The following is a 113,670-nucleotide window of genomic DNA, read 5'->3' on the forward strand; positions in this document are numbered from 1 at the left end:
CCCTCGGGAGACCACTGCGAAGCTTCGGGCACCGTGGCCTGTCGCCGCGGCGGTGAACCATCACGCCCCTACCTCGTGACAACCCGTCACCACACCACAATAAGAAGCGCGGCTCGAAGGGCGGCAGGCCGGTCAGTCACGACACGGAGCTCTACAAGGAACGCAACACCGTGGAGCGGTGCATCAACCGGCTGCGGAACTGGCGCGGCATCGCGACCCGCTTCGACAAGACCCCGGAGAGCTATGAGGCCGGGCTGCGCCTGTGTGGTGCGATGCTCTGGCTCCGCAGCATCGCACCACAGTCGTGATCTGAACTCCAGACAGGACCTAGAGGACCCGACCCTGGTGGTCCTGGACACCCAGAGTGTCCACGTGGCCGCCGGGGTCCCCACCACCACGACCGGCCACGATCCGGCCAAGCGGGTGCCCGGCCGCAAACGCGGACTGGCGGTGGACGTCCTCGGCCTGGTCATCGCAGTCGTCGTCCTCGCTGCGAACACCCACGACAACGCCGCGGGCATCATCCTGCTGGACCAGGTCACCGAGCACACCCGCGGAACCGTCCGCAAAGCCCTGGTCGACCAGGGCTTAAACGTTGTCTCATTTGGAGTACTGGGTAGTCTGCACCGTGTGGTGATGGTTGAGCGCATGGTGCCGGACGAGTTATGGGAGCTGTTCCAGCGGGTGGTTCCACCCGCTCCATCGCGGCCGCAGGGCGGCGGCCGGCGCCGGTACGGGGATCGCGAGGTGCTGGCCGCGATCGTCTTCGTGGCCACGACGGGCTGCACCTGGCGGCAGTTGCCGCCGGTCTTCGGCCCGTCGGGGCCGACTGCGCACCGCCGCTTCACCGAGTGGACCGCCGCCCGAGTCTGGGCGAAGCTCCACCGCGTCATCCTCGACGAGCTGGGTGCTCGCGGAGACCTGGACTGGTCGCGCTGCGCGATCGACTCGGTGAACATGCGGGCCCTGAAAGGGGGGACCTGACAGGTCCGAATCCTGTGGACCGGGGCAAGAAGGGCTCGAAGATCCACTTGATCACCGAGCGGACCGGTTTACCCCTCTCGATCGGAATCTCCGGCGCGAACCTGCACGACAGCCAGGCACTCGAGCCGCTCGTGCGCGGCATCCCGCCGATCCGCTCCCGCCGCGGCCCGCACAGACGACGGCCCGCCAAGCTGCACGCGGACAAGGGCTACGACTACGACCACCTGCGCCGATGGCTACGTAGGCGAGGCATCCGGCACCGCATCGCCCGCAAGGGCATCGAGTCCTCCACCCGGCTGGGCCGGCATCGCTGGACCATCGAGCGCACGATGTCCTGGCTGGGCGGCTGCCGCCGTTTGCACCGCCGCTACGAACGCAAGGCCGAGCACTTCCTGGCCTTCACCGCCATCGCCTGCAGCCTCATCTGCTACCACAGACTCACCAAATGAGATGACGTCTTATCAGTGCTGGCGAGGTAGAGAGCGAAGCCCCAGATACTGGCGGAACCGCCGCAGCGCAGGCGCATGAGCTTGATCATCTCACCGTCTGGCAGCTCGCCGTAGGCGAAGGCGTCGCGGTGGCGCACATGCACGGCGGCCAGCTGGGGGGCTGGCTGAACCAAGTGGAGATCTACTTCTCCGTGGTGCAGCGCACGGTCGTCTCACCCAACGACTTCACCGACCTTGCCCACGCCGGGGATCGGCTCCGAGCCTTCGAAGACCGCTACAACGCCCACGGCACAGCCGCTCCAGTGGAACTTCACCGCCTCCGACCTGGACGATCTACTGGCCAGGCTCGACCGGCATGGTCGCGGTCGTAAGTTCTTCGGGGGTTGCGCTGCTCCATCCAGTGGGACTGGCCGTTGATCGCAGTCAGGGTGCTGATGGAGGTTGGGCGCATGGCGTCGTAGCGGGGAGGTGGCCCGCGCGGAAGGCGGCTGGCGATACTCCCATGAGCGTGTGGAAGTCGGCCGTCATGTGGGACTGGTCGTAGTAGCCGGCTTCCGAGGCGACTTCCGCCCATTTTGCGGAGCCGGCCCCGGCCAGCACGGTGCGAACGCGCTGGATGCGGGCGAAGTGCTTGGGCGGTAGGCCGACCCGGTCGGTGAACACGTCCCGCAGGTGGCGTTCGCTGACCGACAGCCGCCGGGCGAGCGTGGCGACCCGTTCGCTGGTGGTGGACAGCGACTCGACGGCCTGGCGGAGCAGCAGGTCGCGTGAGTCCGCGCCGTTGTACAGGCTTTCGAGCAGCACGTCCTCGATGCCGTGCAGGATCCAGTCGGGTCCGGTCAGCTCGTTGAGCTGGTGTTCGAGGTGGGCGGCGCGATCGCCCCACAGGTCGGTGAGTGGTACGGCTTGGTCTCGCAGTTCGCTGACCGGGATCCCGAACACCGGCCTAGCCGCACCGGGACGCAGCCGGACCCTGATGCACATCGGCAGTTCCTTGCCCGGATGGTAAGAGGCGCGGCTACGCGGGCCAACCACGCGTAGGTCGCCGTTCCGCATGCCCGTCCTGCGATAGACCAGTGCGGTGGCGGCGTCGGGCAGGTGCACCAGTGGCAGAGCGCTGTCGGGCCGCATCAGCGTCACATCTGCGACCCAGGGCCGGAGAGCGGGCATCGGGATCATCGCGTCCACCCCGCCACTCTACGAGCTTGCCGGTTTTTCCTATATCCGCAGGGCAGCGGGGCAGCAGAGTGCTCGACATGATCCTTGTTACGGGTGCGACGGGCACCATCGGCACTGAAGTGGTCCGACTCCTGGCCGAGCGCGGCGAGCGGGTCAGGGCGATGACACGGAACCCGCAAGGCGCGAGTCTGCCAGCGGAGGTCGTACGGGGAGACTTCGATGACCGTGACTCTCTCGACAGCGCGGTGGCCGGGGTCGACGCCGTCTTCCTGCTAGATGCGCCGGGCCCCTGGATCGAACGGCACGACCTGGCGATGCTCGACGCCGTGCAGTCCCACGGCGTCGAGAAGGTGGTGAAGTTGTCCGCCATCGGCACCGGGGAGAACACCGAGCTGAGGGTCGGCGGCTGGCACCTCCCCGGCGAGCGAGCGCTGCACGCGAGCAAGGCGGCCTGGACGATCCTGCGGCCCAGCAGCTTTGCCACCAACACCCTGCACTGGGCCTCCATGATCCAGGCGGGGCAGCCAGTCTCCAACCTGACCGGGAGCGGCGCCCAAGGCGTGATCGATCCACGCGACGTCGCCGAGGTCGCAGTCGTGGCGCTGACCACGCCAGACCACGCGGGCAGGACCTACACGCTGACCGGTCCCGAGTTGCTGAGCACGCCCGACCAGGTGGAGATCCTGCGGAAGGTGCTCGGCTGGTCCATCGAGACCGTCGACGTGCCGCTGGAGGTGGCGAGGGAACAGATGATCGCCGCCGGCCGGGACCCGGACTTCGCCGACGGAGCGATGCGCGGCCAGCGGTTCATCGCCGAGGGGGGAAACGCCCGGCTGACCGACGACGTGGCAAGCGTGCTCGGCCGTACAGCGCGCACCTACGAGACCTGGGCCGATGACCACCGGGCCGCATTCGACTAGGTGGTCGAATGCGTAAGTCCTTCGGGGTAGAAGATCATGCTGCCAGCGCGACGGTGGATTCTTCCTCGTGATCGGTGGTGTGCCGGTCGAGAGTGGCCAGCAGATTGTCCAGGTCGGAGGTGATGAACTTCCACCGGAACGGCTGTGCCGTGGCGTTGTACCGGTCTTCGAAGGCTCCGAGCCGGTCCCGGATCTCAGCGAGATTCGTGAAGTCGTTGGGTGCAACGACCTTGCGCTGGACGATCGAGAAGAAGATCTCGATCTGGTTGGTCCAGGAGGCGTGCACGGAGGTGTGGACCATGACAGCGTTCGGAAACGCCTTGGTCAGGCGGTCGATGGCGGCCTGCCCTCGGTGGGAGGAGCCGTTGCCGACGATCCAGAAGACGCGTCTGGCAGTGGCGTACGGCTCTTGGCTCATGACCTGGGTGACCAGGTTCATGAACGGGCCGATGCCAGTGGTGGGTTCGGTATGGCCGTATACCTTCGAGCGGTGGACGTCATAGGCGGCCAGGTAGGCCAGGGAGCCGCCGCGCACGTATTCGTGGTTGACGCGCATACTCCGGGACTGCCCGGGAGCCAGAGTGGGGTGGCAGCGGCAGCGGGCCTGGATGGAGGTCTTCTCATCCGCACTGATCACGTACTCGTCCGCGCCCAGCGGGACGCTGTCAAAGGTGCGGGCGTACAGGTCCATGATGCGCCCCGCCTTGGCGCGGAAGTCCGGGTCGCGGATGAAGATCCAGGACTGGTACTGCCAGGGCTTCAGCACATCGTCCTTGAGTCAGCGCCGCACGGTGGTGGCAGAGACGGGTCCGGTGATGGCCCGCGCGGCCACCTCGCGGGCCAGTTCCGGACATGACCGGCGCGACAAGGGCGTGCCGGTTTCGGCGGGCAGTTGGCAGGCCAGGGCTTTGATCTCGGCGACTTGCAGCGCGGTGAACACCGGCGGGCGGCCGCTGCGTTTACGATCGGCCAGCCCGGCCACGCCGCGTTCGGCAAACCGGCCACGCCAGCGGCGTACGGTGTCCAAGTGCAGGCCCGTCTCGCGGGCGATACGCGCGTTGGAGCGCCCCGTTGCCGCATGCAGCACGATCTGCGCGCGTATCCGCAGCCGGTACTCGCTCTTGTGGCCGTAGGCCGGAAGGGCGATGGCTTCGAAGACGGCCGCGAGTAGCGAGCGCAACTCGTGCGAGGCCGCGGGGCGTGGATGGGGATAGCGTCGTCCACGGGTCTGGCTCGCTTGATCGTGAAGGGTTCTGGATCAAGGAGCCGCTCGGTGGGTGACAGCCGCTGGGCGGCGCCGCCGTCTCACGGATCTCTCACAGACACTGCGTGGGACGGTACGTTTGGAGCCTCTGACCTGGACTTTTTCGTTCCTCCTGGACTCACGTGGAACGCCTGGACGCCCCGTAAACTAGGGATATGGCCTACGAGATTCCGGTGACGCAAGCCAGGGCTGAGCTCGCCGACCTGATCAACCGGGTGGTGTACGGCGGCGAGCGCGTCGTCGTGACCCGGCACGGCAAGCCGCTGGCCGCACTGGTCTCGGCCGCCGACCTGGCGCGCCTCGACGCCCTCGACGCCGCCGACGAGCCCGGCGAGGAACAGATCGCCAGCTCCGTGTCCCATGTCCGCGACGTGCCGTCCGCTCCGCGCGAACGCCAGCGCTTCGGCATCGCGGCGGAGTACCGGGGGCCGGGCGTGTCCTGAACCGCCCTTGGGCGCACGGCGGTTATCGCCGGTTCCATACGGCGGTCATGGGCTGCCCAAAGGCTGGTTAACGTCGTTGAAACTCCGGCGAACTAGCCTGCGGATCCATGCCACCGGAGGGTTTTTGTGCCCCCCTTGAACACGGTCGGTCCTCTTTCGTCCGTGTGTTACACCTGACTCCCGTCGCGGTGGCTGCGGCACCCGGACCCCGCACGGTCCGGAGCGAGGACTGTGAGGTGGGACGTGCAACTGACCCCGCACGAGCAAGAGCGGCTGCTGATCCACGTGGCGGCCGACGTGGCCGAGAAGCGCAGGGCCCGCGGCCTCCGGCTCAACCACCCCGAGGCGGTCGCCCTCATCACCTCGCACATCCTGGAGGGCGCGCGCGACGGCCGCACCGTCGCCGAACTGATGTCCACCGGCCGCGAGATCCTCACCCGGGACGACGTCATGGACGGCGTCGCCGAGATGATCCACGACGTGCAGGTCGAGGCGACCTTCCCGGACGGCACCAAGCTGGTCACCGTGCACGAGCCGATCGTCTGAGGGGGCCCGCGATGATTCCCGGAGAGATCCTGTTCGCGGACGGCCCGGTGCGTGTCAACGAAGGACGCGACATCATCCGGCTCACCGTCCTCAACGCCGCCGACCGGCCCGTCCAGGTCGGCTCCCACTACCACTTCGCCGAGGCCAACCCCGGCCTGGAGTTCGACCGCGGCGCCGCGCACGGCAGGCGGCTGAACGTCGCCGCCGGCACCGCCGTGCGCTTCGAGCCCGGCATCCCCGTCGACGTCGAACTCGTGCCCCTCACCGGCGCCCGGATCGTGCCGGGGCTGCGCGGGCGGACCGGGGGTGCCCTCGATGCCTGAGATCTCCCGCGCCGCCTACGCCGACCTGTTCGGACCGACCACCGGCGACCGTATCCGGCTCGCCGACACCGATCTGCTGATCGAGATCGAGGAGGACCGCTCCGGCGGGCCCGGCCGCGCCGGGGACGAGGCGGTCTTCGGCGGCGGCAAGGTCATCCGCGAGTCCATGGGCCAGTCCCGGGCCACCCGGGCCGACGGCACGCCCGACACCGTGATCACCGGGGCCGTCGTGGTGGACCACTGGGGCATCGTCAAGGCCGACGTCGGCATCCGCGACGGCCGGATCACCGCCCTCGGCAAGGCCGGCAACCCCGACACCATGGACGGCGTCCACCCCGGCCTGGTGATCGGCCCCGAGACCGAGATCATCGCGGGCAACGGGCGGATCCTCACGGCCGGTGCCATCGACGCGCACGTCCACTTCATCTGCCCCCAGATCGCCGACGAGGCCCTGGCCTCCGGCATCACCACCCTGGTCGGCGGCGGCACCGGACCCGCCGAGGGCTCCAAGGCGACCACCGTCACCCCCGGCCCCTGGCACCTCGCCCGGATGCTGGAGGCGATGGAGGCGTATCCCCTCAACATCGGCTTCCTCGGCAAGGGCAACACCGTCAGCCACGAGGCGATGCTCTCCCAGATCCGCGGCGGCGCCGTCGGCCTGAAGCTGCACGAGGACTGGGGCTCCACCCCCGCCGTCATCGACGCCGCGCTCACCGTCGCCGACCGCACCGGCATCCAAGTGGCCATCCACACCGACACGTTGAACGAGGCGGGGTTCGTCGGCGACACCCTCGCCGCGATCGCGGGCCGGGGCATCCACTCGTACCACACCGAGGGCGCGGGCGGCGGGCACGCGCCCGACATCATGACCGTGGTCTCCCAGCCCCATGTGCTGCCCAGCTCCACCAACCCGACCCGGCCGTTCACCGTCAACACCGCCGAGGAACACCTCGACATGCTGATGGTCTGCCACCACCTCAACGCGGCCGTCCCCGAGGACCTGGCCTTCGCCGAGTCCAGGATCCGGCCCTCCACCATCGGCGCGGAGGACATCCTCCACGACCTCGGCGCGATCTCGATCATCTCCTCCGACTCCCAGGCCATGGGCCGCGTCGGCGAGGTGATCCTGCGGACCTGGCAGACCGCCCACGTCATGAAGCGGCGGCGCGGCGCCCTGCCCGGTGACGGCCGCGCGGACAACCACCGGGTACGGCGCTATGTCGCCAAGTACACGATCAACCCGGCGCTCGCCCAGGGCCTCGCCGCCGAGACCGGCTCCGTGGAGCCGGGGAAGCTCGCCGACCTGGTGCTGTGGGAGCCCGCGTTCTTCGGGGTGAAGCCGCTCCTCGTGCTCAAGGGCGGCCAGATCGCCTACGCGCAGATGGGCGACGCCAACGCCTCCATCCCCACCCCGCAGCCGATCCTGCCCCGCCCGATGTACGGCGCGATCGGCCGCGCGCCGGCCGCCAACTCCGTCAACTTCGTCTCCGGTCTCGCCCTGGAGGACGGACTGCCGGAGCGGCTCGGGCTCGGCAAGCGGTTCGTGGCGATCGAGTCCACGCGCTCGGTCACGAAGGCCGACATGCGCGAGAACGACGCGCGGCCCGACGTCCGGATCGACCCCGACAGCTTCGCCGTGCACATCGACGGCGAACTGGTCGAGGCGACCCCGGCCGCCGAACTGCCCATGGCCCAGCGCTACTTCCTCTTCTGACGGCACCGGTGATGACACGCGCGGCACTGCTCGTCCTGGCCGACGGCCGCTTCCCCGCCGGAGGGCACGCCCACTCCGGCGGGGCGGAGGCCGCGGTCAAGGCGGGGCGCGTCACCGGCGCCGGGGACCTGGAGGACTTCTGCCGGGGCCGGCTGCACACGGCCGGGCTGGTCGCGGGGGCGCTCGCGGCGGCGGCCGTGCTCGGCGTGGACCCCCGGGAGCTGGACGCGGCGGCGGACGCCCGGACGCCGTCCCCGGCGCTGCGGCGCGCCGCCCGCAGGCTCGGCCGGCAGCTGCTGCGGGCCGCGCGGGCGAGCTGGCCGTGCGCCGAACTCGACCAGGTCGCGGGATGGTTCCCCAAGGGGGCCCACCAACCCGTGGTGCTCGGGCTCGCCGCGCGGGCGGCCGGGCTCGGGCCCTCGGACGCCGCGTACTGCGCGCTGTACGAGTGCGTCAGCGGACCGGCGACGGCGACCGTACGACTGCTCAGCCTCGATCCCTTCGACGCGACGGGGGTGCTGGCGCGGCTGGCGCCGGAGCTGGACGCGGTCGCGGAGTCGGCGGTGGGCGCGGCGCGGAGGGCGGCCACCGAGGGGGTCGGCGCGCTGCCGGCGGCGTCCGGTCCACTGCTGGAGATCATGGCCGAGGCCCACGCGGCGTGGCCGGCCCGGCTGTTCGCGTCCTGACCTTCCCGCCCCGAACCCCTCGGCCGACGAGCGACCGTCCCGCACCACCCCGTCCGAACAAGCCCCCGGCCTCCAGGAGCCGTACATGCACCTCGACCACTCCCCCCACGGGCCCGCCGCCGTCAGCGCCGACGCGCACCGCCCGGACGGAACGCGCCGTGCCCTGCGCATCGGGCTCGGCGGGCCCGTCGGGTCCGGGAAGACCGCCACGGTCGCCGCGCTCTGCCGTGAGCTGCGGGACGAGTTGTCGCTCGCCGTCGTCACGAACGACATCTACACCCGTGAGGACGCCGAGTTCCTGCTGCGGGAGGCCGTGCTGCCGCCGGAGCGGATCACCGCCGTGGAGACGGGCGCCTGTCCGCACACCGCGATCCGGGACGACATCTCCGCCAACCTGGAGGCCGTCGAGGACCTGGAGGAGACCGTCGGCCCACTGGATCTGATCCTGGTGGAGTCCGGCGGCGACAACCTCACCGCGACCTTCTCCAAGGGGCTGGTGGACGCGCAGATCTTCGTGATCGACGTGGCCGGCGGCGACGACATCCCGCGCAAGGGCGGCCCCGGCGTCACCACCGCCGACCTGCTGGTCGTCAACAAGACCGACCTCGCCCCCTACGTCGGCTCCGACCTCGCCCGGATGGCCGCCGACGCCAAGGCCCAGCGGGCCGGACTCCCCGTCGTCCTCCAGTCCCTGCGCGGCGGCAGCGGTGTCGCCGGCGTCGCCGCCTGGGTCCGGGAACGGCTCGCCGCGTGGACGGCATGACCCTGGCCGGCGTCCGCGCCGACGCCCCGGGCACGGCCCTGACCGGCGTCCGCGCCGACGCCCGGATCGTGGCCCGCGCCGACGGCCGCGGCGGGACCGCGCTGCCCGTGCTGGACGGCTCGGGGCCACTGGCGCCGCGCCGCACCCGGGGGAGCGGCGGCGAGGCCAGGGTGATGGTCGTCGGCGCGATGAGCGGCCCCCTCGGCGGCGACCGGTTCACCCTGCACGCCCGGGTGGAGGAGGGCGCACGGCTGCACCTCGGCTCCTCCGCCGCCACCCTCGCCCTGCCCGGCCAGGCCCCGGGCGAGGCCCGCTACGACGTCCGGCTCGACGTGGCCGACGGCGCCGAACTGCACTGGCTGCCCGAACAGTTGATCTCCGTCACCGGCAGCGACCTACGGGTCACCACTCTGGCCGAACTCGCCGCAGGCGCCCGGCTGGTGCTCCGCGAGGAGCAGGTGCTCGGCCGCGCGGGGGAGACACCCGGCCTGCTCACCAGCCGCCTCACCCTGCGTGTCGCGGGCCGCACCGTCCTGGACCAGGAACTGTCCTGCGGTCCCGGCGCACCGGGCGGCTGGGACGGTCCCGCCGTCCTCGCGGACCTCCGGGCCGTGGGACAACTCCTCGTCGTCCGCCCGGAGTTCACCGAGAGCCCTCCGGGGGCGCGCATGCTGGGGGAGTGCGCCGCCCTGATGCCGCTGCCCGGCCCGGCCGCCCTGGTCACCGCACTGGCCCCGGACGCGCTGCGGCTGCGCCGCGTGCTGGACGAGGCGCGGGGGCTGCTCGGCTGAGAGAGGCCGGCCCACGGGGGCGAGCGTCAGGCAAGGGGTGCCCGGGGGAACCGGCGCTCCTTCCGGTCCGTGGCCCGGGCCTGCTCCGCCTTGGCGACGGCCGCGTACTGGTCCACGTACTCCTGCTCGGACAGGGCCAGGATGGCGTACATGATCTCGTCGGTGACGGCCCGCAGGACCGCCTTCTGCCGCTCCATGCCCGCGTAGCGGGCGAAGTCGAGGGGCTTGCCGAAGCGGATGGTGACCGGGCGGATCCTCGGGATCACCTTGCCGGGCGGTTGCGCCTCGAAGGTGCCGATCATGGCGCAGGGAACCACCTCGACGCCCGCGGTCAGCGCCATCACGGCCACTCCGACCTTCCCCTTGTACAGCCGGCCGTCGTGCGAGCGCGTCCCCTCCGGGTAGATGCCGAGCAGCTCCCCCCGGCGCAGCACGCCGAGGCCCTCGCGGATCGCGGCCCGGCCGGCCTCCTGGCCCGAGCGGTCCACCGGGATCTGGCCGGCGCTGCGGAAGAAGAACGCGGTGAGCCGGCCCCTGAGGCCGGGCCCGGTGAAGTACTCCGCCTTGGCGAGGAAGGTGATGCGGCGCTTGAGGATCGCCGGCATCAGGAAGTGGTCGGAGAAGGAGAGATGGTTCCCGGCGACGATCGCCGGGCCCGTCGCCGGCACGTTCTCCAGCCCCTCGATACGGGGCCGGAAGACCAGCCTGAGCAGGGGACCCAGCAGGACGTACTTGAGCAGGTAGTAGAACAAGGGGTCGCTCCTCACTCCGGCAGCGCGGCTCGGCCGCGAGGACAGCGTGCTGCCACTCGCCCCCGAGGACAACCGGGCCGGCGCCTTCGGGGGGCGACCGGATCGGGCCGCCCGGCGCGATCGCCTCGGCTACGGCCGCCCGTCGGTGCCGCCGGTGCCGTGCGGATGCGCGGGGCGCATCCGGGGCATGAGGGCCGGGACCCGGTCCCGGTGTGCGTCGTATCGCGCCGGTGAGCAGGCCCCGGACGCCGGTGCGGATGGGGTGGCGGACCGGCCCGTACGGGCCGCCCGTGCGCAGCTTGTGATGCTGCCGGACCCGGCGCGAGACGGAGGGCCGCGACGCACGGAGCGGGCCGCGGGCGCCGCCGCGGCTCCTGATGCCGAAGTAGGCCGCGCCGGGCAGCCAGGCGGCGGCGAAGACCAGAAGACAGGCACTGGCGAGGACGGCGAGTGCCGGACGCGGCGAGTTCATGCCTCAAGGCTGCGCCCGGCACCCCACCGTTCACCAGCACCCACGGGTCGATGGAGGGATCTCCACCCCCGGATGGAGATCCCCTGCCGGAGCCTCAGCCCAGCACCCGCTCCAACGTCCCGAGCGCGGACCGCAGTTCCTCCGCCGTGATCGTCAGCGGCGGGGCCAGGCGGATCGTGGAGCCATGGGTGTCCTTGGCCAGGATCCCCTGCCGCATCAGGCGCTCGCTGATCTCGCGCCCCGTGCCGATCGCCGGGTCGATGTCGACGCCCGCCCACAGACCACGGGCGCGGAAGCCGAGCACGCCCCTGCCCACCAGCTCGGTCAGCCCGTCCCGCAGGATCACGCCCAGCTCGGCGGCCCGCTGCTGGAACTCACCGGTCTCCAGCAGCTCGATCACCGCGATGCCGACCGCCGCCGCGAGCGGGTTGCCGCCGAACGTCGAGCCGTGCTCGCCCGGGTGCAGCACACTCATCACCTCGCGCCGGGCCACCACCGCCGACACCGGCACGATGCCGCCGCCGAGCGCCTTGCCGAGCAGCAGCACGTCCGGCACCACGGCCTCGTGCTCGACGGCGAGTGTACGGCCCGTACGGCCGAGGCCCGACTGGATCTCGTCCGCGATGAACAGACAGCCCTTGCGCCGGGTCAGCTCGCGCACGCCCGTCAGATAGCCGTCGTCCGGGATGACCACCCCGGCCTCGCCCTGGATGGGCTCGATCAGCACCGCCGCCGTGTTCTCGTCGACGGCCTCCTCCAGCGCGGCCAGGTCGTTGTACGGCACGATCTTGAAGCCCGGCGTGAACGGCCCGAAGCCCGCCCGTGCCGTCTCGTCGGTGGAGAAGCTCACGATCGTCGTCGTACGGCCGTGGAAGTTGTCCGCCGCGACCACGATCGTGGCCTGGTCGGCGGGGACGCCCTTGACGTCGTACGCCCACTTGCGGGCCACCTTGATGCCGCTCTCCACCGCCTCCGCGCCGGTGTTCATCGGCAGCACCATGTCGAGGCCGGTCAGGGCCGCGAGCCGCTCGGCGAACTCCGCCAGCCGGTCGTTGTGGAACGCCCGGGAGGTGAGGGTGAGCTGGTCCAGCTGGCGGTGGGCGGCCTCGATCAGGGCCGGGTGCCGGTGGCCGAAGTTGAGCGCCGAGTACCCGGAGAGCATGTCCAGGTAGCGGCGGCCCTCGACGTCCTCCACCCAGCTGCCCTCGGCCCGTGCCACGACCACCGGCAGCGGGTGGTAGTTGTGCGCCAGGACCGGCTCCTCCGCACGGATCAGGTCGTCGGACGTACGGGCGCGCGCGGGTGCGGTCATCAGCGGATCTCCTGGGTGCAGCACTTGATGCCACCGCCGGCCTTGTGGAACTCCGACAGGTCGACGGGGACGGGGACGTAACCATGGCCGGCGAGGCGCTCGGACAGCGCCTCCGCCTGGGGCGCGATGAACACGTGCCGGCCGTCGGACACCGAGTTCAGGCCCCAGGCCATCGCGTCCTCGCGGGTGGCCTCCACCGCGTCCGGGAACAGACGCCGCAGCACCTCGCGGCTGCCCGGCGAGAACGCCTCCGGGTAGTAACAGACATTGGCGTCGTCCAGCACGAACAGCGCCGTGTCCAGATGGTAGAAGTACGGATCCACCAGTGTCAGGCCGATCACCGGGTGCCCCAGGAACTCCTGCGCCTCGCGATGGGCCTCCCGGGTGGTGCGGAACCCGGTGCCGGCCAGTACGTACCGGCCCGTCCACACCAGGTCGCCCTCGCCCTCGGACACCGCCTCGGGGCGGTACACGGTGTATCCCGCCGCCTTGAACCAGGTGTCGTAGTGCAGCGACTCGGGGCGTCGCTCCGGGGCGTGGAACAGGGAGCCGAAGACCCGGCCGTCGACCACGCACGCGGCGTTGGCCGCGAACACCATGTCCGGCAGGCCCGGCACAGGCTCGACGGCGTCGACGGTGTGGCCGTGGGCGCGGTAGGTGCGGATCAGCTCCTGCCACTGCTCCCGCGCGAGATCCACGTCAACCGGCCGGTCGGGGTTCATCCAGGGGTTGATCGCGTACTGCACCGCGAAGTGTCTGGGTTCACAGACCAGGAAGCGCCGAGGGCGCGATTCACGGCTTTCGGACACAGAGGGTTCCCTCCGGTTTCCGTCTGTCACTGTTGGGTGACACCACGGTAGGAAGGAACGGGGACGCCCGACAAGCGCAAAAAGCTGCGTGGACCTGCAACATCGCTGCGTTGTCGGGCGCGCTCACGCAGCCCTGCTGCGCATACTTCCGATCATTCGCCGAAGATCGTCCCGGTCATTCGGGGGCCGCCTGGGTGGCACCCGCCTCGGGGCTGTCGGGGAGGAGGTGCGAGAGCACCATCACGCTGATCGTCTTGCGGATGAAGGGCACGGTGCGGATCCGCTCCAGCACCTCCTCGAAGTGGTCCACGTCCCGCGCCCGCACGTGCAGCAGCGCGTCCGCGCCGCCCGTCACCGTCATGGCCGCCGTGATCTCCGGATGGTTGCGGACGACCTCCGCGAGGCGCCGGGGCGGGGCCGCGCCCTCGCAGTAGACCTCGACGTACGCCTCCGTGCGCCAGCCGAGCGCCGAGGGTTCCACCGTTGCGGTGAACCCGGTGATCACCCCGGTCTCGCGCAGCCGGTCCACGCGCCGCTTGACCGCCGTCGCGGACAGCCCGATCGCCGCGCCGATCTCGGCGAAGCTGGTTCTGGCGTTCGCCATCAGCGCGGTGATGATCTTGCGGTCGAGTTCGTCGAAGGACGCGGTCCTGCTGTTCATGCGGGCACTGTAATCAGCGAGGGCCGGCCAGGACGCCGGGGGCGGCTACGACCGGGTGACGGCCGTGGCGAGGGTCAGCAGGCCCAGCACCACCCAGCCGAACCAGAGCCGGCCGTCGCCGCCGAGCGCGACCGTGTAGGCGGTCACGGCGACGAGGGCGCTCGCCGTGAGCGCGCCCATCGCCCTGACGGAGCAGTCGGCGGAGCCGTGCGGGGGACCCTTCGGGGGACCGGGCATCGCGACACCCTCCTCATGGAGCGTCCCCCCATGGTGCCTCGGGCGCCGTCCCCAGGGGATACCCCGGGCTCAGCCCTGGCGCGCGTTCAGCGACGCCAGGTAGGCGTTGTAGGCCGCCAGCTCCTGGTCGCCGTCCCGGTCCGCCTGCCGGTCCTTGCGCTTGGCCTGCCGCTGCTCGGAGCCGTACCACTGGAACAGCAGCGCGATCAGCACCAGCACGGACGGGACCTCGCTGAACGCCCAGGCGATGCCGCCGGCGTTGTTCTGGTCGGAGAGGGCGTCGATGCCGAGCGAGGCGGGCGGGTTCAGGAAGGTGGTGACCATCGGCGTCGACGCCATCATCAGCGCGATGCCGAAGAACGCGTGGAACGGCATGCCCGCGAACAGCTCCAGCATCCGCATCAGGTGACCGGGCCGGTGCGGGCCCGGGTCCACGCCGATGATCGGCCAGAAGAAGACGACACCGACCGCGAGGAAGTGCACCATCATCGCGATGTGCCCGGTCTTCGAGCCCATCAGGAAGTCGAACAGCGGGGTGAAGTAGAGCACGTACAGGCTCGCGATGAACATCGGGATCGTGAACAGCGGGTGGGTGATGACCCGCATGTACCGGCTGTGCAGCAGCATCAGCAGCAGCTCGCGCAGGCCCTTGCGGCCCCGGCCCGCGGTCGGCAGCGCGCGCAGTGCCAGGGTGACCGGGGCACCGAGCAGGATCAGGATCGGCGACAGCATGCTGATCACCATGTGCTGCACCATGTGCACGCTGAACATGACCATCCCGTAGTCGTTCAGCCTGGTGCACATCACCAGCATGATGGTCAGCACGCCGATGGCGTACGACACGGTGCGGGCGATCGGCCACGCGTCGCCGCGCCGTCGCAGTCGTACGACCCCCCACGCGTACAGCCCCAGCCCGAGCAGGCAGGTGACGAGGAAGAAGGGTTCGGCCGAGAACTGGAGTCCGCGCCCCAGCGTGAACGGCGGCAGATCCATCACCATGCCGTGTCCGCTGTGATCCATGTGTCCCATGTGATCCATGCGGCGGCTCCTGATTCGTGGGGGTTGTGCGATTCTGTCCGCCCACCAGAGTAGAGCCGCCCCCGATCATGCCGATGACCGGGGGCGGGTAGTTCAGGGGCGGACTACAGCACGCACTCCGCCTCGTCGTACCGCTCCGCCGGAACCGTCTTCAGCGTCTCCACGGCCTCCGCCAGCGACACCATCACGATGTCGGTGCCGCGCAGCGCCGTCATCATCCCGAACTCGCCCCGGTGCACCGCCTCCACGGCGTGCCAGCCGAAGCGGGTGGCCAGCACCCTGTCGTACGCGGTCGGCGTGCCGCCGCGCTGCACATGCCCGAGGATGACCGGCCGGGCCTCCTTGCCGAGCCGCTGCTCCAGCTCGATCGACAGCTGGCGGGCGATGCCGGCGAAGCGCTCGTGGCCGTAGACGTCCTTGCCGCCCTCGTCGAACTCCATGGAGCCGGCGCGGGGCTTGGCGCCCTCGGCGGCGACCACGATGGCGAAGCGCTTGCCCGCCGCGAACCGCGCGCCGACCTTGCGGGCCAACTCCTCGATGTCGAAGGGCCGTTCCGGTACGACGACGGCGTGGGCGCCGGCCGCCATGCCGGAGTGCAGGGCGATCCAGCCGGTGTGCCGGCCCATGACCTCCACGATCAGCACCCGCTGGTGGGACTCGGCCGTGGTCTTCAGCCGGTCCAGCGCCTCCGTCGCCACGGTCACGGCGGTGTCGAAGCCGAAGGTGACATCGGTGACAGCGATGTCGTTGTCGATCGTCTTGGGCACGCCCACGATGGGCAGCCCGTTGTCCGACAGCAGCCGGGCCGCCTTGAGGGTGCCCTCGCCGCCGATCGGGATGATCGCGTCCAGGCCCAGCTCCGCGACATGCCCCCTGGCCCGCTCGATGCCGTCGCGCAGGTGTTCGGGACGGACCCGGGAGGAGCCGAGGATGGTGCCGCCGCGGGCCAGGATGCCGCCGACCGCGTCGAGGTCGAGCTTCACGGAGTCGCACTCCAGGAGGCCCTTCCAGCCGTCCCGGAAACCGATGACCTCGTCGCCGTGGTCGGCGACCGCGCGGTGCACGACGGACCGGATGACGGCGTTCAGACCAGGACAGTCGCCGCCGGACGTGAGGACACCAATGCGCATAGCCCGAATTACCTTCTCGACGTGGGCCGGGAGACCGGACCACGTTGTCCGGCGGATTCCCGGCCACCCTACCGGCGTGAGGGGGTGGCCCCGTAGCGGGCGTCCGCCTGCTGGACGCGCCCGCCCAGATGAGCGGACGAGCCGTCAGGCGGGCCCGCCACGAGCCTGCCGGAACCCGCTGAGAAGCCCCTGACGCGACGCTTACGCGGGCTGCTGCGCGGCGGCGATCCGCTCCTCGCGCAGCGCGTCGTACCACCGGTCGTCGATCGGCGGCAGCGCGTTGACGTCGAGCGCCAGCTTCAGCAGCAGGTCGGCGATCAGCGGGTTGCGGGCGAGGACCGGCCCGTGCATGTACGTGCCGAAGACGGTCCCGTTGTACGCGCCCTCCGTGCCGTCCCCGGTGCCGTTGCCCTTGCCGATCCGGGTCCGGGCGAAGGGGCGGGCGGTCGGGCCGAGGTGGGTGACGCCCTGGTGGTTCTCGAAGCCGGTCAGCGGGGGCAGGCCGAGCTGCGGGTCGATGTCGCCGAGCACGTCGCCGACGCACCGCTCGCCCTCGCCGCGCACCGAGACCACGTCGAGCAGGCCGAGGCCCGGCTCGCGCTGGCCGAGGTCGTTGATGAACTCGTGGCCGAGGATCTGGTAGCCGGCGCAGACGGAGAAGACGATGGCGCCGTTCTGCACCGCCCGCTGCAGATGCCCGTCACGGCGCAGCCGCTCGGCCGCGAGCCGCTGCGGACGGTCCTCGCCGCCGCCGATCAGGTAGATGTCGCCGGAGGTCGGCACCGGCTGGTCGCTGCGCACGTCGAGCCGGGCCACGTCGAGGCCGCGCTGCCGGGCCCGGCGCTCCACGACGAGCGCGTTGCCCTGGTCGCCGTAGGTGCTCAGCAGGTCCGGGTAGATCCACACCAGCCGCAGTTGGTTGTCGCTCATGAGGTGATCGCCCTTCGAAGATCAGTTGCCGACGCGGCGGCGCAGGTCCTGGAACGCGGTGTAGTTCGCGATGACCTCGATCCGTCCGGGCGGGCACAGCTGCACGGCCTGGTCGAGGTTCTCGCAGACCTGGAAGTGCTGGTTCGCGACCTCCAGGCGCACCGCGAGGTCCAGCTTCCGGTCGCCGAGCACGAAGATCGGGTGACCGGTGAGCCGGGTGTAGTCGACGTCCCACAGCCAGGAGGTGTCGGTACCGTCGGCTCCGCGGGCGTTCACGGAGAGGATCACCGGGGCCGGCGGCGGGTCGATCAGGGAGAAGGTCTCCAGCCAGCCGGCCGGGTTCTTCGCCAGCAGCAGGCGCAGGTCGCGGTTCTGGAACTGCACGACGTCGTACCGGCCGGCGACCGCCTGCACCTGGTACATCCGCTCCAGGGCGACCTGCGGCGGCACCCCGAAGACGGCGGCGACGGCCGCGGAGCTGGCGGCGTTGGCCTTGTTGGCGCGGCCCGGCAGCTGGAGGTGGATCGGCCAGGCGGAGCCGTGCGGGTCGAGGACGTGGTCCCCGGACAGCGCCCAGGTGGGCGTGGGCCGGCGGAAGCCGCACTCGCCGCAGTACCAGTCGTCGCCGGGGCGCTGCATCACGCCACCGCAGGACGGGCAGGACCAGGCGTCGTCCTTCCACATCTGCCCGGCCGCGACCCAGACCACGTTCGGCGAGGAGGAGGCGGCCCACACCACCAGCGGGTCGTCGCAGTTGGCGATGACGACCGCCTTGGAGCCGGCCAGGCCCTCGCGCCAGTTCTCGGCGAGCATCCGGGTCTCGGCGGCGCGGTCGAGCTGGTCGCGGGAGAGGTTGAGCAGCGCGATGCACTTCGGGTCGGTGTCCCGGGCCACTCCGGCCAGGTACTTCTCGTCGACCTCTATGACGCCGAACTTGGCCTCGGAGCCGCCCGCGAGGGCGGAGGTGATGCCGGCCGGCATGTTGGCGCCGAGCGCGTTCGACACGACCGGGCCCGCGGCGCGCAGCGCCTCCGCGATGAGCCGGGTGGTGGTGGTCTTGCCGTTGGTGGCGGACACCAGGACGACGTCCAGGTTCTGGGCGAGCCGCGCCAGGAGGTCGGGGTCGAGTCTCAGCGCGACCCGGCCCCCGATCACCGACCCGCTGCCCCGTCCGGCGGCCCGCGATGCCGCCGCGACCGCCTTGCCCGCGGTCACGGCCAGCTTGGCCCGCGGCGTGAGCGGGTCCGAGTTGCCTGCCATCAGTTCTCGATCCTCCTTGCGTACGCGCCGCGCCTGGGGCCATCCGGCAACGTGGTGTGAACCCTCAGCCTATCGAGATCCATTCCCACACCCGAATCCCGGTCCGAACCGGGGCGGCGGGCATGAGCTGAACGAACCGTACCCTTGCCGCCATGCGACACGGTTCCATTCCGGGCGTCCATGGGCGCGTCCGGCCCCTCACCCTGCTCGGCGACCCCGGACTGCGCGAACGATGCGGGGACGTCACCGACTTCGGCCCCGGGCTGGCGGCGCTCGTGGAGGACTTGTTCGCCACGATGTACGCGGCCCAGGGGGTGGGTCTGGCCGCGAATCAGATCGGGGTGCCGTTGCGGGTCTTCGTCTACGACTGCCCGGACGACGACGATGTCCGGCATCTCGGTCATATGGTGAACCCGCGTCTGGTGGAGACGGACGGGATCGTGCTGCGCGGCCCGGAGGGCTGCCTGTCCCTGCCGGGCCTGGAGGCGGGCACGGAGCGGTACGACCACGCGGTGGTCGAGGGCCGCACGGTCACCGGCGAGCCCGTCACCGTCCATGGCACGGGCTTCTTCGCCCGCTGTCTCCAGCACGAGTGCGACCACCTGGAGGGCCGGGTGTACGCGGACCGCGTGACGGGGTGGCGCAGACGCAGGCTGGAGCGGCGGATCGCGCGTGCCTCCTGGAACCGGTGACTCAGAACCCCGGGCCGCCCACCTTGTCCCCGGCGGCCGCGAGGCGGCCCCACAGCAGGTCGGCCAGGGAGCGCACCAACTCGGCTCGGGAACAGGGGCGTTCGCCGAGCCACCAGTCGCCGGCCGCGTGCATCATCCCGACGATCCCGTGCCCCCACACCCGGGCGAGCTGCTGGCTGCCGGGGCCGAGGTCGACCCGCTCCTCGATGACCTGGGCGAGGTCCTCGCCCATCCGCCGCAGCAGCGGGGCGCTGTGCTTGCCGACGTCGAATCCCTGGTCGGTCCCGGTGCTCTCGGCCGGGTGCATCAGGAACCGGTACACCTGCGGCCGTGCCTCGATGGCGGCGAGATAGGTGTCCAGCGTGGACTCCACCCGCTCGCGGCGGGCCGCCGGGGCGTCCAGCGCGGCCCGCAGGGAGGAGAGGAGGGCGTCGGTGTGCCGCTTGGCGAGCGCGGCGTAGAGGCCGCCCTTGTCGCCGAAGTGCCGGTAGAGGATCGGCTTGGTGATCCCCGCCTCGGCGGCGATCGCGTTCATCGACGCCTGCGGGCCGTCGCGGAGCACCACCCGGTCGGCGGCCTCCAGCAGCTCGCGCCGTCGGTGTTCGGCGGACCGCTGCTGATCGGTCCGCTGTGTGGTGTCCATGTGTGCTCTCCCCACCCGCGCTGATTCGGTGACGCCTGCGCAAACTAACACTGACCAGGCCCCTGACATCGAACGGGATACCGAGGCGTCGTCGCCGGTTGACTGTTCTTACCCGTCGGTAACAGACTCGTGTTACCGTAAGTAACACATCGTACCGCCGCTGGAGGGGACATGGCCGAGTTCACCATGGAGCTGAACGACGAACAGAAGGAAGTCCGGGACTGGCTCCATGGCTTCGCCGCCGACGTGATCCGGCCCGCGGCCGCCGAGTGGGACGAGCGCGAGGAGACCCCCTGGCCGGTCATCCAGGAGGCCGCGAAGGTCGGGATCTACTCCCTCGACTTCTACGCGCAGCAGTACTTCGACCCCACCGGCCTCGGTATCCCCATGGCCATGGAGGAACTGTTCTGGGGCGACGCGGGCATCGCCCTGTCCATCGTGGGCACCGGCCTGGCCGCCGTGGGCGTCCTCGCCAACGGCACCGAGGAGCAGATCGGCACCTGGATCCCGCAGATGTACGGCGACGCCAACGACGTCAAGGTCGCCGCGTTCTGCTCCTCCGAGCCCGACGCCGGCTCCGACGTGGCCTCCATGCGCACCCGCGCGGTGTACGACGAGGCCAAGGACGAGTGGGTGATCAACGGCACGAAGACCTGGGCGACCAACGGCGGCATCGCCAACGTCCACGTCGTCGTCGCCAGCGTCGACGCGGAGCTGGGCTCCAAGGGCCACGCCTCCTTCATCATCCCGCCGGGCACGCAGGGGCTCGCACAGGGGCAGAAGTTCAAGAAGCACGGCATCCGCGCCTCGCACACCGCCGAGGTCGTCCTCGACAACGTGCGCGTCCCCGGCTCCTGCCTGCTCGGCGGCAAGGAGAAGCTGGACGAGCGGCTGGCGCGGGCACGCGAGAGGGCCAAGGCGTCCGGCGGGGAGCGGGTGAAGAACGCGGCGATGGCCACGTTCGAGGCCTCGCGGCCGGCGGTCGGGGCGATGGCCGTCGGCACCGCTCGGGCGGCTTACGAGGTCGCCCTCGACTACGCCAGGACGCGGGAGCAGTTCGGGCGGCCCATCATCGACAACCAGGGCGTCGCCTTCCAGCTCGCGGACATGCGGACGCAGATCGACGCGGCGCGGCTGCTGGTGTGGCGGGCGTCCTGGATGGCGATCAACGGGAAGCCGTTCACCGCGGCCGAGGGGTCGATGTCGAAGCTGTTCGCCAGCGAGACCGCGAAGAAGGTCACCGCGCAGGCGATCCAGATCCTCGGCGGGAACGGGTACACCCGGGAGTATCCGGTGGAGCGGATGCACCGGGACGCCGCGATCTACACCATTTTCGAGGGGACGAGCGAGATCCAGCGGCTCGTCATCGCGCGGACGTTGTCGGGGATGCCGATCCGGTAGCGCGGAGGGGAACCGCGCGGTCCCGGCGGTCAGTCGACCGCGGCCTGCCGCGCGGTTCCCCGCGTCCCCCTCGGGGCGGCACGGTCACCGGTGTCGCAGCGGGGTGAGCTGCTCGATGTCGTACTTGAGCCGCAGCGCCTCTATCGCGTCCTGGTCGGGTGGGCCGCCGTCGCGGAGGATCTCCAGGAGTTCCTCGAAGTAGCGTTCGTGGTCCGGGGGTGGGCTCGCCTGGAAGAACATCTTGGCGGGCGTGTCCGTGGGGTTCGCGAACGCGTGGGGGCAGCCGGGTGGTACGACGATGACCGTGCCCGGGGTCGCCCGGACCACCCGGTTGCCCGAACTCGACTCCCACCTCTTCCAGTTGCCGGGGGTGCGGACCCGGGGCTCGAAGGCGAGCACGTCCAGCTCGCCCTCCAGGACGTAGAACAGCTCCTCGCTGCGGGTGTGCACATGGGCACCGACGTCGAAGCCCGGCGGGACCTCCACCTCGAAGGTGGAGGCCATCCGCGAGTGCGTGCCGGTGACCTTGAACGTGACCCGCTGGGCGGGCGTCTCCATCACCCGGCCCTGGCCCGGCGGTACGAGCAGCCCGTCGACCGATGCCGATGTCAGCCCTTCGATGGTCGTCATCGCCGGCTCACCACATCACGGGCAGGGCCGCGGGACCGCGGATCAGCGCGCCCTTCTTGAAGGGCACCTCCTCGGGCGGCACGGCCAGTTTCAGGCCCGGGATCCGGTCCAGCAGCGCGTCGACCAGCAACTCCGACTCCAGCCGGGCGAGCTGACCACCCGGGCAGTAGTGCGGCCCGAAGCCGAACGACACATGCGGGTTGGGGCTGCGGGAGAAGTCGATCTCCTCCGGATCCGGGAAGACCTCCGGGTCGCGGTTCGCGGCCAGGTACGACACGTACACCGCGTCGCCCGCGCGGATCCGCACGCCCCGGATCTCGACGTCCTCCAGGGCGATCCGCGAGAGGCCGACCGCGTTGCGGTGCGGGATGAACCGCAGGAGTTCGTCGATGGCCCGTGGGCGGATCTCCGGCGCGGAGCAGAGCCGTTCGGCCAGGTCGGGGCGGGTCAGCAGCAGATAGAACATCTGCCCGCTGTTGTTGGTGACCGCCTCGCCGCCGATCTGGAGGAGGACGGCGAGACCGACGGCCTCCTCCAGGGTGACCTCGCCCCGGCCCACCGCGGCGCCCAGCAGCGAGGTGACGTCCTCGGCCGTGCTGCGTCCGCGCGCCCCGATCAGATCGGAGAAGTACGCGCCCATCTCGCGCTTGGCCCGCTCGCTGACCTCCTTGCCGTGCGCGGAGGACAGGATCAGCTGGGTCCACTCGTGCATGTCGTGCCGGTCGGCGGCCGGAACGCCCATCAGCTCGCAGATCACCGCGATGGGGAACGGGCTGAGGACCGTCGCCGTCAGGTCGGCCGGCGGGCCGTCCGCCAGGAGCCGGTCGATCAGCTCGTCCAGCATCCCGCGCGCCTTCTCCCGTACCCGTTCCACGCCCTTGGCGGTGAAGGCCGCGGTGACCGAGCGGCGCAGCCGGGTGTGGTCGGGCGGGTCCAGGAAGCCGACCGCGCCGCGGTCCGGTATGAAGTGCGGGGCGAGCCGGGTGACCGGCTTGTCCATGACCGCCTCGCGGCCGAAGCGGGGGTCGTTGGTCACCATGCGCACGTCGTCGTACCGGGTGACCAGCCACGCCCAGCCCTCGCCGTTGGGCAGCTGGATGCGGGTGACCGGGCCCTCGCGCATCAGCTCGGTGAGCACCGGGTCGAAGTCCGTCCCGGTGAGGTCGAGCGCCGGCCAGTGACGGACCGGCGGCACGGCCTCGGCGAGGGGCGTCTCCTCGGTCTGCGTCATCGCCCGCCCCCGTTCCCGTCGACCCAGCGGCCGACCGTCATCTCGGCGGTGATGCCGGGCCCGAAGCCGGCGAGCAGTCCGCGCGCCCGCTCCTCGGCGCCGCCCTCGTCGAACAGCCGGCGCAGCGCGTCCAGGACGACGGCGCTCGCGATGTTGCCGTACTCGGTGAGCGTGGACCGGCTGAACCGGAACGCGTTCGGCTCGACCTCCAGGAACTTGCTGAGGTCGTCGAGGATACGGGGGCCGCCGGCGTGGATGATGTAGAAGTCCAGGTCGGAGGCGTCCCAGCCGTGGTTGCCCGCCAGGTCCTTGAGCGCCGGGGCGAGCGGCTCCATGGTGGTGGGCACCCGCTTGTCCAGCAGGAAGTGGAACCCGGTGGCCCGGACGTCGTAGGCGATCCAGTCCTCGGTCTTCGGGATCAGGTAGGAGCCGTTGCGCTCCAGCTGGACGCCCCTGCCGCCGCGTCCGCGCACCACGGCGGCGGCCACGCCGTCACCGAACAGGCCGTTGGACAGCAGCGAGCCGACGCCGAGGTCGGTGGGCTGGTAGCACAGCGAGCAGAACTCGCAGGCCACGATCAGCGCGTTGGCGTTCGGGTACGCCGTGCAGAAGTCGTGGGCCCGGTTGATCGCCGCGCCGCCGGCCGCGCAGCCGAGCTGGGCGATGGGGAGCTGACGGGTGGTGCTGTCGAAGTCCATCTCGTTGATCAGCCACGCCGTGAGCGAGGGCATCATGAAGCCCGTGCACGAGACGTAGATGATCACGTCGATGTCGGTGGTCAGGAGTTCGGCGTCGTCCAGCGCCCGCTGGATCACCTCGGGGACCCGGGCCTTGGCCTCGGACTCGTAGAGCTTGTTGCGGTCCTCGAAGCCGGGGTGCTTGAGGGTCTCCTCGATGGGCTGCACGATGTGCCGGGTCTTCACGCCGGTGTTCTCGATCAGCCTCAGCGCCAGCGCCAGTTGAGGGTGGTCCGCGTGGCGGGAGCGCGCCAGCTCCAGCGTCTCCTCCATCGTGATCACGTGCTCCGGGACCGACACCGAGGGTCTGCACAAAGTCGCCATGAACCGTCCCTGCTTTCCGCGTGTCCGGCGGGCCTTCACCCACCGGTCAGAAGGTGGTTCACCTCAGGAGGTGCTCCACCCACCGTCACCCGGGAGGACCACGATCTCGCGCTGGGTTACTCCGAATCGGGGATGCCGCGTCAGGCTCGACGGGGGACTTCCGACGCCGGACGAGGGAAAAAGCCGGGCCGGCCGTTAACGCGAAAGCCCTGCTGGGGACGGCCGCCGACACCCTCGCCCGACCGCTGGAACAGTGAGGGGTGAAACGCCGGCCCCGCAGGAGCGCGGGGCGGTGTCGCGGCGCGGCCCCGCCGCGCGGGTGCGGGACACCGCTGCGCACCCGCACCCGGAAAGAGGCCGGAAACCTACGGCGCCCCGCTGCTGTGCGCGATGCACGCCACGTCGATGCGGTCCGCCAGTTTCGCCAGTTCGATCGTCAGCGCGGCGACCGTGTCCTCGTCCAGCCCCTGATCCCCGGTCTCGACCAGCCGCAGCCAGCGTCCGCCCACGGTCCGCAGCAGCTTGCTCACATCGGCGGCAGCCACCTGCAAGGTCCCGCGGGCGTCGACGATCAGAGGCAGAGTCACTTCGCGGTTCACAAAAGAAGATGGTAGCCGCGCATACCTCACGCACTCTGCCAAACCGTGGTGATGTTGCAGAACTCCCGCATTCCGTGCCCGGACAGCTCACGCCCGTACCCCGAGCGCTTCACCCCGCCGAAGGGGAACGCCGGATGGGACGCGGTCATCCCGTTGACGTACACCGCCCCGGCCTCCAGGTCCCGCGCGAACCGCTCGACTTCGCTCTCCTCCCGCGTCCAGACATTCGAACTCAGCCCGAACGGCGTGTCGTTGGCGATGAGCAGCGCCTCGTCCAGATCGTCCGCCCGGTACAGCGTGGCGACCGGTCCGAACGCCTCCTCGCGGTGGACGCGCATCTCCCGGGTGATCCCGGCGAGCACGGTCGGCGGGTAGTACCAGCCGGGGCCGTCCGGGCGGGCGCCGCCGCACAGCACCTCGGCCCCGCTGCGCCGCGCGTCGTCGACCAGCTCCTCCAGGTCCCTGCGCCCCTGCTCGCTGGCGAGCGGTCCGACCTCGGTGTCCTCCTTCAGCGGATCGCCGAGCTTGAGCGCCTTCATGCCGGCGACGAACCGCTCGGCGAAGGCGTCGTAGACGTCGCTGTGCACGATGAACCGCTTGGCGGCGATGCAGGACTGCCCGTTGTTCTGCACCCGCGCGGTCACCGCCACCTCGGCGGCGCGGTCGACGTCGGCGGAGGGCATGACCACGAACGGGTCGCTGCCCCCCAGCTCCAGGACCGTCTTCTTGATCATCTCCCCGGCGGTGGACGCGACGGCCCGCCCGGCGGGCTCGCTTCCCGTGAGGGTGGCCGCCCTGACCCGCTCGTCGCGCAGGATGTCGTCCACCGCGGCGGAGCCGATCAGCAGCGTCTGGAAGCAGCCCTCCGTGAAGCCCGCCCGGTGGAACAGGTCCTCCAGGTACAGGGCGGTCTGCGGGACGTTCGAGGCGTGCTTGAGCAGCCCCACGTTGCCCGCCATCAGCGCGGGCGCGGCGAACCGGACCACCTGCCAGAGCGGGAAGTTCCACGGCATCACCGCGAGCACCGGGCCGAGCGGCCGGTAGCGCACCCGTACCCGCGTCGCCCCGGAGTCGCGGACGTCCGCCTCGGCGGGCTCCTCGTCGGCGAGCAGGGCCTCGGCGTGCTCCGCGTACCAGCGCATGGCCTTGGCGCACTTGGCGGCCTCCGCGCGGGCCTGCTTGACCGGCTTGCCCATCTCGGTGGTCATGACCCTGCCGATCTCCTGCCGGTCCTCGTCCAGCAGGTCGGCGGCCCTGTTCAGCAGGCGGGCGCGCTCGGCGAACGGGGTCGTCCGGTACGTGCGGAACGTGGCCTCGGCGAGCTGGAGCCGGCGCTCCAGCTCCTCCTCGCCCATGGGCTCGTACGTCTTGAGCGTCTCGCCGTTCGCCGGGTTCACCGTCGCGATGGGCATGGCTGGCCTCCCCTGGAAGCGGGTTGTGATTCGACCTTCGCGCGTGGCCCGCCGGGGCGCAACGCCAGGTCGCCTGTTCAGCCCGAGTGCTCCGCCAGCCGGTCGAGAAACGCGGCCTGCGCCGTGATGATCACCTCGCGGGCCCGGTCCAGGCCGAGCCAGGCCACCCGGTCCAGCTCCGGGAACTCCGCCCGCCGCCCCGAGCGCGGGGGCCACTCCATGGTGAAGGTGCCGGGACTGAAGGCGGTCAGGTCCGGGTCCCCGCGCAGCGCCCAGGCCGTGACGACCTTGCCGTTGCGCTGGACGACCTCGCCGAGCGGTACGGCCTCCCCGTCGGGCGGCGTGAGGCCCAGCTCCTCCTCGAACTCCCGCCGGGCCGCCTCCCACGCGGGTTCGTCGCCCTCGTACTCGCCCTTGGGGACCGTCCAGGCGCCGGCCTCCTTCTTCGCCCACAGCGGGCCGCCCATATGGCCGAGCAGGACTTCCAGGCCCTCGCCGGAGTGCCGGTACACCAGCAGTCCCGCGCTGCGCTTCGTCGTACGCACCGTCACGGTGTGACCTCCGGGTGGGCCGCGAGCAGGGTCTCCACCGTATCGGCCTCCCCGGGGGTCTTGTCCTCGCGGTAGCGGACCACGCGGGCGAAGCGCAGGGTGACGCCGGCCGGGTAGCGGGAGGAGCGCTGGAGGCCGTCGTAGGCGACCTCCACGACGAGTTCGGGGCGCACCCGCACCACCCGGCCGTCGTCCTCGACCGCCAGCCGCCGGAGGCGCTCGGTCTGCCAGGCGAGCATCGCGTCCGTCATGCCCTTGAAGGTCTTGCCGAGCATCGCGAAGCCGCCGTCCGCCGTACGGGCGCCGAGATGGAGGTTGGACAGGCGGCCGGTGCGCCTGCCGTGGCCCCACTCGGCGGCCAGCACCACCAGGTCGAGGGTGTGCACCGGCTTGACCTTGAGCCAGGCGGCGCCGCGCCGGCCCGCGCTGTAGGGGGCGGCCAGCGACTTCACCACCACGCCCTCGTGGCCGCGGGCCAGGGTGTCGGCGAGGAAGCGTTCCGCCGCCGGGATGTCCGCGGCGCCCTCGGCCAGCGCCCGCCGTACCCGCATCGGCTCGGGCACCAGCCGGGCCAGCTCCGCGTGCCGCTCGGCGAAGGGCAGGTCGAGCAGATCGTGGCCGTCGGCGGCGAGGACGTCGAAGAAGACGGGGGAGACCGGGACCTGTTCGGCCACCCGCGCCACGTCCGTGCGGGAGCCGACCCGGCCCGAAGTCTCCTGGAAGGAGCGGGGCCGCCCGGCCGCGTCGAAGGAGATCACCTCGCCGTCCAGGATGAACCGTTCCCCCCTCAACTCCAGTGCGGCAGACGTCACTTCGGGCAGCCGGGAGGTGATGTCGTCCAGGGTGCGGGTGTGCACGCGGACCGTGTCGCCGTCCCGGTGCACCTGCACCCGGATGCCGTCCAGTTTCTCCTCCACCGCGCAGGCGCCCAGCTTCCCGACCGCCTCGGCGACGGAGGAGGCGCTGTGCGCCAGCATCGGCAGCACCGGGCGGCCGACCGTGAGCCGGAACCGGTCGAGCGCGGCGGGTCCCTCGCCCAGCAGGGCCCCGGCGACCGTCTGGAGCGAGCCCGACAGCATCACCGCCCGCCGTACGTCCTCCGCGGGCGCGCCGGTCGCCCGCGCGAGGCCCTCCACCGCGACCGCGTCCAGGGCGCCCTGGCGGACCTCGCCGGTCAGCAGGCCGAGCAGGAAGCGCTGCTCGTCCTCGGTGGCCGCGCCCATCAGCGCGCCCACGAGCCGGCCGCGCTCGGCCCGGGAGCCGGCCCCGGAGACCGCGCCCAGGGCGGTGAGGGCCGCGTCGACCGCGTGGACGGTGAGGGTGGGCTCGGCGGCGGGCGGGACCCGCCGGCCCAGCACCTTCCAGCCGACGCCCAGCCGGCCCTGGGGCAGCCGTCCGGCGAGGTACGGGATGACGATCGGCACGTCGTCCGCGTCCGCCTCCCGGAACAGCTCCGCGAGCAGCGCGATCTTGCGGGACCGGGCCGCCGTCGCGGCCACCTCCCGGGACACCTGGGCGAGCCGGGCCAGCAGCATGCCCTCAGAGTGCACCGCGGACGGGTGGTCCACACCCGATCCGTGCCGACGGGTCCGCGCACGGCGTCCGGGGGTCGCGGGGTTGACAAACGCCTTTGCCGAAACTGCAATGCCCGCATGAGTACCGAAGACGTCCTGGCGGAGGTGGGTCCCCGGCTGCGGCGGATCCGCAGGGAACGCGAGGTGACCCTGGCGGCGCTGTCCCAGGCCACCGGCATCTCGGTGAGCACCCTGTCGCGGCTGGAGTCCGGGCTGCGCAGGCCCAGTCTGGAGCTGCTGCTGCCGATCGCCCAGGCCCACCAGGTCCCCCTGGACGAACTGGTCGGCGCGCCGCCGGTCGGCGACCCCCGGGTGCGGGCCGAGCCCGTGCGGCGGCACGGCCGCACCTTCTGGCCGCTGACCCGGCAGCCCGGCGGCCTCCAGGCCTACAAGGTGCTCGAACCGAGGCGCGCCCAGGAGCCGGAGCCACGCAGCCACGAGGGGTACGAGTGGCTGTACGTGCTGTCCGGGCGGCTGCGGCTGGTGCTCGGCGAGCACGACGTGGTGCTGGCGGCCGGGGAGGCGGCCGAGTTCGACACCCGGGTGCCGCACTGGTTCGGTTCGGCGGGGGAGGGGCCGGTGGAGTTCCTGAGCCTGTTCGGGCCGCAGGGGGAGCGGATGCATGTGCGGGCGCGCCCGGCGGTGCGCAAGTGAGCCTCCCGTGAGGTGTTCCCTCTCGGGCAAGCGACCGCTTAGTATGCGAACGATCCGGTCGGACGATGCGGTCGCGTGGAGGCCCCGTATGCAGGCATGGCAGGTGCACGAGAACGGTGAGCCGAGCGAGGTGATGCGGCTCGCCGAGACAGAGCGGCCCGTCCCGGGCGACGGCCAGGTGCTGCTTCGGGTGCGGGCGGCCAACGTCAACTTCCCGGACGCGCTGCTGTGCCGGGGCCAGTACCAGGTGCGCCCGCCGCTGCCGTTCACGCCGGGCGTGGAGGTCTGCGGCGAGACCGAGGACGGCCGCCGGGTGATCGCCACCCCCGCGCTGCCGTACGGCGGTTTCGCCGAGTACGCCGTCGCCGACGCCGCGGCGCTGCTGCCCGCGCCCGAGGCGCTGGACGACGCGGAGGCCGCCGCGCTGCACATCGGCTACCAGACCGGCTGGTTCGGACTGCACCGCCGGGCCCGCCTCGAAGCGGGGGAGACCCTGCTGGTGCATGCCGCGGCCGGAGGGGTGGGCAGCGCGGCCGTGCAGCTCGGCAAGGCGGCCGGCGCCACCGTGATCGGTGTGGTCGGCGGAGCCGAGAAGGCCGCCGTCGCCCGGGAGCTGGGCTGCGACGTGGTCGTGGACCGGCACGCCGAGGACGTCGTCGCCACCGTGAAGGAGGCCACCGGCGGGCGCGGCGCCGATGTGATCTACGACCCCGTCGGCGGCGAGGCCTACGCCCAGTCCGCCAAGCTGGCCGCCTTCGAGGGCCGGATCGTGGTCGTCGGTTTCGCCAGTGGCGCCATCCCCACCCCGGCGCTCAACCACGCGCTGGTGAAGAACTACGCGATCCTGGGCCTCCATTGGGGCCTGTACAACACCAAGGACCCCAAGCTGGTCCGGCAGTGCCACGAGCAGCTGACCGAGCTGGCCGCGCGCGGTGCGATCGCACCGCTGGTGAGCGAGCGGGTGCCGCTGGGCGGAGCCGCGGAGGCCGTGCAGAAGGTGGCGGACGGCCGCAGCACCGGCCGGATCGCCGTGGTGACGGAGGAGGCAGCGTGAGCGACGCCGACGAACTGCGCGACCGTACCAGGGAGTTCCTCGCGGCCAACCCGCCCGAGCGGACCGAGCGGCTCGACTTCCTGCGCGCCCGCTTCGACGCGGGTCTCGCCTGGGTGCACTACCCGCAGGGGCTGGGCGGGCTCGGCGCGCCGCGTTCCCTCCAGGTCGTCGTCGACGCCGAACTGGAGGCGGCGGGAGCCCCGGACAACGACCCCCGGCGGATCGGCATCGGCCTCGGCATGGTCGCGCCGACGATCCTCAAGTACGGCACCGACGAGCAGAAGCGCCGCTGTCTGCGCCCCCTCTGGACGGGCGAGGAGGTCTGGTGCCAGCTCTTCAGCGAGCCCGGCGCCGGATCCGACCTCGCCGCGCTCGGCACCCGGGCCGTCCGCGAGGGCGACGCGTGGGTGGTCAACGGGCAGAAGGTGTGGACCTCCAGCGCCCATCTCGCCCGCTGGGCCATCCTGATCGCCCGCACCGACCCGGACGTGCCCAAGCACCGGGGCATCACCTACTTCGTCTGCGACATGACCGACCCCGGCGTCGAGGTCCGGCCGCTGCGGCAGATCACCGGCGAGGCCGAGTTCAACGAGGTCTTCCTCACCGACGTGCGCATCCCGGACGACCGCCGGCTCGGCGAGGTCGGCGACGGCTGGCGGGTCGCGCAGACCACGCTGAACAACGAACGCGTCGCCATCGGCGGCATGCGGCTGCCCCGCGAGGGCGGCATGATCGGCCCGGTGTCGAAGACCTGGCGGGAACGCCCGGACCTGCGCACCCACGACCTGCACCAGCGCCTGCTGAAGCTCTGGGTGGAGGCCGAGGTCGTCCGCCTCACCGGCGAACGCCTGCGCCAGCAGCTCGTCGTCGGCCAGCCCGGCCCCGAAGGCGCCGGCATGAAGCTCGCGTTCGCCCGCCTCAACCAGGAGATCAGCGGCCTGGAAGTGGAACTCCGCGGCGAGGAGGGCCTGTTGTACGACGACTGGACCATGCGCCGACCGGAGCTGGTGGACTTCACCGGCCGCGATGCCGGTTACCGCTACCTGCGGTCCAAGGGCAACAGCATCGAGGGCGGGACCAGCGAGGTCCTGCTGAACATCGTCGCCGAGCGCGTCCTCGGGCTGCCCGCCGAACCGCGCACCGACAAGGACGTCGCCTGGAAGGACCTGGCCCGATGACCGACCTGCTATACTCGGAGGAGGAAGAGGCGCTGCGGGCGGCCGTACGGGACCTGCTCACCGACCACTGCGCCGCGGCCGAGGTCATCGCGCGCGCCGAGTCGTCGGCCCCGCACGACCTCGACCTGTGGAAGTCCCTCGCCGTGAGCATGGGCCTCGCCGGGCTCCTGATCCCCGAGGCGCTGGGCGGCCAGGGGGCCTCGCACCGCGAGGCCGCCGTCGTCCTGGAGGAGTTGGGCCGGGCGGTCGCGCCGGTGCCCTATCTCACCAGCGCGGTCGTGGCCACCGAGGCGCTGCTCGCCTGCGGCGACGAGGAACTGCTCGGCAGGCTCGCGACCGGGCGCACCATCGGCGTGCTCGCCGTCGGACTGCACGTGGCTCCCGGCGCGGCCGTGCGGACCGTACGACTCGAAGACGGCACCCTGCACGGCGAGTTGACCGGCATCGCGGACGCGGCCGCCGCGGATGTGCTGCTGGTCCCGGCCGACGACGGCGGCCTGTACGCCGTGGCCGCCGACGCCGTCACCCGCACCCCGCAGACCTCGCTGGACCTCACCCGGCCGCTCGCCACCGTCACCCTCGACGGTGTCACCGGCCGGCGCCTCGGCGACGCCGAGCCCGCCGTGCGACGGGCCCTGCGCGCCGCCGCCGGACTGCTCGCCTCCGAACAACTGGGCCTCGCCGACTGGGCCTTGACCGAGACCGTGCGCTACCTCAAGGAGCGCAAGCAGTTCAACCGGCCGGTCGGCGGGTTCCAGGCGCTCAAGCACCGGCTCGCCCAGCTGTGGCTGGAGGTGGTCAGCCTCCGGGCCGCCGCACGCGCCGCCGCCGACGCCCTGGCCACGGGCGAGGACGCCGACGTCACGGTGGCCGTCGCCCAGGCCTACGCCGCCCCCGTCGCCGTCCGCGCCGCCGAGGAGGCGCTCCAACTGCACGGCGGGATCGGCATGACCTGGGAGCACCCCGTGCACCTGTGCCTGAAGCGGGCCAAGGCCGGTTCCCTCGCCTACGGCACCGCGGGCGCCCATCGCGAGGCCCTGGCCGAACTGGTCGAGCTGCGGGCCCCGTAGGCCCGTACCGCCCGAGACATCACACGATCGGAGGACATGTCAGCCGCCCGGCGGAACCCTCCGCTACGCCACACTTGCGGCCGAACGCCGCTTTTGGGCGTGGCGGAGGAGGTTCCCGATGGCGATTTCCATCTCTGTGGTGCTGCTGCTCCTGATCCTGGCCGTGATCTTCATGCGCAATGGTTCGCTGAAGGTCTCCCACGGCCTGGTCTGCATGCTGCTCGGCTTCTACCTGGCGTGTACGAGCATGGCGCCCACCATCCACAACGGGCTCGACGCGACGGCCGCCCTGGTGAGCAGCCTGCGGCCCTGAGCCGAGCGGGTCAGCCCGTGGCGAAGACACCGACCCCGTTCGCCACGGGCCGCTCGGCGCCGCCGCTCGGATGGTTGCGGACCGTCACCGCGGCCGCGCCCGCGTCCCGGGTGACCATCTCGCTGGAGCCCCCGCCGTCCAGGTTGAACGCGTCGGACGCCCCCAACGACCGCATGGTGGTGGCCTCTTCGGCGACCGTCAGACCGGACCGGTAGGCGACGGCACCGTCCAGGGCCAGGATCAGCAGCCGCCGTCCGCCGTCGTCGAAGCCCACGATCGTGCGCACCGCGGAGGCGGTGTCGTCCAGCCCGGCCGGCGGCCGGCCGTCGCGCAGCACCGGGAAGCCGCCGAGCGCGAAGGCGTAGGCGACCTTGGAGGTGGCCGCGACCAGCGCGTGGGTGACGGACACGGCGTCCCCGACCGCCAGTCTCCGCAGTTCCCGGGCGCCCTCCTCGCGGCCCACCAGGACCGTGGTGTCCGCCGGGATCCGGCCGCTGCCCGGCGTGTTTGCGACGGAGACCACCCGGCCGCCGCGCACCCTCACCTCGTACGTGTCGGAGCCGCAGCCCGCTCCCCGGTTCGTGTCGGTGCCGCAGACGGCCCGCTCGCGCGAGGCGCTGCCCCACCGGGAGGTGTACGCGCCGACCGAGTTCTCCGCCAGGGCGTACTGGTTGAGGCCCTTCAGCGGCAGCTCGCCCTCCGGAGTGCGCACCGAGCCGGTCAGGGAGAGGCGGTCCAGGCGGGCGCGGCGGTCGGTGCCGACGCCGAGGACGTCCTCGGTGGTCGCGCCCGGCGGCAGCGTGGGACCGAACCGCTGCCCGTTCGGCACCGCCGCCTTGAGCACCTGCCCGTTCGCGACGGCCGGGCCGACGCTCGCGCCGGTGGGGTCCACGCCCGGGTGCTGGCTCTCGGTGATGTCGAAGAAGTCCCCGTTGACGCCCGCGACCGCCCTCGCCGAGTTCGCCATCGCGGAGACCGTGGCACGGGCCGCGACCGCGCCCGGGTGCAGCAGGTCGACGCGCACGTGCGGATTGCCGAGGTCGACCGTGAGGAGGTGGGCGTGCGTGGTGCCCGCGGCCGCGCGGACGTCGAACTGCCGGTAGGTGACGCCCGGCGCGATGGTCCTGCCCGCCGGTAGGGCGTCGGCCGGGGCCGCCCCCGCGAGGGCCGCGCCGGCCAGTACACCGAACGCCGTGACAACCGTGAGAACCGCTCTGCCCGCTGCCGAACGCCCGCGACGTCTGGTCACCGTGCCCCCTGATGTCTCGTCAACTGTCCCTGTGTCAGGGGGCAGTGCACCAGACGGCGGCGGACGGCGGGCGGACTAGGCGCCGACTACGCGAGAACGGGTGAGAAAACGCACCCCCTCGGGTGCCTCCAGGGAGAAACCGCTGCCGCGTCCCGGGACGACGTCCACGACGAGCCGGGTGTGGCTCCAGGCCTCGTACTGGGCGCGCGACATCCAGAAGGTGACCGGCTCGGCCACCCCCGAGACGTCCAGCTCCGCGAGCAGCACGTCCGAGCCGCCGGTGCGGAACTCGCCGTCCGGGTAGCACATCGGCGCGCTGCCGTCGCAGCAGCCGCCCGACTGGTGGAACATCAGCGGCCCGTGCGCGGCGCGCAGCCGGCGCACCAGTTCTTCGGCGCGCGGGGTGAGTTGCACGCGCGGGACTTCCTCTTCCATGGCACCGTCCTGGGAGCCGGGGCGTCCGTCCCGGACAGTCTCACGGATGCTCAGGAGCCCGTCCAGAGCGCGGTACCACTCCGGCGGGGCGCGTCAGCGGCGCGCAGGCGACGGCGGAGACACGAGGTCCGCGGGGCGGCGGGGCCCGCCCCGCCGAGGGCAACGGCCGGCGGGGCCGGCGCAGACCGTGCCGACGCACGGCGCGGAGGTCGCGCCGCCCGGTGTCACCACGCCCACGCGGCCCACGTACCGCCGCGAGTTCGCTCGGCTCCGACCGGCCCCTCGCCCCGTGTCCGCCGCTCCGGGGCCGGTCGGCGTCCGGCACCGCCGCCCCACCGGCCTCTCGGTGTCGTCGCGCGGCCCCGAGCGGGCCCTCACCGCGGTGCAGACGCTGCGGGCGGTGACCGTGAACGCCGCCCGGGTCGCGGGGGAGGAGGAGTACGCGGGGCGGCTCCCCGCAGGGCGGCGCCGCCGGTGGTGCTCACGCTGGCGGGGCGTTGGTGACGGGGCGGGTCGGTCGGGCCGGTCGGGTGCTGGGCGGCGGAGGTGCGGGCCGTGCGGGTCGGTCGGGCACTGGGCGGCGGAGGTGCGGGCCGTGCGGTTCGAGGAGGCGGTGGGGTGCGTGCTTCGAGGCGGCCGAGACGGGGCCCGCGCCCTCAGGAGTCCCGCCGGTCGCGACGCGTCCGGTGCGCCTCCAGCAGCAGCGGCAGCATGGACAGGACGACGGCCACCGCGACCAGCAGCAGCAGGTAGTCGTCGATCCGGGGAACCGCCGCGCCGAGGGTGAAGCCCGCCAGGACCAGGGCCTGCGACCAGAGCACCCCGCCCACCGTCTGCCACACGGTGAACGGCCGGGCGGGCACCCCGAGCGCCCCCGCCACCGGATGCAGCACCGTGCGCAGCAGCGGCACGAACCGGCCGATCACCAGCGCCTTGCCGTAGCCGTACCGGGCCAGCAGCTCCTCGGCGCGGACGGTCGCGTCTTTCACCCGCCGGCTGGAGGTGCGGGCGAGCAGCGCCCGGCCGCCGTGCCGCCCGATCAGATAGCCGACCTGGCCCCCGGCCACCGCGCCGACCGCCGCGCACAGCAGCACCTGCCACAGCGCGAGCCGCGGCGGCTGCCCGGCGCTGCCCGCGCACAGCACACCGGCGGGGAGCAGCAGCGTGTCCCCCGGCAGGAAGAAGCCGAAGACCAGCAGACCCGACTCCGCGAAGATCACCGCCAGGACCCCGAGCGCGCCGAAGGCGGCCAGCACCGAGGCGCTGTCCAACGGGTTGACGGCGATCACCGGCCGCGCCTCCTGGCGTCCTCGCAGGGCTCTACGCTCACCAGCATCGCGTGCCCGCCGAGGTACCGCCCACCTCCCCGTACGGGACATGTCGTACGAAAAGACAAGTCACGCTCCCGTGGGACGAGCCCTGGGTGAAGCCATTCGTGCGAAACCACAGGCCGCCGCCGACCGACATCCCCCGGTCACCCTTCGTATACCCCGCCGTACACCCCACCGAGGCAGCGTGGCCCCATGACGCACCGCCCGATCTCCTCCGTCGACGCGCTCATGGGCCTGCTCGCCCGCTGCGCCGGCGTCTGGGACACCCCGGACCGCTCCGGCGACCCGGTGGACATCCTCGACCACGGTCTCCAGGTCGCCGCCCTGCTCGCCGTGAGCCACCCCGGCGACGAGGAGGTGCAGGCGGCCGGGCTCGTCCACGACATCGGCCATCACCTCGTGCCCGGCGACGAGGCCGGACACGGCACGCACGCGGCGACCGCGGTCGAGGGGCTGCTCGGGCCCCGGGTCGCCCGGCTGGTCGCCCTGCACGTTCCGGCCAAGCGCTACCTCGCCGCCACCGACCCGGACCTCGTGCTGTCCCCGGAGAGCGCCCGCACTCTCGGCTGTCAGGGCGGCCCCATGACCCCCGCCGAGGCCGCCGCCTTCGAGGCCGGTCCCGACGCCGCGGCGGCCGTCGCGCTGCGCCGCGCCGACGACGCCGGAAAGGTCGTCGGCCTGCGGGTTCCCGCTCTGGAGACCTGGCGGCCGGTCCTGGCACGCGTCGCCGCGGGCCATGCGGGGGCAGGGCCCCGCGGATGCTGATGTGCTCATGGCGGGACTGGGGCGACGTCCCCCTTTAAGGTGAAAGCTGTGGTGGATTGGTTTCAGCCGTTTCGTCCCTTGACGGTCGATGCCGTCAAGCGCGGCCACGGCCACGGCACACCTGCCCGGGAGGATTCCCCCGTGCCCGTGGGTCCGGCCGGGCTGCGCGCGGTGGCGGCCGGGATCGGTACGACCCTCGACGAGGACACGACCTGCGCGGAACTGACCCGTGCCGCCGCCGCCCAGACGGGCGGCGCCGCGGCCGTGCTGCGCTGGGGCAGCGAGGCGGGCGTCGGCTACGAGGCCGTCGGCGGTAGCCAGGTCCTGCTGCCCGAGGCCCGGCGGGTCGCCGCGGCCGCCCGGGTCGCCGCCGACCCGGACGAGGCCCTGACCGTCGGGGCGGAGCCCGGCGACGAGCGGTCCGCGCTCTGCGTGCCGCTGGCCACCGGCGGCCGCCACTACGGCGTGCTGGTCTGCGCCCGGGAGAACACGCCGTACACACCGCCGGAAGCGGAGTTCCTGCGGTTCCTCACCGAGCGCGCCGCCTCCCACATCCGGCAAGCCCGCGAACACCACGCCGTCAGCAGCATCATCGGCAAGCTCCAGCGGGCCCTGCTGGCCGAACCGGGCCGCCCGCACCCGAACCTGGACGTCGCCATCCGCTATCTCCCGGTCGGGCACAGCGCGTTGGTCGGCGGCGACTGGTGCGAGACCGTACGACTGCACTTCGGCCGCACCCTGCTGGTCGTCGGCGACGTCATGGGCCACGGACTGGAGGCGGCCGTCGACATGACCGCCTACCGCTCCTCCCTGCGCTACATCGCCTCCGCCGACCTGCCCCCGCACCGGGTGCTGCGCCAGCTGGACGACATGGCCTCCGACGAGTCCGAACGAAGGCCCGCCACCTGTCTGCTCGCGCAGGTCGACCCGAACCGGGGCCTGGTGACGCTGGCCAGCGCCGGGCATCTGCCGCCGTTCGTGATCGGCACGGACGGCCGGGCCACCCCGCTGCCGGTGCCGGTCGGACCGCCGCTCGGCACCGGGCTCGGCGGCTATGAACCGGCCACCTTCCGCCTGGCGCCGGGCCAGACCCTGATCCTGTTCACCGACGGGCTGGTCGAGCGGCGCGGCGAGGACATCGACCGCTCCCTGGACCGGCTCGCCGCCATCGACTTCGGGACCGCGCCGGGCCTGGAGGACGTCCTCGACACCGTGATCACCCGCCTCGGCGCCCGCCACACCGAGGACGACGTCGCCGCCCTGGCCGCCCGGCTGCGGCCGCGTCCGAAACCGCAACCGGGCTGAGAACCCCGACTCCGCCGCTTCCGGGAGGGGTTCAGCTCCGCTGGTAGAACTCCACCTCCGCGAGCGCGACATGGCGGCCAGCCCTCAGCCCCGTGACCGAGTGCAGCACCAGCCGCACGCGCACCACGTCGCTGATCCCCGTGGTCACCGTCTGCGGACCCGCCTTGTCACTGAGGGAGACGGACCTGCGGTGCACCGTGCCGTCCGAGGACGTGACCTCCATGTCCATCCGGAGCGCGCGGGCCTCGGCCGCGTACTGCTCGGGCGAGTCCGACGCGCCGTTGGTGATGATGAGGTCCACCAGCCGGAACGGCTTGCCGAAGGTGTACGTCACCGAGGCCCCCGGTCCCGGCGCGCCCCAATAGCGGTTGCTCAGGCCGTCCTCGGTGTTCGACGCCGGATGCCCGGGTACGGCGGCGCTCGCCGTCACCCGGGTCGCGGTGACGGCCTTGGTGCCGCCGAGCTTGTCCCGGGTGTCCTCGAACAGGGCGCGCCCGGCGGGCAGCAGCAGGAAGCCGCCCACGCACAGCGCGAGCACCACCAGCAGGATCACCAGCAGCCGCACCCACCGACCGGACCCCGCCCGCACCCGGCGCCGGAACGGCCACACCGTCCGCCACCACGGCAGCGGCGCGGGGGCCGCCTGCGGGTTCAGCGGGGTGGCACAGCGCCGGCAGAACTTGCGCCCGGGCGGATTCGGCGTCCCGCACGCGGGGCAGGGCGGCCCGACCACCTCCTCGCGCGCCGCCACCGGGCGCACGACGGGCCGCGGCGCGACCGGCTTCCCGGGCAGCACGGGAGCGGGCTGCCGGGCCTCCGGCTCGGCCGGCTCGGGCGCACGGGGCGCGCGAGGGGCCGGGGCCGCGGGTCGCGCGGGGGAGATCCGGGACGGCGGGGACGCCGGTGGTGCGGGGGAAACCGGTGGTGCGGGAGACGCCGCGGGCGCCGTACGGGGTGCCGGAGGCGCCGCCGGTGCGCTGGGCGTGTCGGACGCGCTGGGCGTACCGGGCGTGCCGGGCGTGCCGGACGCGGTGGGCGCCGTACGAGGGACCGGCGGGGCCGGGGCGTCCCCGGCGTCGCCGTCGGCGTCGTCCCCGGTACGCGTCGTGCGGCCTTCCTCCGCGCGGCGGGCCGTACCCGGCTCCTCCGCACGGGACGGGGCGTCGGCCGCGGTACCCGAACTCCGCGCGCTCGTACGGTCGTCGGCGTGCGAGTCGGCGTCCGTGGCCGGGGGGCTCGACGCAGGGCTCGAACTCCCCCCGTCCGCGGCGGAGCCGTCGTCCGCCGTCGGCGTCCGTGCGGCCCCTTCCGAGGACCACCCCAGGTACGCCCCGCAGTTGCCGCAGAAGTCGTCGTCGGGGCCGTTGGACGCCCCGCACGCGGGACATGCGCGCATGGCGTCACCTCCCTTCGTCGGCGGGCGGGCCGGACAGGATCTCGACCCGGCAGGGGACATGGACGGGACAATGGGCGCGGACGATCTCGCGGACGCGGTCCGCGTCCACCACCGGCTCCCGGCCCGGCCACACCCGGACCAGCGCCTCGCCCGGCGGCGCCGGCGGCAGCGGGGTGCCCGGAGCGCGGGACCACACCGCGCCGCCGTCGCCGCTGACATCGGCGTCCACCCCGAGCGTGAGCCGCAGCCGCTCCACCAGGCCGCGCCGGGTGCCGCGCCAGCGGTGCAGCTCGACCGCCCGTACCACCGCCTCGCGGCGCAGCTCGGCCGGCCACTCGGGGTCGTCGGCGGCGCCCACCCACGACGCCAGCCAGGCCACGAAGTCCGCCGGGGCGACCCGGGGGTCGAGATAGGCGGCCAGGTTGTCGAGGGTGGAGAACACGGGCGCGAGGACGGTGTCCAGGCCCGCGGTGAACCGCTGGGCGAAGTCGTCCTCGGCGTACAGCGCGGGCAGCAGCCCGCCGATCGGATGCCGGCTCGGCAGACCGGGTACGGCGGCGCGGCTCATGGGCGCTCCTCCGGCTCGATGGGCTGGACGACGACCTGGTGCTGGTAGGAGAAGACCAGGGCGCCCGGACCGACGTCGATGCGGTCCACCGGCGCACCGCGCCGCCCGGTGATCGGGTCGGCGGCGAACAGCCGGATCTCCTCCACCAGCGCGTTGCCGGTGGCCTGTTGGAGCACGCCGAACACCTCGCCGTACTGCACCGCACGCCCGAACGGCCACCCGGTGCCGTCCGGCCCGCCGCGCAGCGGGTTGAGGTAGCGGAACAGGGCGGCGAGCGCCGCGTCCCGCACCCGGTCGGTGTCGGCGGGCGCGGTCGCGAGCCGGGCGACCACGGTGACGCCCTGGTAGACCGGCGGCTCCACCACCAACCGGGTTCCGATCAGGCGCCGTTCGTCCAGACTCTCGGTGATCGCGGTCAGCACCTGGTCCGAGGGGATGAGCTGCTCGAAGCGGAGCCGGTCGCCGTCGTCGGCGACCGCGTCCGGCACCACCAGCACCCGCACCGCGCCCGCCCCGTCACCGGCGGGCAGACAGCGTACCCGGCGCACCGAGGGGGCCGCCTGCCGGGCGATGATCTCGTGGTCCTCCGCGGTGACCGCCCGCTCCTGCATGCGCAGCGCGTCCGGGGCACGCAGCTTGGCGTTCGCGATGCTCTCGCCGTCCACACCGCCGCGCGCCGCCTCCCGGTTGACGACCCGCGCGATGTACGGCACCGAGCTGCGCAGCACCGAGATCGCGCCGCGGGCCACGTTGCCGGCCGGGCCGCCGCCGGTGCGGTAGCGGGCCACCCGGATGTGGGCGCCCTTCTCCGGCACCGCGCCGCACAGCCGCAGCGTGCCGTCCGGTTCGCGCAGCGCCGGCGGGAAGCTGAACTCGCCGGTGGTGGCGTCCACCCGGACGTGCCGGTCGCCGGGGCCCGAGCGGCCGAAGTGCTCGACCACCTCCCAGCGCTGCCAGCCGTCGGCCGAGGAGACCTCCACCAGCGGCGGCCCGCCGTCCAGCAGCACGGGCGGGCGGCCGAGCCGGAACGTCTGGCCCGCGACCCCCTCCGAGGTGCCGAGCGGCACATCGGTGACGGTCTCGGCGTGCTCCACCGGGGTGGTGCCGCCGACCGTGAACACCGTCGCCTCGCGCACCGTCGGGGACTCCGAGTAGAACGGCTGGCCCGGCTCCGCCTCGGTGACCCGGCAGCGCAGCCAGCCCGCCCGGGCGCCGCCGATCACCGACGCCGTGTGGCCGCCCGGCACGTACACGATCACCTCGCCGGGCCGGTTGAGGCCGCCCGTGCTGTCCGAGCCGGTCTCGCACGGCTGCCAGCGGCCGCCGTCCCACGCCTCCCACACCAGCGGCGGCTGGCGCGGGTCCACGCCGACGCCCTCCACCCGGCTGTCCAGACGCACCGCCACGATGCACCGCGGCACCGCCGTGGGCAGCCCGAACAGCAGCGCGTCACCCGGCTGCGGGGCGGTCTGGAAGCACCGCACGTCGCGGCCCTCGGCGAGCTCCCGGGTCCGATCGGTCTGCTCACCGGTGCGCGGCGCGGTCACCAGCCGGGTCAACTCGCTGGGCACGATGCGCAGTTCGTCCTTGGTGGCGAACACGACCGGCTCCTCGGCCTCGCCGTCCGCGGTGGTCACCTCGGTGCCCGCGGGCAGCGTCACCGCGTCCTGCTGCGGCGCCGACAGCCAGAAGTCGACCTCGGCCCCGGCCGCCGCCGGCGGGAAGAGCCGGATGCCCAACAGGTCCAGGAACGCGGTGTAGTTCTTGTCCGGCACCCGGTTCAGCCGGTACAGCAGCTGGTCCACGATGTAGGCGAACGTCTCGATCAGGGTGACGCCCGGGTCGGAGACGTTGTGGTCGGTCCACTCCGGGGCGCGCTGCTGCACATAGCGCTTCGCCTCGTCGACGAGCTGCTGGAAGCGCCGGTCGTCCAGATTGGGGGAGGGCAGGGCCATCAGTCCGCGACCGCTTCCTCGGCCCCCTCCTCGGAGGGGATCGTGTAGAAGGGAAACACCAGGTTGCGCCGGTCGTTGGTGGAACGGATCGTGTAGCGCACATCGATGTAGAGGGTGCCGGCGTCGACCTCGTCGAAGGCGACGACGACCTCGTCCACGCCGATCCGCGGCTCCCAGCGCTCCAGCGCCTCGCGCACCTGCTGGGCGATCCGGCCCGCGGTGGCGCCGTCGCCGGGCGCGAAGACGTAGTCGTGGATGCCGCAGCCGAACTCGGGGCGCATCGGCCGCTCGCCCGGCGCGGTGCCGAGCACCAGCCGGATGGCCTCCTCGATCTCCCGCTCCCGCTCCACCAGCGCGATCCCGCCGGTCGGGCCGACCCGCAGCGGGAACGCCCAGCCCCGCCCGATGAACCGCTCGCTCATCACAGCCCTCCGATCTGCACGTTCAGGGCGCCGAGCAGGACGTTCGCGCCGCACGCGGTCCTGTCGCCCGCCCGCGCCGCCGGCAGGCCGCCGATCAGCACCTGTCCGGTCAGCAGCGAGGCCGGGCCGGGCAGGATCACATTGGCCGGGCCCAGGGCCGCGTGCGGGGGTATCGGGCAGGTGTGCAGGCTGCCCACGACGGCGGCGGGACGGCCGCCGATCAGCACCCGCGCCACCGTCGCGGCGGCGCCGGGCGGCGGGGTGGCGACCACCCCGCCGTGACTGGTGGGGTCGCCGGAACGGGCTGCGCCGGGCATGTGGGGCTCCTCCTGGGAAACGTCTGGGTCTGGCAGGTCAGTTGATGCGTACGAGGTCCGCCTTCAGCACCCCCAGCAGACCGCCGTCGAGCGTCAGGTCGGTCTGCCCGGAGACCGTCGCCGAACGGCCGTGCATCCGCACCGAGTTGGTGCCGTCGATATCCACGGAGGCGCCCTTCACACTGACCTTCCCGGTGCCCGCGTCGAGGGTGATGCCGCTCTCGTCCAGGCGCACCGAGGACAGCGCGCGCCGCCCGCCGGCCGCGTACACGGTCAGCTCGATGCGGTCGTTGCGGTCGTCGAGCAGCACCTCCATGCGCTCGTCCGCGGTACGCAGCCGCACTCCGGAGGGGCCCGGCGCCCGCGCGTCGAGCAGCTCCACCCGGTGCCCCGAACGGGACACGAGGGAACGGCGGTTGACCTTGCCGCTGGTCCCGTCGATCAGCGGCACGTCGTGCTTGGACGGGGTGTCCACGCCGTTGTACAGACCGCCGATGACGTACGGGCTGTCCAGCAGGCCCTGTTCGAAGCCGACCAGCACCTCGTCGTTGACCTCGGGACTGACCACGCCCCCGCCGCCCTTGCCGCCCCACTGCACGGTCCGCACCCAGTCGGACACGTACGTGTCGTCCAGCCAGGGGAACTTGAGCCGCACCGCGCCGCTCTGCGCGCCGCCCGGCTCCCGCACATCCGTCACCACACCGATCGCGAGGCCCGGGATGCGCGGCCCGCGGCCGGGCGCGTTGGCGCCGGTCGCCAGGCCCGCGAGGGACCGGTCCGGGCTGGCGCTGACCCACACCGTGGTCCGGTAGCCGGCGCCCGGGTCCAGGCTGTGGTGCACGGCCGTCGTCGTGTAGCGGCCAGAGAACGCGGGCCCCACGTTGCCGAGCGCCACCGGCACCCCCGCCCGTAGCCGCGGACTGCCCTCCACCACCACTTCCAACTCGCCGAAACCGGAAGCCACGTGCGCGGAGATCGCGGCCGCTGCGGCCGTCGTCTCGGCCTGCGTGCGGTACGGGGTGTCGGTCACCGTCAGCTTGGCGCTCGCCCCGAACGTGGACGCCAGCGAAGGGGAGAGTCCGGGCTGCACCGTCGTGCTGGTCACCGACGGCTGCCGGGCCACCAGCGGCGTCTTGGTGGTGACGTCCCAGCCGCGCACCTCCACCTGGGCCGCGCCGTCCGCGCCCGACAGCGCGGCCCGCAGCGCCAGCAGATTGCGCCCGTACTCCAGCACCATCGGGTTCTGCGTGGCCGGGGTCGACGGCGCGGGCGCCCCCGACGCCGGCTCGGGCCGGGTGAACTGGAGCACCCCCTTGTCGTCGACCCGTACCTGGGCGCCGCTCTCGCCCGCCAGGTACTGGAGGAAGTCCCAGTCGGAGACGTTGGCCTGCGACAGCTGCTTGTACGTGACCGGCGCGGCCTCCACCTTCCCGCAGGGCAGCCCCGCGCCCGCGGCCACCTTGCGCACGATGGCGGCGGCCGTCATGTTCCGGTACGCCACGACCTTCCGGCCCCGCTGGAGCCGGTGCGCCTTGGAGTAGGCGCGCACCACCGTGAACGACCCGGTGCCGTCCCGGTCGATCTCCACCGCCGTGACCTCGCCGTTGAACAACTGCTCGCGCGCCTGCCCGGCGACCGTCACCACCGACACCCGCAGCGGCGTGCCGAGCGTGATGCCGGTCGACTTCAGGAACTCGTTGTCCGGATCGCGATAGGTGAGCACCGCCGTGTCCGGCAGCCCCACGTTCTCGTCCACCACACAACTCACCAGCTGCGCCGCCCAGATCTGCGGCAGCTCACCGGGCGCCTCCACCACGGGGTCCGCCGCGAACGACCGGCCTCCCCGCGCCTCGGGTGTCGTCACCGCTCCTCCTCACCACCCGCGTCCCCGAGCGCCGGCACCACCAGTTCGGTGCCCGGCGGCAGGTCCATCGGGTCGTCGATCCCGTTCGCCTCCGCGATCACCCGCCAGGCCGTCGCGTCGCCGTACTCCCGCCAGGCCAGCAGTGCGAGGCTGTCCCCGGCCACCATGGTGTGCGTGCTGCGGGCCGTGCGCGCGCCCGAGGTGGGGTTCTGCCCCGCCGGGTCGACGCTCGCCTCCTCCACCGACAGCGAGCAGGTCGCCCGCAGCGGCTTGCCGTCCACGTCGAACAGCGTGTACGTCACCGAGAGCCCCGACATCACCCCGTCGAACGACGTGGTGCGGGCCGTGCCCCACTCGAACCGCACCCACGGGCTCGCCGGTTTCTTGCGGGCGAGGCTCGCCGGGGTCGGCACACAGGCCTTCATCAGCTTCTCCACCGCCTGCTCGACCGAGTCGTCGTGCGTCGACGTCGCGTCGAGGAAGACCTCCAGGCTCAGTTCCCGGGGCCCGCTGCCCACGAACTCCGGCAGCGCCGACTGCCCGGCCATCCGCGAGGGGGTGCGCCGCCAGGTGGTGCTCTTGCGCAGCTGGAGCGTGGACGGGTTGAACTGGAGATTGAGCTGCGCGATGGTCCCGCCGGGCTTCGCGCCGACCGCCGACGGGGGTTCCTTCAGGGTCAGTTGGGCCCGGGCACGGCTGGTGCGGAGGGCGGCGGACATACCGGGAACTCCTTTCGGACGGATCGAGGTCGACGGGGCGGGCGGGGCGGGTCAGGAGGGCCGCAGCCCCTCGTGGGCGATCTCCAGCGTCTCCACCGCGGCCTGAGAGTTGGCCGGGTCGAACGACGGCCCCTCCCAGCGCACCGGCACGATGCCGAGCACCTGCCAGCTGATGATCCGCGAGAGATCCGGTTTCAGCGCCACGATCTCCCCGTCCTTGGGCTCCACGCGGCGCAGGGTCTGGTCCAGCCAGCGGCTGATCTTCATCGTGTCGGCGGTGACCGGCCGGGTCAGCGTGATGTTCGACCAGGTCACCCGGCCCGGCAGCTGCCAGGTGAAGCCGTTGTTGCCGCCCTCCGCGTAACTCTCCAGCTCCACCTGCGCGCCCATGCCGGAGCACGTGTGGAAGGCGCCCAGATCGTTGCCGCCGATCTGGAGCCGGAAGAACACGCTCGTCGCGAAGATGTTGTCCGTCATCCGTGGGCCATCCGTTCCATGTCCGCTAGCGCCGTCCGTCGTAGGGGCGGCCGGCGCGTTCCCGTCCCCGCCGCATGTCGGCCCGGAGCAACCGGGCCAGCGGGTCCAACAGCCGCCGCGCCAGGTCCTCCAGGTCGACCCCGGGGTCCTGCGGCGCGGCTTGCCTCTTGTCGGCCGTCGTGGCCGGCGCCGGGAAGGAGAGCGGGGCGGAGGCCGACCGGGGCCGACCGCCCGCGGGTGCCTTGGCGTTCTTGGCGTCGCGCTGGACGACCTCGACGGGAACGGCCCCCGAGAGTACGGGACCTGGCTCGGCCGGCCGGGTCGCGCGGACCACGGGCACGGGGAGCCCGGCGGGCGCGCCCGGCGGGGCCGGGGACGCCTGGAGCGGGGGAGCCTGCGCCTCGGTCAGGGGCAGGGCGGCACCGGTCGCCGCCCGCTGGACGGGGGCGTCCGGTCGTACGACGGGAAGCCCGGGGCGTGCCGCGGGGTCCTGCCGCACCCGGGGCGGCCGGGGGGTGACCGGCTGCGCCTCCGGCGCCGGGTCCCGACGCCAGGAGGCGGCCACGACGGGGGGTCCGGCGGGGGCGGCGGGGGCGCCGGCACGCGGGATGTCCTCCGGGACACGGGTGCGGGGGGCGAGCGGGCGGGCGGACAGCAGGGACAGGGCCGCGGTGGGCGTGGGCCGCCGGGGCGTGGCGACCGCACGGGCCAGGACGACCGGGCTCGCGCTGTTCCCGCCCCGCGGGGCCGTCCGTCCGGGCGCCGCCGTGGCGCGCTGTACGACGCCGGGCGCATCCGTCGCCGGGGTGTCCGGCCGTGCGCCGGGCCGGGGCACCAGGGGGGTGGCCAGAGCGGGACCCCCGGCGGGCGGCGAAACGGGCGTCGGGCCGGGGGAGCCGGCCGTACCCGCCGCCCCCAGGAGGGGAGCCGTGGACGCTGGTACCGGACCGGCGTCCGTGCCCTGCCTCGCCACCCCGCGCTGGACGTGGGGCCGGGCGGGGCGACCACCGGTTTCCACCGGACCGCGCGGGGTGGCGGTCGGCGGCAGCGAGGTGAGGGGCGCGCCCAGACCGCCACGGGCACGGGCTCCGGACGAACCGGTCCGCTCGGTACGGCGGGACGGCGCGGGTCCTTCCGCGGCGGCCGGCCCCGTTGCGGGCCGCGCCGTCGGGACGATCATGGAGCCGGGCTGACCGGAAGCGTCCGCCTGGCGCTGTACGACCGGCAGCACCGGCCCGGTCGTCGGCGCGGCGGCGGCCGACCGGGGGGCCGTGGCGGGGAACTCCCCGCCGGCGGAACCGGGCGCGTCCACGGGGCGCCGCGCCCGCGACAGCAGTGGGGCCTCGGTACCGGGCGCCGCTGCCTGCCGCCGCTCGACCGGCACCACCGCTCCGGGCGTCGGCCGTACGCCGCCCGGGGTGGAGCCGGAGGTGTCCGCCTGGCGTTGCAGGACGGGGAGTGCCGGTCCGGTCGTGGGCGGGGTGCCGGGTGCGGGGGATGCCTCGGGCGCGTCGGTGGCGGGTCGGGCGGGGGTGTCGTGTCCGGTGGTGCCGGAGGCGTCCGCCGGGCGCCGGCCCCCGGGAAGCAGCGGCCCGGTCGGCGCCTGGACGCCGGGTGGGGTGGAGCCGGAGGTGTCCGCCTGGCGTTGCAGGACGGGGAGTGCCGGTCCGGTGGTGGGCGGGGTGCCGGGTGCGGGGGATGCCTCGGGCGCGTCGGTGGCGGGTCGGGCGGGGGTGTCGTGTCCGGTGGTGCCGGAGGCGTCCGCCGGGCGCCGGCCCCCGGGAAGCAGCGGCCTGGCTGTCGCCGGGGCGTCGGCCGCGGCGGCGCGAGAGGTCTCGGGGCCGCCGGCGGCCGGGAGTTCGTTGCCGGTGGAGTCGGGAGCGCGCTGTACGACCGGCAGCACCGGATCGGCGGTCGTCCGGGGCTCGGCCGCGGCGGCGCGGGCGGCCTCGGGTCCGTCGGCGCCGACGGAGGCGGGGGCGTCCGCCTGGCGCCGCACGTCGGGCAGCAGCGGCCCGGTCGTCGCCCGAGCGTCGGACGGGTCCGCCCCGGCCTTGACGACCGGAGGCAGTGGGCGGGTCGGCTGGACGGCGGACGTGCCCGCCGCGCGCTGGACGACGGGCGGCAGCGGGCCGGTGGCCGTATCGGCCACCCCGGTGGGGGAGTCCGGAGCAACCGCCTCGCGCCGCACGACCGGCAGCGCGGGACCGCTCGGCGGCTGGACCTCGGCCGTGACGGAAGGGGTCGGCCCGTCGGTCGCCGACGGAGAGGCCGTGGGCGGGAGTTCGCTCAACGGCGCGCCCAGCGGGGCCCGCCCGGTCGGCCGGGCGGGAGCGGAGGCGCGCTGGACGGCACCGGCACCGGCACCGGGCTCCGGTCGCAGCGCCGCGACGCGGCGCACCGGCCCGGTCGCCACCCGGCGGGCGACGGTCAGCGGGGTGCCCAGCGGCCGGGGTCGTACAACCCCCGCCCCGGCCTGCTCGACACCCGTGGTCCGAGGCGTGGTTCCGGCGGCCGGAGTACGCGGCACCACGGCGACACGCCGTACCACCGGAAGCTCCGGTCCGGTCACCTGCCCAGCGGGCTCGGCACGTTCCGAAGCGGCCCGAGAACGCGGCGCCTCCCCGGCGCCCTGTCCTCCGGCCCGTACCACCCGTTGGACCTGGGCCGGGCCGGAACCGGACGCGGGAGCGGCACCCCCGCCGTCCCCCGCCTCCTCGGCCCCGTGCGCCGGCAGCGACCGCAGCAGCAGCGGCCCGCCGCCCTCGTACCCCGCCCTCTGTACGGCGGGACGCGTGACGCCATGCACCAGGCCCGCCGGTGCCGAGGGCAGCAGTCCGTGGCCGAGGCCCGTGTCGAAGGCGGGGTTCTGCCAGGAGGCGAGACCGGAGCGGAAGGCGATGCCGTCGCTGACACCGAGCGGCGCGCGGGCCACGGTGAGCGCCGCGGGCGGCACCTGGCGCCAGCCGCCGTCCCAGTCCCCGGGCACGGACGACGACGCGCCCGCCGGCGCGGGGCCGGACGGAGCCGACGGCGCCGCCGAAGGCGTGTCCGCGGGCCCGGCCAGTCGGCGGCGTACCCCCTCCCACCACCCCATGACCTCAACCACCCTCGTTCATACGGGCGTTGATGCGAGCGATCTCGCCCACCCACTGCCGGCGCTCCGCATGGGTGAGGTCGAGGATCTCCTCGCGCTGCCAGTGGAAGTGATAGGCGATGTACGCGACTTCCTCCCGGAGCCGGGGAAGCGCGTACGTCACGATTCCCCCAGGCGCCCACCCGAGAGGTCGACCTCGAAGGCGCCCTCGCAGTGCGGGCAGGTCACCGCCGCGCGGGTGTGGCCCTCGCTGTTGACCCGGCGGTAGAAGTCCTGGAGGAAGGCGACGTCGGTGGCGTACATCCGCTCCACGATCCCGGCGTGCACGTCGGTGATGGTGCCGAGCCGGGTGATCACCTGGCTGAGCAGCACCACACTGAGGTACGCGGGGTTCTCCTTGACCCGCAGATCGATCTGCGGCCGCAGCTCGTCGCGGGCCGTGGCGAGCCGCATCGAACCGCTGCGGTGCAGCGTGCCCGACTCGTCCACGTACCCGCGCGGCAGCTCGAACTCGAACTCGGTGCGCAGCCCGTGGTGGTGCGCGGCCGCGGGACCGGACGGTGGCGCCGGGGCCGGCGGCTGCTCGGGGGCCTGGGCGGGCGCCGTCGCGTCGAGGATCTCCTCCAGGCTGCCCGCCGTCACCGTACGGCGCCTCATTCGACGACGATCTCCTCGAACACGATGGTGACGGTCTCGGTCGCCGCCGCGGACTCACCCGCCTTGAGCGAGGGACCCTCCCAGCGGGAGGCCCAGCCCTGCATCAGCTGGATCCGGCGCACCGTGTCGCCCTTGGAGTCCTTGATCTCGATGGTCAGGTTCTGCCGGGCGGTGTCGACGGCACCGTTGTTCAGGGTCTCCTTGATCCACTTGGTGAACTCGCTGGACTTGTCGAGTCCCCGGGTGATCGTGATCTCACCCGCCTGCCGGGCGCCCGGCTGCTTGCGGATGATCTGCTTGCCCTCCGAGGTGACCTGTCGTACCTCGACCACCTCCTCCTCGACGGTCAGCCCGCTGATCTCCTGGATCGACTCCACGAGATAGCCGCCGAGCTGCACGCCGAAGACATGGGTGGAAAGAGCATCGCCCTCTGCCATGACTGTTCGTCACCTTTCCTTGACCGACCCGCGGGTCACTGGTCTCACTCGTCGATGAGGCTGGTGCTGTCGGAGAACTGGGCCAGCCGGAAGACCACGAACTCGGCGGGCTTGACCGGCGCGACGCCGATCTCACACACGACCCGGCCCTGGTCGATGGACTCCTGCGGGTTGTTGTCCCGGTCGCACTTGACGTAGAACGCCTCCTCGGCGGTACGCCCGAACAGCGCGCCCCGCCGCCATTCCTCGGTGAGGAACGCGGTCACATTGCGCCGGATGCTCGACCACAGCCGGTCGTCGTTCGGCTCGAAGACCACCCACTGGGTGCCCAACAGGATCGACTCTTCGAGGTAGTTGAACAGCCGGCGCACGTTCAGGTAGCGCCAGGCCGGGTCGGAGGACAGGGTGCGGGCACCCCAGATCCGGATGCCCCGGCCGGGGAAGGCCCGTACGCAGTTCACGCCGATCGGGTTCAGCAGGTCCTGCTCGCCCTTGCTCAGTCGCAGTTCCAGGTCGACCGCGCCGCGGATCACCTCGTTGGCGGGCGCCTTGTGCACACCGCGCTCGGCGTCGCTGCGCGCCCACACGCCCGCGACGTGACCGCTCGGCGGGACCGTGGTGTTGCGGCCGGCCGCCGGGTCGAAGACCCGCACCCAGGGGTAGTAGACGGTGGCGTACCGGGAGTCGTAACCGGCCTCGTCGTTGCGCCAGGTGCGCACCTGCTGGGCGGTGAGGCCCGGCGGGGTGTCCAGGACGGCCACCCGGTCGCCCATCTGCTCGCAGTGCGAGATCACCGCGAGCTGGACCGTGCGCACGCCCTCGGCGTCGATGTCACCGCGCTGGTAGGCGCCCATCAGGTCCGGGACCGCCACCATGGTGATCTCGTCGATGGCCTCCAGGCCGCCGAAGCCGGTGCGGGCGGCGGAGTCGCCGACGTACTCGGCCGGATCGAGGCGGGACACCTCGCCGGACGCGGGGACCGCGGGGGCGCCCGGGGCGTCGGGCAGGGCCACCGTCTGGGCGGCGGGCCGGGCCTGGGCGGCGTCGCGCTGCTCGGTGACCTCGATCAGCTTGGAGGCGCGGACCTGGTTGACCACATAGCCCTTGACGTTCTTGCGGGTGGAGACGTCGTAGTTCTCCACCACCTGCTCGCCGCGCCGGACCAGCAGCCTGAAGCGGTCCTCCGGGCTGTTGTCGCCCTCCGGCTCGGCGATCTCCACCGACACCCCGGACACGCCGGGCTTGGCCGCGACCAGGAACCCGCCGAGCGCCACCGGCTCGGGTGCCTGCGCCTGCCGGGGCACCGACCCGGCCGCGGGCGCGGCGGAGTCCCGGCCCGACCCGCCGATGCGGACCACATAGGCCGCGCCGCCGCCGTTGGCGAAGTAGCCGTAGACGGCGTGCGCGAGATAGGTGCCCTCGGTGAAGCCGCCGAACAGCTGGGTGTACTGGTCCCAGTTGGTCACGAGGGTGGGTTCGTGGAAGGGTCCGGTCTGGGCGAAGCCGACGAACGCGGCGACGGCGGTGCCGACCCCTTCGATCGGTCGCGCACCGGACTGCACCTCCTCCACGTACACGCCCGGGGTGAGGTACGTCGGCATGCTCGCTCCTTCATGTGCCATCGGTGTCACCTGCGTCGACGTCGAGTCTCCGAGGCGGGTGCGGCATGGCGACAGGGGCGCACGGACCTGGGCGAGGGCAACCCCGCTGCCTTTCCGGGCGCCCGCATCCGGCACCGCCTTCCCTTTCGGGCAACGCGGGCCGCCGACAAGCCCCCGGGCGGGTAAGAGCCGCTGGACTGCGCGCTGTTCAGGAGTCCGCCAGCACGTCCCGCGTCCACGGCCCGAACTCGCTCTCCAGCACGAGCCGGCCGAGCTTGCGGTACTCCTGTGCGACGGCCGCCATCAACTGACGCATGGTGAGCGGCAGTCCGGACTCGGCCGCCAGATACGCGGCGGTCACCGCGCACGCCCGGATGGAACCGCCGGCCAGTTCGAAGCGGTCCGCGCAGAAGCCGAGGTCGAGGTCGGCGCCGCGCGGCAGCTGCCCGCCCAGACACCGCTCCCACAACGCGAGCCGCCTGTCGGCGTCCGGTACCGGGAAGTCCGCGATCACATCGATCCGCCGGGTGAACGCCTCGTCCAGGTTGGCCCGCAGATTGGTGGTCAGCACGGCGATGCCGTCGAAGGACTCCATGCGCTGGAGCAGGTACGCCGACTCGATGTTGGCGTGCCGGTCGTGCGCGTCCTTGACCTGCGAGCGCTTCCCGAAGATCGCGTCGGCCTCGTCGAACAGCAGCACCGCGTTGACCGCGGACGCCTCGGTGAAGATCCGCTCCAGGTTCTTCTCGGTCTCGCCGACGTATTTGTCGACCACCGTGGACAGGTCGACCACGTACAGGTCCATGCCCAGGTCGGCCGCGACCACCTCGGCGGACATGGTCTTGCCGGTGCCCGACTCCCCGGCGAACAGCGCGATCACGCCCCGCCCGCGGCCGCCGCCGGGCCGCATCCGCCACTGCCCGAGCACCTGCTCGCGGTGCCGGGCGCGCACCGCCAGCTCCCGCAGCCGGCGGTGGGTCGGCGCGGGCAGCACCAGGTCGTCCCAGCCGACGGCCGGCTCCACCCGGCGGGCCAGCCGCGCGAGCCCCGCCCCGTTCTGCGCCCGTACGGCGGCCCGCAGATCGTCGGGCCGCACCGCGCGGTCGGCCAGCGCGGCCGTGCGCACCGCGGCGCCCGCGGCCCGGCGCAGCTGTCCGCCGTCCAGCCGGTGCGCGGCGACCGCCGAGGCGAGCGCCTGCGCGTCGGCCGGGGCGATGCCGTCGGAGCCGGCCCGTTCGAGCGCGTGCCGCCAGCGCGCGGCCTGGCGCGCGGGGGAGGGTGGGGCCACCGGGAGGACCACCGGGGTGTCGGCGGCCCAGCCCGGGTCCCAGCCGTCCGTGCCGTACGTGAACAGCGGGATGCCGCGCAGCGCGGCGCACAGGTCACGGGTGACGCGGTCGCGTTGGGCGGGTTCCGGGGGCAGCGCCTCCAGCGGGCCGAGGACGACGCCCGCGCCGGACAGCCGGGCCTCCAGCGCCGCCACCCGGGCGAGCGCGGGCGCCTCGGCGGGGCGCCGGGCGAGCGCGGCCGTGTCGAGGACCAGGGGGCGGAGCCCGGCCGCGTGCAGGGCCGCCACCGCGAGGCCGGGCGCGTCGCCGCCTCGGTCCAGCAGATGCACCAGGCCGGGGCCGGAACGGGCCGCGGCCGCCGCCCGGTCGACGTCCGCAGTCCCGGCCGTGGGGTCCGCCCCGGCCTCGCCGAGCACCCCGGCGAGCCGCGCGTCCGGCTCCGTGCCGCCCAGCAGGTGCGCGCTCACCCGGTCCGGAACCGCCAGCACCCGTGACAGCGGCGGCCGCTCCGGCTCGGTGACCTCCAGCAGGCCGCCCGCGATCAGCGGCGCCCCGGGGGAGAGCCGGAAGCGGGCCGCCGACGCGGCGGGCAGGCCGCACAGCTCAAGGGCGAGGGCGACCGTCGGACGGCGGCGCGTCAGATCGTCGTTGAGATAGCCGTACAGCCGCTCGAACCGGGGGTCGAGATCCGGCGCGAGGGCGACCAGGAGCAGGTCCAGGTCCAGCGGCGGGAGTCCGAACCGCCCGGCCAGCAGGCCCAGTCCGGACGTCGGCGGCACCGGCGGCGGCTCGTGGTCGGGCAGCCCGAGGCCGCCCCGCTCGTCCAGGATCCGCTCGACCGCCTGAGGGGTGAGGTACTGGCCCCGGTAGGGGTCGTCGGGATCCGGATCGACGGCGCGCCGCGCGGCCACCGCGTGCCGCACTCGCTCCTCGACCAGCCGCAGCCGCGCCCACAGGACGTCCACCTCGGCCTCGGTGGCATACATCAGGGCTGTCGCCTCCCCCTGCGCCGCCGGGCCGGGACCGGGGGCCGCTCACGCAGGCCGGCGAAGCCCTCCGCGCCGGGGTCGCCCACCTCCTCGTACCGCAGCCGCCGTCCCGGCGCGGGCTCCTCCTCGGGCCGGAGCCCACCGGTCCGCACCACGAGCCCCTCGGTCACCGGCGGCGCGGCCGGCCGCGCCGCGGCGGCGAGCGGTGCGCGCACCAGGACCCCGAGCGACGGCTTCAGCTCCCCGTCCAGCGCGGACCACACGTCGGACGCGGACGGCGCGTCGGCACCGGCCGCGGCGGTCTCCAGCGAGACGGTCAGCCCGAGGTCGGCGAGCGAGCCGCTGAGCAGGTGCTCCGGCAGCGCGTCCGTGCTCACCAGCGTGCCCAACACCTGGGACAGCAGCCGGTGTTCGTCCTGTGGACGGCTCGCCCACGCCGTGACGAGATACGTCAGCTCGAACCAGCGGGGCGGGGTGCGCCGCGCCACCACATACCCCTCGGCGTCGTGCACCTCCCCGGCGCCGCTGCCGCGCCGGGTGGCGTCCTCCTGGATGTGGCACAGGAACACGCACACCGTGGGCGCGTTGCGGCGGGCCGCCCACTCGCGGGTCGGCGCGTCGAAGACCACCTCGACCCCGGACGCCTCCAGCCCGGACCCGGCGAGCAGCGCGCGCAGCGCCTCGTCGACCTCGTGGATCACCGGCGGGTCACCTCGTCGGGCGGCTGCACACTGCCCGTCACGACCAGGAAGTCCGTCTTCACCGGGGAGAAGCCGGGCCCCCGCGCGGTGATGGTGCGCGGTCCCGTCTGGTCCTTGGTGAGGATGAGCAGCTGGCCGATGAAGGTGCCGTCCGGCCCCGGCACGGTCGGCGCGGCGGCGGCGGTGATGCCCGGCTTCCAGGTGAAGCGCACCGGCACGCCGGGCGGGAAGTCCTTGCCGCGCACCGAGGTGACGAAGCCGGGCTTGCCGATCGGCGGCACCGCGATGATCTTCGGCTGGAGGATGCGCAGGTTCGTGGCGGCCTTGTTGTCCCGCGGGTCGGCGTCCGTGCCGGTGGTGGTCAGCACGCCGGTGGCCCGTCCGGTCAGCGCGTGGTCGGGGGCGAGCACGACCCGGACGACGGTGCTGTCACCCGGCGACAGGTCCGGCAGCGCGCACACCCAGGAGCTGTCGCAGCCCGGCGGCGGACCGCCGTTCGGGATCCCGGCGGGCAGCGAGACGCGCAGCCGCAGCCCGGTCGCCAGCGCGTTGCGGCCGTTGCGCACGGTGTACGTCACCACGACCCGGCCGCCGACATAGCCCGGTTCGGGCTGGGCGGTCACCTGGACCCCGGGACCGGCCTTGGGCGCGGGCGGCGGAGGCGGCGGGGTGGGCGTGGGCGTGGGCGTGGGCGCGGGGGTCGGGGGCGGCGTCGGCGGGGCGGGCGGGCGCACCGGCACCACGGTCCGCGCGGAGTTGTCCCCGGGCAGCGGGTCGATCACGCTGCCGGTGACCGACCAGTCGATCGGCTGGTCACCGGTCACGGTGCCGGTGACCCGCACGGTGACCGGCACCGTCGTACCGGGCGGCACCACCCCGAGGTCGCACTGGAGCGTGGCCGCGTCACAGGTGCCGCCCGGATAGGTGACCCGGGTGACGGTCACCCCGGCCGGCGGCGCCACGGTCAGGCGGGTGCCGGGCGAGGCGGCCGGGCCGTTGTTGACGACGTCCACCCGCAGGTCCGTGGAGCTGCCGACCGTCACCGGGGGAGCCGTACCCGGTGCGTGCACCGCCAGGTCCACCGACTGCTCCACGCCGGGCTCCTTCTGCCGCCCCGGCAGTTGGGCCGTGAGCGGGGAGACATGACCGGTCGCCAGGGTCAGCACGTAGAGGTGCTCGGGGCAGTTGACCGGGGCGTCGTCGCGCGCGCTGAACACGATCCGGGAGCCGTCCGCCGTCCAGGCCGCGTCGCGCGGCTGGTGCGGTCCGGTGACGGTGGTGTCGGGCAGCTGCCGGTGGCAGGCGTCCGCGGTGTTCCGCGCCGCCTCGGGCAGCAGCACCTGGCAGTCGCCGCCGGAGACGGAGGTGAGCACCAGGCCGTTGCGCTCGTCGACGAGGCCGCCGCCGTTCTTGCGGTTGAAGGCGATGGAGCGGCCGTCGGGGGAGAACGCGGGGCTGTCGTCGATGACCGAGCAGTTGCCGGGGCAGTTCGCCGCGCTGATGTCCTTCTGCTGGTTCAGGTCGTCGATCGGGACGGTCCAGATGTGCTTGTTGCCGCCGTTCCCGTCGATCACCTCGTTGCGGGTGAAGGCGAGCAGGGTGCCGTCCGGGGACCAGGTGGGCTGGGCGTCGCTGCCGTTCTGCTGCCCGGCCGGCGGGACCACCTCGTGCACGATCGCGCCCGTGCCGGCGTCGGCGATCAGGATGCGTCCGGGACCGGACGCGGAGCCGACCCCGCCGGGCGAAGTCCGGGTGAAAGCCAGGTACTTGCCGTCGGGGGAGAACGTCGGATCGGTGTCCCAGTCCCGCGGCCCCCGCCCCGCCAGCGGCATGGCCGCCTTGTTCATGCCGTCGGCGTCCGTCGTCCAGATGCGCTCGATCCGCTCCTGGCCGCCGCCCTCGAACCGGGTCACCACGATCCTGCGCCCGTCCGGCGTGTAGTTCTGCCGCTCGGTCCACGGGTCGTACCCGGCCGCCGGGTTGAACAGCGGGTCCTTGGCCGGATCGGTGTTGGTGTCGGCCGCCGGGTCCTCCTTCAGCACGTCCACCCCGAGATCGCGCGGATCCGAGCCGTCCAACCGCACGTCCTGGAGCGTGGCCACATGCGCCTCGGGCTCGCTGAGCCGGTCCACGACCGTGTAGCCGCCGTCCGCCGGACCGACCCAGGTCGCCGACGTGACCTCGCGGTTCTCGCTGAGGATCAGCTGCGGGGTCTCGTCCGTGCGCGCGTGGATCTGGAACACGTGGTCCCAGTCGCCCTCGCAGTTGCACGTACGGTCGGTGCTCAGGAACAGCACCCGGTCCCCGTCGGGCAGCCACGCTGCCCCATGCGTCCGCCAGTCCGCCCACGAACCGGCGAGCAGCGGCTGGTCACCGTCAGGACCGCCGGTCTCCCGCAGCCGGGGCCCGGTCTTCGAGTCCGCGGTGTACGTGTACGCCAGGAGGTCCCGGTGCGCCGCGTCGTTCACCGGGTTGAACACCGGCTCGGTCGCCTTGCCGCCGAGTGCTCCGGTGAGCGCGGTCGGGTAGCCGCCGGCCAGCGGGCGCACGTAGATCTGCGCCCCGGCCCCCGCGACCGGGTTCGCGCTGTAGGCCAGCCGCTGCCCGTCCGCCGACACGGTCGGGCTCTGCTCGTCGTACGGCGTGTCGGTCAGCCGGGTCAGGCCGGTGCCGTCGGTGCGCACCAGCCACAGGTCGCGCTGCTTCTTGCCGTTCGGACCGCCCGGCTCCGCCGAGTCGAACACCACCGAGCCGCCGTCCGGGGTCAGCCGCGGATGTGCCGCGTCCCGCCCGCTGGTCAGCTTGCGCACCGAGCCGTCCGGGGCCCGCAGGTAGATCTGCGGACGCTTTTCGTCGCGGCGGCTCGCGAACACCATCGTGTCCCCGAGCGCCGTCGCCTGGACGTCGTAGTGGGCGGGGCCCGTGCCGAACAGCGGATCGCTGGACTCGGTGGAGGCGACCCGGCCCAGGCTGCGGTGCCCGGTGCCCGCGTACGTCACCCGCGCGGGCGCGGTCGAGGCGGCCGTCGGCCGGACGGGGTCGGCCCCGCTCGGTCCCGAGGCCGCGGTCACCGCGAGCAACGGGACCAGCAGCAGCAACGAGCCGCCGAATCTCCCCAGCCGGCGCTGCCCGCCGGGGCCAGCGGTGCCGTTCACGGTCCACCTCGCAGTCTCGGTACACATGGGTGCGCCCCGCCACTGTGCGGCACGGGCGCGCGGCGCGGCAGGGCGGCGGGGACTCTCCCGGGGGAAGGCCGGCTTGCGCTTTCGGGCAGCCCCCGGGTGCCCGGACGGCCGTCCGCCCGTGGCCGAGCCCTCGTCAGATCAGCCCGTTGCGCAGCGCGTACCCCACGGCGTGGGCCCGGTTGCGCAGTTGGAGCCGCGTGGTCACCTCGTGCAGCACGTTCTTGACGGTCCGCTCGGAGTACGACGTCTTCTCGGCGATCTCGGCCGTGTCCAGACCCTCCGCCACCAGGCGCAGCATGTCCGCCTCGCGCGCGGTCAGCGTGGACAGGGAGAGCCCACGCGGATCGAGCGCCGAGCGCTGCAGGCTGCCGACGTGGGTGAGCAGCTTGCCGAGCAGGTCGCCTGGCAGCACGCCCTCGCCCCTGGCCAGCGCCAGCACCAGGTGCAGCAGCCGGTCCTGGTCCGCCTCGGAGCGCCGCAGCACCGCGCCCACCCCGCACTCGATCACCCGTTGCAGCGCCGCCGACTCGAAGGTGCCCACCACCAGTCCGGTGCGCGTGGTGGTGTTGCGCTGAAGCCGTTGCAGCAGGGCCGTCACCTCGTCGTCCACGGTGTCCACGACCACGAGCGAGATCTGCGCCCCCTCGGCGTCGCCGTCGGACAGAAGCTCTAACTCCGGGCGTTGCCGAAGCTGCTGGACCACGCCGATGTGCAGGACCAGATCCTGGGCATAGACGGCCACGGTCACCCGGGCCGGGCGGCCTACGGAGGCGGGGGCGGTCCCGCCGGGCATATGGACGATCATGAGCGTACTTTCTTTCGCAAGGCCGGACGTGGTGGCGTACTTCAGGACGCGGCCCGGGCGACGGCGGTGGCGCCCGGGTCGGTGGGATGGAGCACACATGACGCCTCGCGGCGTCAGCGGCCGTACTTCTACGCGGACTTGACCTTGCCCGCTGCGGGCACCCCGACTGCCCGGGTGTTGCCCCCGCATCTCTCGTGGCACGTCGGACGGGGCCCTATCGTCGTGGCGTGACGCCATCTGCAGCCTCTTCCGGACCCGGCGCCCCCGGCCTCGACATCCCGGCCGTGTCGGTGACCCCGGGCGGCACCGCGACCACCAGTCTGACCGTGCGCAACGACAGCGACATCGTCGAGGCGTACACGCTGGAGGTGGTGGGCGACTGCGCGCCCTGGGCGACCGTGGAACCCGCGCGTATCTCCCTCTACCCCGGCACCTCCGAGACGGTGACCATCACCCTGGCCCCGCCCCGCTCGCCGGAGGTACGGGCCGGCGATGTGCCGCTCGGCGTAAGGGTGTTGCCGGCCGAGCATCCCGAGTCGGTCACCGTGCCCGAGACCACGGTGCACGTCGAGGAGTTCCACGAGCTGCGGACCGAGATCCTCCCGCGCCGGCGGCGCGGCTGGCTGCGCGGCCGCTACCGGGTGGCGGTGCGCAACGAGGGCAACACCCCGACGCGGATCAGCTTCCGGCCCGAACAGGCCGGTGAGGAACTGCGGTTCGGGTTCACCCCGGCCACCCTGGACCTGGCGCCCGGCGAGTCGGCGGAGACCCGGCTGCGGGTGCGCATCGGCAAGCCGGTGTGGTTCGGCAAGCCCGCGGTCTGGCCGTTCACCGTGCACACCACCGACGGCGCGGCCGAGGAGCAGGCGGAGGCGGGCACCCGGCCCACGACGTACGTACGGCCCCCGCTGGAGGCCGAGTTCGTCCAGATCCCGATCTTCCCGAAGTGGCTGCTGGCCCTGCTCGCGGCCATCCTCGCGCTGCTGCTCGCCTGGTTCGCCCTGGTCCGTCCGGCGGTGCGCAGCGCCGCCCGGCAGGCCGCCGACGAGGTGGTCCAGCCGCGGCCCACACCCGGCGGCGGCAAGAACGGACAGTCGCCGGGTGTGGGCACGGGCACCGGCACCGGAACAGGCACCGGCACGGGGAAGGAACAGGGCGGCACCGGTCCGGGCGTGTCCTCGGGCGGCGGGACCGGCGGCACCGGCACCTCGGTGGGCGGCGGCGAGCAGAGCTCGACCACCATCGACGTGGAGACGTCGGGCGGGCAGGACAAGACCCGCAGCTACACGGTCCCGCAGGGCAAGGTGTTCGGTGTCACGGACATCGTGGTCGCCAACTTCCAGGGCGACGAGGGGGTCATGACCATCACCTTCGGCGACCGGAAGATCACCACGATCGCGCTGGAGACCTTCCGCAACCAGGACTACCACTGGGTCACCCCCATCGAGATCCCCGCAAACGCCACCGTCACCGCGAAAGTCACCTGCGCGAAGCCGGGCACACCGGCCACGGGCCGTCAGGCACAGCAGTGCCATGAGGTCCTGAATGTGAGCGGTGTACTCGCCGACGTCGCACGGTGAGGTGGCTTTTCTGAAAATAGTTCGCCTGGTGTGGCCGGTGAGGGAAGGGGAGACTTTCACTCCGTCCGAAAACCGATACCGGGCCGATCCACGCGGAGAATGCGCAGGTCAGTCTGGATGACCTGGGAAACCAAGGTCGTCCGCGGGCGGGACCGGGCCCCGGGGTTCCTCCCCCGCCCAAGGGAATGGCCAATTCCCTACCGTTCGTGTGGGGGAGGGGTGTGAGAGGGGGCGCGCGGGTGAGCGTACGCCCCCTTACGTCCCGAGGGGTACTGCCCTTTCCGGCCCCGCGGGGCTGCCCTCCCGGGCACGGCGAAGGGCGCCCTCCGGGCAACGGCCCGGGACAGGCGCCCCTTCCGGTGGAGCGTGGCGCTACGACCGGGGCCGGTGCTCCGACGCCCGGGTCGCGGACTCGACCTCCTCCGTCACGGTGTCCATCCCCTCGTCCTCCAGGACGTGATCGCCGTACAGGTCCTGGAGCCAGTTGGTCTGGTAGACGGTGTCGAGATAGCGCTCGCCCATGTCGGGCGCGATGGCGACGGCGGACAGGCCGCGGGCGTCGTGCCGGGCCAGCCATTCGGTGGCCCCGCTGACGACCGTCCCGGTGGAGCCGCCGAACAGGAAGCCCCGGCGGGCCATGCGGTGGCACATGCGGATGGTGTCCGCCTCCTCCACCCGGATCACCTCGTCCACGATGGACTCGTCCAGCAGTGGCGGGCGCATGCTCATGCCCAGGCCCGGGATCATCCGGCGGCCCGGCTCGCCGCCGAAGGCCACCGAGCCCACGCTGTCCACGGCGACGATCCGCACCGGCCGGTGCCACTGCCGGAACCAGCGGGCGCAGCCCATCAGCGTGCCGGTGGTGCCGGTCCCGATGAACACCACGTCCAGGTGCGGGAACTGCTGGGCGATCTCCGGGGCCGTGGTGCGGTAGTGCGCCCGCCAGTTGCCCGCGTTGGTGTACTGGCTCAGCCAGATGTACCGGTCGTCGGAGGCGCACAGCTGGCGCACGTACTCGATCCGTGTGCCCAGGAAGCCGCCGTTGGAGTCCTGGTCGGCGATGACGTGCACCTCGCTGCCGAGCGCCTCCATCAGCAGTCTGGTGGACAGGTTGCAACGGGAGTCCGTCACACACAGGAACTGGTAGCCCTTGCTGGCGGCGATCATGCTGAGCGCCACGCCGAGGTTCCCGGAGGAGGACTCGACGAGGATGGACTCCGGCGTCAGGAGTCCGTCCCGCTCGGCACTCTCCACCATCTCGTTCGCGGCCTTCAGTTTGATGGAGCCGGCGAAGTTGAAGCCCTCGCACTTCAGATGGAGGGGTTGTCCGCAGATCGACTCCAGGTCGACGAAGAGGTGGCCCTCGTTGAAGGCATAGGGAGCGGAAATGACAGGCACGGCGGACCTCCTGGTGCCGGGCCGAGGACGGGCCTCAGCCGTACCGGCGCAGGTCGTGGAAGAAGTCGTCGATGAGGCGGAGGCTGCCCGCCCGGGATACCTCGTCGTAGACGTACTTGCCGACGGCGAGATCGAGGACACCGAGTCCGAAGGGCGAGAAGATCACCGGCCGGTCGGCCGGCGGTGCGGCCCGCCCGCACAGCACGTCGTTGAGCGTGCCGTTGAGGAACTCGCGCTCGCCGGTGAGCTGTTCGACCAGATGCGGCGAGGTGTCGGCCTTCAGGCAGTGCTCGACGTCGTCGACGAAGTTCGCGGCGCCCAGCAGGACTTCGGGGGCCAGGTCCCGCAAGGACACGTGCAGGACCACGGGGTTGTGGTCGAACCAGGCCGGATCGCTGACGTGCGGCGTTCCGGCGACGGTCGCGAAGACCACGAGATCGCTGGCGCGGACCAGGTCCTCGGCACTCTCGTGCACGGTGACCCGCCCGCCCGCACCGCTTTGGCCCAGATATCCCCGGAACCCCTCGGCGCTGTCGGCGGACACGTCGTGCACACCGATCGCCTCGAACTCCCAGCCGGTGCCGGCCAGGAAGGTGTGGATGTACCGGGCGATCAGCCCCGTGCCGAAGAACCCGACCCGCGCGGGCCGGGAGGGCCGGCCGCGGCTGAGCCAGTCGGCCGCGAGCGCCGCGGACGCCGCGGTCCGGGTGGCGCTGATGATGGAGCTTTCCAGACAGGCGAACGGGTAGCCGGTCTCCGGGTCGTTGAGGATCAGCACCGCGGAGGCCCGCGGCAGCCCCGAGCGCACGTTGTCCGGGAAGCTGGAGATCCACTTCAGGCCGTCCACGTGCACCGAACCGCCGATGGAGGCCGGCAGCGCGATGATCCGCGAGGAGGGACGGTCCGGGAAGCGCAGGAAGTACGAGGGCGGGTTCACCGACTCCCCGGCGCCGTGCAGCCGGTAGGTGGCCTCCACGAGCGCCACCAGTTCCCTCTCGCGCCCGGCCAGCGCTCGCTGCACCTGCTCCCCGGAGATCACCGAGAAGGTCGGCGCCGAGGGGGTGCCCGCGGCCCGCTCGGCCGCTGTCGTCAGCAGATCGGTCATCGCCCGCTCGCCTCCGGGGTCGGGCGGCCGTCGGCGAGCCGGCGCGGCTCCGCCATGCCCACCAGCACCTCGCGGTCGCCGGTGAACGGCTCCCGGCTGTGCGCGGTACCGATGTTGTCCACGAGCAGCAGATCCCCGGCCTGCCAGGGCTCGCGCCGGGTGTGTGCCTCATAGGTGGCGTTGAGCTGCTCGATCACCTCCTCGGCGATCGGACTGCCGTCCCCGTAGCGGGTGTTGAAAGGCAGCCCGTCCTCGCCGTACATGTCCACCAGGTACTCGCGCACCTCCGGGGACAGGGTCCACTCGTTGAGGAAGGCGATCTGGTTGAACCAGCCGCGCCGGCCCGTGACCGGGTGGCGCACGACCGCGCTGCGCCGCTGCTCGGTGTAGAGGGAACCGTCGGCGCGCCAGGTGTACTCGATGGCGTGCGCCCGGCAGTAGCGCTCGATCTCCTCGCGGTCCTCCGTACCGAAGGACTCGGCCAGCGAGGCCCCGATCTCGTCGTTGTAACTGCGGGTCAGCATCCAGCCCTCGCGCTCGAACCGCTCGGTCAGCGAGGCGGGCAGCGCGTCCAGCACCTCCTCGGCGTCGGCCACCGCCGTGGCCCCGCCCTCCGCGGGCGCGGTCAGGCACGCGAACAGCATCAGGGAGGGCACGTCCAGCGTGTAGCTCAGCTCGTGGTGCATGCACATCGGCTGGTTGGCCGGCCACGGCGTGGAGGTGTACACCCCGGGCCCGCGGGCCTCGCGCGGCGCGAACGCCTCCCGCTCCGCCATGAGTTCACCGGCGATCCGGGCGAAGACGGCGCCGACCCGGTCCGCGTCCCGCAGTCCCAGACCGCGGACGAGCAGTGCCCCGTGCTCGGTCACCAGGGCGCGCAGCGCCTCACGGTGCTCGCCCGCCCAACTCGGCGCGTCGCCGGGGGAGTCGACGCGCAGCAGCGCCGGTCTGTGCGGCCGCAGCTCCACCTGGAGCGGCGCTGCCAGTGATGAGAACGGCATCTCTGTTTCCTTTCGGTTGCCCGTCTGGAGGGTCCGCGTGGCTCAGGACGTGGTCAGGGGTACGGCGGCCAGCACGGCCCGAGCCGCCTCGGCCGGTCGCGTGCGCGGGAAGTAGTGGCCTCCGTCGGCGAGTTCGTGCAGCTCCACCCGGTCGGCCAGCAGCAGCCAGTCCCGGTGGCGCTCGGCGGAGCCGGCGGTGTGCGGATCGTCGGCCGCGACGACCACCGTCAGGGGCGCCGACAGCCTGGGCGGCGACGGGTCCTGGAGGGCCGTGCGGAAGTAGCGGTGCGCGGCCACGCAGTCGTGCCGGTAGGCGGCGCCGATGTGCTCGGCGTGCGCCTCGTTCAGCTCGGCCAGCTCGGTGTAGCCGCTGTCCGCGGTGAGCCGCGCCGCGATCTCGGCGTCGCCGAGTCCGGTCAGCTCGGCGACGGACGCCCCGCGTTCGTCGGCGGTACCGAGGAGCTGGGCGCCGACGAACACCCGGGTGACCTGCACGCCCCGCTCGGTCAGCCGCCGCGCGGTCTCGATCGCGGGCGCGGCGCCCGAGGAGTGGCCCCACAGCATCACCCGGCTCAGTCCGCGCGCGACGATCTCCGCCGCGACCTGCTCGGCCACCTGCGCGATCGAGACGAACGGCTCCTGGTGCGCGGCGAGGTCGTGGCCGGGCAGGTCCACCGCGAGAACGGTGAGCCCGCTGTCGGCCAAGGCGCTCGCCATCGGCTGGAAGTTGACCGCGTTGCCGCCCGCGTACGGGAAGCACACCAGCGCGCCCTCGGCCGCGCCGCCCCCCTCCGCGAGCGGCTGGAGCAGCTCGCCGTGCTGCCCGCTCGCGCCGTCCAGCAGCGCGGCCAGGTCGGCGAGTACCGGGTGCCGGGTGATGTCCTTGAGGGACACCGCGCGCTCCAGCGCGATGCTGAGCTTGACCGCGGTCAGCGAGGTGCCGCCGGAGTCGAAGAAGTGGTCCGACCGGTGCACCTGTTCGGCGGGCACGCCCAGCACCCCGGCCCAGGCCACGGCGAGCCGCCGTTCGGCCGCACCGAGCGGGACGTCCGCCGCCGCGGTTCCCTCCGCGACCGGCGCGGCCTCGGCGGCCAGCGCGGTCAGCGCCTTCCGGTCGATCTTCCCGTTGGCGGTCAGCGGCAGCGCGTCCCGCCAGTGGAAGGCCGAGGGCACCATATAGGCGGGCAGCACCGCGCCGAGCGCCTCGCGCAACTCCTCCACCGGCCGGGCCGGACCCGAGCAGAAGGCGATCAGATGCCTGCTCCCGCCGCCGCGCTCGGTGACCACCACCGCCGCGTCCCGCACCCCGGCCACCCGCAGCAGCGCGTTCTCGATCTCGCCGATCTCGATGCGGAAGCCGCGGATCTTCACCTGGTTGTCCCGGCGGCCCAGGAACTCCAGCTTGCCGTCCGGGTGCCAGCGCCCCCAGTCACCACCGAGGTAGAGCCGCTCACCGGGCCGGTACGGGTCCGTGCGGTACGCCTCCCGGGTCCGCTCGGGATCGTTGACGTACCCCCGGCCCACGCAGACGCCGGAGAAGGCGATCAGGCCGGGCGCGCCCAGCGGCACGAGGGACAGCCGCTCGTCCACCACGTAGACGCGCACGTTGTTCACCGCGCGTCCCAGCAGCACCCGCTCCGGCACCCGGTCCAGGACCTCGTGATTGGTGTCGTCCGAAGTCTCGGTCAGCCCATAGGCGTTGAGCAGCCTGATGCCCGGCTGGATCGCGAACCAGCGCTGCGTCAGCTCGCGCTTGAGCGCCTCGCCGGTCACCGACACACAGCGCAGGTCGGGCAGTTCACGCGGCCGCTGCTCCAGGTACGAGACCACGACCTCCAGATAGGAGGGCACCAGCTGCGCCACCGCGACCCGCCCGGCGGTGAGCGTGTCCACGAAGCGCTCCACGTCGGTGATCTCGTCCTGCCCGACCAGCAGGGTCCGCCCGCCGACCATGAGCGCGGACACCAGCTGCCACAGCGAGATGTCGAAGCACTGCGGCGCCGTCTGCGCCACCACCGAGCCCTCGTCGATGCCCAGGTCGTCGATCTTGGCGAAGAGATGGTTGAGCAGGCCCGCGTGCTCGCACATCGCCCCCTTCGGCTCGCCGGTGGAGCCGGAGGTGAAGTAGATGTACGCCAACTGGTCGGCGTCCACCCGCACGCCGAGGTCGTCATCGGCGTGCGGCTCCGCGTACGCCTCCTCGACCAGCAACCGCCGTGCCCCCGCCACCGAGGCCAGCGCCTCGTCCAGGGTTCTGGTGCTGCCGGACTCGGTCAGCACCAGCCGGCAGCCCGCCCGCGACAGCGTTGCCGCGATCCGGCCGGCCGGGAAGTGCGGCTCGATCGGCAGATAGGCGCCGCCCGCCTTGAAGACCGCGAGCGTGGCCGCCAGCCAGTCGAGGTCGCGCTCCATGACGACGGCGACCACGTCCTCCCGCCCGAGGCCCCGCTCGACGAGCGCCCGCGCCAGCCGGTTGGCCCGCCGGTTCAGCTCGTCGTACGTCCACTCCCGCTCGCCCTGCACGGCCGCCACCGCGTCCGGCCGCGCCCGCACCCGCTGCTCGAACAGCTCGTGCGCCCGCGCCTCGGGCAGCGGCCGGTGCGGCCCGGCCAGCCCCTCCAGCTGTTCGTGCACCTCGGCGCCCGACAGCAGGCTCCGCGCGCCGTGGTCGGCGTCAGGGTCGGTGGCCAGCAGTCCGAGGGCGGTCAGGTGGTAGCCGCCGATCCGGGCCGCCGCGTCGGCGTCCAGGACGTCCTTGCGGTACCCGAGGCGCAGCAGCAGCCGTCCGCCCCGGTCGGACCAGCGCACCTCAAGGACACCGTCGTCGGCGTGGTTCTCGTCGGCCCCGATCGGCCCGAACACCACCTCGTACGGCGGCTCGGTCAGCCCGAGTTCGCGGCGCAGCTTCTCCACCGGGAACTCCCGGTGCGCCAGCACCCCCGCCTCGGCGTGCTCGGCCGCCGCCGCCAACTCCCGCCAGGAGCCCGGGCGCACGGCCAGCCGGCAGGGCAGCGGTTCGCCCCGCACCCCGGTGGTGTAGCCGGTGACCACCTCGGGCTCGCCGGACAGCGCGGCCAGCACCTTGGCGTGCGCCGCGAGCAGCAGCGCGCTGACCGGCACCCCCTGGCGCGCCACCAGCTCGCGCACCGCCCGCGCCACCTCGTCCGGCACCGGCATCTCGTGCTCGGCCGTCCCGGGCGCCGGTTCCCGCACCCAGCGCGGCACCGAGGTGACACCGCCGGCGGTCAGCACCCGCTGCCAGAACTCCCGGTCCGCTTCCACGCGCGTTCCCATCGAATGGCCTTCCTCAACTCACGGTCGCCGCAGGGGCGCTGGTTGTGCACGCGGACCCGGAGGGGGTGCCGGGCGGACCGTCGGCCGTCGGCATCTCCACCGCGGGATTGCCGCCCCACCGCGCGTGCGGCGGCACTTCCTCGCCCTTCATGAGGAAGGAGTCGGAGACCAGCACCGAGCCCTCGCCCATCGTCACGCCGTAGTGGACATGGGCGGAGACGCCCAGCGTGACGCCGGCGCCCAGCCGGATGAAGTCGGACTTGAAGGTGCCGTCCTCCTGCGAGTGGCACTGGATCTTGCTGCCCGCGTTGAGAGTGCACTCGTCACCGATGACCGCGAGGGTCCGGTCGGTGATGTAGCAGCCGTCGTCGAACACCCTGCGGCCCACCCGCACGCCCATCAGCCGCCAGACCAGGCACTTGAAGGGGGTGCCGTTGAAGATGTTGAGCCACTCCGACGGCACCTTCCACAGGCGCTCGATCCGCCAGAAGTCCCGGTCGTAGATGGAGCACAACTGCGGTCGCAGCCTGCGGAACCTGGTCATGCAGCGCTCCAGCACGATGTAGTACGCGGTGGAGAAGGCGAGCGTCAGCGCCAGATAGGCCGCTATCACCACATGGCCTGCCATGCCGTACAGATCCACCGAGGCGAGCGCCAGCAGGGTGAGCACGAAGACGTGCAGCCAGCGGGCGCACAGCCACCAGGCCATCGAGCGCAGGTTGTAGCGGTTCTTCGCGTCGAGGCGCCGGCTCAGTTCGTCGCCCTCGCGCAGATGGTCGAAGCGGGCGTCGCGGTCGACGGAGCGCGGGATCTCGAAGCACGGCGAACCGAGCAGGCCCACGCCCTGTCTGATCTCGCCGTCCAGCGGGATCATCACCTTGGTCGCGAGCAGGCAGTTCTCGCCCGTCCTGCCGCCCACCGGGTAGGCGATGTTGTTGCCGAGGAAGTTGCGCGGCCCGATCGACACCTTCGACAGCCGGAACGACGTGCTCGAATAGTCCGCGTTGAGGACGGACAGTCCGTCCGCCACCATGGTGCCGCTGCCGACCGAGACCAGCAGCGGGGTCTCGTGCTGCATCTCGGTGCCGAAGTTCGACCCGGTCTGCTCGACGTGCGACAGGTCGTACCCGAGTCCGCGCAGGTAGTGCACGATGAACGAGCTGTCGCCGAAGAGCCAGGCGAAGAACTTCACGTTCGTCACGCGGGCCGTCACCCGGTGCAGCGCGTAGTGGAGGCCGTAGAGCGGATAGACCCGGTCGGGCCGGACGACCAACCCCAGCAGCCGCGGCAGCGTGTACAGGACTGCCAGGCCCACGACCGCGAAGCCGAGGAACAGCGCGAGGGAGAGCAGCAGCGAGTCCGTGAGCAGCTCGGCCGGTGCGAGCGACTGCGTCTGCGGATCGAGCCGCTTGCCGATCGCCGGTACCTGGGTGAACAGCATGTACATCCCGCCGACGGCCAACGGAATGTAGAGAAACAGCATTTGGAGCAGTGTGCCGAGGCCGAACCAGGCGCGCCGCAGGGTGCCGCACCGGGCGGGAGCGACGCGCAGGTAGTCGGTACCCGTCGGTTCCGCGGGGGAGCCGTGCCAGCGTTCGCCGGCCGGGACCGACTGGCCGCGGTGCAGCGCCGAGGCGTGCCCGAGCTGCGATCCGTCGCCCATCGAGGTGTCGATGTCCAGGGTGGTCTTCTCGCCGATGAACACGCCCTCGCCCAGGGTGACCCGGCCGGTCTGGACGCGTCCCGCGTGCGCCCGGTAGGCGAGGATGAAGGAGTCCTTGCGGATCACCGTCCCGGCGCCGATGGTCACCAGGTCGGTGCAGACCGGCAGGGTGTGGGAGAGGATCGTCACCCCTTTGCCGATCCGCGCGCCCAGGGCCCGCAGATACAGCACGTACAACGGGGTGCCGGCGAGGAGGACCATCGGGTTCGCGTGCAGCAGCACCTTGACGAGCCAGAAGCGCATGTACGCGAGGCCCCACAGGGGGAACTCGGTCTCTTTCCAGCGGCCGACCAGCACCCACTTCACCAGGATCGGGAAGACGCACAGGGCGATGAAGCCGCCGCCGCCGAAGAGCAGCGACCGTACGTAGATGTCGGCGACGCCCCTGCCGTCGGCGACCCACTCGTAGCCGGTCCCGGCGACCAGCCCGGAGACGAGCGAATAGCCGAGGAAGACCAGCAGTTGGAAGGTCCCGCACAGGAAATGGGTCAGCCGGCCGGTGTGCGGCGGTGGCTCGGGAGGCGCAACGGGTGCCGCCGCCGGGACGGCCGTGGCTTCGGCCGGCGCGGGAGTGGCCGGCGCGAGGGCCTCGGCCAGGTCCCGGACGGTGGGGTACCGGTAGATGTCCCGCATGGACGGGGACGGCAGGTCGGGCCGCTTGCGCACCCGTGCGCAGAACTGGGCCATGACCAGGGAGTTGGCGCCGAGGTCGGTGAAGAAGTGGCTGTCCACCGCGACCTGTTCGGCGCCCACGACCTCGGCGAGCGCGTCCGCGAGTCTGCTTTCGGTCTCTCTTCTGTCCGGGCCGGCGCCGCTCACGGGGAGGGCGGGTGCGTCCGGCCCGCTTATATCGATCTCGGAAGACTGCTCCACCATTCCATCTCCTCGAGAACGTTCTGGATCGTTGATGCACATTCCTGATCACGAACCGCCAGTTCAGTGTGGACAGGGCACCGTAAGCCTGTCATTTCGAACCAATCGTCCAACTCGCCGGAAATGCCGTTCAGGGCCGTGATCCTTGGCAGTGCGGGCCTGAGGGGCGATGCGGATCACCCGAATGGCGGTTCACTCGTGCGGCAGCGCCGAGGTTCAGGTGGAGTTGCGTGGCGGTGGTTTCGGGCCCGGGGCGCGGATCGGCGGGGTCAGTAGCGCAGGGCCGTGCCGACGGCCGCCCGCACCTCGCCGTGCAGCCTGCGGTTGCTGCGCGCGGTGCCGTGGCCGGAGGCGTGCGCGGCCACGTGCTCGACCGTCAGCACGACGACGTCCAGCAGATTGCCGCCGCTGTCCGTGAAGTTGACCTGGACCGCGAAGGACTTGGCGGAGGCGGCGGTGTTGCGGGCGGTCACCGTGGTGGTGGCCCGGCCGTCGCGGTCGAGGCCGACCGTGCCGAGGCTCACCTGGTCCTTGGCGGACAGACCGCCCCTGGCCTCGTCGAGTCTGCGGCTGGCCTCCGCCGAGGCGGAGGCGAGCGCGTCCCCGCCGCGGGAGGCGAGCGAGGCGGCGGCGGAGGCGGCCGAGGCCGCCTGCTCGGCGGGGGTGGGGGACTTCTGCCCGCCGTTGCCGCACCCGGCCGCCGTCACCAGGGCCAGGGCCAGTGCCGTGCCCGCCGCGATCCGTCTCCAGTGCCCTGCCATGGGTGACTCCCGTGCCCTCGCCGCCGATTCGTTCCCCTCAGTGAAGGGTGGGCGGCGGCGCCCCGCACACCGGATGCGACACCCGGGCCACACGGGCACCCGGAAGGCCCCGGAGGCGCCGCTGAACAGGCGATGTACCCGCTGTGGGTGCCTTCACCGGGCGGTGCGGCGCACTCTGACGGATAGTGGTGGGGGACCAGTTCCCCCCGGCAGTACCCGTCTTGGTACAGGAGGCCCGATGCGCGCTTCACGGTCGCTGGCCGCGCTCACCGGTTTCGCGTTGCTCGGCATCGCGCTCACCGCCTGCCAGGACCAGGCGTCCGGTCAGATCGTGGCCCGGCACAACGGGCGGATCGTGCAGAACCTCACCAACCCCTCGGTCAAGGGCTGCCACCGCTTCCCCGAGGGCATCACCCAGGTCACCAACCAGACCCAGAGCAGCCTCCGCCTCTACACGACCCCCGACTGCACCGTGCCCCCGGGCGGCTCCTACGTCTTCCTGGACATCGGCGCGACGGACCAGGCGGTCAGGGCGACGGGTCTGTGGAACAGCTTCTCGTTCGCACCGGAGTGACGGGGGCGGCCGCGCCCGAGGGTGCTACGTTCGCCCTGTGTCGAGCGTGGAACACAGGGACCGGTACCGTCGCCGGGCCGCGTGCGAGCACCCCCGGCTCCCGTCCGCGGGACAGCCGTGACCGCGCCCTGGGCCCCGCCCCGGCGGATGTGGCCCCTGTACGCCGCGGGATTCACCACCGCCTTCGGGGCCCACGGAGTCGCCGCCAACCTCGGCGGCCACACGAAAGGCGCCGTCACCTCCCTGCTCGTGCTGGGCGGGCTGCTCGCGCTGTACGACGGGGCCGAGGTCGTCCTCAAGCCGGCCTTCGGCACCCTCGCCGACCGCGTCGGCGCCCGCCCCGTGCTGCTCGGCGGGCTCGCCGCCTTCGCCGCCGCGTCCGCGCTGTACGCGGGCGCGAACAGCCCCGGCTGGCTGTGGGCCGCGCGCCTCGGCCAGGGCGCCGCGGCCTCCGCCTTCTCGCCGTCCGCCGCCGCCCTGGTCGCCCGGCTCAACCCGGTGGCGGGACGAGGACGGGCCTTCGGGAGTTACGGCTTCTGCAAGTCCCTCGGCTACGCGCTCGGCCCCCTGCTCGGCGGAGTCGTGGTGTGGGCCGGCGGCCTGCGGCTGCTCTTCGCCGTCCTCGCGGTGCTCGGCGGCGCGGTCGCCGCCTGGGCCGCGCTCGCCGTGCCCGTCGTACCCCCGCTGCCCAAGGCGCGGCAGACGGTGCTGGACCTCGCCCGGCGACTGGCCGACCCGGCGTTCCTCGCCCCGACGTCGGCGCTCGCGGCGGCGACCGCGGCACTGTCGGCCGGGGTGGGCTTCCTGCCGGTGTCCGGCCGCGCCGACGGGCTCGGCACGGTGGCGACCGGCGCGGCGGTGTCGGTGCTGGCGTGCTGCGCGGCCGTGGTCCAGCCCCGGGCCGGACGCGCGCTGGACGCCGGCCGGATCGAACCCCGCAGCGGCCTGGCCGTCGGCCTCGCGGTCACCGCGGCGGGCCTGGCCTGCGCGATGCTGCCCGGCCTGACCGGCATCCTCCTCGGCGCCGCCCTCACCGGCACGGGCACCGGCCTGATCACCCCGCTCGGCTTCGCCGCCCTGGCCGCGAGCACGCCCGCCGAACGCCTCGGCCAGACCATGGGCACCGCCGAACTCGGTCGCGAACTCGGCGACGCGGGCGGCCCCCTCCTCGTCGCCGCGACCGCCTCCGTGGCCACTCTCACCTACGGCTTCGGCGCCCTCGCGGCGCTGATCGCCCTGGGCGCGCTCGCCGCGTTCACCACCCTACGGTCGCGAACCGGAGGACCGTGAACGGACCTACGGAGGCGTCCGGTTCGCAGGGATCACCGATCACCGGGTCCTCGTCCGGTGCGCCGCCAGGAGTTCACGAGCCCCGGTGTACGTCGCCTTGTCGACGAGGGGCATGAAGGCCATCCGGACCCAGCCACCGCCGCCGTCCCGGTACGTCATTCCGTTCACCACCCGAAACGGCCCGTACCCCCACCCTTCCCCGGGGACGGAACCGCCGACAGGGCTCTTCGGCCCTCCCCCCGACCGGTCGGCACCCCCGCGGGGAGTGCGCCCACGCGACGCCCGGCCGGCGCTCCCGGACCAGCCGGTCCTCCCGCCGCCCCGGGTCGGCGGCGGCCCGGCACCGGGGCCCGGGCCGGCCGATGACCGCCGCTCCGCCCAAGGCCCTCGTCCGCCCCCTCCCCCTGCCCCTTTGTCGATACGATGGCCGTGATGGCGAGTCGGGGGAGTGCTGGGTGGAACCGTTGATGGACGTGGTGTTCTCGGCTGTCGGCACGGTCGCCTCGGGCGCGCTGTCCGGTGCGGGCGGCGAGATGGGCAGGCGGATCTCGGAGCGGCTCCACGGACTGCTCAGCCGGGCGGGGACCGAGCCGGGCACGCCCTCCGGTCAGCAGGTGCTCGTCCTGCCCCGCACCGAGCAGGAACGCCGGGCCGCCGCCTTACAACTGGTCGAACTCGCGCGCAGCTCACCGGAGTTCGCCCGCGAGGTGCGGGAGTGGGCCCGGGCGGCGTCCTGGCTGGCGCCGCGCGCGGTGGCGGCCGTGGCGCCCGGAGCGTCCCGCCCGCAGATGCTGCCGCCCGCGACGGCGGCGTTCACCGACCGGGAGGACGTGCTCTCCTGGATCAGGGACCTGCTGGACGACGCCGGCCGATCGCCGGGCGCTCCGGTCGTCGCCACCCTCACCGGGCCGGGCGGCATCGGCAAGACCGCGACCGCCGTACGGTGCGCACACGAGCTGAGCGAGCGCTTCCCCGACGGGGAGCTGTTCGTCGATCTGGCCGGCGCTTCCGCGGGGACCGCCCTCACGCCCTCCGAGGCGCTCGTCCGCCTCTTGGAGGGCCTCGGGACCGGCACCATCCCCGGCGACGAAGCCCGCCAGCGGGACCTGTTCCGGGACTGCACGGCCGGCCGGCGCATGATCGTCGTACTGGACAACGCACTGGACGACGCCCAGGTCCTCCCCCTGCTGCCCGCCTCGCCCGGCTGCCTCGTCCTGGTGACCAGCCGGCACCGGCTCGGCCGGGTCGTGGCCGAGCACGGGGCGCACCCCTTCACCCTGCGGCCGCTGTCGACCGCGGACTCCGTGCTGCTGCTGCGGCGCGTCGCCGGGCGCGCGCGGTCGGCCGCTCCGGAGGAGGCCGTACGGGCCGTCGCGGAGGGCACCGGCGGCATCCCGCTCGCGGTGTGCACCACCGGCGCCGGGCTCGCCGTCCGCGAACACCTCACCTGGGACCGCGTGGCGCGCGGACTCTCCGAGCGGATCCACGGCACGAGGCAGACGGGAGCCGCCATGGGAGACGTCGGCCCGGACACCCCCGCCGACCCCGTCCGGCTCGCCCAGGACGTGTCGTACGGCGAACTCACCCCCGCGTGCGCCGCCTTCTACCGCGCGCTCGCGGTATGGGCCTGGCCCACCGTGAACGTCCTGTGCGCCAGGCACGCGGCAGGCGTCGAGGAGGCCGAGGCCCGGGACATGCTGGAGCAGTTGGCCCGCGTCCACCTGCTGGAGGAGGTCGCGGAGGAGCGCTACCGCTTCCACGACCTCGCCCGCGCCCACGCCCGCGAGCTGGCGGTCGCCGAGGACGGGGAACGCCGGATGCGTGACGCCGTCCGCCGGGTGGCGGTCGCGTATCTGCGGTTCGCCGCGGCCGCGGACCTGCGGGTGATCGGGCAGCGCTGGCACCTCGGCCCCGTCTACGACCGCCTCGCCGCCCCGGTCGACCCCGAACCGGGCGACGCCGCGAGGGCGTTGGCGGAGCTGCGCGCCGAACGGGAGAACATCGCGGCCGTCATCCACGCGGCCGATCACCACGGCTTCGACGACCTCGTCTGGCAGCTGTGCGAGGCGATGTGGAGCCTGCACCTGCGGCTCGGCTTCCACGCCCAGTGGATCGACACGCATCTGCGCGGTGTCGAGGCCGCCCGCCGTGGCGCCGAGGAGTTCGGCGACCGGCGCGCGGTCGGCCGCATGCTGGTCCAACTCGCCTTCGCCTACATGGGAGTCGGCGAGGCCGACAAGGCGGAGGAGGCCCTGGAACAGGCCGTCGCGGCGGACGAGGCCTGCGGCCATCCGCGCGGCCAGGCGTCCGCCCTGGAGGCTCTCGGGCTGCTCCGCCTCAAGCTGTGGCGCCACGACGAGGCACGGCAGGGCTTCGAGGAGGCCCAGCGCATCCTCGGCCGCATCCGCGAGGGCGACGAGGGATGGCGGGACGTGCCCCGCGCCACCGCCCTCCTGGCGCACCACATCGGCCGCGTCCTGGCCCGCGAGGGCCGGTTCCCCGCCGCCTACGAGCGGTTGAACGACGCGCTGGTCCGCTTCCGCACCCTGCCCGACGGCGCCGACACCTACAACGAGGGCCGCGTCTACATGAGCCTGGGCGAGGCCCACCTCGGCGCGGGCGACCCCGAACTCGCCCTTGTCTGCCTGGACAAGGCCGTCGAGATCATGACGGCGGAGGGCGCGGGGCTCCAGCTCGCCGACGTGCTGGAGCAGCGTGCCGAGTGCCACGACCGCTCGGGCCATCCGGCGCGGGCGGCCGAGGATCTGCGGGCCGCCGCCGCGTACTACGAGGAGCAGGGGAACGCCGTCGGCACGGAGCGGGCCCGCGCGCGCCTCGCCGCACTGGAGGTCTGAGCGCTAGGCCGGGGACGGTCGCAGCCGTTCGACCGTCACCCGGCGCGTCACCGCACCCGTGCGTACCACGAGTCGCGGAACGGCCTCGGAGACCTTCCGCCCGCTCGCGACCCAGGCATGGAGCGCGGAGGCGTACGCGGCCGGATCGCACAGGTCCGGCCGCCCGTCCGGTCCCGGGTCCGCGGACAGCCGCAGCAGATCGCCCTGCCGGGTGCGTACGACACAGCGGTCGGGGCCGTCGGCGTAGGCCGCCAGCGCGCAGTACGGGTAGCGCGCCAGCGCCTCCGCCGTCCACGCGGCGGGCGGCCCGAGCCGCGGATCGTCCGCGGGCGCCTGCCGCAGGACGACGTCCGCGACCCGCAGCCTGCCGGTCTCCCGGGTCTCCTCGTCCACCGCCGTGTGCGCCAGCTCGGCCCGCGCCGCCAGCCCCTCCACCGGATCGGGGACGTCGCCGGACACGGGGTGTCGTACGACCGCGACCTCCGGCGTCCGCCCGTCCGCCACCTCGGCGAAGACCCGAACGGGCGCGGTGCGCCGGGCCGGTTGGTGGGGCGGCAGGGGCAGCGGATCGAGGAGCGCGGCGTGGCCGTCGGGCTCCGGCAGGCCCATGAGCCGGTAGAAGAGCCGGCGCAGCAGCCCGGCCGACTCGCCGGGCGAGGAGCTGGCCTGCTCGGCGAAGCGCGCGTAGCGCCCCGGCTCGTGGGCGTCGATCGCCGCGTCGATCTGCGCGCGCAGGCTGCCCCGCCGGACGAGACGGGGTGCCGTACGCCCGAGCGCGGCCACCGGGGAGCGCGGGTCGAGCGCGTCCTGCGGGAACGCCCCGAGGAGCACGGGGACGCCGATGGCCGCCGCGTAGTAGGTGACGCTGGAGTGGTCCCCGAGCACGCAGTCCTCCGCGACCAGGGCCTGCCGCCACCAGTCGAGCGGCGGCACGGCGGCCAGACCGGCCCGCCGGGCGTGGTCCAGCCAGGCCCTGACCTGCCCCGGGCCGTGCCCGTACCAGATGTTCGGGTGCAGCACGGCGACGGAGCGGTACTCGTCGGCCGGCAGCTCCGTGGACAGCCGGGACAGCAGCCAGGGCAGCAGATCGTCCGCGCCGTCCTCCTCGCCCGCGTCCACGGCGCCGAACAGCGACCGCGACGACCAGGTCGAGCTGAGGACGACCAGCTTCTGACCCGGCGCCACCCCGAGGGCGCGCCGGAAGAGCTCGCGCTGCGGGAGCGCGCCGATGAGCCGGTCGTAGCAGGGGTCCCCGGCCAGTACCGCGGTGGGCGCGGCCTGCGGGCAGGAGGCGCGCAGCCGCTCCAGCTGTTCGGGGTGCGACAGCACGGTGGCCGCGGCGAGCGGACGGCCGTGGCGCAGCAGCCAGTCCGGCGAGAGCCCGAAGACCGGTGCGGACGAGCGGCGTTCGGGATCGTCGGGGGCCGCGAGCCGCTTGTTGTAGCCCATCCCGTGGGACAGGACGACCAACTCGGCGCGGATCTCGTCCAGTTCGCCGCCGTAGCTCGCCGAGACGGCGAGGTCGAACGTCGTCTCCTTGGCCTGCTCCCACGGCAGGACGGGCAGCCCCATGCCCGTCAGGAGTTCGACCACGCCCGCGAGGAACGGCGACGACCCCGTGCACGTGGCGAACAACTGGAGCCGCACATCGCCGCCGAACAGGGGAAGCACGTCCAGCAGCCGGGTCGCGGACGTCACGTTGTGCACCACGAGGAGGACACGCCGGCACCCCGCCCGCGTGACCCAGCGTTCCGCGTCCGCCCCCACCGGCACCCGCAACCGTGCTGCCCCACCCATCACCACTGGCGCGTATCCCCGTCCCGGCCTGATCGATTCGGCGTCCTCCGGCTGTCGGCCCGATGCTATCGAGCCGTAACTCCGGGGACACGCACAGGTGTGCGGGCACCCGGGGACCGTCCCGGTGGACGACGCCGAAAAGGCCGCGCGGGGCGGCGTTCGGGCTGGTAGCTTTCGTGTGACCGTGTGACCGGGCGAGGAGGTGAGACCCATGACCGAGGTATCCATGTGGGTGCTCCCCTCTTCGTCACGGTCCGGCGACTGACGCAGGTGTCGCCGGGAGCGCCTCACCGTCAAGGCACTCCCGAAAGGCAACAACCGATGCAGTCACTGCAGTTCACCGCGGAAACGACGTCCGACGGCGTGATCGAGCGCGACTTCACCGTGGGTGACATCCCGGGCGTTCTCTGGTCGCCCGCGTCCGGCCCGGGGCGCGCACCCCTGGTGCTGATGGGCCACGGCGGCGGCACGCACAAGAGGTGGCCCGCGATGACCGGCCGCGCCCGCCTGTTCGTCACCGGCTGCGGCTTCCACGTCGCCGTCATCGACGCGCCCGGCCACGGCGACCGGCCGCGCACGGCGCACGACGAGCAGGAGATCGCCGCGCTGTACAAGGCGCGTGAGGCGGGTGAGCCGGAGGGCCCGGTCGTCGTCCGCTACAACGCCCACCTCGCCGAACGCGCCGTCCCCGAGTGGCGGGCGACCCTGGACGCCCTCCAGGAACTGCCCGAGATCGGCGCCGACGGACCCGTCGGCTACGTCGGTCTCAACATGGCCACCGCGATCGGCGTGCCGTTCGTGGCGGACGAACCCAGGGTCACCGCCGCGGTCTTCGGGCAGCACTGGCCCGACGCCCTGGCCGAGGCCGCCGAGCGGATCACCGTCCCGGTCGAGTTCGCCATGCAGTGGGACGACGAGCACATCCCGCGCGCGTCCGCGCTCGCGCTCTTCGACGCCTTCGCCTCGAAGGAGAAGACGCTGCACGCCAACGCGGGGCGGCACAAGGAACTGCCCCGGTTCGAGGCCGAGAGCGCGGCCCGCTTCCTCGCCCGGCACCTCGGGCGAAAGGACGGCGTGTAGGCGCTGGCCGGCGGGTTCCGGCGCCCGGCCTCCCGCCGGGCGCCGGAACCCGTGCCGCCGCCGGGGCGCGTCCGGGGGAGGTGCGCCTCTGCGCTACCTGGACATCACCCACTCCGGGCGCCGACGCGTCGCGCCGGAGGACATCGAGGTCGGCGGCTCGACCTCACCCCGCGACGCCCGCCGCCACGTCGCCTCCGGCTTCGGAGTCCACCAGTGCCTCGGCCGGCCGATCGCCCGCGCCGACCTCCGGATCGTCCACGGCACCCTCTGCTCCCGCGTCCCCACGCCGGAGAAGACCACGGACTTCGATCAACCGGAGTGCCGGCACGACGACTTCGCCCACGGCGTTTATGAACCACCCCTTGCCTGGTAGCACTTCACAGCAAGCCGATCTTCGTACCACCGCACTTCGAACCACCCCGCTCTTCGCACCACCGCCACCTACGAAACGAGGAACCCATGCGCGTGGAAGTCGACCAGCCCAGGTGCGTCGCCTCCGGGCAGTGCGTCCTGGCGGCGCCCGCGATCTTCGACCAGGACGACGAAGGCGTCGTGCAACTGCTGGACGCCACTCCCGGTCCCGAACACGAGGAGGACGTACGGGAGTCGATGGCGACCTGCCCCGCCGCCGCGATCCGGCTGGTGGAGGGGTGACGGCCGCCGCGCCGCGCCGCATCGTCGTCGTGGGCGCCTCGGCGGCCGGCCTGACCGCCGCCGAGACCCTGCGCCGCGCGGGCTACGACGGCTCGCTGACCCTCGTCGGCGGCGAGCCGCACCTGCCCTACGACCGGCCGCCACTGTCCAAGCAGGTCCTCACCGGCACCTGGGAGCCCGAGCGGGCCCAGCTGCGCCGCCCGGCCGATCTCGACGCCCTCGCCCTGGACCTGCGGCTCGGCGTCCCCGCCGCCGACCTCGACCCGGCGGCGCGGGCGCTGACCCTCGCCGACGGCACGCGCCTCACCTACGACGGCCTGATCATCGCCACCGGAGTCCGGCCCCGCCGGCTGCCCGAGTGCGGCACCCCGGGCGTCCACGTCCTGCGGGACCTGGGAGACGCCCTCGCCCTGCGCGAGCGGCTGGCGGCCGGAGGCAGGCTGGTCGTGGTGGGCGCCGGGTTCCTCGGAGCCGAGGTCGCCTCCGCCGCCCGTACCCTCGGCGCGACCGTCACCCTCGTGGAACCCGCCCCCGTCCCCCTCGCCCACGCCGTGGGACAGCAGGTCGGCACGCATCTGGCACAGGTCCACCGCGACCACGGCGTGGACCTGCGGACCGGGACCAAGGTCGCCGGGATCACGACCGGTGCGGGCCGCGCCACCGGCGTCCGCCTCAGCGACGGCACCACCATCCCGGCCGACGACGTCCTGGTGGCCATCGGCTCCGAACCCAACACCGAATGGCTGGCCGGCAGCGGCCTGCGGCTGGCCGACGGTGTGGTCTGCGACCGCTACAGCGCCGCCGCGCCCGGCATCTACGCGGCGGGTGACGTGGCCCGCTGGCACAACCCGCTGTTCGGCACCGACATGCGCGTGGAGCATCGTACGAACGCGGCCGAGCAGGGCATGGCCGCGGCCCGCAACCTCCTCGCCCCCCAGCAGGCGAAACCGTTCGCCCCGGTGCCCTCCTTCTGGTCCGACCAGTACGACCTCAGGATCCAGGCCTTCGGGCACCTGCGTGATCACGACGAGGCGCGGGTGGTCGACGGCGATCCGGCGGACGGCGGCTTCCTCGTCGCCTACCGCAGGGGAACGGTGCTGACCGGAGCGCTCGCCGTGGGCATGCCGCCCCGCGCCCTGCGTCCGTGGCGCACGGCGCTCGCGGCCGGAACCGAGTGGACGCGTGCCCTGGACGGCCCACCCGAGACGGACCAGGCTTGACATGAGGTAGCTCAAGTTTTATTCAGGCTCTATAGGCAAGGAGGTTCGGGGAACACGGTGGGGGAGCAGCCACGAGAAGGAGGACTCACCATGGCGCGTTCGGTCGGTATCGACCTCGGGACGACGAACTCGGTGGTCTCGGTCCTGGAGGGCGGCGAACCCACCGTCATCACCAACACGGAGGGCGCGCGCACCACTCCGTCGGTCGTGGCGTTCGCCAAGAACGGCGAGGTCCTGGTCGGCGAGGTCGCCAAGCGGCAGGCCGTGACCAACGTGGAGCGCACTGCTCGCTCGGTCAAGCGGTACATGGGCGATCACTCCTGGCGCTTCCCCGACCAGGGTGACATCGACGGCAAGCGCTACACCGCCCAGGAGATCTCCGCCCGGGTGCTCCAGAAGCTGAAGCGGGACGCGGAGGCGTACCTCGGTGAGGACGTCACGGACGCGGTGATCACCGTCCCGGCCTACTTCGACGACGCCCAGCGGCAGGCGACGAAGGAGGCCGGGGAGATCGCCGGCCTGAACGTCATGCGGATCATCAACGAGCCGACGGCGGCCGCGCTGGCGTACGGCCTGGACAAGGAGAACGACCAGACGGTCCTCGTCTTCGACCTGGGCGGCGGCACCTTCGACGTCTCGCTGCTGGAGATGGGCGACGGCGTCATCGAGGTCAAGGCCACCAACGGCGACACCCGCCTCGGCGGCGACGACTGGGACCAGCGGGTCGTCGACCACCTGGTGCAGCAGTTCAAGAACCACTACGGCGTCGACCTGGGCAAGGACAAGATGGCCGTGCAGCGGCTGCGGGAGGCGGCCGAGAAGGCGAAGATCGAGCTGTCCAGCTCCTCGGAGACCACGATCAACCTGCCGTACATCACCGCCTCCGCCGAGGGCCCGCTGCACCTGGACGAGAAGCTGACCCGGGCCCAGTTCGAACAGCTGACGGCTGATCTGCTGGACCGCTGCAAGGCCCCCTTCCACAACGCGATCAAGGACGCCGGGATCAAGGTGTCCGACATCGACCACGTGGTGCTGGTGGGCGGCTCGACCCGGATGCCCGCCGTGTCCGGCCTGGTGAGGGAGCTGACCGGCAAGGAGCCGCACAAGGGCGTCAACCCGGACGAGGTCGTCGCCATCGGCGCCTCACTGCAAGCCGGTGTCCTCAAGGGCGAGGTCAAGGACGTCCTGCTGCTCGACGTCACCCCGCTGTCCCTCGGCATCGAGACCAAGGGCGGCATCATGACCAAGCTGATCGAGCGCAACACCACGATCCCCACCCGCCGTTCGGAGATCTTCACCACCGCCGAGGACAACCAGCCCTCGGTGTCCGTCCAGGTCTTCCAGGGCGAGCGCGAGATCGCGGCGTACAACAAGAAGCTCGGCATGTTCGAGCTGACCGGTCTGCCGCCCGCGCCGCGCGGCGTCCCGCAGATCGAGGTCGCCTTCGACATCGACGCCAACGGGATCATGCACGTCTCCGCCAAGGACCTCGGCACCGGCCGGGAGCAGAAGATGACCGTGACCGGCGGCTCCGCCCTGCCGAAGAACGACATCGACCGCATGGTCCGCGAGGCCGAGCAGCACGCCGAGGAGGACCGGCGGCGACGCGAGGCCGCCGAGACCCGCAACCAGGCCGAACAGCTCGTCTACCAGACCGAGAGGCTCATCGGCGACAACCCCGAGAGCGTCTCCGCCGAGGACAGGCACGAGACCGAGGCGGCGCTCGCCGAACTGAAGGCGAAGCTCAAGGACGAGAACACCGACACCGCCACCATCCGCCAGGCCACGGACCGGGTGGCGCAGGCCGCCCAGAAGATCGGCACGGCGATGTACGAGCGGTCGCGCGCCCAGGGCGAGCAGGCCGGCGGCACGGCCGCGTCCGGCGGGCCCGCCCCGGAGGACGACGAGGTGGTGGACGCCGAGATCGTCGACGACGACAAGCCGGAGGCGGGCTGACGATGGACGAGGCCCGGACGCGGGACGCGGAGCCCGCCCGGCTGCGGTGCCTGCTGGAGGAGCGCACGGCCGACCTGCAACGCGTGAAGGCCGAGTACGACAACTACCGCAAGCGGGTGCACAGGGACCGGATGGCGGTACGGGAGATCGCCGCGGCCAACATCCTGCGCACCCTCCTGCCCGTCCTGGACGCCGTCGACCGCACCTGCGCCCACGAGCCCCTGACCCCGGGCCTCGCGGACATCGCCGAGACCCTGCGGGTCCAGCTGGGCGCCCTGGGCCTGGAGCCCTTCGGGCAGGAGGGCGACCCCTTCGACCCCGACCGCCACGAGGCCCTCGTCCACCATGTCTCATGGGACGCCACCCTGTTGACCTGTACCAGGATCCTGCGGCCCGGCTACCGCGCAGGACCGCACCTGCTGCGCCCCGCCACCGTGGAGGTCACCGGCCCGCCACCGGTCTGATCAGGGCTTTTGCACGACGAAGCCCTCGATGTAGAGACGGTCGAGGGAGGTGCGCAGGAACGTGTCGATCGCCGTCGACGGGTCCATGATCAGGGGCTGGCCCTTCACGTTGAACGAGGTGTTCACGACGCACCCCGTTCCCGTCCGTTCCTTCACGGCCTTCAGCAGACTCCAGAACACGCTGTTGTACTCCTCGCGCACGTCCTGGATGCGCGCCGTGCCGTCCGCGTGCACGATGCCCGACACCGCGTCCCGCTGTTCCTCCCGCACCCCGGCGGTGCACAGCATGTAGCGGGTGGGCGCGAAGGCCCGGGTGGTGAAGATCCGGTCCCGGTCCTCGGCGAGCACCGCCGGGGCGAAGGGCCGGAAGGGCTCGCGGAACTTCACGAGGCTGTTGATGCGCTCCTTGATCCGGTCCCCCTTGGGCAGCCCGAGGATGGACCGGTTGCCGAGGGCACGCGGCCCGAACTCCATCCGCCCGTGGAACCAGGCGATGATCCGGTCCTCCGCGATGTCCCGCGCGGCCGCCGCGTAGTACTCGGGGGTGAGCCCGACGTACGTCCAGTCGACGCCGCCCGCCCGCCGGACGAGGGCGTCGCGCACCTCGTCGGCGGTGTACGACGGCCCCGTGTACGGCTGGAATCCCCCGGCATCGCCCACGTACCGGCTGCCCTGCCGATGGCTGACGTGGGCGGCCGCGCCGAGGGCCGTTCCGTCGTCACCGGACGCGGGCTGCGCGAAGACCCGCTCGACGGCCGGCAGGTCGCAAATGGACTGGTTCGCCTTGCAGTTGAGGAAGGTGCCGCCCGCCAGGCAGAGCGAGGTCTCGCCGGTGCGGCCGAGCCAGTGGGAGACGAGGCGGACCAGCACCTCGGTGAGCCGGGCCTGCAACGCGGCCGCGAAATCGGCGTGCCCGGGTACGACGTCACCGCTCTGCGTCGGCGACGGGAAGGCGGCCTCCTCCAGGTACCGCATGGCCCGGGGATAGCCCGACTCCGGTGCGCGCAGGGCCCCGTTCGGCCAGTCGACCCGCACCGAACCGGTCGCGTCGTCGAAGGTGACCAGCTTCTCGAAGAACCGCCGGTAGGGCTCCGGGTCGCCATAGGCGGCGAGCCCCATCACCTTGTACTCGTCCGAGTTGGAGGCGAAGCCGAGGAACCGGGTGCAGATCGAGTAGAGGAAGCCGAGGGACTGCGAGATCGGCTGGGTGTGCAGCTTCTTCAGGTGCCCGTCGCGCGCCTGGTACACCGAGAGTGACTCCGTCTCGCCCATGCCGTCGGACACCACGCACAGCGCGGAGTCGTAACCGCTCGGGTAGTAGGCGGAGGCCGCGTGCGCGATGTGGTGGTCCACCGGATGGAAGCGGCCCGCCACGTCGCCCCATCCCGACTTGCCCAGCGCCTCGATCACGGTGCGGCCGCTGAGCACGGAGTCGAAGTAGTCGCGGGACGCGGCGAACACGCGCCGGTGCCGGTCGTAGTTGAAGCCGTGCGCTATCGCCTGCACCTGGTCCTTCCCGATCCCGCCGGCCCGCAGGACGTAGTCGATGGCGTGGGCCGGGAAGCGTCCGGTGCCCTTGTCCCCGTCGAACCGCTCCTCGGCGGCCGCGGCCACGACCCGGCCGTCGACCATCAGGCAGGCGGCGCTGTCCAGCCCCTGCACATTCCGTACGTCCAGGGGGTGCGGGTCCGCGGTGTTGGCGAGCAGATGGTCCTGTGCGTGGGGCAGACCGCTGAGGCCCAGTACGATCATGGCAATCCTTAGGTCGGTGGCGAGTTGCGCGTCAGGGAGCCTCGGTGGCCCAGTCGTGGGCGACGACCCGGTACGGCCGCCCGCCCGCCAGCGCCACGGCGGCGGCGCCCGAGGGCGAGGGAACGTTGCGGACCGTCCAGGTGCCGCGCAGGGGCGGCCGGCGTACCCGCACCACGGAGGTGGCGCCCGGTACCCCCACCTCCTGCCCGACCCCCAGGGCCATCCGCGCGCCGGCCGCCTTGACCAGCGCCTCCTTGCGGGTCCACAGATGCAGGAAGGGGAGCGGCCGTTCGGCCGGCGGCCTGGTCAGGAGGAGGTCCTGTTCCGCAGCCGGGAAGTAGCGGCGGACGAAGGCGTCGAGAGGGAATCCGGGGCGGAGGTGGTCGAGGTCGACGCCGACGGCTCGGCCGGTCGTCAGGGCGACCAGGGCGTGCCGTCCGGCGTGCGCGAGACTGAAGGACAACGAGCCTGCGAAGCACGCCAGTTCGGGCTTGCCCAGGAGACCCCGGCGGACGGGGACTTCGGCGGGCGGCAGCCCGAGGGCGTGACCGAGCAGCCTGCGCAGGGCGCCGTGGGCAACCGCGTGACGCGCACGGGCCGACGCGTGCGTGTAGCCGGCGAGTCGGGCCGACTCCTCTGGTCCCAGATCCGCTTCGGGACCGGGGGACGGCCCGTCGAGATCGATGTGCCACACGTGCACCTGATCGATGTCGTCCACGAACGTGCCCTCCTTCCGGGCCGCGGCGGAATCAGGCGGGGGAGAGGTCGCCGCGGGCGAGGGCCTGGGAGACGGTCATGCGCTGGATGTGCGAGGTGCCTTCCATGTACTCGATGCCATGGGCGTCCCGCGCCCACCGGTCGAGCAGCGGATGTTCGAGCCGCGCCCCGGGGCCCAGGAGGCGCAGGGCGGTGGTCGTCGCCTCGACGGCGAGGGCCGCCGCGGCCGTCTTCGCGGCGGCGGGCAGATGGGCGTTGCCGGGATCCGCGTCCACGGCCCGCGCCGCGGCCATGGTCAGGCTCCGTACCCCCGCGATCCGCGCTCCCAGCTTGGCAAGGCGCCGACGGCGGGTGACATCCTGTTCGGCGAGCCGCGCCGCCACGTGCATATGGGCGGCCCGCGCGAGACCGACGCCCATCGCGGCCGCCACACAGCGCAGCGGGTTGAAGGCGTGCAGCCAGCCCCACATGCCCCGGCGGGTGGCCGGGAGATGCCGGCCCAGCAGGGCCTCCTCGGGGACGGGCAGATCCTCGAAGCGCAGGGCGCCGAGCGCGCCCCGCATGCCGAGGGTGGGGACCGGCGCCGCGCTGAACCCCGGCGCGGCGGTGTCGACGAGGACGCACCGGATGCCCAGCGGGCCGGGGCGGGTGCGCGCGGTGACGACGCCCATGCGGGCGCGGTGCGCGTTGCCGACGTAGCGCTTCTCTCCGTTGAGGACGAAGGAGGAGCCGGCGGGTTCGAGGGTGGTGTGCAGGCGGGTGGCGTCGGATCCGCCCTGGGGTTCGGTCATGGCGAGGAAGGTCCAGGTCGGCCGCTCGTGCAGACGTCCGAAGAACGCGCTCTGCTGCGCGTCGTCGCCGAGCGCCGCGACCAGCATGCCCGCGGTGAGGGAACCGGGCGCGGACAGCAGTGCGGCCGCGTCGCCGTACGCCGCCGCCTCCTCGTGGAAGACGACCCGTTCGACCGCGCTGAGGACGAGGTACTCCTCGCCGTCGAGGACCAGGGGGTCCCGCGCGTACTCCCGCGGGATCTGGAGCGTCGCGAGCCGGTCGAGCAGCGGGGCCCGAGGGGGCTCGCCGTCCGGTCCGCGGTCCGCGGTCCGCAGCGCGGGCGCCTCGGCGCGGACGTACTCCTGAAGGGTGCGCAGGCGGCGCGTCATGGTGTCTCCCCCGAGTACGCGGCCGGGGCGTACAGGTCGGCCAGAAGCTCGCAGACATAGGCACCGGCGCCGGGACCGTCCTCGGTGAGGCCGTACGCGCCGAGCAGGTCGAGCAGGGAGCGGCCGGTGACGCCGAGGTCGTGGTGCAGCACACGCAGGGCGGCGTCGTCCAGGCCCGATCCCGGCTCCCCGGCGTCGGACAGCCGGCTCTCCACCCGGAGCAGCCCGACGACGGCCTCGGCGAGCGTGTCCTTGAGCACCGGGTGCTTGTTCAACCGGGTGTCGCCGAAGGACCTCTCGCCGAGGTACGCGCTCACCGCGTCGAGCAGCCGTTCGGTCATCCCGAGCCGGACCCACAGCACGGCCGCGTCCCAGGAGCGGTCGGACCCTTCGGGTACGGCGCTGTGGACGGCGGCGAGTCCCATCCGCGCGAGCAGCGGCGTGGTCACGTCGCGTTCGCCCGCGGTGACCCGGTCGACGATCGTGCCCGCCCGGCCGGAGCGCGTGGCGGTCGCGACCAGTCGCGCGGGAGCCAGCGCGTGCCCGGCCGGTCCGTGCACCAGGGTGTCGTCCCCGGCCCGGCGGTGCAGCGCGGCCAGGGCCCGGTGGGGCGGGTCGTGCCGCGCGATGGTGCGCAGCGGCGACGGGGTGTCCGGTGGAGCGAGGGGAACGGGCATGCCTGCGCTTCCTGTGCGGTCGGACGGGGAGTCGCGCGGGAGTCAGCCGCCGAGGGTTTCGCGGACGTACGACGAAAGCCCGTCGACGGTTTCGAAGGTGCCGGTGCCGAAAGTGTCCGGGTCGAATTCGATGTCGAATTCGGCCTCCAGACGCATCAGCAGTTCCAGAATGTTGGTGGAATCGAAGTCGAGATCCTGACGGAAACGCGTCTTCCCGGTGATCTCCTGCGGCGAGAGCTTCGCCATGGCGGCGACCGAGCGGATGACGTCCGCGGTGATGTCGCGGCCGGCCGCGGAGCTGGTGGCGCCGTCCGGCAGTCCCTGAGCTGCGTCCATGGTGGTCGTGGCCCTTCGTCGTGGTCTGCGCCGAGGCCGCGGGGCGCGGCATGGTGCCAGCAGGCTGCCCGGGGCCGGGATCTCCGCCAAGTCACCGATGGGCGCTCCTCGGCCCTGACGAGGCAGGCATACCCGAAGGAGGAGCTGCCGCGAAGCGTGTCGGGCAACGGAGTATGAGGGCGGAACCTGCGCCCCGGAAGGCATCTCTCGGCAGCTCGTTCGCGAGGTTCTCGTCCCCCGTCTCCTGGTCAAGAAGGGCGAAATCCGGCTATGGCCCGCGGAGCGACCGAACGAAGCGACTCTCGATACCGGTGTGTCGGTATCGGTGTCGGACCTGCCAATCTGAGCCTCGCCTCACTCCTGCACGGGCATTCCGACGTGCGCAACGTCTTCTTCGAGAGCAAGGCCGAATTCGGCTGGCACGAGGGACAGCAGATTCCCGGTACGTCCCTCCAGGTCTCCCTGTTCAAGGACCTGGTGACGCTGGCCCAGCCGACCAGCCCGTTCTCCTTTCTCGCCTATCTGCACGAGCAGGGGAAGATCTACCACTTCCTGAACGCCCGGTTCGACGCGGTGCCCCGGCAGGAGTTCCGCAACTACATGCGCTGGGCGTGCGAGCGCAACCCCAACATCGTCTTCGGCGAGCAGGTGCGGTCGGTGGAGTTCGACGGCGAGTTCGTGGTCGCCACCGACCGGCGGACCGTGCGCGCGGACAACGTCGTCCTGGGCATCGGCACCCGTCCGTGGCTGCCGGAACAGGCGAGCCGGGACGCGGCCACGCAGTTCCACGCCGGCGAGTTCACCGCAAGGTCGGGCGGACTCGGCGGCAAGCGGGTGTGCGTCGTGGGCGGCGGCCAGTCGGGCGCGGAGGCGGTGCTGCACCTGCTCGGCAGGAGCGGGGCGGAACTGCCGCGCCGGGTCTCCTGGGTGTCGCGGCGCGCGAACTACTTCCCCATCGACGACTCGCCGTTCACCAACGACTTCTACATGCCGTGCCACTCGGAGTACTTCTCCCGGCTCGACCGGCCGGTCCGCGAGGACTTCAACCGCAGCAACGTGCTGTCCAGCGACGGGATCTCGGAGCGGACGCTGCGCGATCTCTACCAACGCCTGTACGCGCTGCGGTTCATCGAGGGCGCGGGCGACCTCTTCGCCCTGTTCCCGAACCGGACCGTGCGGACGGCCTCGGGAGCGGACACGGACGGCTGGAAGCTGACGCTGGCCCACAACGACCAGCCGCACGAGCCGGAGGAGATCGACGCCGACGTCGTCGTGTGGGCGACCGGTTACCGCACCCGGGAGGCCGAGGTCCTCGCACCCCTCGCCGGGCGGATCGAGCGCGAGGGCGGTGAGTTCCGGATCGACGGCAACTACGCGGTGCGCTGGGACGGCCCCGCCGACCGGAACATCTTCGTACAGAACAGGGCCCGTGGGCAGCGCGGTCTGGCCGATCCCAACCTCAGCCTCAACGCGTACCGCAGCCAGCGCATCGTGGACCGGATCCGCGGGGTGCGCTCGGACGGCCAACTCCCGTCCTTCATCGAGTGGTCGGCGAAGCCCCGGCTGGACCTGACATGGGAGGGATGAGCGTGCCGCCTGCGGACACGACGAGCGTCCTGGACGTCGTCATCGTCGGTGCCGGGATCATCGGCTGCATGACGGCCCGTGAGCTGGTCGCCGCCTTCCCGGGCGCCGCGGTGGCCGTCGTCGACCGCGACCAGGTCGGCAGCGGTGCCAGCCGGAGGTCGGCGGGCCTGCACTTCCCCCGGGGGTCCTCGGCGCGGGTGCGGGGGATGGCGGCGCTGAGCGAGCGGCGCTATCGCGAACTCCGAGAAGAACTACCGGGGTTGCCCGTCCACGACGTACCCACCACCGTCGTCGCCGCGGAGTCGAGCGCCGGCCGGCTCGCCGAGCACTACCTGCCGAGCGCGGGGCTCGACCCGGTACGCCGGGTGCCCGCGGGGCCGGCGGGCATGGTCCGGCTCCCGGCCGGCAGCGGCGCCTGGAGCGTACACGGCGGTCAGTACGCCGACGTGCACGGCGTGGCGCAGCTCCTCGCCGCTCGACTGCGGCCCGGCGTACGGTTCTTCGAGGGCGTCCGGGTCGTCGCGATCGAGTCGTGCCCGGACCGGGTACGGCTGCGCCTCAGCACGGGCGAGGTGCTGGCCGCCCGGACGGCGGTGCTGGCCCCCGGCCCCTGGATCGAGGACCCCGCCTGGCGGCGGTGGACCGCACCGCTCGGGCTGCGGGTGAAGAAGGTGGTCGCCCTCCACGTCGAGCAGCGGCCCCGGCCCGCCGACGGCGTGATCGTCTTCGAGGACGAGGACGCCTTCCTCCTGCCCCTGCACCACCGTGGGCACTGGCTGTTCAGCTACACCTGCGCCCAGTGGGACGTCTCGCCCGAGGGCACGCACTCCCATCTGTCGACCGTGGAGATCGCCGAGGGCCGGGCCGTCCTGGAGCGCTTCGCCCCCGGGCTGGTACGGCACTGCGGCACGGGCCGGGTCTTCTGCGACGCGTACAGCGCGGAACGGGCGCCGGTGGTGCGGCCGGTGGACGAGCACGGCCGCGTGATCTTCGCAGGGGCGGCCAACGGCTCCGGGTACCGGCTGGCACCCGCCATCGCCGCGGAGACGGTGCGAGCGGTGGGGACGGTGGACGCCCGGACGACCGCGGGAGCCACGGAGGCGGCGCGAGCCGTGCGGGCCGCGGAGACGGCGGAGGCCCCGGGGACGGCGCACGCCGCGGGAACGGCGGAGGCCGCGGAATCGGCGGAGGCAGCGGAACCGGCGGCGGCCGAGGGAACAGCGCGCCCCGCAGAGCCCCTCCGCGCGTCCCGCCCCACCCACCCGGCCACCCCCGCCCCCGACCTCCCCAGGAGTGCCCAGTGATCAACAGCAGCTACGACGTGAGCGCCCTGCGTGCCGCCCTCGGCATCGGGATGTCCGGGATCGACGGGCTCGGCGTGGGCGCGGCCTGGGGCCGGGTCGAGCCGGGCCGGGCGACGACCCCGGACCGGCACGACGAGACGGAGGTGTTCGTCATCACCGCCGGCCACGGGGACGTGGTGGTCGACGGGGTACGGCACCCCGTCGCCGCCGGTACGGTGGTCGGCTTCGAACCCTTCGAGACCCACGTACTGGAGAACACCGGCGACGAGGACCTCGTCTTCGCCACCCTCTACTGGCGCGACGCCCCGCGCGCCGCACTCGCCGCCGGACAGACCGGCCAACGACGCTCCGGCAAACCGCAGTTCGTGTTCTCCACGCCCCCCACCCCCAACGGGGACCTGCACCTCGGCCACCTCTCGGGCCCGTACCTGGGCGCCGACGCGTACGTACGCTTCCAGCGGATGAACGGCCGGGAGGCCTGGCACCTGACCGGCAGCGACGACTTCCAGAGCTACGTCCTGGCCGCCGCCGCGGCCGAGGGCCGCACCCCGGCCGAGACCGCCGCGCACTTCAGCGCCGAGATCGCTGCCACGCTGAAGCTGCTGGACGTGGTGCCCGACCAGTTCACCGCCACGAACGCCGAACCGGGCTACCAGGACGGCCTCAGGGCTTTCTTCTCCCGGCTCGTGGCCTCCGGCGGCATCACCGCCCGGGAAGCCCCGGCGCTGTTCGACGCCGCGTCCGGGCGCTACCTGTACGAGGTCGACGTCAGCGGCGGCTGCCCGGCCTGCTCCGGCGGCACCAGCGGCAACATCTGCGAGGAGTGCGGGGAGCCCAACTCCTGCGTGGACCTGCTCGATCCGGTGACCACGGCCGACGGCACCACCCCGCGCACCGGGACCGCGACCCGCTATATGTTGCCGCTGCACCACCACCGCGCCGACATCGAGGAGCACCACAGCCGAGGCCGCGTCCCGGCACGACTGCGCGACCTCGCCGACCGCGTCCTCGGCCGCGGCGAGCGCGACATCGCCGTCACCCACCCCTCCACCTGGGGCGTCGAACCCGCCGAAGCCGATGCCCGGGGTCACGTCGTGTGGGTCTGGCCGGAGATGGCCTACGGCTTCCTGCACGGCATCCAGGCCCTCGGCCGACGCCTCGGCCGGCCCTGGCGCGCGGCGGCGCCGCGGGACGACTGGCGGATCGTCCACTTCTTCGGCTACGACAACAGCTTCTACCACGCGGTGCTCTACCCGGTGCTGTACAAGCTCGCCCACCCCGGCTGGAACGCCGACATCGACTACCACGTCAACGAGTTCTACCTGCTGGAGGGCGGCAAGTTCTCCACCAGCCGGCGCCACGCCGTGTGGGGCAAGGACATCCTGAACGCCGGCTCGGTGGACGCGGTGCGCTACTTCCTGGCCCGCACCCGGCCCGAGGGCCGCCGCACCAACTTCACCTGGGAACAATTCGGTTCGGCCGTCCAGGACGACCTGATCGGCACCTGGCAGCGGTGGCTGGGCGCCGTCGGCGACCGCCTGGCACGGGAGTTCGCCGGTACGGCCCCCGACGCCGGGGTCTGGCGTCCCGAACACTCCGCGTTCCTCGACCGGTTGGAGATCCGGCGCCGGGCCCTCACCCAGGCCCTGGACGCCGACGGCTTCTCGCTCAACCGGGCCGCCGAGGAACTCCACGGCCTCGTCACGGACGCCGCGCGCTTCAGCCGCGCCGAGACGACGGCCTCCTCCGGGCGCCGACACGGTGAGGCCCGTACGACCATGGCCCTGGAACTGGCCGCCGCCCGCCTGCTCGCCCGCTGCGCCACCCCGGTCATGCCCCGCTTCGCCGGTCGACTGTCCCAGGCCCTCGGCGACGAACTTCCCACCTCCTGGCCCCAGTTCGTGGAACTACTGCCCCCGGGCACCAAGGCGAACCTGTCCGAGCAGGTGTTCTTCACCCCGATCGGAGCCGACGCCCCGTGATCCATTCGGCCCTGAACCACCTGGTCACCACCCCACCCGAACCCGGTCACCACATCACCTTCCGCGGCGCGGGCACCCCCGAGACCCTGTCGCTCGAAGAGTTCCACGCCCGCTCCGGCAGGCTCGCCCGGCAGCTGCGCGCACAGGGCCTGCGACCGGGCGACCGCATCGGCATCCTCGCCGCCAACTGCCTGGAATGGGCCCTGCTCGACCTGGCCGCCCTGCGGCTCGGCGTGCTGACCGCCGGCTTCGAACCGGGCAAGTTCCCCGCGGACGGCACCCTGCTGGACCGCTACGACCTGCGGCTGCTCTTCACCGACCAGGAGAGCGACCATCCGGCCGTACTGCCCATGACGCGGGCGCGGTCGATGGCCGCCACCGACTCGGACGAGGAACTGCCCCCGGTGTCGTACGGCCCGCACGACGCCACCACACTGAAGTTCACCTCCGGCAGCACGGGCACCCCGAAGGGACTCGCGGCCACCGCGGGCAGCATCGACAGCTCCCTGCGCGCCGTACAGGAGATGTTCGCCCACGGTCCCGGAGACGAACTCTTCGTCTTCCTGCCCCTGTCCCTGCTCCAGCAGCGCTACTGGGTCTACTCCGCGCTGTGCTTCGGACACGACCTCACGATCAGCACCTACCAGTCGGCCTTCGCGGCGCTGCGGGGGACCCGTCCGACCGTGGTCATGGGCGTACCGGCCTTCTACGACCTCGCCAAGCGGCACATCGAGACCCGGGCCGCGCGCACACCGGGCGCAGACCCCGCCGACGTCCTGCGGCAGGCGGCACACCACCTCTTCGGCGGCCGGATCCGCTACCTCTGGACGGGCTCGGCCCCCGCCGCGGTCGACACGCTGCGCTTCTTCACCTCGTGCGGGCTGCCGATCTACGAGGGCTACGGCATGAACGAGACCTGCATCGTCACCAAGAACCACCCCGGCGCCTGGCGCGAGGGCAGCGTCGGCCGCGTCGTGACCGGCAAGGAGGTCCTGCTGGACGAGGACGGAAACGTCACCGTGCGCAGCGACTTCCCCGTCGGCACCGCCTACACCTACGCCGCCCCGGGCGCCTCCGAGCAGGTCTTCGCGCCCGACGGCACGGTCCGGACGGGCGACGTCGGCTACGTCGACGCCGACGGCTTCCTCTACATCACCGGCCGCGCCGACGCCGTCGTGTCCCTCGGCAACGGCCGCAACATCACGGTCCGGCCCGTCGAGGACCGCATGCGGCAGAGCCCCGCGATCGCCGAATGCGTCCTCTTCGCCCACGGCGACGAACTCGTCGCCGTCGTCTCCCCGGCCGACCCGACACCCGACCGGGCCGCCATCGAAGCCCAGCTGCGGACCGCCAACGAGCAGGGCGGACGGCACGAGCGGATCGGCCGCGTCATCGTGGCCGACCAGCCGTTCAGCATCGAGAACGGCCTACTGTCCTCCCAGTACAAACCGCTGCGCCCCCGCATCCGCGAAGCCTTCCTGACCCGGATCGAGGACCCGGACGCGGGCCTCACCACCTGACCGGTCCCCCGGGCCGGCTCCGCCCGACCGGCCCGGGGGACCGCACCGCACCACCCACCGCACACACCAGGAGAACGCCCCATGAGCTGGGCCGAGTCGGCACCCGCCACGCTTGAGAACGAGCACGTGCAGCTGCGTCCGATCACCGAAGCGGACCGCGAGGACCTGCACGCCATCGCCCTGGACCCCGACATCTGGCGCTACTTCGTCAGCCGGGTCGACACCACCGAGGACTACCACGCGTTCTTCGACGCGGCCCTCGCCGACCAGAAGGACGGGCGGCGCGTCGTCTTCCGCGTCACCGACCGGCACACGGGGCGCGCCGCGGGCAGCATGAGCTACGGCAACATGGCGGAGGCCGACCGCCGCCTGGAGATCGGCTGGTCCTGGCTCGGCCGGGACTTCCGCGGCAAGGGCGTCAACCGCTGGGCCAAGTACCTGCTGCTCCAGCACGCCTTCGAGACGCTGGACGCGCAGCGGGTGGAGTTCAAGACCGACATCCTCAACGAACAGGCCCGGCGCGGGCTGCGCAACATCGGCGCCGTGGAGGAGGGCACCCTGCGCAGCTACAACTTCATGCCGGGCGGCCGCCGCCGCGACGCCGTCTTCTACAGCGTCCTGCGCGCCGAATGGCCCGGCGTGCGCGAACTCCTGCGCACCGGACACCGCCCGGCCGACCGGACGGCGCGGTGACATGGACGTACTCCCGCTTCCCTTCGTACGCGCCGCGGGCGAACCGTACGAGCTGGGACTGCGGCACGGCGGCGAGCGGGCCGCGGCCCTGAACGCCTTCTACGACGACTCGTTGTGCCGCCTGAACAAGGTGCTCGCCCGGCCGGTCACCCCGGCCGGACTGGCCCCCCGCATCGAGGCGTACCGGCGCGCCATCGAGGACGCCGTACCCGACCTCGCCACGGAGATCCGGGGCCTCGCCGCCGGCGCCGGGCTGACCGAGGCACAGGCCTGTCTGCTCCAGATACGCCGCGAGATCATGGGCTACCGCACGGTGCCGGCCATGGGCGACTGCACCACCTACGCCCGCACCGGTGAGGCAGGCCCCGTGGTGGCCCAGACCGTCGACCTCAACGGCGACCTGGACGACCAGATCACCGTCCTGGAACTCTCCCGCGACGACACCCCCCGCCGGTCCCTGCTGCTGAGCTTCGGCGGACTGCTCGGCTACCTCGGCCTCAACAGCTCCGGCCTGGCCGTGGGCCTCAACCTGGTCCTCGCCGGGACCTGGCGCCCCGGCGTGCCCCCGTACCTGGCCGTCCGCCACGTCCTGGACCACGCCGACACCGTCGACGAGGCCCTGGCCCTGCTGCGCGGCCTGCCCCTGGCCAGCTCCCGCTGCTTCACCCTGTGCGACGCCCGCCGCGCCGTGTGCGCCGAGTACGACGGTGGCACCTGGCGCGTCACCGAGGGGCCGGAGACGGCGCACACCAACCACTTCCTGCACCCGGACCTGGCACCCCGCGACGAGATCAACGTCTTCGCGAGGCGCTCCTCGGTCAAACGCCTCGACACCTGCCGCGCCCGCCTCGCGGCCCTCCCCGCGACCGCCACTGCCGAGGAACACTTCGCGCTGCTGTCCGCCCCGCCGCTGTGCGTCGCGGACAACGGCGACATCCGGCGCGAACGCACCGTCGCCGCCGCGGTCCTGCTCCCGCGCGAGGGCGAACTGCGGCTGCGCCCCGGGGACCCCTCGCGCAGTGCGACCCATGTGTTCCGACTGTGCTGATGGACCCCGACCTGCCCATACGCACAAGGCCATGGCTGTCTGGCCATGGCCGGACGGGGCGATTGTGAACGTCCCGCCCCGACTCATAGTGTCCCAGCGTCAGAGGACAGCACCACGGGCCCCGGCCCGGAAGATCACACCGATCACACCGCACGTCCGGCCCGGCGCACCGCGCGGCCGCGACGCGGCCGACCCTTGGGGGACGGGTGACCCAGACAGCACGGTTCACCGATTCGAGCTGCTACCACGCGGCACTGGCGACCCTCCTGACCGCCACCGAGCCGCACACGGATCCCTTCTCCGTGCTCGGGAACAACGCCGCCACGGCCGCACGCCTGACCGCCGACGGGGAGCTGGCCTTCAGCGACCCGCTGGAACCGCTGACCGCCACCTTCGCCCGCCACGGCTACCGGCTCGCCCACCACCCGGTGCGCACCGAGGCCGACTGGCGGCAGGCACTCGACACCCTGCGCTCCGGGCGGGCCGTGGCCATCGCCGCGGACGCCTTCCATCTGGAGCACTACTGGGTGGGCTTCCGCACCAGCCACGCGCTCCACGTCGTCGTCCTGGAGGACTTCGACGCGGCCACGGCGACCGTGCGCCTCGTGGACCCCGGCGAGGCCGTCTTCTTCGACGGCCGCATACCCGTCGCCCAGCTGACCCCCGCGATGTGCGAGGGCGACGCCGGACAGGCGTGGATGGAGATCCTCCCGCTCGGCACGGGACACACGGACGCCGGCGCGCTGCCGGATCTCGCGCGGCAGCTGTCCGGCGACGGCGGCCCCTGGCTCAGCGGCACGGCCCTCGTACGACAGCTCCGGCAGCACCTGGACTCCTATCTCACCGTCGTCGGCAGCCGCCCGCGCGGGTCGGCCGGCGGCGCACAGCAGGACTGGGGGCCGGGGCCCCGGCTGCTGCTGGGCCTGTGGTGGTACCACCACACGCTGCGCTGGCTCGCCGGGCACCTGAGGAGCCGCACCGCCGACGGCGCCCCCGGCGCCGAGGGGGGTCCCGCCGAAACCGTCGAACAGGCCTCCCGGGACCTCCTCGTGGTCCGCAACCTCATGATGCGCCTGGGCGCCATGGACGAGACCGACGACCGGTTCGCCAGGTTCCGCGCCCAGCTACAGCCCCGACTGGAGACCACCCTGCGGAACCTGGAATCGGCCGCGACCACCCTGACCGCCCTGGCGAAGGAGCAGCAGTGACGGCGACGCCCGTCGGCGCGGTCCGCGTCGACCTCACGCCGCACCGCAACAGCGCGGCCTTCCTCGCCGCGGGCGAGCCACCCGGCGACGGCTTCGACGGCTTCGGCCGGGCCTTCCCCGCCGAGCAACTCGGCGCCGCCGCGAGCCACCTGGGCCTCCCGAACGGCTACGGCCACGGCGCCCCGGACAACGTCGCCTGCGAGGGCCAGACCATCGACCTGGACGAGCCACCGCGCGCCGCCGGCCTGCGCGTCGTGGGCGCCGGCTCCGGAGGCACGGTCAGCGAGATCCTCACGCTGGAGCACGACGACACCACGACGCCCGTCCGCGTCCGCCTCAGCGACTTCCTCTCCCGCCGGCCCGCCTTCGACGACACCTGCTTCGCCGACAGCCCCTTCCTCTACGACGTCGGCGCCCGCCCCGAGCCCGGCGCCGCACCCCGCCTGTGGCAGACCGAGATCCCCCTCGACCCCCCGGTGCGCTGCGCCCGCATCACCCTCCCGGTCAACCCCGACATGCACATCGTGGGCATGTGGCTGCTGCCGGCCGGACCCGAGCGGACGGAGCAGCCGTGAAGTGCCTCTACCTCACCCAGGAACTCGCCCCCTACTTCGTGGAGGGCGGCCTCGGCCAGACCGCCATGGCCCTCCCGCGCGCCCTGGAACGGGACCTGGGCATCGCCCACGACCTGGTCGTCCCGTACTACCCGCGGCTCGTCGGCCGACACGGCCTGGAGACCGAGACCGTGTGGCGGACGCCGTCCCTGCCGGTCGGACCGGTCGATGTGCCCGCGAGCGTCGAACGCCTCCTGGGCCGCGCCGGCTCGGGCGACGTCTTCCTCGTCCGCGCCGACCACTGGTACGACCGTCCGGGCCTCTACCGCGACGAGGACTACGTGGAGTTCGCGGACGCCACCGCACGGGCCGCCTTCTTCGGCGCGTGCGTCGCCCGCTGGCTGACGGACTCGGGGCGCCGCTACGACGTCGTCCACGGCAACGACTGGCAGTCCGGCCCCGCCCTCGCCCACCTGCGCACCCTGCGCGGCACGGCCCCCACGCCCGTCCTCCTCGCCAACGTGCACAGCGCGGCGTACACCGGCCGCGTCGAGCGCGCCGACATCGGCGAGCTGGCCCTCCCCGCGGAGTGGCAAAAAGCCCTGGCGGACCACGGCGACGAGGCGAGCCTCCTGCTCCTGGGCCTGCTCGCCGCCGACACCGCGACGACGGGCAGCCCCACCTACGCACGCGAACTCGTGACACAGCTGACGGGAACGGCCATCGGCGCCGCACTCGACCGGCTTCCCCTGACCGGAATCATCGCCGGCATCGACACCCACCTGTGGCAGCCCGCCGCGACCGGCCGCGTGACCAGCCCTTACACCCCGGACACCGTCGCCGACGGCAAGCAGGCCAACAAACTCCTGCTGCAAAGGCGCCTCGGACTGAAAGAGGACCCCGATGCCGCGCTGTTCGGCGTGTGCACCCGCGTGGTCCCCGAAAAAGGCATCGACCTCCTCATCGAGGCGGCACGGGAACCGGCGGCGGACGGGTCCGTGCAACTGGTCGTCGTGGGCCAGGGCGACGCGAGCCTCGTCACCGGCCTCGCGGCACTCGCCCGTGCCCTGCCCGCCGCCGTGGCGCACGTCCCCCGCTTCGACCAGGACTCCGCCTGGCTCACCTACGCCGGCTCCGACTTCACCGTCATGCCCTCCCGGGTCGAACCCTGCGGGCTCAACCAGCTCATCGCCATGACCTACGGCTGCCTGCCCGTGGTCAGCGCGGTCGGCGGACTGTGCGACACGGTCACGGACATCACCCGGGACCCGGCCCGCGGCACCGGATTCACCCTGCCCGAACCGACTGCCGACGCGCTCCGGGACACCATGCTCCGGGCCGCGCGCTGGCTCGCCGGCCCGCGGGACGAGGTGACCGCGGGACGCCGCCGTGCGATGGCCCAGGACTGGTCCTGGTCACGGGCCGCCCGGGACACGGCCGCCCTCTACACCCGCCGGCCGTGACCCGCACCCTCCTCGACGTATCCATGAACCACCACCAGACATCCGAACGGGGTCCCCACTCATGGCCGAAGCCTTCGACCGGCAGACCGAGATCACGTCCTATCTCTCCCGGATGCGAGAGGCCCTGGCCAAGGTGTCCACCACCGACCTGACATGGCTGGCGGAGACCTTCGAACAGGCGTACCTGGCGGGACGCACGCTGTTCATCTGCGGCAACGGCGGCAGCGCCGCCACCGCCTCGCACCTCGCCGTCGACCTCTCCAAGAACACCCGGACAACCGGCCGGCCCCCGGTGCGCACCGTCTCCCTGGTCGACCACGTCCCCGCGTTGACCGCCTGGGCGAACGACTTCGGCTACGACCAGGTCTTCGCCGGCCAGCTGGCGGGCCTCGCCCAGCCCGGCGACCTGGTCGTCGGCATCAGCACCAGCGGCAACTCGCCCAACGTGCTGGAGGCACTGCGCTACGGCCGCGCCCACGGCATGATCACCGTCGGCCTGCTCGGACCGGACGGGGGCCTCGCGCGCGAGCTGTGCGACGCCTACGTCCTCGCGCCCGCCGACTCCATCGAGGAACAGGAGGACATCCACATGTCCCTCGCCCACATCCTCACCCGGCACATGCGGGCCTTCGTCCACGCCTCCCACCCCGAACTGACCGGCGCGACAACGGCGCAGGTCCGGTGAGGCACTATCCTCAACTCCAGCCCCCGTGCGGGGTGTTGAGGACTCAGAAGCCGCCGCACTCACGAGCCCCGTCGCGCACCCGGTGACCGCGACCCCGCTCACCCCGCAAACCCAGTCCTCCCCCACGGCCCCGCAATGGAGAAACCACATGTTCGCCCCGTACCGCAGATTGTTCTCCGCCAAGGGGAGCGTCGGCTTCACCACCACCGGTTTCCTGGCCCGGCTCGCCCTGTCCATGTCCGGCGTCGGCACCGTGGTGATGATCGCCGCCATGCGCCACTCCTACGCGCTGGCCGGAGCCGTGGGCGGTTCGTCCCTGGCCGCCACCCTGATCACGATCCCGCTCCTGGGCCGGCTCGTCGACCGCTACGGCCAGTCCCGTACGGCCATCCCCGCGGCCATATGGTCGGCCTCCATGTCGGCGGCCCTGGTCGTCTGCCTCGCCACCAACGCTCCGACCTGGACCCTGTTCGTCACCAACGTCCTGTCCGCCACCGCGCCGAACGTCGGCGGCATGGCCCGCGCCCGCTGGGCCGAGATCTACGGCAACGACGACGAACGCATGCACGTGGCCAACTCGTTCGAGCAGGTCCTGGACGAGATGTGCTTCGTCCTCGGCCCCATGATCGTGGTGGCCCTCGCCACCGGCATCGCCCCCGTCGCGGGCCGACTGGCGCCGCTGGCCCTGACCCTGGCCGGCACCGTCCTCTTCTCCCTCCAGCGCGGCACCGAGCCCCCGGTCCAGCCCGCCGATTCCTCGGCCGCCCGCTCCCCGCTCACCAACCGGGGCCTCCAGGTGATGATGCTCGTCTTCCTCTTCACCGGCTCCCTGTTCGGCTCCCTCGAAGTGGTCACGATCGCCTTCACCGACTCCCTGGGCCACAAGTCCTCGGCCGGTCTGGTGCTGGCCCTCCAGGCGGTCGGCTCCGCGCTCGCGGGCCTGCTCTTCGGCATGCTCACGCTGCGCGGCTCCAGTACCACCCGCTTCCTGACGGGCGTCGGAGGCATGGCGGTACTGATGCTCCCGCTGACCCTCGCGACCGGCCTGTGGTCGCTGATCCCGCTGATGTTCATCGCCGGCATGGCCACCTCGCCGACCATGATCACCGGCATGGGCCTGGTCCAGGAACTGATCCCCCGCTCCCAGATCAACGAGGGCATGACCCTGGCGGTGACCAGCCTCCTCGGCGGCTCCTCCCTCGGCAGCATGCTCGCGGGCTGGTCCGTGGAGCGCTTCGACGCGGGGAACAGCTACCTGATCCCGGTCAGCGCCGCCGCCCTGGCCCTGCTGACCGCGGCCGCCGGACTCGGCCGGCTCCGCAAGAGCGTGTCCGCCACGGCGGCACCCGCCCTGTCCAAGGACGCCGCGGAAATCGGGCAGCAGGCCTGAGCCGGGCGGCGGACCGGTCGGGGTGCGGCGGCCCTGGCCCGGCCCGGCTCGGCCGGTGGGCCCGGCCGGTGAACGGCGGGCCGGTGCCTCCCGGTCAGCCGTTCACCACGTCCCCCACTCGGAACCGAGTTCGTCCTCGAAGTCGTCGATCTCGCTCTGACTCAGATCGACCGGGGAGAGATCGGACGGCGTGTGCCCACCCGCGTCCGGGCGCTGCCCGTGCGCGGCGAGCGCACCCAGCACCCGGAACCAGGTCTCGGCCAGATCCCGCACCTCCGCCTCGGAGAACAGGGCCTGCGGCCACGTCCACCTGACCGTGAGGCGCGCCCCACCGGCACGGTTCTCGGTGACGGCGTCGATCTCGATCGCGGATCTCGGACGACGTCGATGAGGTGTTGGGCTACGCGTTCGACCTGGAGTCCGAGATTTCGACCTGTCGTTCAACCTGTCCGGCGCCTTCACGGGGACCGGCGAGCCGGCCGGTGTCCCGGGTGGGATCGAGTTCGCCACCGATGTGTTCGGCCGGTCGACGGTCGAGCGGACGGCGGGCCGGCTGACGCGTCGGCGGTCAGGACGCCACGGAGATCTCCAGCAGAATGTGCTCCAGCGTCTCCGTTCCCTCCGGGAAGCTGTGCCGGCGCAGGACCTTCAGACGGCGGTCGTGGGAGATGGCCAGGGCGGTCAGGCGGGCGAGGTCGCCGCGGTCGCTGAACTGGAGGAGGGCGCTGCCGCCGGGCGTGAGCCGCAGGGGGGCTTCGACCAGGTAGCGCTCGTGGGCGCGGTAGCCGGTGTCGATGTAGGCGCGCTCGTGGTCGCTGCGGTAGCGGTAGTCGTCCGGGGCCAGCACGAAGTTGGAGTGCCAGTAGACGCAGTCGAAGCGGTCGTCGGCGTCGAGGGCGCCGAACAGGTCGCTGTGCACGGCGGTCAGCCGGTCGCCGACGCCGTGGCGCCCGGCGTTGCGGCGGGTGTTCTCCACGGCGCGCGCGTTGATGTCCGTGGCGACCACCCGGGCGGCACCCCGGAGCGCGGCCATGACCGCGATGATCCCGGTGCCCGAGCCGACCTCCAGGAAGGAGCCGCCGGCCCGCAGCAGGCATGCGTGGGCGCCGGTCAGGCCCAGGACGTCCATCGCGGCCTCGGTCGTCGCGGAGAAGGGCGGGGCGAAGACGTCGGCGAGCAGGTCCCATTCGAGGCCCGCCATGGTGAAGGTGTCCGGACGGTCCGGCCGGTTCGAAGCCGCGCGGCTTCGTTCGAGGGATCTCTCGTAGCTCGTGCGTTCCGTCATCTGGCTTCCTTCCCCCGGCGGTCGGTCCCGGATCATGACAGCACGGACGGGCGTGGCGTGGACGACGCCGGGTCCGGCACCGAATGATTTCGGCCGCGTGGAGGGTGCCGCCGGGGGCACGGACGGCCGCGCGAACGGTTGTGCGGACGGTTGTGCGGACGGTTGTGCGGAGGGGACGCTGCTACGCCGGGACGGTCTCGGCACCCCGGTAGGTGCGGACCAGCGTGAGCGACGCGAGGACCGCGAGGCACAGCAGCGGCAGGCTGTACGCGTACACCGTGCCCGCGAGCCGGCCCGCCGGGAAGAAGACCAGGCCCGCGCAGCTCAGGCCCAGCGAGCCGGACAGCTGCTGGATCGCGGGCAGGGCGCCGGCGGCCGCGCCGCGCAGGTCCGGCCGGATTCCGTCGAGCGTGTCGGCGAACACCCGGGCCACGAAGGCGCCGTAGCCGGTCCCGGCCGCGAGGAGCGCCGGGCTCAGCGCGACCGGCGGGACCCGGGGGAGCAGCACGGCCAGGACGAGCAGGCTCGCCGCGACCAGGGCGGCGGCGTAGGTACTGTGCCGGGGCGAGCGGGCCCGGCGGCCGGCGAGGGTGGAGCCGGCGATCGCGCCCACGGCCCAGGGGATCTGCAGGAGTCCCGCCCCCAGCGGGCCGAGTCCCCGGACCGTCTGCAGCCACTGGCTGAACAGGAAGAAGAACGGGGTGACGGCGAGGAAGAACGCCGCGGCGGTCGCGCTGCCCGCGCGGAAGCGGGGCCCCTGCCACAAACTCAGGGGCAGGGTGACGGGGCGGCCGCCGCGTCCTTGCAGGGCGAGCGCGCACCCCGCCACCCCGGCGCCGGTCGCCCCGCACAGCCAGGGCAGGGCGCCCCCGACCGTGCGGGCCAGCGAGATCGCCAGGACGAGCCCGAGCACCCCGACGGCCAGCCCGGCCCCGGTCGACCAGCCCACCCGCTGGCCCGGGTCGCGTTCGAGCACCGGCACACACCGGGGGAGGGCCAGCAGCACCGCCGCGCCGACCGGGACGTTGACCGCGAAGATCGCCCGCCATCCGATGCCGCCCGGGTCGGACTCGGTGAGCAGCGCGCCCAGCACCGGGCCCGCCACCGAGGCGAGGCCCATCGTCGCGCCGTACCAGCCGAGGGCGCGGCGGTGGGCCGCCCCCTGCCACAGGGCGGAGATGGCGAACAGGGCCTGCGGGGCCATCACCCCGGCACCGACGCCCTGCACCAGCCGCATGCCGATGAGTACCTCGGCCGTCGGCGCGAGACCGCAGCCCGCCGAGGCCAGCGTGAACAGCGCGACCCCGAGCGCGAACACCCGACGGGGGCCGTGCCGGTGGCCGAGGCGCCCGGCGGGCAGCAGGGTGGCGGCGAGAGAGGCGGTGTAGACGGCCGAGACGAGGACCAGCCGGCCGCTGCCCGCGTCCAGGTCCGCGCCGATGGCGGGGGCGGCGACATTGACGATCGTCGTGTCCAGCAACTGGATGAAGGTGGAGGCGAGCAGGACCGCGAGAGCCATGGGGCGGGAGATGGGCACGTTGCTACCTGAGCATCCGGGGAACGGCGACGTCCGGCGAATCGGCACGCGGGTTCAGAACGTGACCGGAAGTCCCTCGGTGCGCAGCGTGATGTGGCCACCGATCCACTTGACCTCTCCGGGGTCCACGGCGAGCCGCAGGCCGGGCAGCCGACGGGCCAGCGTGCCGAAGGCCACCTGGAGTTCCATGCGGGCCACACCCGCGCCGGGGCAGTGGTGGGGGCCGTAGCCGAACACCAGGTGGCGGTTGTCGGCGCGGGTGATGTCGAACCGCTCCGGCTCGGCGAACCGCCGCTCGTCGCGCGAGGAGGCGTGCATCAGCGGGATGACGCCCTCGCCCTTGCCGATCGAGGTGCCCGCCAGCTCCACGTCCTCCAACGCCACGCGCAGCAGGCCGACATCGGACGGCGGGGCGTAGCGGAAGACCTCCTCCACCGCGGGCTCGGTCAGTTCGTCCGGGCGCGCGGTGAGCATCTCCCACTGGTCCCGGTGGCGCAGCAGCTGGAAGATGCCCCGGCCGATCGTGTTCACGGTGGTGTCATGGCCGGCCAGCAGCAACTCGGCGCCCAGCCAGGTCAGTTCCGCCTCCGACAGCCGGTCGTCGGCGTCCCGTGCCTGGACCAGGGCGCTGAGCAGATCGTCCCGGGGCGCGGCGCGGCGCGCGGCCACCAGGTCCCTGACGTAGGCGGTCATCGCCTCGCGGGTCGCCAGGCGCTGGTCGTTGGTGCCGACGCTCATCAGGGTCTCGGTCCAGGTCTTGATCCGGTCGCGGTCCTCCAGGGGCGCCCCGACGATCTCGCAGACCACCCAGATCGGCAGGACGGTGCAGAACTCGTGGTAGATGTCCACGGGTTGGGGCAGGGCGGCCACCCGGTCGATCAGCTCGTCGGTGATCACCTGCACCCGGGCGCGCAGTTCCTCGGCCCGGCGCGGTGCGAACGCGCCCGCGATCAGGCGGCGCAGCCGGGCGTGGTCGGCGCCGTCGAGGTTGAAGATGCTGTACGGGTTGTCCCCGAAGTCCGGTCCCTCGACCATCCGGGGAGCGCCGGGCTCGCGCAGCGCGGCCCGGGACAGGCGGCGGTCCGTGAGCGCCGCGACCACCTCGTCGTACCCGCTCACCACCCACGCCTCGTCGCCGCTGGGCAGCGTCACCCGGCTGACCGGGCACGCGGACCGCAGGGCCGACAGCTCGGCCGGGGGCTCGCCCAGCGGGCCGGGCGGGAACGGGAAGGCGGTCGGGTCCTGCTGACTGCTGCTCATGGAGACTCCCCCTCTGCCGGGCGTCCCTGCGGGCACCCCGTCGGTTGCCCCCCAGTCTGCGGGCGCACGGGCGGGCCGGTCTTCGGGTCTGGGGCGGGGATGGCCGGGCGCCGGGCCGTACCGGCGAACGGGCCGTTTCCCCGTCCCGCGGCCAGGTCACCGGCCGAGGCGCGCTCACTAGGCTCACCGTGACCATCCGTCCCCGGCGATCCAGAGGCCTGCCATCGTGCGTTACGGGGTCAACATCCCGCTGCCCGGCGTCCCGCTGTCCGACCACGCGCCCGTGCTGCGCGAACTGCCCGGTCTGGGCTACACCGATGTGTGGACGGGCGAGGCGGCCGGGCACGACGGGTTCACCCCGCTGGCGCTCGCCGCCGCCTGGGCGCCCGGACTGCGGCTCGGCACGGCCGTGGTGCCCGCCTTCACCCGAGGGCCGGCGCTGCTGGCCATGACCGCGGCCACGCTCGCCGAGGCCGCGCGCGGTGAGGTGGTCGTCGGCATCGGCTCCTCGGGGCCGCCGTTCGTCGACCGGATCAACGGCATCTCCTCCGCCGAGCCGTACCGGCGGGTGAGGGACACGGCGCGCTTTCTGCGCCGGGCCTTCGACGGGGGTACGGTGCGGGGGCGCTTCGACAGCTTCACCATCGACGGGTTCCGGCTGCCGTACGTACCTCGACCGCGGCCCCGGGTGATGGTCGGCGCGCTGCGGCCCGGGATGCTCCGGCTCGCGGCCCGGGAATCGGACGGGGCGATCACCAACTTCCTCGCCGTCCAGGACGTTCCGGCGGTGGTCGACGCCCTGGGGCCGGAACGCCCGGACAAGGAACTCGTCGCCCGCCTCTACGTGTGTCCGACCCGCGACCGGGACTACGCGCGCCGCCTCGGCCGCCGGCTGCTGGTGGGCATCCTCAACGCGCGCACGTACGCCGCCTTCCACACCTGGCTCGGCCGGGCGGACGTCCTTCGGACCGTGTGGCGGGCCTGGGCCGAGGGCGACCCGGAGCGGGCGGCCGCCGCGATCTCGGACGAGCTGGTGGACGACCTGCTGATCCACGGGGACCCGGAGGAGTGCCGCGCGCACATCGCGCGGTTCGTCGCGGCCGGTGTCGACACGCCGTTCCTCCATCTGCTGCCCGCACCGGAGACGGGCGGCGGCCCGCGGGGAGCGCTGAGTGCCCTGCGCGCCCTGGCACCCGCACGGTGACCTGCGAACAAGTCCGACCGAGAACGACACGGAGAGGGGGAGGGGCGTCGGGATCGGCCCGGCGGCCCCGCCGGCCATGAAAGCGATCGCTTACACCCGCAGGGGTGGCCCCGAGGTACTGGAACCGGTCGAACGGCCGATGCCCGAGCCGGGGCCCGGCGAGGTACGGGTACGGGTGCGCGTCTCGGGCGTGAACCCGACCGACTGGAAGGCCCGCGGCGGCGGCCCCACCGACTGGAAGGGCGCGGCCCCCGGCCAGGTCCTGCCCGCGCCGCAGGTCCCCCACCAGGACGGGGCCGGCCTGGTCGACGCCGTCGGCGAGGGCGTCGACCGGGGGCTGGTGGGCCGCCGGGTCTGGATCTGGGAGGCCGCCTGGATGCGCCCCGACGGCACCGCGCAGGAGTACGTCGTCCTGCCCGAACGCCAGGCGGTCCCGCTGCCCGAGCACGCCTCCTACGACCTCGGCGCCTGCCTCGGCATCCCCGGATTCACCGCACACCGCGCCCTCACCCTTCCCGGCAGCGGACCCGACCGGCTCGGCCCCGGCGCCTGGGACGGCCGTACGGTCCTGGTGGCGGGCGGCGCCGGAGCGGTGGGCAACGCCGCGATCCAGCTGGCCCGTTGGTCCGGTGCCACGGTGGTCACCACGGTCAGCAGCCCCGAGAAGGCCCGACTGGCCCGCGCCGCCGGCGCCGAGCACGTGGTCGACTACCGCGCCGAGGACGCCGCCACCGCCATCCGGGCCGTCGCGCCCCGCGGGGTGGACCTGGTGGTCGAGGTCGCGCCGGCCGTCAACGCGGAGCTGGACCAGCGGGTGCTCGCCTTCGGCGGCACGGTCGTCTACTACTCCAACGACGGCGGCAACACCCTCACACTGCCGGTCTTCGACCAGTTCGTCACGGGCACCCGCTGGCAGGGCCTGCTGGTGTACGCCGTCCCGCCGAAGGCCAAGGCACAGGCGGTGGCGGACCTCACCGCGGCCGTCGAGGCGGGCGCCCTGCGGGTGGGGGAGGAGGCCGGGCTGCCGCTGCACCGCTATCCGCTGGAGAAGACGGCCGAGGCCCAACGGGCCGTGCAGGACGGCACGATCGGACGGGTGCTGGTGGACGTCGGCGACTTCTGACCCGGACGCGAAGGAACGGGGCACCGGAATCCGGTGCCCCGTTCCTTCGTGCGTCACGCGGTCAGAGCCACTCCTGGAGCACCGCCCAGAAGCCGTCGAAGTCCTCGTTGTGCACCACGTGTCCGGTGTCCGGCACCACCCGCACGACGAAGCCCCGCGCGCCCAACTGCGCGGCCCACGGCGGCGGGACGTTGCGGCTCGGGTCGGCGAGGACGATCAGGGAAGGCTCTTCGGGGGCCGGCGGGTCGTAGCCGGCGAAGCCGTCGAACGCGTCGAGCGTCGCCGGGTCCCAGCGCCGCAGCGCGGTCAGCTTGTGCTCCCGCGCCGGGAGTTCCCAGCGCGGCAGCGAGACGCGGATGCGCTCGCTGTTCCAGTCCTTCTGGGCCCGCAGCGCGTCCGTCATCGCCTTGGCCGTCGCCTCGTCCGGCGGCGCCGCCCACGCCGGGTCCACGTAGACCACGCGCCGCGGCCGCAGCCGGGGCAGCGCACCGGCCAGCAGCAGGGCGCCCAGGGAGTGGCCGACGGCGAGGTCGGGCCGCTCGGGCAGCGCCTCGGCGACCGCGTCCGTCATGGCGTCGAGGTCGTACGCGGCCGAGCGCGGGCTGCGGCCGTGACCCGGCAGGTCGACCGCGACGACGCGATAGCCCTGCCGGACCAGTTCCGGTGCCGTGCGCCACCAGCTGTTCGTGTCGGCGGTGATGCCGTGCACCAGGACGGCGGTGCGGTCACCGTCGCCCCACTGTTCGATGTGCAGCTGTGCCATCGAGGGATCTTTCCTTCCGTTCACCGCCACGCCGGTACGGCGTGGTCACAGCACGACCCGGACGCCGTACTCCCTTAGCCACATGTCGAGTTGGATGAGCCGCGGCAGCCAGGGCGGCGGGGTGAAATCTCCGCTGAACCAGGCGTCGCCGTCGACCATGGCCCGTACGGCGGGGACGTTCACCAGGTCGAGGACCGGTGCCGCGGGGTCCGCGACGATGGTCCGCACCGTACGGCGGATCGCGTCGAGGTAGGCGGGGCTGTGCCCGAACGGGAAGCCGCTCTTGGGCCGGCGCACCACCTGCTCCGGCAGCAGGTCCGCCACCGCCTCCCGCAGCAGGCCCTTCTCCTGGCCACCGGTCCGCTTGTACTGCCAGGGCACGTTCCACAGGTACTCGACCAGCCGGTGGTCGCAGAACGGTACCCGTACCTCAAGCCCGTTGGCCATGCTCATCCGGTCCTTGCGGTCCAGCAGGAAGGGCAGGAAGCGGGTGATCTGGAGGTGGAAGACCTCCCGCAGCCGCCGGTCCGCGCCGCTCTCGCCGTCGAGCCGGGGCACCTCGGCGAGCGCCGTGGCGTAGGCGTCGGCGACATAGGCGTCCAGGTCCAGCGCCTTGCGCAGCTCCGGGGAGAGCTGGGCGTTGCGGTCCTTGACCCCGGCGGACCAGGGGAAGTTGTCCGTGGGCCGCTCCGCCTCGGCCTGGAACCAGGGGTATCCGCCGAAGAAGTCGTCGGCGCCCTCCCCGGACAGGGCCACGGCCGCATGCCGGCGCACCTCGCGGAAGAGCAGCAGCAGGGACACGTCGAGGTCGCCGACCCCGGGCATGTCCCGCGCGCGCAGTGCCGGTCCCAACTCGCCCACCAGGGAGGTCGTTTCGACCGAGACATCGGTGTGGTCGGTGCCCACGTGCCCGGCGACCGCCCGGACGAACGGGGCGTCCCGGCTGACGTGCAGGGCGTCGGGCCTGAAGTCGGTCTCGCTGCCCGTGAAGTCCAGCGCGTACGTGGCGAGTCGACCGGCGCCGTCCTCGGCCAGGCGGCGCCCGGCGAGCGCGACGATGGCGCTGGAGTCGATGCCGCCGGACAGCAGGGCGATCAGCGGCACGTCGGACTCCAGCTGGGAGCCCACCGCGTCCGCCAGCAGCCGGCGCACCTCGGCGATCGTGTCCGGCAGGTCGTCGGTGTGCGGGGCGGTGGTCAGCTGCCAGTAGCGGCGGTGGTGCACGCCGGCTCGGTCCACCCGGACGACATGGCCGGGCCGTACCTCGTGGAGGCCCCGGTAGACGCCCTGGCCCGGGGGCTTGATCGCCACCGTGAACAGGGCGGCCAGGCCCTCGGCGTCCACCTCGGCGGGCACCTCCGGGTGGGCCAGGACCGCCTTGGGCTCGGAGCCGAAGACGACGCCGTCGCCGCGCCGGGTCCAGTACAGGGGCTTGACGCCGAGCCGGTCGCGCACCAGCAGCAGTGTCTCGGAACGGGTGTCCCACAGCGCGAAGGCGTACATGCCGACGAGCCGGTCGAAGGCCCGCTCACCCCATTCCAGGTAGGCCCGCAGCACCACCTCGGTGTCGGACCTGCTGCGGAACGCGTGCCCGCGCCGGACCAGTTCGGCGCGCAGCTCGCCGTGGTTGTACACCTCGCCGCTGAAGACGAGGACGGCGGGCGGCGTGCCCTCGGCCCGCCCGCCGGGTGTCATCGGCTGGGCGCCGTGCTCCAGGTCGATCAGGGCGAGCCGCCGGTGCCCCAGCGCGGCGTGCGGGGACACCCAGACACCGGCGCCGTCCGGGCCGCGAGGGGCCATCGTCCGGGCCATCGCGGTCAGCAGCGGGCCCTGGTCCGACAGATCGCGCGTGTGGTCGATCCATCCGGTGATGCCGCACATCACACGGCTCCTTCCGCCGACGGTCCGGAGTCGAGCTGGCGGAGCGACTCGGCGACCACGGCGTTGATCGGCTCCGGCAGCCGCGCCCAGTTGCGCTCGTCGTTCAGGTCCAGGACCCGGGACAGCTTCCAGCCGAGGTACTGGCCGAGGGAGGCGAGCGGCGGCAGCGTCTCCACCGGGCGCACGGACACCGCCAGAGTGGGGAACAGCGGCGCGAGCCGCTCGGCCACCACGGCGTTCCACGCCTCGTCCGGGCGGCCGTCCGTGGTCACCAGCAGCACCACGCCGCGGTCGCGCACCACCAGCATGTAGTTGAAGACGGTGTGGCCGGGCAGCTCGGTGGACCACAGGGCCGCCTCCAGGTCGTTCTGGCGCACCCCGTTGCCGGAGAGTGTCACGACGTCCTGCTCCCGGCCGAGGGTGCGCAGCACCGGGGTGCGCACCCCGCAGGCGCACGGCTCGCCGGTGATCTCCACGCGGTCACCGGTGCGGTAGCGCAGCAGCGGCCGGGCCGGCAGGTCCAGGGTGGTCACCACCAGCTCACCGCGGTCGGCACAGCCGTCGACGGGCCGGGTGCCGGTGTCGTCGTGGAGTTCCAGCAGGTAACTCTGGGTCTGGAGATGCAGGTTGCGCTCCCGGCAGGTGACGGCCGTGGTGCCGGTCTCCGAGGAGCCGTACGAGCAGACGTACGCGGTGCCCCCGGTCAGGCGTTCCAGGTGCCGCACGAAGCTCGGTCCGGTCTGTTCGGCCATGAGCAACAGCCGGTCGAAGCGCGGTGCGGCGAGCTTGTTGCGGTGGGCGAACTGGATCATCTCCAGCAGCCGGGAGGGCGGGCCCACGAACACATTGGCGTTCAGGGTCTCGATCAGGCGCAGCACCCTGCTGTAGTCGCCGGTGATGTTGTCCACCCAGGGGCGGAACGACATCACGCCCACGTACTCCAGCACCTTCTCGAACTGGTAGGCGGCGGGCGCGAACGGGGCGTTGATCAGGATCAGCGCGACATCGCGGGGCTGGAGGAACTGGGCCCACAACTCACCTATGTTGATGGTGTTGACCACGAGGTCGTCCACGGCCTTGGGCGCGGCGACCGGGTTGCCGGTGGTGCCGGAGGACTCGTAGTAGTGCAGGAAGTCGGCGAGCGGGCGGGTGAAAGCCTGCTCGCCGTGCTCGGACAGCTCGGCCTTGCCGAGCAGCGGGAGCCGCGGGAACACGTCCCTCAGCACCTCGTGCGGGTCGAGGAGCCTGGCGGTGGACCAGTCGGCCCGTACCGCGGCGTCGACGGTGTGCCGGTACAGGGCGCTGCCCGCGGCGTGCCCGAGCGCCCGCGCGAGCTTCGCCGCGTGTACCGCCGTGAGGTCCGCCTCGCCCGCGTGGGCCGCCCGGACCAGGCGGGTGTGCTCCTCGACCAGATTCCCGACCGCCGTGTTCTGCTCGCGGTCACGAAGCAACAACATCTGCCAGCCCCCTGCCTGTGAGGAAGTCGGAGTCGGCGAGGCCGGCGGCACGCCGCAGGGCCCCGCTCTCGATCAGCCCGATCACCGCCGCGACGTCGCCGTCGAGCCGGCGGTCGCGGGTGACGAACGCGGAGTGCTCGCGCAGCAGCGTGTGCACCGCGCGGGTCGCGGGCGCGCAGTACTCGATCCCGCGCAGTTCCACGGCCTGCGCGAGGGCCAGCAGATGGATCGCCGCCACCTCGCGCACCAGGCCGTTGACGGTGCGCGCGTCCCGGGCCGCGATGGTGCCCATGCTGACCTTGTCCTGGTTGTGCGCCTCCGTGGAACGGGAGAAGACGGAGGCGGGCCCGGTCTGTTTGAGTGCCTCCGCGGTGACGGCGGACGCCGCGATCTGCATGCCCTTGAACCCGTGGTGCAGGCCGGCCTGCGGATCGTCCGCCGCGCGCGGCACGATCAGGTTCGGTGGCAGCCCGCCGTTGAACTTCTCGTCCACGACCAGGGCGAGTTGGCGGTCCATCAGGTCGGCGAGCCCGGCCACGGAGACCTTGAGGCTGTCCATGGCGTGTCCGACGTGGCCCGCGTAGAAGTTCCCGCCCAGGTGCAGCCGGGACTCCTCGGTGTCGAAGAGGGGGTTGTCGCTGGAGGAGTTGATCTCGGTCTCCAGCCAGCGGTCCACCCAGTCGAGCATGTCGCGCACGATGCCGGTGACGTGCGGGGCGCAGCGCACCGAGTACTTGTCCTGGATCCGGTCGTCCAGTTGCAGATAGCCGCGTCCGTCCAGCGGTTCACGGCGCGTCAGGATGTCCTCGAAAGACGTCGCGAGACCGGAGCCGGAAAGGAGCGCGCGGATGGTGCGGGCGCTTTCCATCTGGCCCGGATGCGGTTTGTTCTCGTGCACGAACGGGTGCATCGCCGAGATGTTGCCGCGCAGCGCCTCCAGGGTCATGGCGGTGGCGAGGTCGGCGACGAAGGCCAGTTCGCGCGCGTCCCGGGCGGCCAGTACGCCGAACGCCGCGGTGAAGGACGTGCCGTTGATGAGGGCGATGCCCTCCTTGGGCTCCAGCGACAGCGGCCGGATGCCGGCGTCGAGCAGCGCGTCCAGGGCCGGGCGGACCTCGCCCCGGTGTCTGACGTCTCCCTCGCCGATCAACGCGGCGGCCAGGTAGCACAGCGGGACCAGGTCGCCGCTGGCACCGAGGGAGCCCCGCTCGGGGATCAGCGGAAGGATGTCCGCGGCCAGGCAGTCCAGCAGGGTGCGCACCACCTCGGGGCGGACCGCCGAGGGCCCGCGGGAGAGGGCGTTCGCGCGGATCAGCATGGTGGCCCGCGCGACCTCCTCGGACGCCGCCGGGCCCACCCCGTTGAGGTGGTACAGGACCAGGTGGCGTTGCAGGTCGTGGGCCTTGTCGCCGGAGATCTGCCGGATGCAGCTGTCCCCGAAGCCGGTGGTCACGCCGTAGATGGGGATGTCCTGCGCGAGCAGGGAGTCCTTCAGGGCGACCGACGCCCGCATGCGCTCGACGGCCCGGTCGGCCAGCTCCACCCGCACCGCGCCGCGGGCGGCTCGCGCCACGTGCGTCGGGGTGAGCGAACCGCCGTCCAGTGTGAGCGTGTTGCTGTTGACCTTGTCTGGTGTACGCGGCACTTCCCGACCCCCGTGTGACGACGACAGGGCTTCACCCTCGGCCACCGGAGGTCCCCCCGCCTTCCGTCCGACGACGGGTATTCCACCCTGTCCGTGGGGCCGGTTCCGCGCCCGGGTCGGTCGGTTACGATGCGGCGCCTTGTTCCCCGGCCCGGTGTGCCCCCTATTGCGCAGCAAACCGGTCGGCCCGCTATTCGGGCGCATCAACTACCGGCTCTCAATGTCAAGATATGCGTCACGTATTCAGCTGTTTCTTGGTCGGTAACGTTCTGGACAGTCGTCCACGTGTTCGCGTAGGCTCAATGCCGGTCAGGGACTTCTGTTCGATGTTCAATTGACTGCCGGAGTGTTTACCGAAACAGCGTGATTCATCACACACGCGGCGGAGCGCACACGGAGACGGGGGATTGTTGACATGGAGTGTCGTAGTGGACCGGTGAGTGTCATCCGGAGCACCGGGAGAGCCGGAAGAGTGCCTTTCGGTCGGGAAACGTGACCCCTGCTATCCCCTTTGTCGAGACTTGTCGGTGACTCCTTACCTAGATTTCACCCTTGGGTAGGGAGTTTACGGATGCATACCGCTTCCCACGAAGAAGCGTGCGTGTCAGGGAATCTGTAACTCAATTCCCGCGCCCGTGGACACGATTCATGACGGGACAAGGACAGGACTCCATGCTCTTGCACAAAGCGCTGCCCGAAACCGAACGGACCGAGGACGACAACGCTTACGCGCGCAAAGCGGTGAGGGTGGCGGTTCTGGCCAGCCGGGCGCTGACGCGCGTCGCACTGCGCACGGTCATGGCGCGGTCCCCGGGAGTGGAGATAGTCGCCGAGGCGACCACTCCCTTTCAGCTGCACCACGCCGTCGCCGCCCAACGCCCGCAGACCCTGCTGCTCGACGACACCGACCCGGCCTGGGACACCGCGGAGGTGCTGCGCGGACTGCGGGAGAACGCGGGCCGCCGGCCGGGCGTGGTGATCCTCGCCGACGCCGGCGCGCTGGACGACGCGCTGACCTACCTGTGCGACGGTGCGGACGGAGTGGTGCTGAACGACGACGCGCCGGACGAGGTGGCGACGGCGGTCCGGGCGGTGGCGGCGGGGCACGCCGTGGTGCCCCCGCCGCTCGCGCGCCGGCTGGTGGACCTCGTCGGTGTACGCAGGCCGGCGATGCCCGCACAGGAGCAGCTGGCCGCGCTGACCGCGCGTGAGCAGGAGATCTTCGAACTGGTCATCAAGGGCATGTCGAACCAGGAGGTCGCGGAGACCCTCGTGCTCAGCGAGCGGACCATCAAGTTCCATGTCTCCAACCTGCTGCGCAAGCTCGGGGTGCGGAACCGCACGCAGGCCATCGTCTACGCGCGGGACCGCCGTCTGCTGCCGGGTCCTGCTCCCTGCGTCAATCCGTGAGGATGCGCAGCTCGGCCAGGGAGCGTTGGCAGCGCTCGATGGCATCCGTGGTGTCCTCGCCCCGGCTCGCCACATGACCGAGCCCGTCCCACTGCCCGTCGAAGGACCGGATGA

Annotated in this window: 103 protein-coding genes and 1 pseudogene (1 of these 104 only partly in view); 43 read left to right on the top strand and 61 right to left on the bottom strand. The window is 72.9% G+C overall.

Features of this window, described 5'->3' with window-relative positions:
• Nucleotides 1–170: 170 nt before the first annotated feature.
• The 3 genes and pseudogenes from ACWDD7_RS13205 to ACWDD7_RS13215 all read left to right on the top strand — a co-directional run bounded on the left by ACWDD7_RS13205 (nt 171) and on the right by ACWDD7_RS13215 (nt 1,433).
• The gene (locus ACWDD7_RS13205) at nt 171–308 is read left to right on the top strand and encodes a hypothetical protein (RefSeq protein ID WP_450457548.1); all 138 of its coding nucleotides are present in this window, start codon (nt 171–173) and stop codon (nt 306–308) included.
• A gap of 19 nt (nt 309–327) precedes the next feature.
• A pseudogene (locus tag ACWDD7_RS13210) lies at nt 328–588 on the top strand (transposase); the annotation flags it as partial.
• A 48-nt stretch (nt 589–636) separates the two neighbouring features.
• A protein-coding gene (locus ACWDD7_RS13215) for an IS5 family transposase (protein ID WP_450457540.1) occupies nt 637–1,433 on the top strand; the annotation gives its coding sequence in 2 pieces (ribosomal slippage) (nt 637–972 and nt 975–1,433; 795 coding nt in all).
• Nucleotides 1,434–1,856: 423 nt separating this feature from the next.
• Here ACWDD7_RS13215 and ACWDD7_RS13220 read toward each other — a convergent pair.
• Complete coding sequence (locus tag ACWDD7_RS13220) at nt 1,857–2,612, bottom strand: helix-turn-helix domain-containing protein (protein WP_450457541.1); 756 nt, start codon at nt 2,610–2,612, stop codon at nt 1,857–1,859.
• Between the two features lie 77 nt (nt 2,613–2,689).
• Between ACWDD7_RS13220 and ACWDD7_RS13225 the strand changes: the two genes are divergently transcribed.
• Nucleotides 2,690–3,532, top strand: a complete 843-nt coding sequence (locus ACWDD7_RS13225) for an NAD(P)H-binding protein (protein ID WP_450457542.1) — start codon at nt 2,690–2,692, stop codon at nt 3,530–3,532.
• Nucleotides 3,533–3,566: 34 nt separating this feature from the next.
• Here the strand turns inward: ACWDD7_RS13225 and ACWDD7_RS13230 are convergent, their stop codons facing one another.
• Nucleotides 3,567–4,298 carry a hypothetical protein gene (locus ACWDD7_RS13230; protein ID WP_450457401.1) on the bottom strand — a complete coding sequence of 244 codons (732 nt, stop codon included), beginning with the start codon at nt 4,296–4,298 and terminating at the stop codon, nt 3,567–3,569.
• 12 nt (nt 4,299–4,310) lie between these two features.
• Nucleotides 4,311–4,712, bottom strand: a complete 402-nt coding sequence (locus tag ACWDD7_RS13235; RefSeq protein ID WP_450457402.1) for a helix-turn-helix domain-containing protein — start codon at nt 4,710–4,712, stop codon at nt 4,311–4,313.
• Between the two features lie 239 nt (nt 4,713–4,951).
• Between ACWDD7_RS13235 and ACWDD7_RS13240 the strand changes: the two genes are divergently transcribed.
• From ACWDD7_RS13240 to ACWDD7_RS13270, 7 genes are all read left to right on the top strand, one after another.
• A complete protein-coding gene (locus tag ACWDD7_RS13240; protein WP_351867503.1) occupies nt 4,952–5,239 on the top strand; it encodes a type II toxin-antitoxin system Phd/YefM family antitoxin in 288 nt (95 codons plus the stop codon).
• A gap of 243 nt (nt 5,240–5,482) precedes the next feature.
• On the top strand, nt 5,483–5,785 hold the full coding sequence (locus ACWDD7_RS13245) for an urease subunit gamma (protein WP_351867500.1): 303 nt from the start codon (nt 5,483–5,485) through the stop codon (nt 5,783–5,785).
• 11 nt (nt 5,786–5,796) lie between these two features.
• Nucleotides 5,797–6,108 carry an urease subunit beta gene (locus ACWDD7_RS13250; protein WP_351867499.1) on the top strand — a complete coding sequence of 104 codons (312 nt, stop codon included), beginning with the start codon at nt 5,797–5,799 and terminating at the stop codon, nt 6,106–6,108.
• The gene (locus tag ACWDD7_RS13255; RefSeq protein ID WP_450457403.1) at nt 6,101–7,822 is read left to right on the top strand and encodes an urease subunit alpha; all 1,722 of its coding nucleotides are present in this window, start codon (nt 6,101–6,103) and stop codon (nt 7,820–7,822) included. Before ACWDD7_RS13250 ends, ACWDD7_RS13255 begins: the two co-directional genes overlap by 8 nt.
• Before the next feature lie 11 nt (nt 7,823–7,833).
• Nucleotides 7,834–8,508 (top strand): urease accessory protein UreF, encoded by a 675-nt coding sequence (locus tag ACWDD7_RS13260; RefSeq protein WP_450457404.1) that lies wholly within the window; start codon nt 7,834–7,836, stop codon nt 8,506–8,508.
• 85 nt (nt 8,509–8,593) lie between these two features.
• A complete protein-coding gene (gene ureG, locus ACWDD7_RS13265; RefSeq protein ID WP_450457405.1) occupies nt 8,594–9,271 on the top strand; it encodes an urease accessory protein UreG in 678 nt (225 codons plus the stop codon).
• Nucleotides 9,268–10,062 carry an urease accessory protein UreD gene (locus ACWDD7_RS13270; RefSeq protein WP_450457543.1) on the top strand — a complete coding sequence of 265 codons (795 nt, stop codon included), beginning with the start codon at nt 9,268–9,270 and terminating at the stop codon, nt 10,060–10,062. The genes ureG and ACWDD7_RS13270 overlap by 4 nt, the downstream gene beginning before the upstream one ends.
• A 26-nt stretch (nt 10,063–10,088) precedes the next feature.
• On the opposite strand, the gene ACWDD7_RS13275 is transcribed toward ACWDD7_RS13270, so the two are convergent.
• The 9 genes from ACWDD7_RS13275 to ACWDD7_RS13315 form a co-directional block, all read right to left on the bottom strand.
• Nucleotides 10,089–10,814: a lysophospholipid acyltransferase family protein gene (locus ACWDD7_RS13275; protein ID WP_450457406.1), complete on the bottom strand. Its 726-nt coding sequence runs from the start codon at nt 10,812–10,814 to the stop codon at nt 10,089–10,091.
• A gap of 566 nt (nt 10,815–11,380) precedes the next feature.
• Nucleotides 11,381–12,598 (bottom strand): ornithine--oxo-acid transaminase, encoded by a 1,218-nt coding sequence (gene rocD, locus ACWDD7_RS13280; RefSeq protein ID WP_351867486.1) that lies wholly within the window; start codon nt 12,596–12,598, stop codon nt 11,381–11,383.
• On the bottom strand, nt 12,598–13,407 hold the full coding sequence (ddaH, locus tag ACWDD7_RS13285; protein WP_351867484.1) for a dimethylargininase: 810 nt from the start codon (nt 13,405–13,407) through the stop codon (nt 12,598–12,600). The genes rocD and ddaH overlap by 1 nt, the downstream gene beginning before the upstream one ends.
• A 175-nt stretch (nt 13,408–13,582) precedes the next feature.
• A complete protein-coding gene (locus ACWDD7_RS13290) occupies nt 13,583–14,068 on the bottom strand; it encodes an Lrp/AsnC family transcriptional regulator (RefSeq protein ID WP_450457407.1) in 486 nt (161 codons plus the stop codon).
• A 45-nt stretch (nt 14,069–14,113) separates the two neighbouring features.
• A complete protein-coding gene (locus ACWDD7_RS13295) occupies nt 14,114–14,305 on the bottom strand; it encodes a hypothetical protein (protein WP_351867482.1) in 192 nt (63 codons plus the stop codon).
• Between the two features lie 69 nt (nt 14,306–14,374).
• Nucleotides 14,375–15,325, bottom strand: coding sequence for a cytochrome c oxidase assembly protein (locus tag ACWDD7_RS13300; protein ID WP_351867570.1), 951 nt, complete (start codon nt 15,323–15,325; stop codon nt 14,375–14,377).
• Nucleotides 15,326–15,447: 122 nt separating this feature from the next.
• Nucleotides 15,448–16,473: a 6-phosphofructokinase gene (locus ACWDD7_RS13305; protein WP_450457408.1), complete on the bottom strand. Its 1,026-nt coding sequence runs from the start codon at nt 16,471–16,473 to the stop codon at nt 15,448–15,450.
• A gap of 201 nt (nt 16,474–16,674) precedes the next feature.
• Nucleotides 16,675–17,403, bottom strand: a complete 729-nt coding sequence (locus tag ACWDD7_RS13310; RefSeq protein ID WP_285558578.1) for a type 1 glutamine amidotransferase — start codon at nt 17,401–17,403, stop codon at nt 16,675–16,677.
• Between the two features lie 21 nt (nt 17,404–17,424).
• Nucleotides 17,425–18,663, bottom strand: a complete 1,239-nt coding sequence (locus ACWDD7_RS13315; protein ID WP_351867477.1) for a MurT ligase domain-containing protein — start codon at nt 18,661–18,663, stop codon at nt 17,425–17,427.
• Nucleotides 18,664–18,815: 152 nt separating this feature from the next.
• On the opposite strand from ACWDD7_RS13315, the gene def reads away from it, so the two are divergent.
• Nucleotides 18,816–19,355, top strand: a complete 540-nt coding sequence (gene def, locus ACWDD7_RS13320) for a peptide deformylase (RefSeq protein WP_450457409.1) — start codon at nt 18,816–18,818, stop codon at nt 19,353–19,355.
• Nucleotide 19,356: 1 nt separating this feature from the next.
• On the opposite strand, the gene ACWDD7_RS13325 is transcribed toward def, so the two are convergent.
• Nucleotides 19,357–19,998, bottom strand: coding sequence for a TetR family transcriptional regulator (locus tag ACWDD7_RS13325; RefSeq protein ID WP_351867471.1), 642 nt, complete (start codon nt 19,996–19,998; stop codon nt 19,357–19,359).
• Between the two features lie 171 nt (nt 19,999–20,169).
• On the opposite strand from ACWDD7_RS13325, the gene ACWDD7_RS13330 reads away from it, so the two are divergent.
• On the top strand, nt 20,170–21,399 hold the full coding sequence (locus tag ACWDD7_RS13330; protein WP_351867469.1) for an acyl-CoA dehydrogenase family protein: 1,230 nt from the start codon (nt 20,170–20,172) through the stop codon (nt 21,397–21,399).
• Between the two features lie 84 nt (nt 21,400–21,483).
• On the opposite strand, the gene ACWDD7_RS13335 is transcribed toward ACWDD7_RS13330, so the two are convergent.
• The 7 genes from ACWDD7_RS13335 to ACWDD7_RS13365 all read right to left on the bottom strand — a co-directional run bounded on the left by ACWDD7_RS13335 (nt 21,484) and on the right by ACWDD7_RS13365 (nt 28,418).
• Nucleotides 21,484–22,029 (bottom strand): cupin domain-containing protein, encoded by a 546-nt coding sequence (locus ACWDD7_RS13335; RefSeq protein WP_450457410.1) that lies wholly within the window; start codon nt 22,027–22,029, stop codon nt 21,484–21,486.
• 7 nt (nt 22,030–22,036) lie between these two features.
• Nucleotides 22,037–23,260, bottom strand: a complete 1,224-nt coding sequence (locus tag ACWDD7_RS13340) for a cytochrome P450 (RefSeq protein WP_450457411.1) — start codon at nt 23,258–23,260, stop codon at nt 22,037–22,039.
• Nucleotides 23,257–24,321: a type III polyketide synthase gene (locus ACWDD7_RS13345; protein WP_351867460.1), complete on the bottom strand. Its 1,065-nt coding sequence runs from the start codon at nt 24,319–24,321 to the stop codon at nt 23,257–23,259. Before ACWDD7_RS13345 ends, ACWDD7_RS13340 begins: the two co-directional genes overlap by 4 nt.
• A gap of 365 nt (nt 24,322–24,686) precedes the next feature.
• The gene (locus tag ACWDD7_RS13350) at nt 24,687–24,920 is read right to left on the bottom strand and encodes a DUF6213 family protein (RefSeq protein WP_351867457.1); all 234 of its coding nucleotides are present in this window, start codon (nt 24,918–24,920) and stop codon (nt 24,687–24,689) included.
• A 26-nt stretch (nt 24,921–24,946) separates the two neighbouring features.
• Nucleotides 24,947–26,332 carry an NADP-dependent succinic semialdehyde dehydrogenase gene (locus ACWDD7_RS13355; protein WP_351867455.1) on the bottom strand — a complete coding sequence of 462 codons (1,386 nt, stop codon included), beginning with the start codon at nt 26,330–26,332 and terminating at the stop codon, nt 24,947–24,949.
• A 77-nt stretch (nt 26,333–26,409) separates the two neighbouring features.
• Nucleotides 26,410–26,883: an NUDIX domain-containing protein gene (locus ACWDD7_RS13360; RefSeq protein ID WP_351867452.1), complete on the bottom strand. Its 474-nt coding sequence runs from the start codon at nt 26,881–26,883 to the stop codon at nt 26,410–26,412.
• Nucleotides 26,880–28,418: an ATP-dependent DNA ligase gene (locus ACWDD7_RS13365; protein ID WP_450457544.1), complete on the bottom strand. Its 1,539-nt coding sequence runs from the start codon at nt 28,416–28,418 to the stop codon at nt 26,880–26,882. Before ACWDD7_RS13365 ends, ACWDD7_RS13360 begins: the two co-directional genes overlap by 4 nt.
• A gap of 117 nt (nt 28,419–28,535) precedes the next feature.
• Here ACWDD7_RS13365 and ACWDD7_RS13370 point away from each other — a divergent pair, with 117 nt between their 5' ends.
• The 5 genes from ACWDD7_RS13370 (at nt 28,536) to ACWDD7_RS13390 (ending at nt 32,726) form a co-directional block, all read left to right on the top strand.
• Nucleotides 28,536–29,111: a helix-turn-helix domain-containing protein gene (locus ACWDD7_RS13370; protein ID WP_392214281.1), complete on the top strand. Its 576-nt coding sequence runs from the start codon at nt 28,536–28,538 to the stop codon at nt 29,109–29,111.
• 88 nt (nt 29,112–29,199) lie between these two features.
• On the top strand, nt 29,200–30,165 hold the full coding sequence (locus ACWDD7_RS13375) for an NADPH:quinone oxidoreductase family protein (RefSeq protein ID WP_450457412.1): 966 nt from the start codon (nt 29,200–29,202) through the stop codon (nt 30,163–30,165).
• On the top strand, nt 30,162–31,343 hold the full coding sequence (locus ACWDD7_RS13380; protein WP_450457413.1) for an acyl-CoA dehydrogenase family protein: 1,182 nt from the start codon (nt 30,162–30,164) through the stop codon (nt 31,341–31,343). The genes ACWDD7_RS13375 and ACWDD7_RS13380 overlap by 4 nt, the downstream gene beginning before the upstream one ends.
• Nucleotides 31,340–32,413: an acyl-CoA dehydrogenase family protein gene (locus ACWDD7_RS13385; RefSeq protein WP_351867441.1), complete on the top strand. Its 1,074-nt coding sequence runs from the start codon at nt 31,340–31,342 to the stop codon at nt 32,411–32,413. The genes ACWDD7_RS13380 and ACWDD7_RS13385 overlap by 4 nt, the downstream gene beginning before the upstream one ends.
• A 118-nt stretch (nt 32,414–32,531) precedes the next feature.
• On the top strand, nt 32,532–32,726 hold the full coding sequence (locus ACWDD7_RS13390) for a hypothetical protein (protein WP_285558550.1): 195 nt from the start codon (nt 32,532–32,534) through the stop codon (nt 32,724–32,726).
• Nucleotides 32,727–32,736: 10 nt separating this feature from the next.
• Here the strand turns inward: ACWDD7_RS13390 and ACWDD7_RS13395 are convergent, their stop codons facing one another.
• The 3 genes from ACWDD7_RS13395 to ACWDD7_RS13405 all read right to left on the bottom strand — a co-directional run bounded on the left by ACWDD7_RS13395 (nt 32,737) and on the right by ACWDD7_RS13405 (nt 35,699).
• On the bottom strand, nt 32,737–33,975 hold the full coding sequence (locus ACWDD7_RS13395; protein WP_450457414.1) for a phosphodiester glycosidase family protein: 1,239 nt from the start codon (nt 33,973–33,975) through the stop codon (nt 32,737–32,739).
• Between the two features lie 75 nt (nt 33,976–34,050).
• The gene (locus tag ACWDD7_RS13400; RefSeq protein ID WP_351867435.1) at nt 34,051–34,410 is read right to left on the bottom strand and encodes a DUF779 domain-containing protein; all 360 of its coding nucleotides are present in this window, start codon (nt 34,408–34,410) and stop codon (nt 34,051–34,053) included.
• Between the two features lie 656 nt (nt 34,411–35,066).
• A complete protein-coding gene (locus ACWDD7_RS13405) occupies nt 35,067–35,699 on the bottom strand; it encodes a DedA family protein (RefSeq protein WP_450457415.1) in 633 nt (210 codons plus the stop codon).
• A gap of 234 nt (nt 35,700–35,933) precedes the next feature.
• Between ACWDD7_RS13405 and ACWDD7_RS13410 the strand changes: the two genes are divergently transcribed.
• Together ACWDD7_RS13410 and ACWDD7_RS13415 are read left to right on the top strand one after the other, a co-directional pair.
• Nucleotides 35,934–36,506, top strand: a complete 573-nt coding sequence (locus tag ACWDD7_RS13410) for an HD domain-containing protein (protein WP_450457416.1) — start codon at nt 35,934–35,936, stop codon at nt 36,504–36,506.
• 141 nt (nt 36,507–36,647) lie between these two features.
• Nucleotides 36,648–37,811, top strand: coding sequence for a SpoIIE family protein phosphatase (locus tag ACWDD7_RS13415; protein ID WP_450457417.1), 1,164 nt, complete (start codon nt 36,648–36,650; stop codon nt 37,809–37,811).
• A gap of 31 nt (nt 37,812–37,842) precedes the next feature.
• Here ACWDD7_RS13415 and ACWDD7_RS13420 read toward each other — a convergent pair whose 3' ends face one another.
• The 17 genes from ACWDD7_RS13420 to ACWDD7_RS13500 all read right to left on the bottom strand — a co-directional run bounded on the left by ACWDD7_RS13420 (nt 37,843) and on the right by ACWDD7_RS13500 (nt 58,290).
• On the bottom strand, nt 37,843–39,207 hold the full coding sequence (locus ACWDD7_RS13420) for an NADase-type glycan-binding domain-containing protein (protein ID WP_450457418.1): 1,365 nt from the start codon (nt 39,205–39,207) through the stop codon (nt 37,843–37,845).
• Between the two features lie 4 nt (nt 39,208–39,211).
• A complete protein-coding gene (locus ACWDD7_RS13425; protein ID WP_450457419.1) occupies nt 39,212–39,775 on the bottom strand; it encodes a phage tail protein in 564 nt (187 codons plus the stop codon).
• On the bottom strand, nt 39,772–41,730 hold the full coding sequence (locus tag ACWDD7_RS13430; protein WP_392214269.1) for a putative baseplate assembly protein: 1,959 nt from the start codon (nt 41,728–41,730) through the stop codon (nt 39,772–39,774). Before ACWDD7_RS13430 ends, ACWDD7_RS13425 begins: the two co-directional genes overlap by 4 nt.
• Nucleotides 41,730–42,152: a GPW/gp25 family protein gene (locus ACWDD7_RS13435; protein ID WP_285558531.1), complete on the bottom strand. Its 423-nt coding sequence runs from the start codon at nt 42,150–42,152 to the stop codon at nt 41,730–41,732. Before ACWDD7_RS13435 ends, ACWDD7_RS13430 begins: the two co-directional genes overlap by 1 nt.
• Complete coding sequence (locus ACWDD7_RS13440) at nt 42,152–42,469, bottom strand: PAAR domain-containing protein (RefSeq protein ID WP_351867413.1); 318 nt, start codon at nt 42,467–42,469, stop codon at nt 42,152–42,154. The genes ACWDD7_RS13435 and ACWDD7_RS13440 overlap by 1 nt, the downstream gene beginning before the upstream one ends.
• A gap of 37 nt (nt 42,470–42,506) precedes the next feature.
• A complete protein-coding gene (locus ACWDD7_RS13445) occupies nt 42,507–44,333 on the bottom strand; it encodes a VgrG-related protein (RefSeq protein WP_450457420.1) in 1,827 nt (608 codons plus the stop codon).
• A complete protein-coding gene (locus ACWDD7_RS13450; RefSeq protein ID WP_351867407.1) occupies nt 44,330–45,052 on the bottom strand; it encodes a CIS tube protein in 723 nt (240 codons plus the stop codon). The genes ACWDD7_RS13445 and ACWDD7_RS13450 overlap by 4 nt, the downstream gene beginning before the upstream one ends.
• Before the next feature lie 51 nt (nt 45,053–45,103).
• On the bottom strand, nt 45,104–45,529 hold the full coding sequence (locus ACWDD7_RS13455) for a phage tail protein (protein WP_285558522.1): 426 nt from the start codon (nt 45,527–45,529) through the stop codon (nt 45,104–45,106).
• A 25-nt stretch (nt 45,530–45,554) separates the two neighbouring features.
• A complete protein-coding gene (locus ACWDD7_RS13460; protein ID WP_450457421.1) occupies nt 45,555–48,626 on the bottom strand; it encodes a hypothetical protein in 3,072 nt (1,023 codons plus the stop codon).
• A 4-nt stretch (nt 48,627–48,630) separates the two neighbouring features.
• Nucleotides 48,631–48,789, bottom strand: a complete 159-nt coding sequence (locus tag ACWDD7_RS13465; protein ID WP_164932503.1) for a DUF6760 family protein — start codon at nt 48,787–48,789, stop codon at nt 48,631–48,633.
• Nucleotides 48,786–49,283, bottom strand: coding sequence for a hypothetical protein (locus ACWDD7_RS13470; protein ID WP_351881276.1), 498 nt, complete (start codon nt 49,281–49,283; stop codon nt 48,786–48,788). The genes ACWDD7_RS13465 and ACWDD7_RS13470 overlap by 4 nt, the downstream gene beginning before the upstream one ends.
• Nucleotides 49,280–49,720: a phage tail protein gene (locus tag ACWDD7_RS13475; protein ID WP_351881279.1), complete on the bottom strand. Its 441-nt coding sequence runs from the start codon at nt 49,718–49,720 to the stop codon at nt 49,280–49,282. Before ACWDD7_RS13475 ends, ACWDD7_RS13470 begins: the two co-directional genes overlap by 4 nt.
• Before the next feature lie 44 nt (nt 49,721–49,764).
• Nucleotides 49,765–51,321 (bottom strand): phage tail sheath family protein, encoded by a 1,557-nt coding sequence (locus tag ACWDD7_RS13480; protein WP_450457422.1) that lies wholly within the window; start codon nt 51,319–51,321, stop codon nt 49,765–49,767.
• A 208-nt stretch (nt 51,322–51,529) separates the two neighbouring features.
• On the bottom strand, nt 51,530–53,596 hold the full coding sequence (locus tag ACWDD7_RS13485; RefSeq protein ID WP_450457423.1) for an ATP-binding protein: 2,067 nt from the start codon (nt 53,594–53,596) through the stop codon (nt 51,530–51,532).
• On the bottom strand, nt 53,596–54,300 hold the full coding sequence (locus ACWDD7_RS13490) for a DUF4255 domain-containing protein (protein WP_351865133.1): 705 nt from the start codon (nt 54,298–54,300) through the stop codon (nt 53,596–53,598). Before ACWDD7_RS13490 ends, ACWDD7_RS13485 begins: the two co-directional genes overlap by 1 nt.
• The gene (locus tag ACWDD7_RS13495; RefSeq protein ID WP_450457424.1) at nt 54,297–57,455 is read right to left on the bottom strand and encodes a hypothetical protein; all 3,159 of its coding nucleotides are present in this window, start codon (nt 57,453–57,455) and stop codon (nt 54,297–54,299) included. The genes ACWDD7_RS13490 and ACWDD7_RS13495 overlap by 4 nt, the downstream gene beginning before the upstream one ends.
• A 163-nt stretch (nt 57,456–57,618) precedes the next feature.
• On the bottom strand, nt 57,619–58,290 hold the full coding sequence (locus ACWDD7_RS13500; RefSeq protein ID WP_450457425.1) for a response regulator transcription factor: 672 nt from the start codon (nt 58,288–58,290) through the stop codon (nt 57,619–57,621).
• A 227-nt stretch (nt 58,291–58,517) separates the two neighbouring features.
• On the opposite strand from ACWDD7_RS13500, the gene ACWDD7_RS13505 reads away from it, so the two are divergent.
• A complete protein-coding gene (locus tag ACWDD7_RS13505; protein WP_450457426.1) occupies nt 58,518–59,870 on the top strand; it encodes a COG1470 family protein in 1,353 nt (450 codons plus the stop codon).
• Between the two features lie 372 nt (nt 59,871–60,242).
• On the opposite strand, the gene sbnA is transcribed toward ACWDD7_RS13505, so the two are convergent.
• The 6 genes from sbnA to ACWDD7_RS13535 all read right to left on the bottom strand — a co-directional run bounded on the left by sbnA (nt 60,243) and on the right by ACWDD7_RS13535 (nt 70,025).
• Nucleotides 60,243–61,268, bottom strand: coding sequence for a 2,3-diaminopropionate biosynthesis protein SbnA (sbnA, locus tag ACWDD7_RS13510; RefSeq protein ID WP_450457427.1), 1,026 nt, complete (start codon nt 61,266–61,268; stop codon nt 60,243–60,245).
• A 34-nt stretch (nt 61,269–61,302) separates the two neighbouring features.
• Nucleotides 61,303–62,373, bottom strand: a complete 1,071-nt coding sequence (gene sbnB, locus ACWDD7_RS13515) for a 2,3-diaminopropionate biosynthesis protein SbnB (RefSeq protein WP_450457428.1) — start codon at nt 62,371–62,373, stop codon at nt 61,303–61,305.
• Complete coding sequence (locus ACWDD7_RS13520) at nt 62,370–63,374, bottom strand: TauD/TfdA family dioxygenase (RefSeq protein WP_450457429.1); 1,005 nt, start codon at nt 63,372–63,374, stop codon at nt 62,370–62,372. Before ACWDD7_RS13520 ends, sbnB begins: the two co-directional genes overlap by 4 nt.
• Nucleotides 63,375–63,416: 42 nt before the next feature.
• Complete coding sequence (locus ACWDD7_RS13525) at nt 63,417–66,668, bottom strand: non-ribosomal peptide synthetase (protein WP_450457430.1); 3,252 nt, start codon at nt 66,666–66,668, stop codon at nt 63,417–63,419.
• 13 nt (nt 66,669–66,681) lie between these two features.
• Entirely contained in the window at nt 66,682–69,267 is a 2,586-nt protein-coding gene (locus ACWDD7_RS13530) for a Pls/PosA family non-ribosomal peptide synthetase (protein WP_450457431.1), read from the bottom strand.
• A 266-nt stretch (nt 69,268–69,533) separates the two neighbouring features.
• Nucleotides 69,534–70,025 (bottom strand): hypothetical protein, encoded by a 492-nt coding sequence (locus ACWDD7_RS13535; protein ID WP_450457432.1) that lies wholly within the window; start codon nt 70,023–70,025, stop codon nt 69,534–69,536.
• A gap of 238 nt (nt 70,026–70,263) precedes the next feature.
• Between ACWDD7_RS13535 and ACWDD7_RS13540 the strand changes: the two genes are divergently transcribed.
• The 3 genes from ACWDD7_RS13540 to ACWDD7_RS13550 all read left to right on the top strand — a co-directional run bounded on the left by ACWDD7_RS13540 (nt 70,264) and on the right by ACWDD7_RS13550 (nt 74,744).
• On the top strand, nt 70,264–70,599 hold the full coding sequence (locus tag ACWDD7_RS13540; RefSeq protein ID WP_351865156.1) for a hypothetical protein: 336 nt from the start codon (nt 70,264–70,266) through the stop codon (nt 70,597–70,599).
• A 147-nt stretch (nt 70,600–70,746) separates the two neighbouring features.
• Complete coding sequence (locus ACWDD7_RS13545) at nt 70,747–71,889, top strand: MFS transporter (RefSeq protein WP_450457545.1); 1,143 nt, start codon at nt 70,747–70,749, stop codon at nt 71,887–71,889.
• A gap of 455 nt (nt 71,890–72,344) precedes the next feature.
• A complete protein-coding gene (locus ACWDD7_RS13550) occupies nt 72,345–74,744 on the top strand; it encodes a tetratricopeptide repeat protein (protein ID WP_450457433.1) in 2,400 nt (799 codons plus the stop codon).
• 3 nt (nt 74,745–74,747) lie between these two features.
• Here the strand turns inward: ACWDD7_RS13550 and ACWDD7_RS13555 are convergent, their stop codons facing one another.
• Nucleotides 74,748–76,442: a hypothetical protein gene (locus ACWDD7_RS13555; protein WP_450457434.1), complete on the bottom strand. Its 1,695-nt coding sequence runs from the start codon at nt 76,440–76,442 to the stop codon at nt 74,748–74,750.
• 420 nt (nt 76,443–76,862) lie between these two features.
• Here ACWDD7_RS13555 and ACWDD7_RS13560 point away from each other — a divergent pair, with 420 nt between their 5' ends.
• From ACWDD7_RS13560 to grpE, 5 genes are all read left to right on the top strand, one after another.
• Nucleotides 76,863–77,621, top strand: coding sequence for an alpha/beta hydrolase (locus ACWDD7_RS13560; RefSeq protein WP_450457435.1), 759 nt, complete (start codon nt 76,863–76,865; stop codon nt 77,619–77,621).
• A 459-nt stretch (nt 77,622–78,080) separates the two neighbouring features.
• A complete protein-coding gene (locus tag ACWDD7_RS13565; protein ID WP_351865166.1) occupies nt 78,081–78,275 on the top strand; it encodes a ferredoxin in 195 nt (64 codons plus the stop codon).
• Nucleotides 78,272–79,495 (top strand): NAD(P)/FAD-dependent oxidoreductase, encoded by a 1,224-nt coding sequence (locus tag ACWDD7_RS13570; protein ID WP_450457436.1) that lies wholly within the window; start codon nt 78,272–78,274, stop codon nt 79,493–79,495. Before ACWDD7_RS13565 ends, ACWDD7_RS13570 begins: the two co-directional genes overlap by 4 nt.
• A gap of 90 nt (nt 79,496–79,585) precedes the next feature.
• Nucleotides 79,586–81,451 carry a molecular chaperone DnaK gene (dnaK, locus tag ACWDD7_RS13575; protein WP_450457437.1) on the top strand — a complete coding sequence of 622 codons (1,866 nt, stop codon included), beginning with the start codon at nt 79,586–79,588 and terminating at the stop codon, nt 81,449–81,451.
• A gap of 2 nt (nt 81,452–81,453) precedes the next feature.
• Entirely contained in the window at nt 81,454–81,915 is a 462-nt protein-coding gene (grpE, locus tag ACWDD7_RS13580) for a nucleotide exchange factor GrpE (protein ID WP_450457438.1), read from the top strand.
• Here grpE and ACWDD7_RS13585 read toward each other — a convergent pair whose 3' ends face one another.
• The 5 genes from ACWDD7_RS13585 to ACWDD7_RS13605 are packed head-to-tail and all read right to left on the bottom strand — an operon-like array spanning nt 81,916 to nt 86,647.
• Nucleotides 81,916–83,667, bottom strand: a complete 1,752-nt coding sequence (locus ACWDD7_RS13585; protein WP_450457439.1) for a carbamoyltransferase family protein — start codon at nt 83,665–83,667, stop codon at nt 81,916–81,918.
• A 31-nt stretch (nt 83,668–83,698) separates the two neighbouring features.
• The gene (locus tag ACWDD7_RS13590; RefSeq protein WP_450457440.1) at nt 83,699–84,385 is read right to left on the bottom strand and encodes a 4'-phosphopantetheinyl transferase family protein; all 687 of its coding nucleotides are present in this window, start codon (nt 84,383–84,385) and stop codon (nt 83,699–83,701) included.
• Between the two features lie 31 nt (nt 84,386–84,416).
• Nucleotides 84,417–85,544, bottom strand: coding sequence for an acyl-CoA dehydrogenase family protein (locus ACWDD7_RS13595; RefSeq protein ID WP_450457441.1), 1,128 nt, complete (start codon nt 85,542–85,544; stop codon nt 84,417–84,419).
• Complete coding sequence (locus ACWDD7_RS13600) at nt 85,541–86,221, bottom strand: hypothetical protein (protein ID WP_450457442.1); 681 nt, start codon at nt 86,219–86,221, stop codon at nt 85,541–85,543. The genes ACWDD7_RS13595 and ACWDD7_RS13600 overlap by 4 nt, the downstream gene beginning before the upstream one ends.
• Nucleotides 86,222–86,263: 42 nt before the next feature.
• A complete protein-coding gene (locus tag ACWDD7_RS13605; RefSeq protein ID WP_450457443.1) occupies nt 86,264–86,647 on the bottom strand; it encodes an acyl carrier protein in 384 nt (127 codons plus the stop codon).
• 180 nt (nt 86,648–86,827) lie between these two features.
• Between ACWDD7_RS13605 and ACWDD7_RS13610 the strand changes: the two genes are divergently transcribed.
• From ACWDD7_RS13610 to ACWDD7_RS13660, 11 genes are all read left to right on the top strand, one after another.
• A complete protein-coding gene (locus ACWDD7_RS13610; protein WP_450457444.1) occupies nt 86,828–88,144 on the top strand; it encodes a lysine N(6)-hydroxylase/L-ornithine N(5)-oxygenase family protein in 1,317 nt (438 codons plus the stop codon).
• On the top strand, nt 88,141–89,448 hold the full coding sequence (locus ACWDD7_RS13615; RefSeq protein ID WP_450457445.1) for an NAD(P)/FAD-dependent oxidoreductase: 1,308 nt from the start codon (nt 88,141–88,143) through the stop codon (nt 89,446–89,448). The genes ACWDD7_RS13610 and ACWDD7_RS13615 overlap by 4 nt, the downstream gene beginning before the upstream one ends.
• The gene (locus ACWDD7_RS13620; RefSeq protein ID WP_450457446.1) at nt 89,445–91,430 is read left to right on the top strand and encodes a class I tRNA ligase family protein; all 1,986 of its coding nucleotides are present in this window, start codon (nt 89,445–89,447) and stop codon (nt 91,428–91,430) included. Before ACWDD7_RS13615 ends, ACWDD7_RS13620 begins: the two co-directional genes overlap by 4 nt.
• On the top strand, nt 91,427–92,950 hold the full coding sequence (locus ACWDD7_RS13625) for an AMP-binding protein (protein ID WP_450457447.1): 1,524 nt from the start codon (nt 91,427–91,429) through the stop codon (nt 92,948–92,950). Before ACWDD7_RS13620 ends, ACWDD7_RS13625 begins: the two co-directional genes overlap by 4 nt.
• Before the next feature lie 81 nt (nt 92,951–93,031).
• Nucleotides 93,032–93,643: a GNAT family N-acetyltransferase gene (locus ACWDD7_RS13630; protein ID WP_351865200.1), complete on the top strand. Its 612-nt coding sequence runs from the start codon at nt 93,032–93,034 to the stop codon at nt 93,641–93,643.
• A gap of 1 nt (nt 93,644) precedes the next feature.
• Complete coding sequence (locus ACWDD7_RS13635; RefSeq protein ID WP_450457448.1) at nt 93,645–94,691, top strand: C45 family autoproteolytic acyltransferase/hydolase; 1,047 nt, start codon at nt 93,645–93,647, stop codon at nt 94,689–94,691.
• Nucleotides 94,692–94,897: 206 nt separating this feature from the next.
• Complete coding sequence (locus ACWDD7_RS13640) at nt 94,898–95,899, top strand: hypothetical protein (RefSeq protein WP_450457449.1); 1,002 nt, start codon at nt 94,898–94,900, stop codon at nt 95,897–95,899.
• On the top strand, nt 95,896–96,474 hold the full coding sequence (locus tag ACWDD7_RS13645; RefSeq protein ID WP_450457450.1) for a hypothetical protein: 579 nt from the start codon (nt 95,896–95,898) through the stop codon (nt 96,472–96,474). Before ACWDD7_RS13640 ends, ACWDD7_RS13645 begins: the two co-directional genes overlap by 4 nt.
• On the top strand, nt 96,471–97,916 hold the full coding sequence (locus ACWDD7_RS13650) for a glycogen synthase (protein WP_450457451.1): 1,446 nt from the start codon (nt 96,471–96,473) through the stop codon (nt 97,914–97,916). Before ACWDD7_RS13645 ends, ACWDD7_RS13650 begins: the two co-directional genes overlap by 4 nt.
• A 61-nt stretch (nt 97,917–97,977) precedes the next feature.
• Complete coding sequence (locus ACWDD7_RS13655) at nt 97,978–98,601, top strand: D-sedoheptulose-7-phosphate isomerase (protein WP_351865212.1); 624 nt, start codon at nt 97,978–97,980, stop codon at nt 98,599–98,601.
• Between the two features lie 148 nt (nt 98,602–98,749).
• A complete protein-coding gene (locus ACWDD7_RS13660) occupies nt 98,750–99,991 on the top strand; it encodes an MFS transporter (protein WP_450457452.1) in 1,242 nt (413 codons plus the stop codon).
• A gap of 102 nt (nt 99,992–100,093) precedes the next feature.
• Here the strand turns inward: ACWDD7_RS13660 and ACWDD7_RS13665 are convergent, their stop codons facing one another.
• The 4 genes from ACWDD7_RS13665 to ACWDD7_RS13680 all read right to left on the bottom strand — a co-directional run bounded on the left by ACWDD7_RS13665 (nt 100,094) and on the right by ACWDD7_RS13680 (nt 104,073).
• Nucleotides 100,094–100,264: a hypothetical protein gene (locus ACWDD7_RS13665; RefSeq protein ID WP_450457453.1), complete on the bottom strand. Its 171-nt coding sequence runs from the start codon at nt 100,262–100,264 to the stop codon at nt 100,094–100,096.
• Between the two features lie 295 nt (nt 100,265–100,559).
• A complete protein-coding gene (locus tag ACWDD7_RS13670; RefSeq protein WP_450457454.1) occupies nt 100,560–101,276 on the bottom strand; it encodes a methyltransferase domain-containing protein in 717 nt (238 codons plus the stop codon).
• Between the two features lie 181 nt (nt 101,277–101,457).
• Nucleotides 101,458–102,795 (bottom strand): MFS transporter, encoded by a 1,338-nt coding sequence (locus tag ACWDD7_RS13675; protein ID WP_392216376.1) that lies wholly within the window; start codon nt 102,793–102,795, stop codon nt 101,458–101,460.
• Between the two features lie 72 nt (nt 102,796–102,867).
• Nucleotides 102,868–104,073, bottom strand: a complete 1,206-nt coding sequence (locus tag ACWDD7_RS13680) for a cytochrome P450 (protein ID WP_450457455.1) — start codon at nt 104,071–104,073, stop codon at nt 102,868–102,870.
• Nucleotides 104,074–104,299: 226 nt separating this feature from the next.
• Here ACWDD7_RS13680 and ACWDD7_RS13685 point away from each other — a divergent pair, with 226 nt between their 5' ends.
• Both ACWDD7_RS13685 and ACWDD7_RS13690 read left to right on the top strand, forming a co-directional pair.
• Nucleotides 104,300–105,277 carry an LLM class F420-dependent oxidoreductase gene (locus ACWDD7_RS13685; protein WP_450457456.1) on the top strand — a complete coding sequence of 326 codons (978 nt, stop codon included), beginning with the start codon at nt 104,300–104,302 and terminating at the stop codon, nt 105,275–105,277.
• Between the two features lie 76 nt (nt 105,278–105,353).
• The gene (locus ACWDD7_RS13690) at nt 105,354–106,400 is read left to right on the top strand and encodes an NADPH:quinone reductase (protein ID WP_450457458.1); all 1,047 of its coding nucleotides are present in this window, start codon (nt 105,354–105,356) and stop codon (nt 106,398–106,400) included.
• Between the two features lie 61 nt (nt 106,401–106,461).
• Here the strand turns inward: ACWDD7_RS13690 and ACWDD7_RS13695 are convergent, their stop codons facing one another.
• Genes ACWDD7_RS13695 through ACWDD7_RS13710 form a run of 4 tightly spaced genes read right to left on the bottom strand, consistent with a single transcriptional unit; the run spans nt 106,462 to nt 112,146 of the window.
• Nucleotides 106,462–107,163 (bottom strand): alpha/beta fold hydrolase, encoded by a 702-nt coding sequence (locus ACWDD7_RS13695; protein WP_450457459.1) that lies wholly within the window; start codon nt 107,161–107,163, stop codon nt 106,462–106,464.
• A 45-nt stretch (nt 107,164–107,208) separates the two neighbouring features.
• Nucleotides 107,209–109,044 (bottom strand): asparagine synthase (glutamine-hydrolyzing), encoded by a 1,836-nt coding sequence (gene asnB / locus ACWDD7_RS13700; RefSeq protein WP_450457460.1) that lies wholly within the window; start codon nt 109,042–109,044, stop codon nt 107,209–107,211.
• A complete protein-coding gene (locus ACWDD7_RS13705; protein ID WP_351865231.1) occupies nt 109,044–110,501 on the bottom strand; it encodes a phenylacetate--CoA ligase family protein in 1,458 nt (485 codons plus the stop codon). The genes asnB and ACWDD7_RS13705 overlap by 1 nt, the downstream gene beginning before the upstream one ends.
• Nucleotides 110,485–112,146 (bottom strand): aromatic amino acid lyase, encoded by a 1,662-nt coding sequence (locus ACWDD7_RS13710; RefSeq protein ID WP_450457461.1) that lies wholly within the window; start codon nt 112,144–112,146, stop codon nt 110,485–110,487. Before ACWDD7_RS13710 ends, ACWDD7_RS13705 begins: the two co-directional genes overlap by 17 nt.
• Nucleotides 112,147–112,818: 672 nt before the next feature.
• Here ACWDD7_RS13710 and ACWDD7_RS13715 point away from each other — a divergent pair.
• On the top strand, nt 112,819–113,556 hold the full coding sequence (locus tag ACWDD7_RS13715) for a LuxR C-terminal-related transcriptional regulator (RefSeq protein ID WP_450457462.1): 738 nt from the start codon (nt 112,819–112,821) through the stop codon (nt 113,554–113,556).
• Here ACWDD7_RS13715 and ACWDD7_RS13720 read toward each other — a convergent pair.
• Nucleotides 113,546–113,670, bottom strand: partial view of an ATP-grasp domain-containing protein gene (locus ACWDD7_RS13720; protein WP_450457463.1) — the 3' portion only. 1,111 nt of this gene lie beyond the right edge of the window; the window shows 125 of its 1,236 coding nt (coding positions 1,112–1,236); its start codon lies off the right edge, out of view — the gene reads right to left on this strand; the stop codon is at nt 113,546–113,548. The two genes, ACWDD7_RS13715 and ACWDD7_RS13720, sit on opposite strands and share 11 nt — an antisense overlap.

The organism is Streptomyces sp. NPDC001056 (assembly GCF_053598955.1).

Excerpts from the sequence above, each read along its gene's own strand:
- ACWDD7_RS13680 (WP_450457455.1), bottom strand. The coding sequence starts at position 104,073 with ATGAGCAGCAGTCAGCAGGACCCGACCGCCTTCCCGTTCCCGCCCGGC.
- ACWDD7_RS13425 (WP_450457419.1), bottom strand. The coding sequence starts at position 39,775 with ATGAGCCGCGCCGCCGTACCCGGTCTGCCGAGCCGGCATCCGATCGGC.
- sbnB (WP_450457428.1), bottom strand. The coding sequence starts at position 62,373 with ATGACCGATCTGCTGACGACAGCGGCCGAGCGGGCCGCGGGCACCCCC.
- ACWDD7_RS13480 (WP_450457422.1), bottom strand. The coding sequence starts at position 51,321 with ATGCCGACGTACCTCACCCCGGGCGTGTACGTGGAGGAGGTGCAGTCC.
- ACWDD7_RS13375 (WP_450457412.1), top strand. The coding sequence starts at position 29,200 with ATGCAGGCATGGCAGGTGCACGAGAACGGTGAGCCGAGCGAGGTGATG.
- ACWDD7_RS13250 (WP_351867499.1), top strand. The coding sequence starts at position 5,797 with ATGATTCCCGGAGAGATCCTGTTCGCGGACGGCCCGGTGCGTGTCAAC.
- ACWDD7_RS13610 (WP_450457444.1), top strand. The coding sequence starts at position 86,828 with ATGGCCCGCGGAGCGACCGAACGAAGCGACTCTCGATACCGGTGTGTC.
- ACWDD7_RS13290 (WP_450457407.1), bottom strand. The coding sequence starts at position 14,068 with ATGAACAGCAGGACCGCGTCCTTCGACGAACTCGACCGCAAGATCATC.
- ACWDD7_RS13460 (WP_450457421.1), bottom strand. The coding sequence starts at position 48,626 with ATGGGGTGGTGGGAGGGGGTACGCCGCCGACTGGCCGGGCCCGCGGAC.
- ACWDD7_RS13715 (WP_450457462.1), top strand. The coding sequence starts at position 112,819 with ATGCTCTTGCACAAAGCGCTGCCCGAAACCGAACGGACCGAGGACGAC.
- ACWDD7_RS13325 (WP_351867471.1), bottom strand. The coding sequence starts at position 19,998 with ATGGACACCACACAGCGGACCGATCAGCAGCGGTCCGCCGAACACCGA.
- ACWDD7_RS13690 (WP_450457458.1), top strand. The coding sequence starts at position 105,354 with ATGAAAGCGATCGCTTACACCCGCAGGGGTGGCCCCGAGGTACTGGAA.
- ACWDD7_RS13435 (WP_285558531.1), bottom strand. The coding sequence starts at position 42,152 with ATGAGCGAGCGGTTCATCGGGCGGGGCTGGGCGTTCCCGCTGCGGGTC.
- ACWDD7_RS13450 (WP_351867407.1), bottom strand. The coding sequence starts at position 45,052 with ATGTCCGCCGCCCTCCGCACCAGCCGTGCCCGGGCCCAACTGACCCTG.
- ACWDD7_RS13675 (WP_392216376.1), bottom strand. The coding sequence starts at position 102,795 with ATGGCTCTCGCGGTCCTGCTCGCCTCCACCTTCATCCAGTTGCTGGAC.
- ACWDD7_RS13300 (WP_351867570.1), bottom strand. The coding sequence starts at position 15,325 with ATGGATCACAGCGGACACGGCATGGTGATGGATCTGCCGCCGTTCACG.
- ACWDD7_RS13600 (WP_450457442.1), bottom strand. The coding sequence starts at position 86,221 with ATGCCCGTTCCCCTCGCTCCACCGGACACCCCGTCGCCGCTGCGCACC.
- ACWDD7_RS13390 (WP_285558550.1), top strand. The coding sequence starts at position 32,532 with ATGGCGATTTCCATCTCTGTGGTGCTGCTGCTCCTGATCCTGGCCGTG.
- ACWDD7_RS13260 (WP_450457404.1), top strand. The coding sequence starts at position 7,834 with ATGACACGCGCGGCACTGCTCGTCCTGGCCGACGGCCGCTTCCCCGCC.
- ACWDD7_RS13315 (WP_351867477.1), bottom strand. The coding sequence starts at position 18,663 with ATGGCAGGCAACTCGGACCCGCTCACGCCGCGGGCCAAGCTGGCCGTG.
- ACWDD7_RS13305 (WP_450457408.1), bottom strand. The coding sequence starts at position 16,473 with ATGCGCATTGGTGTCCTCACGTCCGGCGGCGACTGTCCTGGTCTGAAC.
- grpE (WP_450457438.1), top strand. The coding sequence starts at position 81,454 with ATGGACGAGGCCCGGACGCGGGACGCGGAGCCCGCCCGGCTGCGGTGC.
- ACWDD7_RS13420 (WP_450457418.1), bottom strand. The coding sequence starts at position 39,207 with ATGCGCGCATGTCCCGCGTGCGGGGCGTCCAACGGCCCCGACGACGAC.
- ACWDD7_RS13540 (WP_351865156.1), top strand. The coding sequence starts at position 70,264 with ATGCGCGCTTCACGGTCGCTGGCCGCGCTCACCGGTTTCGCGTTGCTC.
- ACWDD7_RS13635 (WP_450457448.1), top strand. The coding sequence starts at position 93,645 with ATGGACGTACTCCCGCTTCCCTTCGTACGCGCCGCGGGCGAACCGTAC.
- ACWDD7_RS13705 (WP_351865231.1), bottom strand. The coding sequence starts at position 110,501 with ATGTTGTTGCTTCGTGACCGCGAGCAGAACACGGCGGTCGGGAATCTG.
- ACWDD7_RS13270 (WP_450457543.1), top strand. The coding sequence starts at position 9,268 with ATGACCCTGGCCGGCGTCCGCGCCGACGCCCCGGGCACGGCCCTGACC.
- ACWDD7_RS13585 (WP_450457439.1), bottom strand. The coding sequence starts at position 83,667 with ATGATCGTACTGGGCCTCAGCGGTCTGCCCCACGCACAGGACCATCTG.
- ACWDD7_RS13255 (WP_450457403.1), top strand. The coding sequence starts at position 6,101 with ATGCCTGAGATCTCCCGCGCCGCCTACGCCGACCTGTTCGGACCGACC.
- ureG (WP_450457405.1), top strand. The coding sequence starts at position 8,594 with ATGCACCTCGACCACTCCCCCCACGGGCCCGCCGCCGTCAGCGCCGAC.
- ACWDD7_RS13520 (WP_450457429.1), bottom strand. The coding sequence starts at position 63,374 with ATGCCGTTCTCATCACTGGCAGCGCCGCTCCAGGTGGAGCTGCGGCCG.
- ACWDD7_RS13330 (WP_351867469.1), top strand. The coding sequence starts at position 20,170 with ATGGCCGAGTTCACCATGGAGCTGAACGACGAACAGAAGGAAGTCCGG.
- def (WP_450457409.1), top strand. The coding sequence starts at position 18,816 with ATGCGACACGGTTCCATTCCGGGCGTCCATGGGCGCGTCCGGCCCCTC.
- ACWDD7_RS13660 (WP_450457452.1), top strand. The coding sequence starts at position 98,750 with ATGTTCGCCCCGTACCGCAGATTGTTCTCCGCCAAGGGGAGCGTCGGC.
- ACWDD7_RS13370 (WP_392214281.1), top strand. The coding sequence starts at position 28,536 with ATGAGTACCGAAGACGTCCTGGCGGAGGTGGGTCCCCGGCTGCGGCGG.
- ACWDD7_RS13595 (WP_450457441.1), bottom strand. The coding sequence starts at position 85,544 with ATGACGCGCCGCCTGCGCACCCTTCAGGAGTACGTCCGCGCCGAGGCG.
- ACWDD7_RS13400 (WP_351867435.1), bottom strand. The coding sequence starts at position 34,410 with ATGGAAGAGGAAGTCCCGCGCGTGCAACTCACCCCGCGCGCCGAAGAA.
- ACWDD7_RS13565 (WP_351865166.1), top strand. The coding sequence starts at position 78,081 with ATGCGCGTGGAAGTCGACCAGCCCAGGTGCGTCGCCTCCGGGCAGTGC.
- ACWDD7_RS13455 (WP_285558522.1), bottom strand. The coding sequence starts at position 45,529 with ATGACGGACAACATCTTCGCGACGAGCGTGTTCTTCCGGCTCCAGATC.
- ACWDD7_RS13430 (WP_392214269.1), bottom strand. The coding sequence starts at position 41,730 with ATGGCCCTGCCCTCCCCCAATCTGGACGACCGGCGCTTCCAGCAGCTC.
- ACWDD7_RS13240 (WP_351867503.1), top strand. The coding sequence starts at position 4,952 with ATGGCCTACGAGATTCCGGTGACGCAAGCCAGGGCTGAGCTCGCCGAC.
- ACWDD7_RS13560 (WP_450457435.1), top strand. The coding sequence starts at position 76,863 with ATGCAGTCACTGCAGTTCACCGCGGAAACGACGTCCGACGGCGTGATC.
- dnaK (WP_450457437.1), top strand. The coding sequence starts at position 79,586 with ATGGCGCGTTCGGTCGGTATCGACCTCGGGACGACGAACTCGGTGGTC.
- ACWDD7_RS13340 (WP_450457411.1), bottom strand. The coding sequence starts at position 23,260 with ATGACGCAGACCGAGGAGACGCCCCTCGCCGAGGCCGTGCCGCCGGTC.
- ACWDD7_RS13655 (WP_351865212.1), top strand. The coding sequence starts at position 97,978 with ATGGCCGAAGCCTTCGACCGGCAGACCGAGATCACGTCCTATCTCTCC.
- ACWDD7_RS13295 (WP_351867482.1), bottom strand. The coding sequence starts at position 14,305 with ATGCCCGGTCCCCCGAAGGGTCCCCCGCACGGCTCCGCCGACTGCTCC.
- rocD (WP_351867486.1), bottom strand. The coding sequence starts at position 12,598 with ATGACCGCACCCGCGCGCGCCCGTACGTCCGACGACCTGATCCGTGCG.
- ACWDD7_RS13310 (WP_285558578.1), bottom strand. The coding sequence starts at position 17,403 with ATGAGCGACAACCAACTGCGGCTGGTGTGGATCTACCCGGACCTGCTG.
- ACWDD7_RS13345 (WP_351867460.1), bottom strand. The coding sequence starts at position 24,321 with ATGGCGACTTTGTGCAGACCCTCGGTGTCGGTCCCGGAGCACGTGATC.
- ACWDD7_RS13475 (WP_351881279.1), bottom strand. The coding sequence starts at position 49,720 with ATGGCAGAGGGCGATGCTCTTTCCACCCATGTCTTCGGCGTGCAGCTC.
- ACWDD7_RS13220 (WP_450457541.1), bottom strand. The coding sequence starts at position 2,612 with ATGATCCCGATGCCCGCTCTCCGGCCCTGGGTCGCAGATGTGACGCTG.
- ACWDD7_RS13385 (WP_351867441.1), top strand. The coding sequence starts at position 31,340 with ATGACCGACCTGCTATACTCGGAGGAGGAAGAGGCGCTGCGGGCGGCC.
- ACWDD7_RS13440 (WP_351867413.1), bottom strand. The coding sequence starts at position 42,469 with ATGCCCGGCGCAGCCCGTTCCGGCGACCCCACCAGTCACGGCGGGGTG.
- ACWDD7_RS13410 (WP_450457416.1), top strand. The coding sequence starts at position 35,934 with ATGACGCACCGCCCGATCTCCTCCGTCGACGCGCTCATGGGCCTGCTC.
- ACWDD7_RS13525 (WP_450457430.1), bottom strand. The coding sequence starts at position 66,668 with ATGGGAACGCGCGTGGAAGCGGACCGGGAGTTCTGGCAGCGGGTGCTG.
- ACWDD7_RS13630 (WP_351865200.1), top strand. The coding sequence starts at position 93,032 with ATGAGCTGGGCCGAGTCGGCACCCGCCACGCTTGAGAACGAGCACGTG.
- ACWDD7_RS13670 (WP_450457454.1), bottom strand. The coding sequence starts at position 101,276 with ATGACGGAACGCACGAGCTACGAGAGATCCCTCGAACGAAGCCGCGCG.
- ACWDD7_RS13355 (WP_351867455.1), bottom strand. The coding sequence starts at position 26,332 with ATGCCCATCGCGACGGTGAACCCGGCGAACGGCGAGACGCTCAAGACG.
- ACWDD7_RS13535 (WP_450457432.1), bottom strand. The coding sequence starts at position 70,025 with ATGGCAGGGCACTGGAGACGGATCGCGGCGGGCACGGCACTGGCCCTG.
- ACWDD7_RS13695 (WP_450457459.1), bottom strand. The coding sequence starts at position 107,163 with ATGGCACAGCTGCACATCGAACAGTGGGGCGACGGTGACCGCACCGCC.
- ACWDD7_RS13545 (WP_450457545.1), top strand. The coding sequence starts at position 70,747 with ATGTGGCCCCTGTACGCCGCGGGATTCACCACCGCCTTCGGGGCCCAC.
- ACWDD7_RS13530 (WP_450457431.1), bottom strand. The coding sequence starts at position 69,267 with ATGGTGGAGCAGTCTTCCGAGATCGATATAAGCGGGCCGGACGCACCC.
- ACWDD7_RS13500 (WP_450457425.1), bottom strand. The coding sequence starts at position 58,290 with ATGATCGTCCATATGCCCGGCGGGACCGCCCCCGCCTCCGTAGGCCGC.
- ACWDD7_RS13365 (WP_450457544.1), bottom strand. The coding sequence starts at position 28,418 with ATGCTGCTGGCCCGGCTCGCCCAGGTGTCCCGGGAGGTGGCCGCGACG.
- ACWDD7_RS13485 (WP_450457423.1), bottom strand. The coding sequence starts at position 53,596 with ATGTATGCCACCGAGGCCGAGGTGGACGTCCTGTGGGCGCGGCTGCGG.
- asnB (WP_450457460.1), bottom strand. The coding sequence starts at position 109,044 with ATGTGCGGCATCACCGGATGGATCGACCACACGCGCGATCTGTCGGAC.
- ACWDD7_RS13470 (WP_351881276.1), bottom strand. The coding sequence starts at position 49,283 with ATGAGGCGCCGTACGGTGACGGCGGGCAGCCTGGAGGAGATCCTCGAC.
- ACWDD7_RS13615 (WP_450457445.1), top strand. The coding sequence starts at position 88,141 with ATGAGCGTGCCGCCTGCGGACACGACGAGCGTCCTGGACGTCGTCATC.
- ACWDD7_RS13335 (WP_450457410.1), bottom strand. The coding sequence starts at position 22,029 with ATGACGACCATCGAAGGGCTGACATCGGCATCGGTCGACGGGCTGCTC.
- ACWDD7_RS13225 (WP_450457542.1), top strand. The coding sequence starts at position 2,690 with ATGATCCTTGTTACGGGTGCGACGGGCACCATCGGCACTGAAGTGGTC.